Below are 114084 nucleotides of genomic sequence, written 5' to 3' on the forward strand. Positions count from 1 at the left end.
AAGAAGTAGCACAACAGTTTGCTAAAGGAAATGTAGATTGGCAATGGATTTTAAAACAGTATGGCTGGACAGTACAACAGCCAGCACAGCAAGCGCCGACAACAAAACCAGCTCCGGAAGCAAAGCCAGCACCAACAACGAAGCCAGCTCCGGAAGCAAAACCGGCACCAACAACAAAGCCAGCTCCAGAAGCAAAACCAGCACCAACAACAAAACCAGCACCGGAAACTACTACTCCAGCACCAAGCAAACCGTCACAGACAACAGCTGGATTAAGTGCATTCGAACAACAAGTAGTTGACCTTACAAATCAAGAGCGTCAAAAAGCTGGATTACAGCCTTTAAAAGCTGATACCCAGTTAAGCTCAGTAGCTAGAAAAAAATCAGAAGATATGCTAGCAAAAAACTATTTCTCTCATACTAGCCCAACTTATGGATCTCCATTTGACATGATGAAACAATTTGGCATCACGTATCGTACAGCAGGAGAAAATATTGCAAAAGGACAACGTACACCTGCAGAAGTAGTAAAAGCTTGGATGGAAAGCCCTGGACACCGTGCGAATATTCTAAATAAAGACTATACACATATTGGCGTTGGTTATGTTGAAAACGGAAATATTTGGACACAAATGTTTATCGGTAAATAAGAAGCAGGAGCACCGTGGATTCACGGTGCTTTTTTCGGTTATATTTGCATATTTCAAAAAGGATGATTAGTATAATCTATATAAATCATTTTTTTGGAGAGGATGTCATGGGGAGGAAAATAGCACTAATCACAGGCGGTTCAAGAGGAATTGGAAAGTGTACGGCTGCTGTGCTTGCTGAACAGGGGTGTAATATTATTATTAATTATCGCTCCAGCAAGACAGAAGCAGAAAAACTGGCGAAAAATTTATCAGAAAATTTCGCAATCAAAGCCATCGCTGTCCAAGGAGACATTTCCAATAAGGCAGATTGTGAAAAGCTAATCCATCAATCCATGGAATCTTTTAATGGAATCGATATCTTGATACATAATGCCGGTCCGTATGTCCCGTTGCGAAAAACAATGGATGAGTATGAGTGGGATGAATGGCAATATATGATAAATGGGAATTTAAACAGTGTTTTTTATTTAACAAAGTTAACGTTGCCGTATATGCGTGCCAAAGGCTGGGGAAGAATCGTCACCTTTGGATATGACCGGGTAGAAACAGCACCGGGCTGGATTTACCGTTCTGCTTTTGCCGCAGCAAAAGCAGGCCTTGCTTCCCTCACAAGAACAATCTCCATGGAAGAAGCGAAAAATGGAATTACGGCTAATATGATTTGTCCGGGGGACATTGCGGATCATTGGAAGGAAGAGACGATTGCCCATGCAAAACGCGAGACGAGCTCGATGGTCCCTGTTGGCCGTCCGGGAACAGGAGAAGATTTAGCAAGAGTCGTCTCCTTTCTCATTTCGGATGATGCTGACTTTATAACGGGCAGTACCATTCCTGTTACAGGCGGCCAAGATGTCCTGGGGAAAATTTATCACGCGGACTACGATAGTACGATATAAAGATATTTGTTTTAGGCTATTGGCAAATGGCCGTTTACTTGGGGAGAAGCTGCGTTACTTTACGTTATCTTCTTTATCCTAGTCAGACGAAAAAACCGGCGGAACATTTAGCATTCCTCCGGTTTTTCTTTGTCTTATTGCTCTTTAAGTCATTCAGGTTGAGGCATTATTAACCGATTTATCAGCCCGAAAGTTTTTACGCTGGATGAGAAGTAGACGTGTAGATAAGGTAACAGCACCGGCTATTAAGCCAGAAATTAAGCCTATCCAGTAGCCATATGCCTCAAGGTGTGTCGTATTAGCTAGATAATATCCTAATGGAAGACCAATGACCCAATAGCTGATCATTGTCATCACAAACGTTGTGTTAACATCCTTATAGCCACGCAAGGCTCCTTGGACAGGTGCTTGAATAGCATCGGATAACTGAAAAAAAGCAGCAAAAAATAAGAAATGAGTCGTGAGCTTAAGTACTTCCGCATCTTTTGTATAGAATGAGGCAATTTGTTCACGAAACAGCAGAAGCAGGGTGATACATAACAAGGAAAAGAAGATGGCTGTTCCTACACCGAGCCAACTAAAGATTTTGGCATCTCTCAAACGAGAAGCTCCTACCTCGAAGCCGACGATGATCGTCAAACTCATCGAAATACTGAGAGGGATCATGTAAAGAAGCGACGCAAAATTAATGGCTACTTGATGAGCCGCAATGACCTTTGTGCTGTATTCACTCATTAATAACGTAACAGCAGAAAAAATACTCGTTTCAAAGAAAATCGACAGTCCGATCGGAATGCCAATGAATAAAATTTCTTTCCATTTAGCAAAAGAGATGGCAGGAAAGGAACGGAAAATTTGATATTGGTTGAATGGGTGCTCACGATGAATAACAAAAGCCGCAATGATCATGATCAACCAATATGTAATAGCGGAGGCATAGCCGGCTCCTGCACCACCAAGAGCAGGAAGTCCCCATTTTCCGAAAATAAGGGCATAATTAAAAAACACGTTCAGCGGCAAAGACATGAGGGTAATGACCATGGACGTTTTTGTCATGCCAAGCGCATCGATAAAACAGCGGAGAACCGCGTAGATAAACACAGGTATAATGCCAAACGATAAAGCCACTACATAGCTTTTGGCAATGTCTCTTACGTTTTCTTCAAGGTTCATCCTATTTAAAACAGGATCAAGTGCAACACTGCCGATGGCAAAAACAACGATCGCTAATACGATAGAGGCATAGATCCCTTGCATTACGGTAAAAGGCACCTCTTTTGTTTTTTTTGCACCAGCCAGCTGAGCGACAATGGGCGTAATGGCAAGCAGGATACCGCTTAGTCCGGTATACACAGGAACCCACAAGGAGGAGCCAATCGCTACACCGGCTAAGTCATCCGCAGAATAACGGCTAGACATCATCGTATCAAAGAAGTTCATGGAGAACATTCCTAACTGGGTAATGAATATTGGAATTAAAATATACAAGAGCTGCCTGATTTTTTGATTAATGGTAAAAGTTTGTTTCATTTCTTTTCTCCCTCGTTCAACAACAATACATAGAATGAGAGAATTATACCATAAAAGCAGTTAGACTGCCTGATAGATATGAAAACCCCTCCAGCGGACGCTGAAGGGGTATAAAAGGGAAGATGTTACTGATAGTTAGAAAGGTTAGGGGATAATACAGATCAAGCTTCCAATGCTTGTTCTTCTGTTGCTTCGTTCTGCTGGCGCAGTGTATAAAAAGTAAATAAATCCCTGGATACTTCAAACAGATCAAACACTTCTTCATTTTCATTAATGCGGGAATAGACCGCGGATCGTGTCTCGTTAGCGAGGATAGCATAAGGAAGTTTTTCTGCTGCTTTTCGTGATCGTGTATTTGTTTTACGAATCCGCATAAAGACTGCTTCCATATTCAGTTCAAAAAACAACTCATGGAAAAAGGCTTCCTTTGCCGGAGCGTTATATCCTTTTCCGTGGAAAGGTTTGCCGAGCCACGTACCGAGAAAACCGCATCCGTCTTGGATATCATATAAATTAATCGTACCGATTGGGTTGCCCCATTCGTCAGTGATCGTACGAGAAATTAATTCTCCCCGCTCCTCCGCTTCAATCGTTTGTTTTGTTACGAATACGAACTCTTCATAGGAGTGGGCTTTTTGGCGCACAAAAGGGAAGACTTCTGGGTGCGTCATTAAGTCAAATAATACATGACTTTCATGTACATCGCGCTTCTTTAACATGTAAATCCCTCCAAATGAGGGCACTCCGGTCCTGTTGCATCCGAATTCACCCTCGAAATTTTTCATAGCATTCACAAAAAATTTCGGGGTGGGAATCGAACCCACTAGAACCAGCTGAAGAAGCTGGTGGCGCACCATTTGCCTTCCCTAATACTCATCAAATTGTTTTAAATCTAAGACTATCATACAAAAATTTTTCTCGTTTGAAAATAGGTTTTTACCGCATTTTATAAAAAAAATTTCTTATAAAATATTCTAAATTCTTCAAGCAAATTGGACGTTTCAAATGAGAGAGTTTGATACAATATAATATGAAAAGGAGTGGGTGAACATGCACACAAAGACAGGCCTTGTTCTTGAGGGCGGCGGGATGAGAGGACTTTATACAGCGGGTGTGCTCGACTTTTTTCTTGAAAATAAGATAGAGTTTCCCTATGTGATTGGGGTTTCGGCTGGTGCCTGCAATGCAGCGTCTTACATATCCAAACAATGGGGCCGCAATAAGCGGGTAAATATTGGTTTCGTTCGGGATCCAAAATATATTTCATTACGGAATTTTTTTAGAAATGGCGAGCTATTTGGTATGGATTATGTGTTTGACGTCATTCCTAATCAAATAGTGCCGTTTGATTATGAGGAATTTAAACGAAGTGATACTGAATTTGTGATTGGAACGACAGATTGTCATACAGGTGAACCAATTTATTTTAGCAGAAAAGAATATAAGGAAGATCTATTAACCCCAATTAGAGCATCAAGCTCCCTGCCATTTGCAGCGCCAATCGTCTCTTTTCAAGGGTATGAACTGCTTGATGGCGGCATGAGCGATCCGATTCCGGTAAAGAAAGCAGAGCAGGACGGCTGCAGCCGTAATGTGATTGTACTGACGCAGCATGAGGGGTATATGAAAAAACCTTCTCGTCTTCACTTTATGATAAAGCGCAAATATGCTCGCTATCCAGGAGTCGTGAGGATGCTAGAAGGAAGATGGCGACATTATAATCGAACAATAGAATACATTAACCAGCTGGAAAAGGAAAAAAAAGCCTTCGTTATTCGCCCATCACAGCCATTAGAAGTGAGCCGGGTTGAGCGCAACCAACGCAAGCTGACAAAATTATATGATTTAGGCTGGCAAAACGCGGCAGATACCTTCGAAGAGCTGACTAATTGGCTTAACGAAAGTACCGTCACAACTAAATAAGCGATTGCATTTTAGAGAACGAATCTGTTAAAGAGATGAACAGATTCGTTTTTTATTTAGCCGCTGTTAAAGGTGAAGATTGGCTTTTAATGGTTGATTAGAACGTAAAATGTTCGCCTGCAGCAAAAATCAACTACTCATAGCTAGCAGAGTGCAAAGAAAAATTCATTAGAATACATCTTTTAGAGAACGATCACAGTCTCTTAAGACAGAATTTTTGGCTAGGTCCCAATCGGTCTATTTCCCGAGGAATGAAATGGAAGATTTATAGAAGAATAAATAGGGAATGGGGTAATGAAGATGCGATAGAAATGGCTATAGGAGGTAAGTATATGTATCTAGATATTACTTTAAAGATGATAATCGGATTAGTGAGTTTACTAGTTGTTATTCGAGTGCTTGGAAAAAAAGGATTAGCACAAATCACACCTTTTGACCTTGTCTATTTAATTCTCCTTGGAAGTTTTTTAGAAGAAGGAATATTCGACGAGAAAATCTCCGTCTTTCAAATTTTATACGCTGTTTTACTATGGGGAGTCCTCATTTACTTGATCGAACGACTGGTGATGAAGTCAGATTGGCTGAGAAAACTGCTCAAGGGGGAATCATCCGATATCATTGTGAAGGGAAAAGTTGATGTAAAGGAATTAAAGAAAAATTATATAGAAATAGAGCAGCTGCGGACATTGCTTCGAAGACAGGGGTACTTTTCGTTAACGGAAGTCGAGCATGCTACGCTTGAAACAGGAGGAACACTAAGTGTGCTTCCAAAAGTGAAGGAAGCTCCTGTTACACCAGCTATGCTAAATATTACACCAGAGGAAAACAAACCAACGTATTTACTGGTAGACGAGGGAAGAATAGATGAAAAAGAGTTAGACAAAGTAGGGAAAGATAAAGAGTGGCTGCTATCAGAATTAAAAAAAGAGGGAATCGATTGTATAACTGACGTTTTCTATGGAGAGTGGACGGAAAACAAAGGATTCTATCTTATACCGTATGAGTAAAAAGCAGAAAAAAACCAGGCTGCTAATGGGCGATTTTTTCAAGTCACTCGCCCATTTTCAATTGGCCTGGTAAGGTGGAAGATAAACTTTTTCCATTTTTTAACGATTGATTCCATTTATTCTTTATGTATGCTATTGTTTGTCAAAGGATGAGTATGCCTTGTGCCGCTTTCCATTGGGCTTTTACAAAATGGGCAGACAGGCGTTTCAACAGAGGAGAAAGCCTTCCGCATCCATCCATTACAATTTTCTGACGTACATTCCCATGTGCTAATATCTTCACTTGGCAAGGGCTCTTCTCGTCTGTTATTATAATAAGCCATCTTGTCACTTCCTATAGTTTATTTTTCGTTCTCTTCCTATTATCTCATATTCCTTCGCTTTTTCCTAAGTTTCTTTTTAAGTAAGCGGGTGGGAGGTGAAGGTAGTGAAGCAATCAGTTGTTAGGAAGCTTGATCAACGATTGATATTTATAAATTAGTTTGTCCAATTCTTCGCTGTATTGAATCGTTTCAAAGTGGCAAAGCCCCTTAGCCATCCCAATTTTAATCATCAGTTTTCGTTTTGAATTAATTTCAGCTACTAAGTCATTGAACATTTCATGTCTCTTCATTTCTAAACTCTCCTGAACCAATATATTTTACGAAGAAAGCACAACATTACATATTATGGACGCTTCTGTCGCCTTTAGAAAGGTATTCGACAAAACTTCTGATAATATTACACAATGAACCAGTCTTTTCTGACGCATTCTGGCATAGGATACGAAGAGAAGGAAGATGTAAAGGCCGGGAAGATTTTTAGAAGGAATTTACATATAAATGAAGAACATATACAGTAAGTGAATAAGGAGGCGGAAGAATGGCGGATTTATTCAGTTCGTTTGAAATTGTAAAGACCAGTGATCAGCTGCTCCATCTATTGAATGGGAATTGGAAGTTTGTTTGGTTAGAGGACGAACAGAAAGAAATAAAAGTAAACCTTCACAGCTGGAAAAATTATGCCTGCTATGAATTTACACATACACCGCGTTATGGAATCTGCCCGATTGAACATCTATGGGAATTTGTGAAAGTAACTGACAGAGTATTTGAGAATTAAATAAACTACTTTAAAAAATTCTTTTTCGTGCTATAGAAAAAGAATTTTTTCACGAGATAAAATAGGCAGCCAATTTATATCTGCCTAAGATTGTACACAAGGGCTGCTTTATATATCATGGAGCTGATTGAAATCGTTTGTCCTCCGAGGTGCAAACCTGAAGAGGAGCGGAGTAACCAAAAGAGGACAAGAGCATCGCAGTCAAGCGAGCAACAAAGAAAGCGACAGATTAAGGCAGGCAGTGTATGCCTGCCTTTAATAGGTTACTGACGATGCTGGACTAAGTCGATAGAACCTAAGACAATATGTGCGAGACCAAAGCCAAAAATCGTGTTGGCAATCATTTTGTTTGAACCGTTTTTTTGCTTAAGAGCATATCCTGCAGCTGTAACAGCCGTACCTAAAGCAGTTGGGATCAAGCCTTCACGAATTTCCATGTATCGTTCCTCCTATCGTTGCCAGCATAATGGGATGATTGGTTGATAAACGTTACCGAAAGAAGAACGATAATCAGCAGTTTTGATCGTTGCAGTTTTGAGGATTGCGGTTGTTTTCATTGTTGTAACCGTTAAGAAACCGCACATCATCTTCCATTGAAAATTCTACGTTTAAATTGTCAAAGCCTAATTCTCTTTCACGATTCTGCGGATGTTGCTCATTGTTTCTTTTTCTGATCATGCGTCTTCCTCCTAACTTTCTTTTGGACATTCGATAACGTTTTGGATAATCAGCCGACAGGTGCTTGAAACCATCTATCGACATTCTTAACTTGACTTAAACCAAAGAATTTATCCATGAAAATGATGGCATCGGAAAATGGAATGCAAGATGGACGTTTAGGAAAAGATAAGGGCATGAGCAAATAATGAACCAGCTTGTACATGGAATGAATAAAAAACAAACCAGACAGCACCTTATCGGTATTGTCTGGCTTTCGAACGAAAAAGGGGTAACAGAGAGGGCGGATTAAAAAGAGGAAGATTAACTGCAGCTCATTTTAAGACAAGATTGCCAATTAGTAATTAGTAACCGTAACCGCCCATGAAGGACGCACCAATGATAATTAAAAGGATAAACAACACAACGATCAACGCGAAGCCGCAGCCGCCGCCGTAACCGCCACCATAACCGTAGCCCATATATTCCACCTCCTTTTAGTGAAGTTACTACATCATATGAAAAATGAATGTAAGCGATTGGACAGTCGTACAGATTAGAAAAAAATAGTAAAAAAGTATAGACATTGTCGTCCTTGTGTCTAGCTTGCTGTGTCAATAATGAAGGATGAATCCTTATAGAGAAAGGTGAGCATGATGGCAAGAGAGAAGCAAAACGAACTGAGAACCCAGATTGAATATGGAAATCTCGATCAAAGAGGAACGCTTACAGGCCCGGATGATTCAGAGAAGGGAAACTACCCGCGGCGCCCGCAGCATGTAAATATTCAGCAAGACTCATCAAATCATGAAGAATGACAGGAGAAGAAAGCCTGGAGAGATCCGGGTTTTCTTCGTTTGAATATTGTCACAAGAACGTTGCAAAAGAATCAATAGAAGGGTTTCTAAACAGCTGAAAGGGGAAATAGATAGCATGAATATGGCAAAGAATAATAAAGGCTTGGGACAGGAGCGGATGTGATGATTCAGTTAATCCCTTTTACAGAAAGAGATATAGATGGATTAATAAAGGAAATAGATTCTCCACAATTAATGATGCAGTGGTCAGGAAGAGCATATAGCTATCCATTGACAAAAGAACAACTTGAGCGTTACTTAGAGATGGAACAAAAGAAAGGCAGCTATATTTATAAAGCAGTAGATCCACTTTCAAACAAGACAGTCGGTCATATTGCGTTAAGAGAGATTGATCATGTTCACGAATTAGGCCGAATCAGTTATGTACTTGTTTATAAAAAATATCGTGGAAAAGGGATGGCTAAACAAATGTTTCATCAAGTGCTTCCTTTTGCTTTCGACGAATTGCGATTAAATCGAGTAAGCTTAGGAGTGTTTGATTTTAATAAAGCGGCTATTGCTTGTTATGAGGGGTTAGGATTTAAAAGAGAAGGAATCCAACGCCAAGTGTGTAAACTGAACGATAGTGAATATTGGAATAATGTTGAAATGGCCCTCTTAAGAGAGGAGTGGGAAGCAAAAAATGAACGCATTAAAGGAAAAGCAATTTAAAAATAAATTGAATTTTGGGCTTATAAAATAATGGATCGGCTTATATTAAATAGAAAAGACAAGCTTGGAAAAGAACCAAAGCTTGTCTTTATTTATTAGGATTCTGCTGGTAGTTCTGCAGCTTGTTCAGGAATAAAATTTTGATGAAGTTCTTTTAAACGATTCACTTCTTCTTGAATGATCGTTTGAACATTTGCTGCTTTAGTGTAAGAGTCCGTTACGGCAGCCGTTTTGCCATATTTTCTAGCAACTTGATCAATTTGCTTTTTATAGCTATCCAGCTGCTTAGAGTTTGCATTTAATTTAGCGGAGAAGCTTTTAAAAAAGCCTTTTTCAGTTTCTTGAGTGGCAGAGGCTGCGTAAAACTCATCTATTTTATTCATAAGGCTAGCTGCATTTTTCTCTACTTTGTCTATATTTCTATTAACCGCTGTTAGCTGTTGGGCTGCAGCTTTTTGTTTGGCTGTTTCTTTTTGAGGTGCTTTGCTGACAGCGGTAACCTTTCCTTTCGTCACTGGTTTGGCTGCATCTACTGTGGGAACAGCAGCTAAGCTAAATGCCAGTGCGCATCCTGCAATCTTAATCATTGTTTTCTTCATGACGGCATTCCCCCTGGGAGTTAATCGTTCACTATATAGATCGACAAAAGTGCTTGTCTTTTTTACTCATCGGATAAATTTTTTTATCATTTGTTACCGTTGGCATAAAAAAGAAGACTGCCTAGGCAGTCTTCTCCTTGTATGTGCTGCTGGAATTTACATAGAAAGGAAACGAAGGATTGGTTGAGTATATAGTTGATGATTGCAGTTGGAAGAGCATGTGGAGAACTTTTATTCACTCGTATGGGAAGACTTTTTTTCGCTTTTGGTAAAGAATTTTGGCCTTCTAGATAAAGTAGCTAAAGAGCCAACAAAGCCAATGCCTAACAGCATAGAAACAGTCCAAGCAAAATAATCGATAGGTGCCATCTTCATCGCTCCTTTCTTTTTAGTATTAAGAAAGTATATCCACAAACGGTAATTTTATGTTTACCCGCTAAAAAAGAAAATAAACCTCGCAAAGGAGATTAATAAGAAAGGTGAGGTAAAAAAATAAAAAAACCCTAAACAGTTTAAGAGGGTTTCCTAAAAGAAATTAATTTTTCTATCGCTATGGCAGCTTCTTCTAAGCAATTATAATGATGAACAGTTTGTTCTTCTATATTGGTTATTTGGAAGGTAATGGTATTTTTTAGGCAACAGACGGATAAAAAAGGGTGATCACCATGTCTGAAAGTGTGGGTAATCTCTACAGTATTGTAATAGCGCAACAGTTCTAACATCTCTTTTAACTTATCTACTGACATCCTAGCTCTCCTTTCTTAATATAATGGAAAGGACTTAAGCGAAGTTCCAATAGATGCATTTCTATACATAACCATAGCATACTTTAAGGGATATTCATACAATTAATGGTTCGAAATAATGCAGAGGCTCATATAAACAAAGGGAGAGTGTAGACAAAGGTTGTTTTCGATGCTGCAGGCTAGTTAAAAACGATTATCTTCCTAGATGGGACACCTGACAAAGTAAAGGGCGTAAGCATTGCAGGCAAGCAATGAAAAAATGCGAACGTTTGTTATCAGTGTGAGCGTTTTGAGACGTTATCTTAAGAGGAAGATTACATTTTTCTGAAGTAAATAATATGGGGATAACGAATATGATAGTTTACATCATCCACAGTCAGCTGTAAGTGATCAATTGCCACACTTGTTAAAGTTCCCTCTAGTGACTCATTTACAGTAGCAACATGGATATTCTCGCCTACATATGTGAGCAAGTGATCTAGAAACACAGGCTCCGCTTGGATAGTATAAGAGGGGGACAAGCTTTGCATAATTGAAGGGAATGTACTGGAGTATGAATACTGGCCGGGCGGGAATAAGGAATTGACTTTCGTATCATTATAGGGATATCTTTTCATAAAACAGATCGCCTCCTTATTTATAGCGTATGCTGTTATGCTTGTTGATGACACATAGATAAAAAGTGATCTCAACGTAAAGGAGAACGCCCCGGCTAATGTGAGGGCGTTCAGTAATTAAGAGGGAGATCTCTTTGAAACGATTGTTTGCTTCTCTCTTTTTTTTGCAGATTCTTGAACAATAATGACAGCTGCAATCACCAAGACAATGCCAAGATATTGCCAGACATTTAACTTTTCGTGAAAAATTAAAAACCCTACGAGAGAGGCCACAACAGGTTCAATCGTGGCTATGATGGACGCTTGACTAGACTCTACCCGGCTTAATCCTTTGGTATAAAGGATGAATGGCAACGCAGTTGAAAAGAACCCTAGTCCAATTATGTATACCCAAGCTTTCATATTTAATAATAAAGTTCCGGCTTGCCAGACGCCGCTGAATGGCGTAATAGCTGTTGCGGCAAACAGAAAAGTAAAGACCGTAACAGTCAAAGAATCATACTTTTTAAGAGCGAATTTCCCGAATATACTGTAAAGTGCGTAAAACAAACCGGATCCAAGCCCAAGAATAAAACCATAAAAAGAGATGGTCTCGTTCATAGTAGGTAAAATCCCAATGACAAACGAACAACCTATAAAGGTAATCAGGAGGGCGGAAAGCTTACGAACCGTCAGTGATTCTTTAAATAACAATCTAGAGAAAAGAGCGACGAAAGCAGGTGCTGTATAAAGAAGAATAGAGGCAATTGAAATGGATGTTTCTTCAATCGCACTAAACAAACACCAATTAAAAAAGACAATACTGATAATCCCCGTCCCTACAAAATATTTACTATCGGCTGCCTTAATTTTTAACAGATCGCGATTTTTAAAAAAAGTGTAGACGACTAGGAATAAAGCTGCCGTTAGGGAACGCAGCGCGACCACTTGAACAGGGGTAAATCCCAGCTCATTGAGATACGTAACAAACGCCCCGATAATTCCCCACAATGAGGCGGCTATACCAATAAATATTAATGATAATTTATGATCCATTTGACTTTTCCTCCCATAGCTTTAACAATTTATATCCTAACAAAATTTTCATCTATTGAATATAACCTTTAGTGATTTAATGCTTCTTCCATTAGTTTCATAAGAAGGAATGAGAGAGCCTAACGAACCATAGCCAGAAAGAGTAGACCTATATTCCTCATAGGTATGCTGAAACCTATAGATTTAACCGTCAGCTTCTTTTTTAGCGACTAAAATTAGAAAAAAGTGGAGAGTCTGTTAAAAAGGAGGCGACCATGATGTATACAGAAGGTAAATGGGTAGACATTACATCCTGCAATGCAAAAGGATTTATTCTGGAATCGGATTCTTATGGAGCGCTTGTTTGTGTAGTGAAAAATGGAAAAGTAGAAGGTGAGAAGCGATTTAGTCATCATCAGCTCGCCGAAGCAGATAGTCAGCTTCTTTCGGAAGATATGAAGGACTTAGTACGTCTGCATATCAATATGGCATTAGATTCAGAGGACAAAAGCTGGTTCCGTGCACTTACAGATGGCTCCATGGAAGAAAGTAGATGAATGATGAAGAATGTCGTGTGAACAGACAAAACCTGAACAGTGGATATGAGGGGAATTTTGGATGGATGCAAAGAATAAGACAAACAAAAACTGGCTCCTACCTATTTTTGGGAAGAGGCAGCCAGTTTTAAAGCAGTGAGTCTTAAAAGAACGAACCGGTTAAAAGAGGAATTAATAGCTTTTACTCATACGGGCCAACAAGAAATAAGGCTCTGCTTAAAAGTTTAATATCAGAATGTATTTGTTCTCTGATAGTAGGATTCTCACATTTGTAATAATCATCCGTTAGCCGTTTAAGTTCATGACAAATAAGTTCAACTGGAATCAAGACCATTCTCCTTTGTAACAGCGTTCCACAAAATACAATTATGAAATATTTTTGTAACAAATGAAAGAGTCTTAATGATTATTTTACTTAAAAGGTATTTCGTCAGTAGGGAACCTGGGGGATAGACGGAAAGGCTGATGAGCTACTATTGTATTTAGTTATTTAATTGGATATAAATGGATATTTTTGTTTGGTAATAACCAGGAAAATAGTTCCGTTCTTATAACACAATGAATAAAAGAGACGATCACGAACTAGGATTACTGAATCAAAACACTAATAAACAGCAAAAAGCCAGGCCTGCGCCTGGCTAATCAAGGTTATTCTTGGTGGTGTGTAAAGGTGGATGCCGTGTAACCCTGATTGCAAGTAATTTACCCAAAAATAGGCGGGATATGCAAAAAGATAGAGAAATTTCTCACTATTGGCAAAGAAGTAAACTATAAAGTATGTAAATGGGAGAGACTTCTTAAGTTGTCTTAGGGTGGCATGGCCAAGTAACTAATTGATATTTATTAATAAGCTTGTCCAGTTCTTCACTGTATTTTAAAGTTTCATAATCATTAAGCCCTTTTTGCAGCCCGGTTGAAATCATTAAATGGCGAACGGTATTAATTTGAATCATTAACTCTTCAAGTGTTTCCTGGATAATCAACGTCTATCTCTCCTAATCATATATCTGAAAGTACACGTTCGTGTGCGTTCGGATATATTATACAACTTGAAAAAAAGAAGAGAAAGAGGTTCGACAGAAGAAACCAAAAAGTTACATCATTTGATTAAATTAGAAGAAATTCATGCTTTCAACTAACGTTTTCTTAACGATTTAAAGCATGCTGGATATGGGCTAAATGATGATTACCGTGCCAGGCATAAAGAGCAATACTTTGTTCGATTCTCATAACATCACCATTAGGATACTTATACTGTCTTTGTAGTTGAACAGGTGTTAAATGTTCTAATAAACAGGCCCATTTTGCGTGCAATCCTTCTAGTAAGCTTAACGAAATGTTAATAGGCAGCTCAGAGTCATATAGCTCCATCCATTTTGACTCCTCATATGTTTTGACCGTTGGAATTTCTTCTGTCAAAGCCAATTTCATGCGAATATAGCCATTCATGTGGCTATCAGCAATATGATGAACTAATTGTTGAATGGTCCAGCTTCCCTCTCGATATGTATAACCTAGTTCTTTTTTGTCTAAATTTTTGGTTAAAGCCTTTAAACGGTTTGGCAAAGATCTTATGTCATCGATCCAATAGTGAAGGTCCGCCTCTAATATGTTATATGGACATTCAAATAAACCAATCGGATATTGTTCATCTTTCATGCATATTTTCCGCCTTTCTGTTTTTAGCTTACTAGTTCTATTTTAATTCTGCCATACATATTTGGAAAGGGAAGGTGATATTGATGACTCTTCTAATTTTTAAATTTGCTTTAAATGAATGATAGTCTGAGAAGACAATGAAACAGAGGCGAGATAATAAAAAATAAGAGAGAATCATAAATGGCTAGAAAAAGAGGATGCGATTGCACGGCACCCTCTTGGGTAAGTTACTCAATGTTGTCTAATATAGGGATTAACTGATCGAAATATGGTTTTACAATGAAGTCCTTGGCTCCTAACTTCAATGCTTCTATAATCAGTTGTTTTTGACCGAGGGAGGAGCACATCACTACTTTGGCAGAAGGGTCAAATTCTATAATTTTTTTCAGCGCCTCCAAGCCATTTAATTTATTCATCGTAATATCCATGAGAACGAGACTAGGTTTGTAAAGGGCATAGGCGGCTATAGCTTCTACACCGTCGGCTGCTTCGAATACTTCATAGTTATGAGCGGTCAGAATGCTCTTTAGCCAGGTTCTCATGAAAAGAGAGTCATCTACTATTAATACTGATTTATTCATATTTCACACCTTCACTAAGAGTTTAAAATGCATTCAGAGAAGGCCATCTTTCTATATACAAGCTGAGATGAGCTCAATTTGGCAACCCGGCTGCCTTGGCAGGAGCACTGCTGTAGGCCCGTGGCTTTGCGTCGCCCGCTTTCACGGGGTTTGCCCTTCAATGAATAATAGTAAGATTTAAAAAAATTGTATTTTAATAAATTAACAACTAGACACCTAAAACAAAGCCATAAGGGAATAGTGTGTAAAACTAAAGGTCTAAGGATATATTACTATCCATTTTGTGTGAGGGCAACTTAATATAGTAATGAAAGAAAAAATAAGTCGAAAAATGGCTAATAACTAATGAATAATATATATAAGTAGTCACAAGAAGGAAAAGGCCAGCTTTTGCTGGCAGAATTAGCTGCTTTTAAAGAGCCGGCCTCTAGTATGTTTTAGATAGTTAGTAAATAGAAAAGGGCATAATGAAAATTTTCCTTTTATTAGAAGTTCATGTCTCCTATTCCTGGGCTATGCTCATTAGGCATTTCAGGAAGCGTTGGGACAGGGAATCCCTTCGGCGGATCAACTACTGTAAGCTCGCCTTTATTCCGGCTTGGAGACTCTCCCTGGAAAATTTCACCGATCCTTGTTGTGTCCAATCTGAAGTTAAATTGAGCATTATGATATCCCATTTCCACGTATTTTCTGCATTCTGGATATTTATTGATATCATAATTCGGAACAGGGAATAGTTTGCCCCAGTCAACGCCTAGTGTTTCGAGTGCTTTGGCAAAAGCGTTTTGATGAGCGTTGTCTCGGACAATTAGAAACGCAAGTGTTTCTCGGAATGTTTGATTGGAATTCATTTCATAAATACGTGTCTTCTGCAGGACACCAGTAGATTCAAGTACTAAGTTATCAAGCAGATCACTAATAAGGTTTCCGTGACTGTATACCCACGAGCCGTTCCAAGGGTTTCCGCTCGCGTCAACCGGCAGGGATGCCTGGGCGCCGATAATGTAATGATGGGGGTTTGCGTGTTTGACAGCATCATCAAGAGGTGCACTGTCCATCCCTGCATTTCCTGGGACAGCTGATTCACCTGAGCCATTAAGCAATTGATTAATTGTGTTTTGTACAAGCTCCACATGAGCAATTTCCTCTAAGAACACGCCGCGAAGCAAGTCACGGTATTGAGTGTCTTTTCCTCTAAAATTGGAACTTTGAAAGAAAAACTGCATCATCGTTCTCATTTCTCCGAAGTGTCCGCCTAAAATTTCCTGTAATACCTTCGCCGCCTCGGGATCTGGCTGATCAGGCTTAATTATATTGATTAACTCTTCTTTGTAATAGTACATCCGACTATCCTCATTTCCAATATAGAATGTAATCAATACTTATCATGAAGCGAAGGCTTTTATTTTATTCATGTATTCGGGCTTTCGCGAACAACAAAAATTCTCTTCTTGAAAAACAAGCTAATAACCTAAGAGGTTTGTCCATTCAAAAAGTACAAAAGAGAATAAATTATAGTAAGAACTAGAAAAGGAGGAGAAAATATGAGTCAAGTATGGTTCCCAGAAGGTAATAGAAATAATAGAAACAATCGCGGCAATGACTTTTTAAGATCAAATTCGCAAAATCGCACAAGAACAAACGTGAACATTGAAGATGAAGTGGATGTTGATGTAAGAAGCAACCTGCAAAATAGAATTGAAGATGAAATTGACCTGCGAAACATTAACGAGAATGACAATGAGTTGCGAAATATTGACCGCAATACAAATATTGCCAGAGTATCTAACAGTGGTAATACAACGATTCGTCTCGACATTAATGTAGATTCTGATTCTGTTGCAAGAGTACGTTCAAGAGCAAATTCAAACCAAGATCAAGATCAGGATCAGGATCAAGATCAAGAACAAGCACAAAGTCAGAGATTTGATATTTAATTTTTGGGGGCAGAAAGAACGTGTTATTCTTTCTGCCTGAAAATAAATGGAAATGGGGAAATAAAATGGCACAGCCGCAAAGGCCTCCTTTTGGAAGGATGGATGCTTCTTCGCTTTTCGGGAGAAGGGGAATGGCTGATAACGAGTTGAAGCAAACTGAAGTTAAAAACAGCGGGAACTCGGATGTTGATCTCAACGTAATCGTGGAAATGGATACTAAACCGATTGCCTATGCTATGCTTTGTTCATTATTAGCGACAAAGCAAATAAACTATAAAGAATTTGAGAACGCTTTAGAAGTATTAGAAGGATTAATTAAAAAAGATGAAAAGGCACGAGGCAGTCACGAAGATAGAGGAACATCCAAAGTGAAACTCTTCAATCAAAATACGCGGAAAGATAGCCGGTATGAATAATATCGCGGTCTTTCCTTTTTACATATCAAAGTGTTAGAAAATTAATGAATAAGCGAGCACTGAATAATCTGCTGCTAAAATGAAAAAACTATTCCAATCAGACTATTGGAATGTTATGATGAACAAAAAACTCAGGAGAACGAAATGAAAGCGATATATCCAGGAAGCTTTGATCCGATTACAAACGGGCACATTGATATCATTAATCGAGCAAGTGATTTTTTCGATGAGATTATAGTAGCTGTCATGGTGAACTCTAAGAAAAGTCCGCTCTTTTCTATCGATGAGAGAAGAGGACTGATTGAAAGAACGTTCGCTGGGAACGAGAAAGTAAGAGTGACGGCATTCCAGGGTCTGCTCGTTGAGTACATGAGAGAAAACGATATTAGAGCGATCATAAAAGGGTTAAGAACGGTAACCGATTACGCGTACGAAGCACAAATGGCCATGGTGAATAAGAGCTTGTACAGAGGATCTGAAACCTTTTTTATTCATTCAAGTGAAAAATATTCTTTTCTCAGTTCAAGTATCGTAAAGGAAATCTATTCTCATAATGGCAGTGTATCTGATTATATACCAGGCCATGTGGAAAAAGCTTTGCGAGAAAAATTAAAATAATCTTTCTAAGTAGAGAAAATTCTTTTCTTGCTGTAGAACTCCTTGATTTTTTATGATTAGCGCACCTGCTGGCAGGTGCGCTTTTAGTATGGCTGAACTTTGAAGAACAGCAATCTGAAAACGCCCATAAAATGACGCAAACGGTTGAACCCGTTATTTAGCCATAAGAATTTGCCAGCCAGAAAGATAGAATTTTATCGATGTCTTAATAAAAGAGTGGAGGATCCTTAACTTAATTCATACTTATAGAAGTAAACTAAAAAGGTAAATGGGAGGGACAAAAGCTATTAGGATAATGCGGGAGCTAAGGAAAGCCCTTCTACGTTTCAAAGGATTTGTCGCGCTTGAATAGATGGATTGCCGGAAGACTGTAGTCACAACATTATCTAACCGTACTTAGGTGAAGAAGGAGAGTAGGCTGTGTACAGTTATGCAGAGTCTGATTTAAAGCTTTTTTGTGAATCCTTGCTAAAAAAAGTGGGGATAACGGAAACAGATGCTAGTATCGTAGCTGAATCATTAATTCAAGCAAACCTAGAGGGCGTTGACAGCCATGGCATCAGCAGGCTGCCTATCTATATGAAAAGGTTAATGGATAAACGGATAAATGCTGCTCCCGCTATCCAGTTGGAAAAGAGTGGCTCGGTACTTATCGTGGATGGGGATAATGGGCTTGGCCATGTAGTGAGCTATCATGCTTTGACGAAAGGAATGGAGATAGCAAAGCAATCAGGGATAGCGGCTATCTCTATTAAAAATAGCAATCATTTTGGGGCGGCTTCTTACTTTTGTCAATTAGCATGCGAAAAGAACATGATATGTATAGGTTTTACGAATTCACCTTCCGGCATAGCTCCTTGGGGAGGAAAGGAGGCTTTTTTCGGCACGAATCCTATTGCTTTTGGTTTTCCTACAGGGAATGACATGCCCGTCATTATTGACTTATCGACTAGTGTAGTGGCAAGAGGGAAAATTATAAATGCTGTCCAACAAAAAGATTCGATCCCCGATGGGTGGGCAATTGATCGATTAGGAAAGCCAACGAATGATCCGAAAGCTGCATTGGAAGGAGCTGTCCTGCCAATGGGAGGGGCAAAAGGGTCAGCGTTGGCATTAGCAGTAGAATTATTGGCAGGAGTGCTTTCAGGAGCGGCTTTTGGCCCCTATGTGAACAACATATATAACGAGGAAGAGACAGATAAAGCAAATGTAGGACATTTCTTCCTTCTAATGGATATTAAAAAGTTTACTGATTTAGAAAGGTTCTTTCAGTCGATCCAGAATCTTTTAAAAGAACTGAAGCTGGTCGCCAAGGTGCCAGGAATAAATGAAATCCGTTACCCTGGTGAAAGAAGAAAGAGAGAGGAGCAGATGCGCAAGAAAATGGGTATTCAGCTAACGGCCAGCTTAGAAAAAGAATTGGCTGAGATAGGCGAACAGCTACATGTGAAATTTCCGGAGCGCTTGATCACTCAAAGTGTCGAATTTTAATAAGCAGGGGGATAGCCTAGTTGAAAATATCTCCCTAGCTAATTAAAACGTAAGCAACTCAGTAAAAGATCCTTCAAGATTTCTTTCACCTTTTTCCCCGATATGCTCATATATTCCGTATTAAAATCATGAAATAGTAGGGATTATTTTCATACTCTCCAGCAGCCTCATGAGAGTTATGCAAGGAAGAACAATGGAAGAGGAGGGGGTATTAAGTGAGACGTTACGTATCCTGTCTGCTGGTAATCGTTTTATGTATTTTGAGTGGATGCTCCAATGCCACGAAGGGAAACGAACGTAAGGCAGAGTATGTATTAAGGCTGGGACATCTTCAAACGGAAACACATCCTTATCAAAAAGGCGCATTGAAATTTAAAGAATTAGTGGAAGAAAGATCCAATGGAAGGATTCAGATTGATATCTTTCCAAGCAGTCAATTAGGCAATGGGCGAGATCAAATAGAAGGTGCCCAAATTGGTACGATTCACTTCCATATCGGTTCTGTTGCGCCGGTAACGAATTTTGCCCCAAAGTTCAACCTGCTGAACCTGCCTTACTTATTTGAAAGCAGAGAACACGCTTTTCGGGTATTAGATGGAGTAATTGGCCAAGAGATCTCTAAGGATTTAGAAAGCAAAGGCTTGCTTAATTTAGGTTACATGGAAAATGGCTGGAGACACCTCACGAATAATAAAAAGCCCATTAAAACAAGCGAAGATGCCTCTGGTTTAAAGCTTCGTGTACAAGAATCACCCCCTTACATTTCTTTCGTCAAAGCTTTAGGATCTGCTCCCGTTCCGATTCCTTTTGGAGAATTGTATACGGCCTTAGAGCAGAAAGTAGTCGATGGGCAGGAAAACCCTCTCGCACAAATTTATTTAAATAAGCTGCATGAGGTCCAGCAGTATCTTACTTTATCTGCCCATAATTATGACGCTGCCATCTTTTTAATGAGCAAGACGACCTTTGACACACTGCCCCCAGATCTTCAGGAAATTATCAGGGAATCCTCTAAAGAAGCCATCCAATATGAAAGAAAAGTTGCTGAGAAAGAAGAACAGCATTTGCTCGAACAATTGAGAGCAAGCGATATACAGATAGAAGAGAATCCGGACTTAGAATCGTTTAGAAAAGCGGTGGAGCCGGTATATAAAGAATTTGAAGAGTCGATCGGCAAGGACCTGATTCGAGAGGTGAAAAATCTAAAGTAAAGGGTGAAAAACATGCGATCCTTTTTACTTAAATGCAGCAGCAAAATTGACAAAGCAAGCCGTGTCACGATGATCTGCTTGTTTGCAGCAGCTTTTATCGGAACCGTTTACCAGGTAATCTCCCGGTTTATCCTTCAGAGCTCCACCATGAAGGAAATGCTTCCGATGATAGATTTCAGTGTATTTAATTTTACATGGATTGAGGAGCTAATCCGCTATTTGTTTGTATGGACCGTTTTTCTCGGAATTGGAACGGTTTATAAGCACAAGGGTCACGCACGAGTAGAAATATTAACTCATTATTTATCTGAAAAATGGAGAGTGCGGCTGGCTGGTTTAATTGAGGTAATCAATTCGGCGCTGTTCGTATTTTTAATTGTCTACGGCTTAAGCATTTTAACATTTACGAGCCAGCAAATTTCCCCTTCTCTGGGACTGAATATGATTTGGATTTATGGAGCTGTCGTCGTCAGCTCGATCATTTGTTTCATCCACTCTATCACACATTTATCATCGTTAAAAACAAAAAATAATGGAGCAGAAAGTGAAAAAGATCAACCGGATAGCCTGAATATAGGATAAGGAAGGTGATACACATGACAGTTGCGATTGTCGTAATAGCATTCCTTTTTTTATTGATGGCCCTTGGTGTGCCGATTGCTATTTCTCTTATTTGGGCATCTATAGCTGGCTTTGTCACTAGTATTTATTATGTCCCTTTAGAGGTAGTGCCGCAGAGGCTATTGACTTCCGTAGATTCTTTTCCTTTGCTTGCTATTCCGTTTTTTATGCTGGCTGGGGAGTTCATGCTGGCAGGAAGCATGGGGCAAAGGATTGCTGGTTTTGCTTTTGCGACAGTAGGATGGATCCGTTCCGGACTGGCGCAAGTTTCCACGCTGACGGCTATGTTTTTCGCAGGAGTATCGGGATCCGGAGCAGCTGATACTGCAGCAGTTGGAAAAATGATGATTCCGATGATGGAGAAAAAAGGATATGACAAAGGGTTCGCGGCCGCTACGGTGGCTAGTGCAGGCACGATTGCCATCGTTATTCCTCCTTCTATTCCGATGATCGTTTATGGGGTGACTGCTGGAGTCTCCATTGGAGATTTATTCACGGCCGGAATCGTTCCCGGTATTTTAATCGGCTTATCGATTATGCTCGTTAACTATTGGGTTACGAAGAAGAACAATTATTTAGAGAAGAAAGGAACATTCGAGTTTGTTTCGTTTAAAAAAGCATTTGGAGAAGGAATTTTTGCGTTGATTTTGCCGCTGATTATTATTTTGGGGATTCGCGGGGGAATTTTCACGCCAACAGAAGCAGGAGCTGTGGCAGCTGCTTATGCCTTTATTGTAAGTAAATTTATTTATAAAGATATGAAATGGGGTGATGTGCCGGCTGCTTTTCTAAATGCAGCGAAGATGACAGCGATGGTAGTGTTTATTATCGCAGCTGCCAATTTGTTTGGCTGGCTGCTGACAGCTGAGCAAATTCCTCAACTGCTCGCTTCTTCCATGATGACTGTATCCGACAATAAGTACATTATTTTACTTTTGTTCAATGTGATCTTCTTTATTGCCGGCTGCTTTTTGAACGCTTCGGCAGCTATCACTATTTTAACCCCATTACTTTTGCCGATTGCGATAGGAGTAGGGATCGATCCGGTTTTCTTCGGTCTTGTCATGGTCGTGAACTTGTCGATTGGGCTTATTACTCCGCCTGTTGGTCTAGATTTGTTTGTGGTGAAGGGGATTGCCGACGTGTCATATGATAGGCTGATCCGGGCGGTGACCCCATTTATTCTGATCATGATCGTTGACCTCTTTCTTATCACATACATTCCGCAGATCTCAATGTTTCTCACTACTTTATAGTCACAGCTCTGCATTAAAGTGATCCACTTTGTTTAACAAAGTGGATCACTTTTAAGGTTAGGAGCAGAGAATCCTTAACTTTAATAGGGAGGAATTTGTGGTTTTAAGTCCTGCTCGGTGAATAACAGCGAAAGGCAGACATCAGCCTTGCAAAGCCCGATAAAGAAGAAATACTCTAACAATACTAAGCTTGACGCTTTCGTCGCTAGAGCTCTTTCAGTGTCCCATTCTCAATTTAATTCATCGATCCCTGCCTGGTCTCTATTTTTATTAAACTCCGCATTTCGTTCAATTTTTACGTTGATTTTTTCTTACTATTTTATGCTTCTTATATGCTGCTTTACATATTTTTAAAAGTGATGATACAAAAATATCTTAAGCGCGATAAGCTATTTTATAGGTGGGCTAGTAGATGTTTACATACCAGTTGGGGTATATTAAAATCAGATAAGGATAAGATGCAGTAAATAAAGAGGGAGGAAGGAAAATGTTTTTTGAAATTTTACCAAACGAGGCGGCACAGCTTTTAGAGGAAGATAAACATGTTTCTATACTGGATATAAGGGAAGCTGGAGAGGTAGCAGCCGGAAAAATTCCTGGTGCCCAGCATATTCCTCTAGGTCAGGTGCTGACACGCACTGAAGAGCTGGATCCAAATAAGGAATATATCGTTGTATGTCGCAGTGGTAATCGAAGCAGCCTTGCATGTGAATGGCTAAGTGAAAAAGGATTTAACGTAAAAAATATGGCTGGCGGCATAAGCAATTGGACTGGACCTATAGAGTAACGAAACGTAAGTGTATAAAGTTAATAGAAGAGTGATTTTAGGGCATCCTTTAAATGGTTAAAAGAACTTGGTCGTTCATCTTCACACGGCTCGGCCAAAAACAGATAAAGGATAGAGTGGAAGGGGAAGTAGAATACCAGCCACACTTCTTGCCGAAAATCTTAATAGAGAGACGAACAAAGCAATTTAATGAAAGGAGAAGTAACGGTGAATACTTGGAATGATCGTTTTCAACATGAAAAATATGTATATGGAACTGAGCCGAATGTGTTTTTAGCAGAAATGCAGAAAAAGCTTCAGCTGGCTGGCGATGCTTTAGCGATTGCCGAAGGAGAGGGGCGCAATGCGGTTTTTTTAGCGGAACAAGGAATGAATGTAACAGCTTGGGATTATGCGCAATCCGGCCTGGAAAAGACAAAAAGACTGGCCTCGTTGAAAGGAACAGTGGTTCAAACAGATCTAATCGATTTAAATGAGGCGCAATGGAAGGAAAACAAATGGGATGAGATTGTTTGTATCTTTGGCCACTTTCCACAACAATTGCGCCAAAGAACGCTCAGCGGTGTTAAGAAAGCGATTAAGCCAGGAGGATATTTTGTAACGGAAGTTTATTCTCTTTATCAGCTTCCTTACAAGAGTGGGGGGCCGCAGGATTTAGATTTTTTATATAGACCTGAAGAGTTTTGGACGATATTTTCTGATTGGCGTATTGTCCACTTTTTTATGGGCGAAGTTGTCCGGCATGAAGGAGAGCTGCACAACGGATTGTCTCATGTAATTCAATTTGTTGGCCAAAAACCAACGAACTAACGGAGTTACATAGCGGGTGTGACAGCTAAATAAGGATGAAAGTAGGACAAAAAACGATTTCCTTTCTACAGGAAATCGTTTTTTCATTTCTATGCTTTAGACACAGACCAATGGATGGGCCGAGTCAGCGAGGAAGGTATGGTTGTGTTTGAATCTCCTTTTGCTGCATTAATTTGCGCTTGAGTGAGAAAGATACAACCAGTGAGATTAGCTCCGCTAAGGTCGGCATCTCTAAAATCGGCCCCGATCAGATCGGTTTCTCTAAGGTCAGCCCCTCTTAGATCAGCAGCTATCAGCAGTGCGCCTCTTAAATCAGCTCCACGGAGGTTCGCTCCTTTAAGAGTAGCACCGATCAGATCAGCTCCTCTGCCAATCGGTTTTCGCTGCTTTTTAGCACTTTTTGGCTGTTGGATAGATTCGGCACGTGCTAGCTGACTAGTGCGTAAAAGCAGAAGATTTATTTCTGCTCGATGTGCGGGTATGTCCAATTCAGCAAGAGCACCAGGAGTAAGAAGAGTAAGCTCTTCGGTTTTGCTGAGCGCGTCGTGAAGCTCGTGATAGATTGGAACGGCTGCTTTTAATGTAAGTGCTTCGGTTAAATACCAAAGCATCTCATGAAGTTGTTGTACAGCGGGAAATACGTCAAACATTTGTTTGGCTGTATCTGGATGTTCTCGCCAGTCCTTTCCTTCAAAGGTGATCTGAGAAACCTTTTGTCCGGCACCGAAACATTCATAAACAGCGCAACCTCGAAAGCCTTTTTGCCTAAGATCATGATGAATGCTGCATCGGTAATTTGCCTGCAAATTAGGACAAGGCTTCCCGCCGTCTTTGTTGAAAGAGAAGTCAGCTGACGCTGCAAAGGGCAGGGCGACGCAACATAATCCAAAACAATTGCCACAATCAGCATGAAGATGATCACGGCTGATGTCATTTGATAAGACTTTTTGATTGGACACTATGGCACTTCCTTTAATTCCGTCTTACTTATGTAGTTCGTGTATTGATAAGTATAGAAGGATCGATTGTTAGATTAAGAAGATGAAGAAAATTCTTTCAGTTCTCTAATATTATCACGAATTTTTTTATCGTAACAGCAGTGTGAGAAAAATTTCTCCTTAAAATTCCAATTTTATTCCTGTGAACGACGATTTTGAATGAACCATTAGATAAGTATATAAAGGTGAAGTCCAAAAGTTGTCCGATCAAATGATGTTTAAGAGGGGAGCAATAAAAATAACGGATAGCAGAGGTTCTTTCATGTTTCGCATTTAACTTTCTATTTTACACTCTTTGCAGCTAGGAAAGTCCAGTGGTTTAAAAGAGAAGAGAAGTTAGTATGGAGGGGCAGACAGAAGGATTTAAAGAAAGTGACGATTAAGAGAGTCACTTTCAGACGATAGGGTGGTGAGGGGATCGCATACTACTCACGCCGCACTTTTTTTAGGTAAGCTAGGACATTTGTTTTTAAAGCAGCATAGGAGCCGATAGCCGCATACCCATAAAACCAGCCCATAAAAATTCCAGCCGTGATGTGCCCTCTGTGGCTGATAAAGATCGAGATGAGCAATCCAATCAAAAGGGCGACAAGCGGAACGAACGTTTTTGGAATATGAAAAAAGACTTTGATAACCTGTGTTAGCGCCATTACTATAGGAACGGCAATAACGGCGTCCCAAAAGTTTGTATATACAGTAGGGAAGTCCATTTGTAACTACACCACCTTTTATAGTAGTATGGATGAATTTTTATGTTTTATCCAGAGCTAGAAAGGCGGCGCCACCTGTCCTTTTAGCCGGAAAAAGGATGAGAAGGAGGTAATTATGCTTCTGCGTACTCTAAAGCCTTTTATCAGCTTTATAAATAAAAAGCCTCTTTAATTTATATTCATGATTATCGCCTTTTTTCAAGCCCTTTTTTATATTTTCACAAACAACCTCTTAAGCATCTGCATATTATATTGTAAAATAACGATTCCTTCTTTTAAGGAGGTGAATTTTTATGAGTAATGGGTTGTTTGCTGGTGGAATCTTGCATCTGTTCCTTGGGTTTTTAACAGGTGTAATAGGATTATTGCTAGCAGTTTTAGGAGTTCTTACTCAGCTTTTTACATTGCTTAGTTTAACAGGCATTGGCGGAACATTAACGCTTCTCATTGCGATACTATGCTTTCTTGCATCCTTGCTTTTCGGTGGATGCCTATTCCTGAGAGTGTGGTGTCATTGCTGCGGAAGAAAAAGTGGATGCTAATAAGTTATAATTAGGTTAGTTTATCTAATAGTCTATCTAAATGCTAATTTAGTCAAAGTGCTTGTTGACAGCCTCTTGTTAAGAGGCTGTTTTTATTTATTTCTAGAAAAGATGCTGCAGTTGTTCGGCAGAAGGTTCAATGATAATTTATATAACAGTATCGCTGCCGCTCAATTCCTGGGTTTCAAAAGTAAATAAAATTTAATTCACTTCTAAGAAAGCAATTATCGTTTGATCGGACGTTCAAGAGTTAATATTTCATCTTCTAGGGAAGAAAACTGCTGTTCAACTACAGTCTTCACATCTGAGACAGCGGCGTTATAAAAATGAGGAGCAAGCGACTCTTTCACGAAGTCTAACACTCTTTCTGCCGCAAATTCTGACAGTTCTTCATCTCTTTCCTCTGAAAAGAAATATTGGATCTCCGCAATCATTAATTGTTTTTGTTCTGTCGTTAACTTCATAAACACACAAAATCCCCCTTTAAATAGATAGTACCGCAACTATACAGCGAAAAATGGAGAAATTGCAGTCTATACTTTTAAGATGTTATATGTACACGGAGAATGAAAAAACACCGACTGGCTGTCAGTGTTTTTTCATTCTTATTCGTCTCTAGGACCCTGCATATCACGAGGGTCGTCAGTTATATCTCTGTTGTCACGATCATTATGATCAGGGCCAAGGTCATTAGTGTCATCGCCGGGAATTAAATCGTTATCCCGGTTTGCGTCGTTGTCATCGCCCGGAACCAGGTCGTTATCCCGGTTTGTACCGTTATCATTGTCACCAGGAAGCAGGTCATTATTCTGATTTGTATCGTTATTGTCACCAGGGAGCAGATCATTATCCCGATTCATATTGTGATCATTATCATCGTTAGGAAGCAGTTTATTGTCCTCGTCTACATCGTTTTGATTAATCTCATTCCGGTCGTTTAGATTATTGTCAGCTGGATCATTATTATTGCATCCTATCAGCATGCCGATAGCTAGAAAAAATACAGGCAATAAGTGTAACCATTTTTTAGTCATTGTTTATGTCCTCTCTTTCCATTATGTTTTGTTCGATTCATATGTTGTTCAACTTCTTCAGCTTTTATGCAAGCAACTTACAAAACCGAGAAATTCGTCGAAATTTTTATTTTAATAAAACTTCACATTGAAAACGCTTTCTATTATAGTGGAAGTAGAAGAACTTTTTGCGTAGGGATCATACCTCTCATATTAAAAGGTGTGATAAAAGATAAGGAAATGAATAAGAGGAGGAAAAACAATAATGAGAAAAAACAACGTAACTCTGTCTAATTTTGTTATGAAAGATCAATTTGATTTAAATGCTTATTTGGTGTATTTGTTTAATACATTTTATAGTGACGTGCCGGCTAGGAACAAAGGAAAAATGGTAAAATAACTAAGTGAGCCATTCAAGTATTGGTTTAATATATTTGTATGTATTTTGCTGGTGAGATCTCTATAAATTGAATGCTAAGCTGTCTTGCTTTTTTCAGTTAAAAAGGAAATCGACCTGTTACTCTTCTCCTTTCTTCTCCACCTCGTCTAATAGAGATCGCCTGATTCACGTTGCTTTTTCCATCCGCTCTAATTTAAAGTGACCCTTCATCTATTCATCTCACCAGCTTTGTCGATGTCTATTGAATCATTATGGTGATTGCCTATTTCTTCATACATTTTTCGACTTTCCCATCTATAAGTGAATTTTTTCATTTTCGCAATACCACAGCCCTATTTCAAACAACACGATGACATGCATAGCAGCTAAATAACAGCATTTAAAAACAAAAAAATCATGAAGCGGGTGAGCTTGATTGGAGGCTCATCCGCTTCATGATTTTTATTGACATCGATTGTCATGCTCCCAATCTACTGTTTATCTTTCACAAGCAATGCCGTCTTTATCTCTATCTAATGTTGAATTAGCATTATAAAGTGCCGCTGAAATATACGGCTTATACTTTGTTTTTCCGCCTTTATTTTTTACCTTCGCATCTTTCGCTGCACCGCCTTGATAAGCTTTATTCAACTCGGTGCAGTTTTTGTAGGACACTGCAGCCGCATCGGTTGAAGAGGGGGAGACTGCTGATAGGCCTAAAAGTAAAGTTGAAGATACAAAAAGGGCAGCAATACGTTTCACAATCAATCAGCTCCTTATAAGTTTATTAGTAAAGTAATTCTCTAGCAGGTTTTGAAAAAGGTTAATCATTTTTTAGCATCTTACGAAATGTGTAAATAATACCATTTATTTACTGATGTGAAAACAATAGATGAATAAAAAGTTCTATTTATTTAGCTTTCTCTTAATGTTTGTACATGAAAATTGGGGTGATTCTTTAAAAATGTACAGGCCTTGAAAAAGAAAGGTTACCCTATAAGATTGATGTTTCCGCAAATCGATCGCTGTGTTAAGTAGACGGGCCTATTCATCTTTCTTATTACATCAAATTTTTTAGGTAAGGGAGTCTCCGCCATATAAATTGGCTAATTAAAAAGCTAAAGACGATCCCTAAAATGGATGAAAGCAAAAATTGCGATACAACGGATAGTGAAAGTGCTGCCAAGCTGTATTGAAGAGCAACGACAACCGGTACATGAAGAAAATAAACAACAAATGTATTGGATGCCATACTTTTCAATAAGTGATTAGAACGGCTTCTCATTTCTCTGAATAATGTAACCAGTCCAATAATAAGAGAGATGCAAAGAAATGCTTCTACAAAAGACTTGGCAAGCGATCCTATATTCCAGCCGCCTTTTGTTAAATAAGGGAAAACGAAGCTTCCGCCAAAGTATAAAATAACAGCCATTACTAATCCCGCTGCTAGCCAGAGAAAGCCTGTTTTACGAGGGAATGTGAACAGCCAGTTACGCTCGTAAGCTAGAATTCCTAAACAGAAGAAGCTGGCATAGTGTGGAACGTGAGCAAATTCTGCTTGAATAATGCCTAAAAATCCAATCCAGCGATCAATTGGGAACCAAATACGAATGACGAAGGTCACTAGAGCAAGAATAATTAAAAAGAAAATAATCTGCCAAGTGTGAACCATCGTGGACGGCTGTTTTTCTCTCGGCCTTGGCACTGGCTTCCTCCACCATACGAACAGTAGAGTATATACAAGCAGATGCTCTAAAAACCACAAATGCCCAAACTGCATATCTGGCCATGATGGCCCGGTCCAATGTGCAGGCTTTTCCCCAAAACCAAAAAAGATCTGACCGTAATAAGTAAAAAAAGAAATCGGCTCGTAACCGCGAAAATGTATGTAATACACGTACATTAAAACCGGCATCATGATAAAAAAGCCTAACAATAAAGGAATGCCAATCCGCTTAAAACGCTCAATCAAAAAGCGTCGTGATCCTTTTTTGGCAAACGAAGCTGGAACAAAATAGGCAGATAAAAAGAAAAATAAACTCATAAAAAAGGCGGCATTGACAGTGAAAAAACGTCCCAGCCACGGAATCGATTCATCCGATTGAAAGTACCACCAGCCGCCTGGCCCATATGCTTGCCCGGCATGATGGACGATTACTAGCATGATCAGGGCGATCTTTAATTGGTCGATAAAATCTAGTCGTTCTTTCTCCAAATGAATAATCCCTTCTTCCTATACTTAATGGATTTTAGTTAAATAGTAACAGAACGTGAAGAGGTTGGAAATATTTTTTGTGTTATATTAAATCATTCGAGCGGTCATTTAAAAACTTAGACGAGGGATCGATAATAAAGATAGAGCGTTTATTAAAATATTGTATACTATTAAAAAAATGGATAGCCATAATAAAAATTAAATTGATCAGAGACCTATATCATTAGCAGGGGATGATAAATCACAAAAGCTCTATGGAAAAGCCGAATTTAAGGTGGTGCAGTATGACAAAGAAATATTTCTGGCTGAATTTTATTTTTTGTGCAGGTTTTCTTGTTAGCACTATTTTCTTATTATTTATGGCGTATAAAGATTTTGATGGCCCGTATGCATTTAAATTTGTAGCAGGCTATCTTATTTATCTTCTTATTATGGCAGTATATCTGCTAACGGTAATGATTATGAGTATAAGAAAATTAAATAAGATTGAAATTAGGAAAAAAATGTTTAAGTTTATGAGTTTGTTTCTGTTGCTTAGCACGATAAGTTATATGTTTAATTATTTTTTCCAGCCTGCGAGAGACCATTCTTATGGCTTTTTATTCACATCATTAGGGTTTTCTTTGGGGGTAACTTTTATCGGTTCCACTCTCTTTAGAGAGGAAGAATCAAAATCGTAATATGTTCGATGGATAATATAAATGTAAATAAAATGGTGCTTCTCAAAAGAACGAGAAAGGCTATCGATGGCTAGTCTTTCTCTTTTATTAATGATCGGTAAAATTAATGAAGGTAGAGAAGGTCACTATTAGCAGGGGTGATATATACCGACTGTGCACCTGAACACGTTGTTCAGCTTTGAAAATACAAAATAGGGGAGCGGTTGAGATGGCATTAAATGATTATATGTACAAAACCTTTCCCCATTTAGCACTTCGGCCGCCTTTATTTTACAACTGGGATATTGGCATTCGATTTGAATTAGGTGTGGACTATGATCCTGGCGAGGTGTGCGAAAATGGTCCTTATTTACAAGGAGTTTATGAAAGAGCGACTCAGTTATTTAAGTCTTTGCATGCGCCTAACGATTCTATTTACATAGTAGTGGACGTAAGCAATTCTGCGGACAGTGCCGCTTTCAAACATAAGTTGAATACTTTTTCTAAGTATGTAAAAGAGAAGTCTCTCTTATATAAGTTAGGTCACGATATAATCCCTTATATTTTTTGGGAGGACGATGAAGATGGAAGCTGTAGAACACATCGATTTACTTTACCATGCAAAACATCTCAGCTTAGATACATTCCAATATTAAAAGCAATTTGCAACCACGATTTAGGGATACGGCCAAGTATTTTTCACCGAGTCTATTTCATAAATAGAGATAAACATACCATTTTTCACGTGTATGATGATCGGGGCTGTGATGTAGTAGCCACCTCGCCTGAAACGATTAAGGGGATCTATAAAAGGTACAATGACTGGATACTAGATTATGATAGAAACGAAATTGATCAAGTATTTAAATAAAGGAAACACCAGACAGCTGGCGTTTCCCTTTAAGCAGATGAAAAAATGGTCAATAGTATAGAATCTTTTCTTATTTAATCGGGACCCAAATTTCATTATAAGAATTTGAACGATACGGATTAGGGTCTATGTAGGCTTCAAATGAAGCAGCCTCAGCTGGTTTATATCCATTAGAAGGAAACCATTCCGAATAAATTTGTTTCCAAGTTTCTGTAATAGCACTTGGGACTGGTCCCTCTACTTCAAAAACAACCCACTTAGCTGCTGGGAAATGAATAGCTGGCCATTCAGCCGGCAGGTCTTCCGCGCTGCATTCCACAGCAATCCAATAGTCTGTTGTATTTTCTTTTTCATTAAAGTTCGAACAAATTCCTAATAAGCCTTTAATGTTTCCGCTGTTTAATTGCAGCAATCGATCAGAGGTTCCATTTCCATTCATCTCCTCCCAAAACTCTGGTATGCCAGAAATTCCGGCATCCTTAGCGTTATTGGAGAATACGCGTTTCATTCCTGCTGCTTGAAAAGCATCTCTTGTGACGATACGATAGTTCATCGGTTCTGCTCCTTTCAAGTTCACTTGGATAGCTAGACGGTTATAAGATCGCAGTTTCCCAACTTTTTTTCAGAACTTCACTCGGTGCCATGCCATGCTGCTTACGAAAAGCTTTTGAAAAAGATTCTGGAGTGTCATAGCCATACTTCAAGGCAAGGTCGATTATTTTAATGCTAGCATTAGACAACTCTTGGGCTGCTAATGTTAAGCGGCGGCGACGCAAATATTCACCAACGGACATATCAGTCAAAATCACGAATGTACGCTGAAAGTGAAAAGGGGAAATATTCGCCTGTTTGGCAATCTCTTCTATGGTGATTTTGTCTGTTAAGTGTTCTTCCATATAATCAATGGCCTTTTGTAAGGATTCTACTAACGCCATAGCCTTCAACTCCTTAATCTAATTGTAATCATTTCTTTGTTTTCATCCGGTTATTTTGTGCTCTAAGGGGACAGCTTGAATGATAGAGCCATCATCTTTTGAAAATAATTATGTAAATATAGTTTTTTGCAAGATCGACGATTTAAACAATCTAGAAAAATAATTTTCTTATAAGGAGTATTGACCCTGATATCATTTTCCTATAAGATTCTTATGATATTATCATTATTTTGTTTACGATGATAGAACGTAATCCTAATGATAAAGGCAAACTTATCGAAAGGTAAGGACGCAAAGCCACGGGTCTAAGATTGGTTAAATTATGATAGCCGGGCTGCCAAATAGGAAAATTAGTACCCTATTTGGTGACAATACGTTTAAAAGCAGGGGGCTAGTTATGCAAGAAGAATTAAAAGAAAATATTCAAAAATTTTACACTTTAATGGAGGCTTATCCAGATACTCCGGATTCAGCGTTTGATTTTGTTGTTTTTTTGCGAGCATTCCTTAGGATAAAATCTCCACTTCCTTTGCCGACAACAGAGGTTATGACAGTTCTTAAAATACATAAACCAGCGGTGTTTTTTTCTTTAAGGGGAATGGCAAAGCAGAATGACATGCTAGGATTTTTAACCGCGTTATCGACCGATTTTGAAGCGGCCGAGCAAAAACTAAAAGGCTTATTGGAAATGAATTAAATAATCAATATAGATTGCCAGCTTTTTATAAAAATGGCACCGAGAAGGGCTAAAAATACAAAGCTGGATTAAAAATTTCATAAAGCAGCCGAAGGAAAGACGTAGGCATATGCAATGGCAGCCAGTACGTTACGATGTGCTGGCTTTTTAAGCTTGCAGTAGCCTAACTAAATGTCTTTCTGTTGGTAGAGATGCTTGTTTCAGCGGAACGATTTATTTAGTAGGAGCAAGAGGCAATATATACGGGTAGACAGATGATTGACCTGAATGATTTTATTGATATAATTCTTACAGTATTATTATTTTGTATATAATAATACTAAATTATTTTTAATGATAAAGGCAAACTTATCGAAAGGTAAGGACGCAAAGCCACGGGTCTAAGGTTCACAAGCTCTGAACAATGACAGCCGGGCTGCCAAGTAGGAATAGGCTTCCTTATTTGGGTAATTACACGATTGAAGGTAGGGACCAAACTTGATGGAAGAGAACAAAGAACTAAGCAAAAGCATTCAACAATTTTATGAGTTATTAAAGAGATGTCCAGATAATGCCGAAGCTGCTTATGATTTTGTAGCTTACTTACGATCGTTATTAAAAATACAATCGAAAGTGCCTTTGCCAGCTAATGAAATCATGACGCTGCTAAAAAAATATAAACCTCATGTGTTTTATACGTTAAAGAGAATGGCTAAAAAGAATTTGATGCTCAATATTTTGACTGGAGTACCTGCAAATGTAGACGCTGCTGAAGAAAGGCTAAAAAAACTAGCCAATAGTTAATGATTCAATAAACAGTACACCTTGAAATACACGAACAATCAATCTAAAAACAAGTCGTTAAAGCTAGCTGTCTGGCATAAAACCAAAACAGAAAGAGGCATCACTCTTAGAAGAGGTGCCTCTTTCTGTTTTCCGGTAGATAAGGGATGACCTTCCTGAGAAAACAGAGAGAAACTTTTAATGAATATTAAATTTCAGTGTGTGAAAAATTCAAATATTGACAACCCTATTTCTAGACGATTAGCAGCCTTAGTTTTAATGAGCCTTTCTTTAAATAGTCATATCTATCGGTTTTCAGTTAATCTGTATTGTCTATTTTCCAATAATCCCTATTAAGGAAAAGAATACATTATCATTAGGTTATATAAAATGTAGCGATCTGAGGACATTAGGCAGATCAGAAGATCTCTCTCATATTTCTCAAGCAGTTCCTTCTGCCTTTGTTGTATTAGGCATTGGCAAAGAGGGAGAATCGCCTGTTCCCAATCCTCGTATGCATCAACAGGAAGAAATGTCCAAATACGATTCGGCCTTACATGCCAATGTGGCGATGGAATGGTTCCCAACATAAATAAAAATAAGATTAATTAATAAATAAACCGAGAAGTATTGTATATAAACTTCTCGGTTTATTTATTCTTACAAACTCCAGCGGAATACAGCCGGGATTTATATCTTTATATGCTAATGAAAATCGATGTTACGGAATAGGGGGGAGAAGCCCAGTCTATCGATTTTCTTCTTCCTGCATAAAAGAGCTTAACTGCAGCTTTACGCAAAATGAAAAGAATTAAAAAACAATCTTTATTCCGAATAGCCTTTTAAATGAAGCATATATTGCTAATCATATTTGGGATCATTTATATGGAGCAAAAATGATTGATTTCTGTTTTCTCAATTCCTTATAAAAACTGAAACTAACTTAGCATGGAGAACTATGTGCTGTGAATAACTGAAAATGAATGGCATCGGGTCGGAAGAGGCTGCCTATTTTTATTTATCATAAGAAGAGGGAGCTATAAATTAGGCTTTCGTTCTATTTTGTAATAAGTAAAATTTTTATTTTTTACCTGAATAATAAGGAACGATGAAAGTGACACCTTCTAAAGAACCAGTAACGGATTAAAAGGTGTTTAAGAAAACGATTATGGGTGATGATCACCATTTTCACTGCTAATGACAGAGCATAACAGCAAAATATCTTGATGAATTTCTTTCTTAATGGACTCTTTTGGACAGCCATAGTACTCATCTATTAACTTACCTAGTTCCTTCATGAATATAACCAATTCAGAGTCAGAAATCATCCGAAGTCCTCCTTTACTACCTAGGTAATTAAGTCTATATTACCATTCGATTTAGAGCGAAGACAAGTCAGAGGGAGTAAACAGACCTATATAAGGGAGGGGAAATAACCATGCCCTTTCATCCGAATAGAAAACGCCAAAAAACAGGCGTTTAAATTACTTTTTATTGATCTTGCCATCATTGCCCTTATCAATTCCAGTTGCGTTATTAATGGTTTGCATAATTAAATTTAGCCCTTGGTCCATTGCATTCATTGAATTAGCTTTTTGACCAATTTTTTTATCCTTTGTCTGTTTTTTCATCCTTACCACTCCTTAACATATAGTGTTTGCTGCAGGCTGAAAAATATTCACAAGAAGTAAAAGGGTAAATAAATTACATTGACATTTTTAACGGTTAATTGTTAACCTTTTATAAAATAATGTTTACAAAAATGTGATTTTTAGAAGCAGTGGGGATTACATGAACAAACGACAAGGATAGGGGATAGACGTATGCAGCAGGAAAGATATTATAGCGTGAGAATGAGAGCGGCTAGGAATGGAACCTATGAAGGCGACGGAAAGCACATCTCTGGAGGAGAGCTGCTTTCCACCTACAATAATATAAAACAAGCTGTAAACGCTTTATTGGACAAGGCTTTAACTCATTCACGAGGGAATCCCGATTTTATGCAGATTCAGTTTGAGGCGATTACTGAACCTATTGAGTGTATTCCTCCACTTACAATTAAAACGCATGAAGTAGAGTCGGCAGACAGAGGAAAGGAATTGTCTCAGGAGCTGTTAGCAAAGGCGGGTATTCAGAGGAAAGTGATTGAAAAGGCCTATCGTTACTTGGAAAAATATTCAAATATGAGAGGGGCTATGTTAGTAGATATCCATTCAGGTGAACGGGTGGATGATAGAGGAAGCAAGGGTGTACGGGTTTCTCGGATGGATTGGTTAAATGATAATTTTGAAAAATGGGCCGCTCATTATGGGCTTCCTAATCATTCTCGAATGAAAGAGGCTCTTATCCTGGCTTCAAAGGTGAGTGCCTATCCAGCTACCGTGGCCGAATTATGTTGGTCGGATGATCCAGAGTACATCACTGGTTATGTAGCCAGTAAAGAGATGGGCTACCAGCGCATTAACAAATTAAAAGAATATGGGGATGAACAAGGCTGCCGTATCTTTTTTGTAGATGCTTCAAGAGAATGGGATCGCTATCTTTACTATTTAGAGAAGCAGCCAGTATTTATCCATTGGGAGGGCAAAAGAGATGGCGAATGTGAAGATGGATGAATGGTTAAACGGTCGATTAGATAAAACAAAAGAATCGGGTTTGCATCGGCAATTAAAAACGATGCATTCAGCTCCTTGCTCTAAAGTAGTAATCAACGGCAGAAATCAGCTTGTTTTTTCATCGAATAATTATTTAGGGCTGGCAAACGATGAACGCTTAGTATATGCAGCGGAAACCATTTTGCATGAGTTTGGTGTAGGAAGCAGCGGTTCAAGACTTACGACGGGCCATACGGAGTGGCATCAAAAACTTGAAAACAAAATAGCAGCCTTTAAGCAGACAGAAGCCGCCCTTTTATTCTCAAGCGGCTATTTAGCAAATGTCGGTGTACTGTCTTCCTTGCCGGAAAAGGGGGATGTTGTTTTTAGCGATCAATTAAATCATGCCAGTATCATCGATGGGTGCCGGCTATCGAGAGCGGATACAATCATTTATAACCATGTTGATATGAAGGATCTTGAAGAAAAATTAAAAGACTCAGACTCCTACCGCCGGCGTTTTATTGTAACAGATGGAGTGTTCAGTATGGATGGGACGATTGCCCCGCTTGATCAGATCATGACACTTGCTAGAAGCTACGGTGCATTTGTCATCGTAGATGATGCTCACGCTACAGGTGTTTTAGGGGAAAACGGCAGAGGGACGAGCGAATATTTTGGTGTTTCGCCGGATATAGTGATTGGTACTTTGAGCAAAGCGGTTGGGGCAGAAGGCGGATTCGTTGCTGGTTCAAGGGTGCTCATTGATTTTTTATTGAATCACGCGAGAACATTTATTTTTCAAACAGCCATTCCCCCTTCGATTTGTGCTGCCGCTTATGCCGCCTTCGAAATTATCGAGCATAGTAAGGAAAAGCGCCGGCTATTGCTGTCAAGGATAAAACAAATAAAAAACAGTTTAGAAAAGATGGGATATACCGTAAAAGGAGATGACACACCAATCATTCCCGTAATCATTGGAGACACCTACAAGGCAGTAGCCTTTGCAAGTAGGCTTCAAGAAGAAGGAATATACGCACCAGCGATTCGTCCGCCAACAGTCGCGATCGGGGAAAGCCGTATTCGATTAACCGTTACGGCTGATCACAGCTTGAAAGAAATCGATCATTTGTTATCATCATTTCATTTAATTGGAAAAGAGTTGAATGTCATTTCAGAAGCGGCTCTTCTATAGGGAGAGCAAATTTTACAAAGATGGGGGCATAGCATGGCGAACGATGTAAAAGAAAAACAGGAATTCCGAGAGGCGGCATTTTCACTGTCTTCTCCTGAGTGTTTGAACAACCCTTATCCAACTTATGAGCAGCTGCGTTCCGTGCATCCTATTTATAGGGGGATGGCATTTAAGAATCCAGGATGGTATGTCACTGGATACGACGAGGCGCTAATGATTCTAAAAGATGCTAGATTTAAGAATCGTATGTCACTGCCACAGACGACCCGGAAATATGAAGCGCTTAAACGAGTTCAGAGCGATATGATGCTTTTCAAAAATGGGCAAGATCATAAACGTTTACGTCTGCTCGTTAGTCGAGTGTTTACTCCGGATGTTGTGGAAAGTTACCGGTCGTATATAGAAGAAACGGTTCATGAGTTACTGAATAAGGTACAGTACAATTATAAATTGGATGTTATTGCAGACTTGGCGTTTCCTTTGGCTAGTCTTGTTATTGCCAAGATAATAGGAATCCCGGCAGAGGATCGCCATCAATTCAGAGAGTGGGCTGTCAGCTTAATTCAAACGATTGACTTTACTCGTTCAAGGAAGGCATTAATAGATGGGAACGATACGACAAAAAGGCTGCTCGTTTACTTTAAGGAACTAATCCAGAAGCGAAGACAAAACAGGAAACAAGACCTTATCAGCAGGCTGATAGAGGAGAAGCAGCAAGGAGATAAGTTAACAGACGAAGAGATTTTGGCAACTTGTATTTTACTCGTCATTGCCGGTCATGAAACAACGGTAAATCTTATTAGCAATTCAATTCTATGTTTATTGAACCATTCTACACAGCTAGCTAGATTAAAGGAAAATCCATCGTTAATTGACGCTGCTGTGGAAGAATGTTTACGTTATGAAAGCCCGACTCAGATGACGGCTCGTACAGCATCGGAAGACATAGAGGTTAACGGCGTTGAGATAAAACAAGGTGATCAAGTTTACATCTTGCTTGGAGCGGCTAACCGTGATTCGAAGAAATTTAGCCGTCCCAACACGCTAGATATTACCCGAAATCCGAATCCTCATCTAGCATTTGGATATGGAACCCACTTTTGTCTCGGTTCTTCGTTAGCACGCCTAGAGGCACAAGTTGCTGTTCAAACATTGCTTCAACGAATGGACCATCTTCAAATTGCTTCACCAGACTTACAATGGAGAAAATTACTTGGTTTTAGAGCGCTGAAAGAATTGCCCGTTACTTTTGGCTAAACAAGTCACAGGTGTTTTCATAGTTTGTTATACTATAAAGAAAAAGAGTGATAAACCTCAGGAGGTACAAACTATGGATAAAGGAACTAGTACAATTGAAAATTGCCCTATTTGCAATAGGGCTAATCATTGCTGCAATTCTATGGATAAAAACTTAGGGATTTGCTGGTGCAGTCAGGAATTCTTTCCAAAAGAGATTTTTGATCTTGTACCTCCTGAGCAATTAAGAAAAACATGCATTTGTAAAAACTGCTTAGATCAGTTTAAAAGTCAACTTTGACCGGAGACTGGCTGGAATGTTACTTGCTTTTTTGTAAAACATACTGGACCCCTTTGTGTAAGTCAGAAAATGTCATGATGTTAAATGTTATACCCAGACTGGTAAGAGTTTGAGCTATTTCAGGCCGGATCCCGACGATGATACATTCAGTCCCAAGCAGGCTGGCTGCTTCTGTTGCTTGCATAAAGTGATTGGCTACATAGGTATCCACAACAGGAACACCTGTAACATCAATTAGCACATATTCACTGTTAAATTGCGCAATCCCTTTCAATAAATTCTCTTTAATGATGCCAGCACGGTCATCGCTAATGTTGCCAATAAGAGGTAGAATACAGGCTTTTCGAAATACGGGTATCATAGGAGCTGTTAGTTTGTCCAGCTCTTCCTGTTGCCTCCTATAAGTACTTTGCCATCTTTCTGAGCAATCGTTTACTAAATGAGTGACAACAGGGTCGAACCATCCATCTACCTCCTCATAAAGAGAGAGGATTTGCTCTCTTGATGGTTCTACTTGTAATAGGATTTTTAATATATTCCGTCGAAATATTTGGAAAGCAGCGGTAAGGTAGTTGAGTGACCAATCTTTTTCCATAAGGTCTATGTAAAATTTCCTTAATTCGGAAAACCTCTCTGTATCGTACTTCTGTATACTGTTGTTGACTAACTCAAATATCTTTTCATTTAAAGCGTCGTCTTTTTTAAAAGGTTCCATATTCGGATCTTCGATAGAGTGGATATCCTTTTTCCATTCTCTCAACAGTTCTTGTTGATGAACTTGTAATAGCTTCAATATATAAGAATTCACTGGTTTACCTCCCAAATCGGAAAGAGTTTCTCGTCTATAAAAGTTAGGGATACTCATTTTAACTAGAAATTTCCCGACTGAAGGACGAATGAAACATGTCACCCAGGGAAAGAGTCTTATGTACTGCCTTAGGAAGAAAAACTCTAACCACTCGTACGATGTTCTCTACGCCTGCAGGTGAAAGAAAAATCTTTATTTGAGAGCAGGCTTCGTTTTTAAAGAAATGGGGATGACAAAAAAATGGACCTAAACAGAAAAGTTTCTTGTTTAGGTCCATTTTTTGGCTTTGCCTTATGAAATGAAGCCTTCTTACTATTATTGTTCTAAATGATCTGTTATCAAGTCATAAACTTGAGATTCAATAGCTTCGACATGGCTGTCCCCAAGGTTTTGCTTAGGGTGAGGGTTAAACCAGTGAATCTCCCCCTCGTGGAAAAGACCTCGATAGTCCATTCCTTCAACATTTAGCTTGAACTGATGACGTTCATGAACTTGATCTTCAAACATTGGTTCTACTTCGAAATCTTGAAACATAATAAATTCCTCCTAGATAATGATATTCTTTATTAAAGTCTCTCCGCAAATGAATAGAAGTATGCTTTTTCTCGTGCCTAATCAAACTGAGGAAATCGTTAGACTAACGTAATGATTAGCGAATGAACCGCTCTTTTTCGTTATGATGGCACTTTTTTAAGTCCTTTAATCATCTAATTCAACATTTAACACTTTTCCATTTTCGGCATTAACTTTTACTTCTATTTCATGATCATTCGCTGTACTAATTTCAAACTCATACACTAAGCGGTTATGATCATCTTCCAACTCTGCCTCCGTAACAGTGCCTTTTACTCGGTCTAAGGCAATTTTTTTCGCCTCTTCTAATGACACGTTAGGAGAGAGATTTTGCTGCTTGAAGTCTTTCTCTTCAGAGTCATTTTTAGATTGAATCTCCTCATTGTATTTCATTACTTTTCCTGTTGCTGCATCAATTTCTATGTCAAATTCTCGGTTTTGTTTAAGGATTTCAATATCGTATTTTTTACTTCCTTCATCACTTTCTAATTCAATGTCTGTGACAGTACCGCCTTTTGATGTATATAGAGCAATATCTTTTGCTTTCGCTTCACTAATGGTATGCGTAGATGTAGTGGTTTGGGCAACTGCTGCTTGATGTTCCGTTACGGTATAAGCACCGGCACCTAAACCTCCTATAACCAAAACACTTGTTAATAACTTCGTGATGGATGTCATGTTCAGTACCTCCTTGTTTTGTTTGTATAGTTATCATAACCATTCATTTTTAAAGAAAAAGAAGAAGAAGTTTAAAATTGTCTTAGAAATTCCAAAGAATATTCATTAATTGGTTTTAGCATCAGCATCTTTATTTAAGTAGGTCTAGAAGAAAAAGAACAAAAAAACCGTACAGCGCTAGGCTGCACGGTTAGTCGTTTTCATCTGTTTCAAATGTGATCGCTTCGATTTCGCCAGTGTAAGCATTAATGACAACGGTCGCTTCTTTTGTTTTAGTCTGATCAATGTCAATTTCATAAACAAGCTGACCGTCTTCATGGTCTAGATCTACTCCGGTAATAGTCCCGCTTACTTTGCTTAAGGCAATCTTTTTCGCTTGCTCTTTTGTAATAGGAGTATTAGGGGAGGAAGTGTCCGAATCGGTTGGCTCCTCGTGAGTTGATGGTGGTTCTTCGGTTTCTTCATTTTCTTTTTTAAAAGAAAGTACTTCTCCTGTTTGGCCATTTACTGTGACATCATAGTAAATTTGTTCTTTTAAGATGGTCAGTTTATAGTTTTCTTGGTCATCTTCTTCAATAATATTAATTTCTTTAACTGTACCACCATATTTTTGTTCAATCATCTGACTGACTGTGTCTTCCGAAAGGAGAGGCTCAGAGTGATGGATTACTTTTTTCGCCACGTACCAACTACCTGCACCAACGAGGAGGGCTATCAACACAACAGCAACTATTTTTTTCATTTACTGTTCACCTCCCAAGGTGTTAAGAAATTCTCTGAAAAGCCGCAAGATCTTAAGGGTCTCTGGCATTTAAACTGGAAATATAACAGTAACAGTTGTGCCTGTTCCTTCTTCACTCTTAATATGAATGTCACCCTGATGGGCAGCAACAATTCTTCTGGCGATAGGCAGTCCTAGACCTGAACCGCCAGTCGCTCTTGTTCTTGCCTTATCTACTCGGAAGAACCGTTCATACACGTGAGCTAAATCTTCTTTTGGAATTCCTATTCCATAATCAGTAACAGCAATTGACAAAGAAGAGGGGCTGCGGTTAATGGTAATATCAACGGGTGTCTCACTATATTTAACGGCATTATCCACTAAAATGTAAAGAAGTTGTTTGATCTTTTTTTCATCTGCTCTGATGAATGCATTTTCTGTGTGTACATGGATCAGAATATTCCGTTGAAAGGCTTGTTGAAGATATTTCGCTGTCTCCCGGCAGAGAGCCGCTATATCTACTTGTTCGATCTTCAGTTCCCATTGAACATCGCCTTTCGCTAATAAAAGCATTTGCTCCGTAAGCTGTTTCATTCGGATGGACTCTGAGTGAATCGCTTCAATGGCTTCTTCCAAAATGTCGGGACGCTTCATTCCCCAGCGCTTTAACATGTTTGCGTAACTTTCAATGACGGTAAGCGGCGTCTTTAATTCGTGGGATGCATCCGACACAAATTGTTCTTGCTTTTTATAATTTTCTTCTAATAAGTCCATCATGCTGTTAAATGTATTAGCCATTTGATCCAGCTCGTCTTTTGAAGAGGCAGGTCGGATGATTTTTTTAAATGTTCGGGATTCCTCAATATCTTCCATTGTCTGAATAAGGGACTGGATCGGAAGTAAAATAATCCGGCTTAGTATCCGGCCGCCGACCATTGTTGGAATTAAAATGGCAAGAGACGCGATAATTAAGATTAATTTTAAAATTTGTAAAGAACGCTCCACATCCGTTAATTGTTCTGTTACTTCCAGTGAAACAACGTCTCCGTTTGACCAAATAACAGGTGTATGCACAATAGCATATAAGTGATTATTAACGTTTTTCACGGTTGCTTTTTCGCCATCTTCATAAGAGTAGGGGAGATCTTGTAAATCCACTTGTTCTTTGATGGCGACAAACAATGGAATGCCTTTTGAAGGAAGAATCCTAATCATTCCGCTTGGCGGCAAATAGGCACGCAACAAGTTTTTCTTATTGATTGAATTGTTTGATACTTGTTTTAGCCCTTCGGTAATATTTTTGCTTTCGATCTGAAGGCGGGCAACAGCATTATCGGTCATCGTCTTTTTGAAAATAAAGTAAATCGAACTATTAGCCACGACTAAAAGTACAAAAAGTAAAAGAGTTGATGTTAGGATAATTTTCGTTTGCAGCTTCATGTGCTATTCCTTTAGCATATATCCGACACCGCGAACAGTGTGAATATAAGGGGTTGGAAAAGGGTCATCAATCTTTTTTCGCAAATAACGGATATAGACATAGACTACATTTGTATCTCCGTAGTAATCAAATCCCCATACATTTGTCAGTAATTGATCAAATGTTAACACTTGGTTTGGGTTTTGCAGTAAATACACGAGTAGATCATATTCTTTTGGTGTTAATTCAATCGATTGGCCGGCTCGATAAACTTCACGTGTTTTCTCTTCTACGACTAAATCCCCGATTCCTAGTGAACGAGGCGTATTGTCATCAGAGGCTGGATGGCGCAGCCATACACGGATACGCGCAAGCAGCTCCTCAATTTCAAACGGCTTTGTAATATAATCATTTGCACCTAAATCTAAGCCGCTCACTTTATCAGGCAAGGCATCGCGTGCCGTTAACAAAATAACGGGTGTGTGATCATCGGCCGACCGAATGCGCCGCAACACTTCGAGACCGCTCAATTTAGGGAGCATCACATCTAGTAAAAGAAGATCCCAATCTTCTTGCTGAAATAGTGAAAGGCCTTCTGTGCCCGTATAGGCAGCTTTCGTTTCGTATCCTTCATGCTCTAGCTCCAATTGAATAAGTCTTGCGATTTTAGTTTCATCTTCTACAATTAAAATCCTTCCTTTATTCATAGGTGGTCTCCTTATCTATTAGTAGTAAGAGCTCCCTCTTAGAAAAGATTTAGTGAACACAAATCCTAGAGGACTCAGGTTCACTAAAAGAATTTTATAGGTTAGGCAGAACTTTTCTGGCTCCTAAGAAAATCCAAGTGCATAGAATGAATGGCATCGTCAAAGCTGGAAGTCCGTATGGCAAAAGCCAAGTAGCTATACTTGCTGTGAATGTTACGGTCAAAGCAACGGCAACAATGCCTGAGAGTAATCCAAATCGGTGACGCTCTGTATTAAATACGACAGATACGGCCAGAATCGTCAAAATCGCATTATATCCGTACAGCCCCATATAAATCAATGTGTGCTCTCCACCTAGCATATACGACACTAATAAAGCAACCGCATTTCCTAATACCGCGTAGAGACCGAGTTTCCAGCCAGCGAAGAATACCGCAATAAAAAGCAAAACGCCCGATAAAGTACTGTGGACAAAGAAAATTTGCCCGATTCCGTTAAAAGCTCCCTCTGTCCAATCGATTTTTCCGGTTATATCTAATTCCCAATTAGATAAGTCCTGGGGGACAAGACCAGAAGTTAATCGGAAAACTTTTAACCTGTAGGAAGCCAGTATCATAAACCATGTCATGATGATAAACGGGATAGTAAGTACGGGAATTCCTGTATTTTTCATTACATGCATCATAGCGGCTGTTAAGATAGCTGCGAGTCCGGCGCCGGCAAGAGCAATAATAAACTGATAAGGCCCGATTAAAAATAAAGTTAGAGAAATTCCTGTTAAGACAGAGTTGTAACCGAAAAGCCCTTGGTTAACGCTTTGCTTATCCGCTCCTCCTATCATTCCAATAAATGTTCCTATAAAAGCTGATAATAGAGCAATGATTCCTAATGTATAAGAAAATGTAGTGATAGCTAAAAGTATAATAAGTCCAGTTATAGCATTTTCAATCAGCATTACTTGAGAAATTCCCTTTAAGGATGCTGACAGAAAGGAAAAAAGTGTTCCCTCCGTCCATGGCTTGCGAGTAGTGTTTTGCACGATGATCTTCCCTTCTGGTGATTTTTATCTTAAACAAGCATTCCCCCATAAAGGGAGTGGTACTATTATTTCCTAATCCGCAGCTTGTTAACATGCGAAAATAAATAAATGGATCAAATAAGAAAAAAGATAGTTTCTTTATTTAAGCCTCCGCGACTCACTATCTCACCTTGCTTTATATCTCTTTTACAAAAATCAAATGTATATAACTTGATACATATATAAATTATGATATATGATGACTTGGAAGGAATCAATCTTTGAATGTTTGTGATTGAATGTGTCTTTCTCCTTTGAATGACAAAATGCGACAATAGAATTGTTTTCTATCCGTATTTTGGTTCTTTATTACTATTAAAATGTTCGGTTTCAAGAATTTTGATACAAAAGTCTCTTAGTAAGAAAATCCTAATAATTGCTTGATTCATAGTCGATTCTAGGAATATTTAGAAAGTATTATTTGTTTAAATAGGGGAAAGATAGGCAAGCATGATAAGGAATTTTGATTTCTTTGCCAAAAAAATTAAGTTGATGATGTTACGAAGGAGGAGGTTTTACGATGCAATTATCACCGCGCGAGATAGACAAGCTCTTGATTGTGGTAGCCGCTGATTTAGCGAAGCGACGAAAAGAAAGAGGGTTGAAATTAAATTACCCCGAAGCAGTGGCACTCATCACTTATGAAGTATTAGAAGGAGCGCGAGACGGCAAAACCGTTGCTGAATTGATGGAATACGGAGCGACCATATTGACGAGTGACGATGTTATGGATGGTATTCCAGAAATGCTTGATGATATTCAAGTAGAAGCGACCTTCCCTGATGGAACGAAGCTTGTGACTGTACATAGTCCAATTAAATAAAAAGTGATAGGAGGCATATTAGCAATGGAACCAGGACAATTATTTTTAAAAGAAGAAGACATCATTTGTAATGCCGGAAGAACTATAACGAAAGTGACTGCAACCAATACAGGGGATCGCCCGGTTCAAGTAGGTTCACATTTTCATTTTTATGAAGTGAATGAAGCTCTCAAATTTAATCGGGAAGAAGCTTTCGGAAAAAGATTAAATATTCCTGCAGGAGCCGCTGTTCGTTTTGAGCCTGGTGACGAAAAAGAAGTTGAACTTGTCTGCTTCGCTGGAGAACGCCGTATATACGGATTTAATAATAAAGTAGATGGCTCAGTAGAAAAGGGGTGTAAAGAATGAGTTTTAAAATGCCAAGAAAGCAATACGCTCAAATGTATGGACCAACTACTGGGGATTCTATTCGTTTAGCGGATACAGACATCATCATTCAGGTGGAGAAAGATTATACAACCTATGGGGATGAAGTCGTATTTGGTGGCGGGAAAGTAATCCGTGACGGAATGGGACAGAACCCTCTTGTCACACGGGGAGATGGAATCGCAGATGTCGTGATTACGAATGCAGTTATCCTAGATTACACTGGTATCTACAAAGCAGATATCGGTATTCGTGATGGGAAAATTACCGGCATTGGAAAAGCTGGTAACCCATTGATTATGGATAATGTAGATATCGTAATTGGCGCAAGTACAGAAATCATTGCTGGTGAAGGAATGATTGTGACAGCTGGCGGAATCGATACCCATGTTCATTTTATTAATCCGACACAGATTAGAACAGCATTAGCTGCAGGTCTTACAACATTAATTGGAGGCGGAACAGGTCCTGCTGCAGGTTCTAAAGCCACAACAGTTACACCAGGCGAATGGCATATGCACCGCATGCTTGAAGCAGCAGAAGGACTGCCGATTAACGTTGGATTCACAGGAAAAGGCCAAGCTGCTACGGAAGAACCGCTGGCAGAGCAAGTTCGTGCAGGAGCTATCGGGTTGAAAGTTCATGAAGACTGGGGAGCCACTCCTTCCGCCCTTGACCATGCATTAAGTGTAGCTGACAAGTACGACGTACAAGTAGCTCTTCATGCAGATACGTTGAATGAAAGCGGATTTATGGAAAATACGATGGCAGCGATTAAAGACCGGGTCCTTCATATGTACCATACAGAAGGGGCCGGCGGTGGACATGCACCGGATTTAATCAAATCAGCCAGCTACATGAATATTCTTCCATCATCAACAAACCCAACCCTGCCTTATACAGTGAACACAGTGGATGAGCATTTGGACATGTTGATGGTATGTCACCACTTGAATCCATCTATTCCAGAAGACCTTGCGTTTGCCGATTCACGTATTAGACGCGAAACCATCGCGGCTGAGGATATTCTCCAGGACATGGGCGTATTCAGCATGACGAGCTCCGATGCTCAAGCAATGGGACGGATCGGTGAGGTCATTTTACGTACATGGCAAGTAGCCGACAAAATGAAAAAACAAAGAGGAACACTGGAAGGGGATCGTGATTTAGCTGACAATAATCGCGCGAAGCGTTATGTGGCGAAATATACGATTAACCCGGCTATTACTCATGGTATTTCTGAATATGTAGGTTCCGTTGAAGTCGGAAAAATCGCCGACCTTGTGGTTTGGAATCCAGCCTTTTTCGGCGTGAAACCTGAAATGGTGCTAAAAAATGGATTTGTTGTAGAAGCATTAATGGGCGATGCGAATGCGTCTATCCCAACCCCGCAGCCGGTTATTTATCGCCCGATGTATGGACAATATGGCAAAGCACTGTCTAGTACTTCCATTACTTTTATTTCTCAAGCCGCTTTCGATGATAAAGTCCATGAGAAGCTCGGCTTACAGAAAATCATTCTTCCAGTTCGCGGTATCCGAAAACTAACGAAGAAGGATATGAAGCTGAATTCTGAAACTCCTGAAATCACCGTTGATCCACAAACGTATGAGGTAAGAGTAAACGGAGAGCTCATTACGTGCGACCCAGTTGACAAGGTACCGATGGGACAACGATATTTCTTATTCTGAGGTGAAAGTATTGATAGTTGAACAAATCGTAACGAATATTGAAAATATGGAAAAAGCAGAAGTTGAAAAACGCCATATTGAAAAAGTCTATCTCGAAAGCGCCGATTTGGTGAAACGGATTCAAAGGGTGAAAACAGACCACAATAACGAAATCGGCATTCGCCTAAAAGATCCGCGTGACCTGGTTGCGGGTGACGTTCTCTATATGGACGATAAAAATATGATTGTGATTGATGTGCTATCCGATGATTTATTAGTCATTAAGCCTCACAGCTTGAAAGAAATGGGGACGATTGCCCATCAGCTGGGGAATCGCCATCTCCCGGCCCAATTTGAAGGGGATGAAATGCTTGTTCAGTATGATTATCTTGTAGAAGAGCTGCTTCAAGACCTCCAGATTCCTTATGTACGCGAAGAGCGGAAAGTAAAACAGGCATTTCGCCATATCGGGCATAGCCATGATTAATAACACACTTTCGTTATTCCAGCTATGTGATTCTAACTTTCCGACAGGGGCGTTTAGCCATTCATACGGTCTGGAGACGTATATTCAACAGGATAAAGTACATGATCAAGAATCATTCTTGCAGTGGCTGCGTGTGTATGTGAATGAACAGCTTGTTTATGCAGACGGGCTCGCATGCCGTCTCGTATATGAAGCACTCAATGAGAAAGACCATCCAAAAGTATGGAAACTTGACCGAATGCTCACCATGCAAAATTTGCCGAGAGAAACACGGGAAGGTACTCAAAGAGTAGGAGAACGGATGTTAAAACTAGTGGAATCTCTTTATGAGATTCCCATTTTATCCGAATACGGTGAACGCATTAAGCAAGGGCAGTCTTTTGGTCATCCAGCGATTGTTTTCACTATTGTTGGCCATCATCTCGGTGTACCAGCATCTACCACTATTTTATATTATTTATACTCGGCTGTTTCTAGCCTTGTACAAAATGCAGTACGGGCCATCCCTTTGGGCCAGACAGCAGGCCAAAAAATCATCCAGCAATTTCAGGATGTTTTGGCAGAGGCGACTGCCAAAGTAGAGGAAATGGATGAAGAAGAGTTTGGCATTGTTTCACCCGGATTGGAATTATCTCAAATGCAGCATGAACGTGTGAATGTCCGCATTTTCATGTCTTAATATTGATTACTAGATTAAAGGAAGTGTTTGTAATGGAACCTATCAAAATCGGGGTAGGAGGACCTGTAGGAGCAGGGAAAACCGCTTTAGTTGAAAAGTTAACCCGTCACATGCAGGATGAAATCAGTATGGCCGTTGTAACGAATGATATCTATACAAAAGAAGATGCCAAATTCTTAATGAATAACGGTGTGCTCCCGGACGACCGCATCATTGGTGTAGAGACAGGCGGATGTCCTCACACGGCGATCCGTGAAGATGCTTCCATGAACTTTGCGGCTATTGATGAATTAAAGAAGAAACATCCAGATGTTGAGCTGATTTTCGTTGAAAGCGGAGGGGACAATTTGGCGGCTACATTCAGCCCTGAACTTGTTGACTTCTCTATTTACATTATCGACGTGGCTCAAGGGGAAAAAATTCCCCGTAAGGGTGGACAGGGAATGATTAAGTCAGATCTGTTCATTATTAATAAAACGGATTTGGCTCCATTCGTCGGGGCAAGCCTAGATGTTATGGCGTCCGATACAAAAGTGTTCCGCGGGGACAAACCATTTGTTTTCACCAATTTAAAAACCAATGAAGGTCTTGATCAAGTCATCGACTGGATTAGGAAAAATGCACTCTTAAAAGGGCTTGAATAACATGCAGGACTGGACAGGGATTTTGCGTTTAGAGGCGGAAGATAGAAAAGGAAAAACGGTTGCGAAGAATGTCTACTTTCAGGGGGCATTCAAAGTCATGCGTCCGATTTATCACGATGACTCGGGCCAGCCTTGTTACTATATTTTAAACCCAGGCGGAGGCTATTTAGACGGAGACCGTTATAGAATGCAAATCGCACTGGACAAGCAGGCGAGAATGACGCTGACTACACAATCGGCAACGAAAGTATATAAAACTCCTAACAACTATGTATATCAGGAGACAGAAATTTCTCTTAAAGAAGGAAGTTATCTTGAATACATTCCTGATCCGCTGATCGCGTATCGAAATGCCCGTTACAAACAAAAAAATATCATTCGCATGGAAAAAGGGGCAACCTTCCTTTATTCAGATATTCTCACTCCAGGATGGTCTCCTGAGGGAGATAAATTCAGCTATGACACGCTTCAATTAATCAATGAACTCTATGTAGATGACGAGTTAGCGGTATATGATCATATTAAGCTGAACCCAAGAAATCAGGATATGAATACAATTGGATTTATGGAAGGCTTCTCTCATTTAGGGTCTATGATTGTGGTTGGTGAGCAAACGAACAATGATCTTCTTGACCGGCTACATGAGGCGATTCATGTCAATACAAATGAATATAGAATTGGATTATCGTTGTTGCCGGTTCCGGGATTCACCATTCGTGTGCTGGCTAACTCGACACAAACAGTAGAAAGACTATTTACTGAATGTCATCGCATAATTAGTGAAGAATGGTTTAACAAACGTCCTAGCTTCCTAAGAAAATATTAATGCTGAAACCCGGCAATCCAATATGATTGTCGGGTTTTTACAATTAAATTCTATATCACCAAATCACCTAAGTTTATTAAGCTTTAGGCAAAATGAAGGTTAATTTTCATAGGGACAACATAGTTATTTGTATAAGAGAAGGTTTGGGGGAGAGCTTCTATGGGGGGTGCGTTATTTTCAGTTTTAGCATTAGGTTTTGTCTTAGGGATTAAGCATGCGATTGAACCTGATCATGTGATTGCCGTATCGACCATCGCCAGCCAAAGTAAAAAGTTATGGCACGCATCTCTAGCGGGAGTATTTTGGGGAATTGGGCATACCGCTACTCTTTTCATTATTGGGATTATTTTAATCCTCATGAAAAATAATATTTCCGATAAATGGTCTATGTCATTGGAATTTCTAGTGGGAGTTATGCTGGTCTACTTAGGGATTGTCAGTATAGTGTCCTTCAGAAGAAAGGAAGAACAATCTTCGCAAGAGGATGGACATTCCCATCCTATAAATAAAAGAAGGTCTTATAGCAAATCTTTAGTGATTGGTCTTATCCATGGACTGGCAGGAAGCGCTGCAATGGTCTTGCTCACAATGGGAACCGTGCATTCTGTTTGGCAAGGTGCCTTGTATATTTTAGTCTTTGGCTCAGGGACAATTGTAGGAATGTTAATTTTCACGACGGTGATTGGGCTTCCTTTTGTATTAAGTACGAAGCAAACAACGATTAATCGATCGCTTACAATGATTGCCGGTGTCATTAGCACGGTTTTTGGGCTATATTATATGTATAATCTAGGGGTGACGGAGGGGCTATTTTCACTTTGGTTTTAGAACAGGCGATCCCGGTGATCCTAGATAAATAGACTTTATTTAGTTCATAGGGAAGGGGAAGTGTATGAATACACTCGGATATGCGATTCTTAGTTTGCTTAATCAAAATTCTCGTTCTGGATATGACTTGGCTGATTATTTGGACTCGATCTGGCCAGCGAAGCATAGTCAAATTTATCCTACACTCGCAAAGCTTCATAAGAAGGGCTTGTTAGCGTTTGAATACGTGGAGCAAATAGGAAAGCCAAATAAAAAAGTATTTTCAATTACGGAAAAAGGAAGAAAAGAACTAGCAAAGTGGGTGTCTGAAGTACAATTTTCCTCAGTCACTCGAGATGAATTTCTTATCAAGGTGCATTCAATTGGATTATTAGATATAGAAAAGGCCAAGAAATTAATTGAGGAGCGAATTGCTCATGTTGAGAAAAGCATTGATTTACAACGAGCAAGCGCTAGTATAGAGGAAGAAGACGAATTAGATAGAAATTCAACAGGTTTTGCTAAACATATTTTGCATGAGCGGAAGATAAGATTGGAAAAAGAAGAAATTTCATGGTGTCACTGGGTTCTTGATCTATTGAAAAAATCGAAACCGAAGCGGCTTTTGATGTGGCTGATCGGTATAAAACAATTTGATTTAGGTGTAGTTGAAAGAATGCTGTTCTAATAGGCTAGATTAAGTATGTAAGATAAAAAAAGAAGTTCTTTATTCCTTAGTTTTAGTGCGCCCTTTAGTAACACGAATTTGATAAAACGTGTTACTCATTCAAATGGAAGATTCATTGTTAAGTCTAGCTAATTAGAGTGAAGGATGATGGGGGTTTATTATCTTAGAAGGAAGGGGGAGCTATATGATTAAGTTTATTGCCTCAAGGTTAGCAGAGGCAGTTATTGTACTCTTTATTGGGAGCATTCTTTGTTTTGCTTTTATCCGAATGCTGCCCGGCGACCCTGCGACAGCCATGTATGGGGACCAGTTATTAAAGATGAGCCAAGCCGACCAAATGAGAATCGTTGAAAATCTTGGTTTAAATGAGCCTTTATATACTCAGTATGCGAAGTGGTTGATCAATGTACTGCATGGAGAATGGGGACACTCCTATACGACAGGAGAAGAAGTCAAAGTAATGGTTACTCGTGCGATCGAGCCAACCGTTGTTCTTATGCTATCCTCAACGGTTATTATTCTCTTACTCTCCCTTTTTTTCGGGATGGTAACCGGTCTTCGCCGTTATTCAATTTTAGATCATGCTGTGACGATTGCCAGCTTTCTGTTTATGTCGCTGCCGTCTTTCTGGTTTGCGTTGATGCTCATGTTGTTTTTCTCTGTTTACTTAGGTGTTTTGCCGACAGCGGGTATTGGAAAAGAGGGAGCGGGGGATTGGCTGAAGCACTTGATCATGCCGTCTCTCGTTCTAGCTTTGGCCCATATTGGTTATTACATAAGGATATTGCGCAATCATATTGCGATTATAAAGGAAAAAGAATTTGTCTGGGCTTTACAAGCACGAGGCGTTTCACAAAGAAAGATTCTCTTTAAACATCTGCTTCCAAATGCCTCCATCCCTTTTCTTTCTTTTATAGGGATGTCATTGTCCCTTACACTAGCTGGATCTGTCGTAGTGGAAACGTTGTTTTCATGGCCAGGTCTTGGGAGACTTTCATTAAAATCAGCACTTGCCCACGATTACCCTGTCATTATGGCTACCATTTTGTTATGCATGAGCGTGGTGATTATCGGAAGTTTTTTAATCGATCTCCTTTGTGCATGGATCGATCCACGTCTGCGGAATCAACTGATGAAGGAGGCAGACAAATGAGAAGAAAACAGAAATGGTTAGTGAACGGTATTATCGGTTATTTGCTCTTGTTGCTTGTTTTCACTGGGCTTGCCCCATTTTTCACTCCCTACGAGCCGGGAGCTGTTGGGTTGTCAGCTGTTTTGCAGCCGCCGAGTGCAGCTCATTTATTTGGCACAGATGAACTAGGGCGTGATGTGTTCACGCGTTTGTTATATGGCGGACGTGTTTCATTAGCGGTAGGAACAGCAGCTATGCTGATTTCTGTTGTCATTGGTGCCGGCTATGGCGCTATTAGCGGTTTTGTTGGCGGAATGATCGATCGTGTCATGATGAGAGTGCTTGATGCCTTAATTAGTATTCCCAGCATTTTGCTGATGATCGGTCTTCAAATATTCCTCCCTCATAGTTTAACGGCGGTTGTATTGATTATTGGCATGACAAGCTGGATGCCCATTGCCCGTTTAGTTCGTACGGAGACTCTTTCATTAAAAGGGGAAGTTTTTGTTCAGGCATCGGCTGTCGTTGGAGCTTCCTCGCGGCAGTTGCTAACGAGACATTTATTACCGCAATGTCTTCCAACGATAACCGTTATGTCTGTTAGTGGTATTAGTCATGCCATTTTATCAGAGGCAACATTAAGCTTTTTAGGATTAGGCATTCCACCCCATGAGCCATCCTGGGGAAACATGCTCATGGGTGTACAAAATTATGTGCTTTCCGGAATATGGTGGATCGCTGTATTCCCAGGTCTCTTTATTACTCTTACTGTTTTGGCGGTGACGTTTCTGGGCGATATGTTACAAGATCGTTTTGCGCTGCCGCAGTTCAGGAAAGGTGAGAGGTTGCTATGAATGAACAAGTATTAACCGTTAAACATTTGTCTGTACAGCTTGAAACAAACCAGGGGAAAAAGCAGCTGCTGAAGGATGTTTCATTTAATGTGCCTAGGGGAGAAATTGTAGCCATTATCGGCGAGAGTGGTTCAGGGAAAAGTATGACGGCTAAAGCGATCCTAGATTTACTGCCGAGAGGGTTCACGCCGTCTTCCAGCAGTGTCTATTTTTTAAATAAAGATGTATCAGCCATGGACAAAAGACAAAAGCGTCTTTATCGCGGAACACAGATAGGGTTTGTGTTTCAGGATACGTACGGAACATTTGATCCGATGCAAACGATTGGCCAGCATTTTCATGAATTGTTCTCTGCTCATATGAAGATTTCAAAACAACGGGCTAAAGAAAAAACAGTTCAATTATTAGAACGTGTGCAATTAACAGAGCCGGAACGTGTATACGACTCTTTTCCGCATGAGCTTTCTGGAGGAATGAGGCAGCGTGTTCAGCTTGCTTTAGCCTTAGCGCTTAATCCTGTACTGTTAATTGCAGATGAACCTACGACAGCTCTGGATTTAAGGATCCAAGCAGACATTTTGCAGCTTATTAAGGATTGGTGTAAGAATACAGGCGGCAGTGTTCTCTTTATTACGCACGATTTGGGAGTAGTGGCAGAGATAGCGGATTCAGTCGTGGTCATGAAAGAGGGAGCCGTTGTTGAAGTGGCACCTGTCGATCAGCTATTTGATCAGCCTGTTCATGAGCATACGAAGCAATTACTTCATTATTATAAAGAACTAACTGAGACGCCTAAACAGACAGGTTTGTTTGATATAGAGCCTCTTGTAACCGTGAATCATGCGAAAAAAACGTATATAAAAAAGAAATGGTTCCAGAAACAGATGATCAAGGCAGTAGACGATGTTAGCTTCTGTATTTGCAAAAAGGAGATTGTCGGGTTAATTGGTGAAAGCGGCAGCGGAAAAAGTACCCTTTCCCGCTTGCTGCTTCAGTTGGAAAACGTCGAACAGGGCGCTATCGCTTGGAAAGGAAGCCTTCCATTTCGAAAAGGGATTCAATGGGTACATCAAGATCCGCTTGCTTCGTTCGATCCCCGGTGGAATGTAGAAAAAATTGTGGGAGAAGGACTTGATTATTGGAAAGAAAAAAAAGAAAACAAGCACCAGCAGGTAAAAGAGGTATTACAAAAAGTGGGGCTATCTGAAAATATTTTATCCTATTATCCTCATGAACTTTCTGGAGGAATGAGACAGAGAGTGGCGCTGGCAAGAGCCCTTTTATTAGAACCAGAGCTTCTTATTTTAGATGAACCGTTCGCAAGCCTTGATATGAGCTCCCAGGCTAACATTCTTTCTCTCTTAAAACAAATTAATCAAACAGAAAAAACAGCTATTTTATTTATCTCCCACGATATCCGGGCTGCATTGGCACTTTGCCATCGTATTTTGGTGATGGAAAAAGGAAGAAAGATAGAAGAAGCCGGAGCAAAGGAGCTATCTGATTCAGTCAACTTCTATACACGGCGTTTACTATCGTCGATGCCTGTTACGCATCCAGGTAGAAGATTACAAAAGCAAACAACAGAAGGAGAGAGGGAATATGCGCATCAAAATGGGTAAAACGATGCTGATCACATCGGTTATAACGAGTATGGTTTTGATAGCAGGGTGCAAGGGAGAGGAGGCTTCCTCTACGTCTTCCGCAGCGGCGAAGCAGCTTGTTTATGGAACAGAAATGGAAATTGAGCAAGTCAATCCCGTATTAGATGAAAACCAAGAGATTGACAGCCTTATTTTTCGCGGACTAACAAAGCCGACAGAAACGAACGACATTGCCCCTGATCTCGCAAAAGGTTGGGAAATTTCCCCTGACCATCTCGTTTATACATTCACACTGCGGGATGACGCAAAATGGGAAGATGGCAAGCCCGTCACAGCTGAGGATGTTAAATTTACTTTGGACAAAGTAAGAGATCCGGGAACGAATACACCCATTGCAGGAGATTTTAGTGAGATCAAATCGGTTGAAGTATTAAAAGAAAATGAAGTTCAAGTCACATTGAGCAATCCATTTCCGCCACTGCTTGATAAATTAAAGATCGGTATTTTGCCAAAGCATCTTTTGCAGAACGAAGACATCAATAAAACAGATTTTAATCAGCATCCAATTGGAAATGGCCCATTTAAATTAAAGGAATGGGACAACGATCACACGATTACTCTCGTACGTAATGATAAATACTATGGGTTAAAGCCAAAGCTTGAAGAGGTTGTTTTCAAACACGTTCCAGACCCTAATACGCGTGCTTTGCAACTGAAAACAGGCGAAATTGATCTCGCTCTTTTAGAACCAAATCAAATGAAAAGTGTAAAAGAAGGTGAAGGTTTTACTGTGCATACGATTTCAACAGCTGATTACCGGGCGGTCATGTACAATTTCCGAAACCCGCTGTTTAAGGACGCAAAGGTTCGCCAGGCTATGAACTTTGCGATTGATCGTGAAGCGATCGTGAAGGGCATGCTATCCGGCAAAGGAGAGGCAGCTTATGGTCCGCTTCAAAAATCATGGGCAAATTCACCACAAAAACAGATGTATGCATATGATCCGAAAAAGGCAAAGGAGTTGTTAAAGGAAGCAGGCTGGAAGAAGGGCAGTGACGGTATACTTGTCAAAGATGGCAAGCGCTTTGAGTTTGAACTAGTCTCCCCGATCACTGATCCAATCCGCACAGCTTTAGGAAACGTTGTAGCTGAACAACTAAAGCCGTTAGGTATCTCGGTTACTCCGAAACCACTAGACTGGAATGCTATTAAAATTGATCAAGCGGATGCCTTCGTTATCGGGTGGGGCAGCGAATTTGACCCGGATGACCATACGTATCGAGTATTCCATAGCAGCCAAATTGGTGATGGGCTCTACAATATGGGGGCTTATCGCAATGATGAAGTAGATCAAGTGTTAACAGAAGCCCGTATAGCAGATGATCAAGAGAAGCGAAAAGTACTTTATGGACAATTTCAAAAAGAGTTAGCGGCAGACCCGCCTTTTAACTTTCTCGTGTATTTAGATGCTTTATATGGCGTCAATAAAAAAGTCAGCGGAGTAAGCGATCGTACATTAGGACATCATGGTTTTGGCATACTGTGGAATATTGAAGAATGGGATAAACAGTAAAGGTGGGGAAAAGGAGATGCAGGATTCTACAACTAAAAGGTTTGGTGTTTCGATGGAAGGGAATCTGCTTCGCAAGTTTGATCATTTAATCAAACAAAGAGGCTATGAAAACCGTTCGGAAGCTGTTCGAGACCTTGTACGCGACGCACTGATCCAGCAGTCCTGGGAAGACAACGAACAAATAGTAGCAGGAACTATTTTGCTATTTTACAATCATTCCCAACGCAATCTGCTTGAAGAGTTAACACATATTCAACATGGCATGCATGATTATATCTTAGCTACCACACATTTTCATTTGGATCATGACAGCTGCCTTGAACTTATTGTTGTGAAAGGAAAAGCAAACGATATTCAGCAGCTCAGCCATCAATTGACGAGTTTAAAAGGGGTAGAGTATGGGAAGTTCACGGTAGCGCCAGTAGAACAAGTATAGTCATTAAATAAGGATAGATAGGCTGTCTCACAAGTAGAGGAGACAGCCTTTATTTAATTTAGCAAGCTAATACTTAATACTCTTATTTAGGGGATGGAGATTTTTTGCCTTCTAAACAAGTATTTATGCTTCCTGTTTTACTGTTCATTGCCATAACATGTCTCGCTAGAAGAGGCAAAAATCAGCCGATGACTAGTGGAAGGGCTATACATTTTAGTTTGATTGTATGAAAGCAAAAAGAAGAATGAAATTATTTCTAAAACATATAGACATTAGAGAAAGGGTGCGTTATAATCCAATTAATTAAATAAAACATATAAGAATACTTGGTTATTGATTTTCGACACAAGTAGGAGCCAATCAGACAACTGGAGGCTCCTCGTAATCCGAGAAAATGATTTTGTGACGGATGCAAGGAAGTCTTTATTTGTGTAGAAAGAGGCTTAAATAATCATCAAGAGGGGGAGGAGCATGTCAGAGAAACAGATCGATCACCAATGGGTTGAACGTATTTTGCAGTCATTGGAAGGGATAGAGTATGGGTCGGTACAAATCGTCATTCACGATTCGCAAATTACACAAATTGACCGGCTGGAAAAACAGCGGTTCTCTATAAAAAAATCAAGCAACGGAAATACAAAAGCAGGCCAAAACTCAATAGAAGCCGATCAGACATACTGAAGGCAGACTCTTTTAACTATTAATGTTAAAAGTTGTCTGCCTTTTTTTGTAAATTAAATAAGTGAGAGAGAGGTTACAAGGGATGAAAAATAAGCAAGTTTTATCTAAATTTTTAATTAGCATGGCCACGACAGCGGTGATTTTGGCGGGCTGCGGTAATTCAAAAGCAGGAAATGAAAGTGAAGAAAATGAAAGTGAAGAAAATGCAGCTTCCTCTTCAAAAGAATCAGTGGAGCTATTAAACGTATCTTATGATCCCACTCGTGAACTATACGAAGAGTTTAATAAAGAGTTCGCTGCCCATTGGAAAAAAGAAACAGGTCAGAATGTAACAATTCAGCAATCACACGGCGGCTCCGGCAAGCAGGGAAGAGCCGTCATTGATGGGCTTGAAGCAGACGTAGTAACACTGGCTCTGGCTGGTGATATTGATGAGGTAGCGAAAGCGGGTCTAACGGCTGAAGACTGGCAAACACGTCTTGATGATAACTCCACTCCTTACACGTCAACCATTGTCTTTCTTGTTCGCAAAGGCAATCCGAAACACATAAAGGATTGGGGAGATTTAGCAAAAAAAGGGGTATCGGTCATTACGCCAAACCCGAAAACATCAGGTGGTGCACGCTGGAACTATCTTGCAGCCTGGGCATATGGAGATAAGAAATTTAGTGGTGATGAAAAGAAGATTAAAACATTCGTTGGCGATATTTATAAGAATGTTGAAGTACTAGATTCAGGTGCCCGTGGTGCCACGACAACATTTGTAGAGCGAGGGATTGGCGATGTACTAATCGCCTGGGAAAATGAGGCCTTCTTATCCCTGAATGAGCTTGGCAAAGATCAATTTGAGATTGTTGTTCCTTCTATCAGTATTTTAGCGGAGCCTCCGGTAGCAGTTGTTGACAAAGTGGCGAAGAAAAAAGGAACAGAAAAAGTCGCAGAAGCGTATCTTGAGTATTTATATTCGAAAAAAGGGCAGGAAATTGCGGCGGAAAATTATTACCGTCCGCGTGATAAAGAAGTACTCGCTAAGTATGCCGATCAGTTCCCGAAAATTAATCTCGTAACAATTGATGATGATTTTGGCGGCTGGAAAACAGCCCAAGAAAAACACTTTAATGACGGCGGCACATTTGATGAAATTTATCAGCCAAAATAAGATGATATGTAGGCTCTAGAAGAGGATCTTGTGACGCCGGTTTTAAGAAAATTTGACATGCAGATGACGAGGTGGCAGAAATGAAATCGAGATTTAAGAAGCATAGTATTTTACCGGGGTTCGGGCTGTCACTCGGATTTACGATGCTATACCTCAGCCTGCTCGTTCTGTTGCCGCTTTCGATGATTTTTGTCAATACGGCTTCGATGAGCTGGTCTGATTTTTGGTCAACCGTGACGGAACCACGGGTGGTCGCTTCGTATAAATTAAGTTTTGGTGCTGCTTTTGTGGCCGCAAGTATAAATATGGTATTCGGTGTGCTCATTGCCTGGGTGCTTGTTCGCTATTCCTTCCCAGGCAAGCGCCTTATTGATGGATTGGTAGATTTGCCATTTGCTCTTCCAACTGCTGTTGCAGGGATTGCCTTAACTACGTTATATGCCAAAACCGGCTGGGTGGGCCAATTTTTATCATTCAAGGTAGCCTTTACTCCACTTGGTGTAACGGTTGCTCTAACATTTATTGGTTTGCCGTTTGTCGTCCGGATGGTACAGCCAGTATTACAAAACTTTGATAAGGAAACAGAAGAAGCATCCGCTATTTTAGGAGCAAATCGGCGTCAGACGTTTATAAGAGTCATCATCCCGGAAATATTGCCAGCGGCTCTTACTGGCTTTTCACTGGCGTTTGCACGTGCTCTCGGCGAATACGGATCGGTCGTTTTCATCGCGGGTAACATGCCGATGAAGACCGAAATCACACCGCTTCTCATTATGACGAAGCTTGAGCAATATGATTATGCCGGAGCAACAGCTATTGCAGCAGTCATGCTTATTATTTCATTTATCATGCTGCTCTTTATAAATGGCATGCAATGGTGGATGAATCGAAAGTTTGCTCATTACTAAGGAGGCATCAAGATGGCTGGACACGTTCCATTGTCATACGGGAGCAGAAAAACAGTAAAAAAAGCTGCAGAAGAACCGCTTTTTATTCGTGTGTTTCTCACTGTTGTCGCGTTCATTTTTTTATTTTTGTTTCTTGTGCTGCCGCTGGCGGCAATTTTTATCAAGGCATTTGAACAAGGAATTCACGTTTATTTGGCGGCCATTACTGAACCAGATGCACTGGCAGCGATTAAGCTGACACTGCTCGTTGTTTTATTAACGGTACCTGTTAACGCCTTGTTCGGAATCGCAGCAGCGTGGGCAATTACAAAATTCGATTTTAAAGGGAAAAGTCTGTTGACTACTATTATTGATTTGCCGTTTGCTGTGTCGCCAGTCATTGCCGGTCTCGTATTTGTACTTTTGTTCAGTACACACGGTTTATTTGGTGATTTGTTATTCGCAAACGATATTAAAATTATTTTCGCTATACCAGGCATTGTGATAGCCACGCTATTCGTGACACTTCCATTCGTCGCACGTGAGTTGATCCCGCTTATGCAGTCGCAAGGCTCCTCAGAAGAGGAAGCTTCCCTCACACTGGGAGCGGGCGGCTGGAAAACATTTTGGCTTGTGACACTGCCTAATATTAAATGGGGATTGCTATACGGCATCATTTTATGTAATGCACGGACTGTCGGCGAATTTGGCGCAGTATCAGTAGTTTCTGGACATATTCGGGGGTTGACAAATACAATGCCGCTTCACATTGAAATTTTATATAACGAATATCAATTTTCTGCGGCGTTTGCCGTCGCTTCGCTCATGTCTATATTAGCGATCGTGACACTTATTTTTAAAAATATGATTGAATGGAAAGCCAATCAACATGGATAACAGGAGGGCCATCGTATGAGCATTCACATAAAAGATGTATCAAAATCATTCGGCTCATTCAATGCGCTGAGTAATATTACGATTGATATCCCAACAGGCGAGCTTGTTGCCTTGCTCGGACCGTCGGGATCAGGAAAAACATCGCTTCTTCGCATTATTGCTGGTCTTGAAGAAGCGGATAGCGGAGTCATTTTATTCGGTGGCGAAGATATGACGCGCATTCGTACAACCGAGCGAAAAGTCGGTTTTGTGTTCCAGCACTATGCTTTGTTTAAGCATATGACTGTCTTTGACAATATTGCCTACGGATTGAGGGTTCGTCCTAAAAAAGAGCGGCCGTCTAAAAAAGACATTCAAGAAAAGGTAAACGAGCTATTGAGCCTTGTAAAGCTAGAGGCATTGGCAGACCGGTATCCATCACAGCTTTCTGGTGGACAGCGGCAGCGCGTTGCCCTTGCCAGAGCGCTGGCGGTAGAGCCAAAAGTGCTGCTGCTTGATGAACCGTTTGGAGCTTTGGATGCAAAAGTGAGAAAAGATCTGCGGCGCTGGCTGCGCAGACTGCATGATGACTTTCATATTACGAGTATCTTTGTCACGCACGACCAAGAAGAAGCACTGGATGTAGCAGACCGCATTGTAGTGATGAATGAAGGAAGGATTGAGCAGATCGGCAGTCCGGAAGAAGTATATGATCATCCGAACAGCCCGTTTGTGTATGACTTTCTAGGAAACGTTAATTTGTTTCATGGCCGGCTGGAAAATGGAAAACTGCTTAATGGCCAGGTCGAGCTGGATGCTCCAGGCATTGATAGTGCGGAGAACCGTCCGGCTGTTGCCTATGTACGTCCACATGATGTTATGATTGAGCGTGAAAGCACTGCAAAGGATGCTGTTCAGGCGAAAATTGTTCATATTCACGTGGTCGGCCGGACGGTTCACATTGAGCTGAAGACACAGGGACTGGAACAATTCCTCGAGGCAGAATTAACGAAAGAACGTTATGGAGAACTTGGTTTAAAAGTAGGGGAAGATGTGTTTGTCCGGCCTAATCAATTGAAGGTGTTTATTCCGGAGGATTACTCCATTTGACGGCCAGCCTCTACCGCTACAAAATGAGATATAAACATAAAAAAATTCCTCTTAGACGAGAGGAATTTTTTTATGGATCAAAATCTGACCACGTTTCAATGGGGAGATCGTGAGCAGGTAGGATAAAAGGCTTGACATTCATTTCTGTTCTGTATAAGCCGATCGGATTATACAAAATGTGCTGAAATTATCATATCAGCTTAAGCATATATAATTACTGTGATTTTGTGTAAATTAAAACCACCCTTGGCAGAAGACGCGGCTGCGTTCCATAGTTGGTAAATATTTGTGATAGACAAGGTGTAAAGGTTGAGGTGGTGAGCAACTGTAGTTTATTCACCAGGAACGTTGATTTTCTTTTTTACTTCTTCTTTTTTCCATTTGAAGATTTTATTTAAATACTTGTAAATCTTCTTACTTTCTTTCGTCATGAGCGGCCCTAAAATAGCCAGGAACAGCACATACATGGCAGTGAAAGGCGTTAAAATAGGATTTAAGCCTGCCGTAATTCCGAGATTGGCCACAATGATCGAAAATTCTCCCCGTGCCATAATGGTTAAGCCAATATTAGTAGAAGCTTTATGGGACAGTCCAGCTTTTCTTCCAGCAATCATACCGGCAATAACGTTCGCGATAACTGTTACTAGAGCAGCACCAAGTGATAACCAAAACGCATCGGCTAACGTTGAGGGATCAATATTTAATCCAAAGCTAAAGAAGAACACAGCACCGAAGAAGTCTCTGAAAGGAACTACTAGATGTTCAATCCGGTCACGATGCTCAGTTTCAGAGAAGACCAGTCCTAATAACAAGGCACCAATCGCTTCAGCAACATGGAGTGTTTCTGAAAAACCAGCCACAAAAAACAAGGAAGCGAAGATGACGATGATAAAAATTTCATCTGATTTTATATTTAACCATTTATTTAGTAGAGGCGCGCCTTTTCGCGCAATAATAAAAAATAGTAACATATAGCCGATCGAGATAAGAACGGAAGTGAAAATACCGAGGAAAGAGGTAGAGCCTGCAAGTAAGACGCCTGACATGGTGGTTAAAAATAGGGCCAGGAAGATATCGTCAAATAAGATCATTCCAAGAATTAGCTCTGTCTCCGGATTAGCGGTCCTTCTTAAATCGACGAGCACCTTTGCTACGATGGCGCTGGAGGACACGCTAAGCAATCCGGCAATAATCAGAGACTCAATCCATGGCATTCCCGTAAGAAGTCCGTAAAGAAGGCCCAAAATAAAATTAAGGGACACATAGATACTTCCGCCGACTACGATGTTCCGTCCGGACTTCATCAGTTTTCCGACTGAAAATTCAAGACCTAAATAGAACAAGAGGAACAGCACGCCTATGCGTCCTAAAAATTGAATAATTTCATTGCTTTCAATAAATGTTAAGTCAATAATTCCGATCGTTGGTGCATGAGGACCGACAATCATGCCGAGAACGATTAAGAACGGAATAATAGAAAAGTTAAGTTTGTTTGCAAGGATGGCTACGATGGCAACGAGAACAAGTGCAGTACCGACTTCAAGAACTAGATCGTTCATCTATATTTCTCACCCCTCATTAGATAGTAAATTTTTAATAAGCTCTTTTAATTGAGTTCGTTCTCCTGAAATGATTAAGATGTCACCTGCTTCAATGACTGTATCTGGTCCCGGGTTGTGGGTTTTTTTTGTGTGCTTTTCTCTAATAGCAATAACATTCACCCCGAAATTGCTTCGAATATCAACCTCGCCAATCGTTTTATTCACGGCTGGAGCCCCTGGTTCCACCTGATACCATTCAATGACTAAATCATCAAAGGCAAAGTCTATCTTTTCCAAGGCTTTAGGGTTGTAAGCCATTCCACCTAAAATGCCGGCGATTTGTCTGGCTTCTGCATCGCTGAAAGTCGCACTGCTTACAACCTCATCATGATCATCTGAGTCAAAGTGGTAAATCTCTCTCCGTCCGTCATCATGAATAACGATGACCAGCTTATCCTGGTTTTTTGTGATAATTTCAAACTTATAGCCAATGCCTGGCAGTTCACTTTCTCGAATGTTCAATGTAAGATTCCTCCTTTAAATGGATATAACAATGGATTAAGGTGTTTTAAAGATTAACATCGATTTCCGTTTTTATTTTTTCATCTTTGGAAATCCCAAGATATTTAAGAGTCTCAGAAGGGGTAGCATGATGAAAGTGCTTCTGAAGGAGAGAAATGGCAACTCCTCGTTTATAAGCATGATAACCAAAGGTTTTACGCAAAGAATTTGTGCCGATTTTCCCTTTTATGCCAACCGCTTCTGCAGCATGGTGAATAATTCGGTAGGCTTGCTGGCGTGTAATCGGTTTTTGGGTTTTAGGGGATTTGAACAAATAATCATCCCCTTTTAGTTCGTTTGCTTGGATAAAGTGCAAAACGGCTTTTTTTACTTTGTGGTTAAGGTAGATTTCTTTAGCGGCTTTAGATTCTTTATGGGGAAGAAAAAGAAAATCTTTCAAACAGCCTTCTTCTAGTATATCCCTTACTTTAATATCTAACATTTCAGTGATTTTTAAACCTGTATTAATACCAAAGACGAAGAGAAGATAATCTCGTTCTGAATGTTTTTTTAAATACCTTTTCATGGCATTAATTTGCTTTAGATCCTTCAGAGCTTCTACATACTCCATCGATTCTTCTCCTTAATCCATGTTACTTAATACTATTTTAAAGTATAATTAAGTAACATGCAAATATGCTTTCTTCTTATTATAATTTGCTGTTAACTTAGTGAATAAACAGCTTCCGCAAAGAAAATTACCACAGTAGGCTGTAGGGTTATCACTCTAGCTTATGAAGCTGAAAAATTGTTTTGACAAGAGAAATTAAAAACTATACCGATCTGCATTTTTGCTTTTTTATAGCCGAGAGAGAAGAGGAATTTAAAAGGGATTGGTATACTATTATTGGTGTTCAATCGTTATCAGATTAAAGAGGATACCGATTGAACGTATTATAAAAAAGTTTCTTAGAATGGAATGAAGAAGAAGAGATGGAGATTAGGAAACTAAAGAAAAATGAAAAGCTGCCAATGGATTTGCTGTTATTAGCCGATCCTTCCCAAGAAACCATTGAGGAGTATATAAAAAGAGGAGAAAGCTTTATTGCTGTAAATGCTGGAGAGGTTATTGGAGTGTATGTACTGCTGCCTACGAGACCGTATACTGTAGAGCTAGTAAATGTTGCCGTGGCAAAGGAACAGCATGGAAAAGGGACAGGCAAAAGGCTGGTGATGCATGCCATCCAAGCAGCTAAGGAAAGGGGATACAAAACAATAGACGTCGGCACTGGCAACTCCAGCATCGGGCCATTAGCTCTTTATCAAAAATGCGGCTTCAGGATGATTGGAGTCGACCCTGATTTTTTTATAAGGCATTATTCAGAAGAAATTTTCGAAAATGGCATACGATGCAGAGATATGATTCGCTTATCTCAAGATCTATAAGCGTAGAAAAACAATGTTACATAGTTAGGACAATTACAAAGCGTATATAAATTTCATGACAGTCTGTACAAGGGGGAGTTATGAGAAAAGCATGCAATCTATTCATAACGGTTGGTCTGTTGTTAGTCGGGTGTTCCCAAGCAGAACAAACCGTTATAGGAGCAGAAGAGTGGAGAGAAAGTCCGACGTTAGTCAAAGAAGTGGTTATTACGGATGACGGAAAAACAGGTGATTTCGTTTTTCGGATTGGCGATAATGGAAAGCTGGGATTTGGAGAGTATGGTCCTTTTATTGCAGGGGAACCACAGAAGCATATGTGGCATTTTTGGGGCGAAAAAGAAGTGTTAACCAAACCATTCAAAGTCGTCGGAGTGAGCAAAGAAACGGATGAGGAAGTAACTGTTTTTGAATTTCCAAGTAATCACGTGCTGGCCCCTAACTCAGGAGCGGATCATCATATACCGTCCATGATGACGCTGCCGAGTGAAGGGTTGTGGAAGCTGGAAGCCTATTTTGGCGAAAAGCTTTTTGGAAATGTGATAGTAAATGTGGAAAAACCATAATACAAACTCAGGCTGGGAGTGAGGATTTTGCCTGCATTCCCAGTTTTAGACTTATTCACCGGCCGGAGAGAGGGGATGAAGCACTGCAACGTTTTTAACATCGAATAGAAGGATGTTAAAAACGAATGAGCAAAGGCCTTGATGACACTTGTGAAACACGCTGCTAACGAAGAGGAAGCTCCACAATAAAGATTGTTCCTTCTTTCTCTTTGCTGCTTACCGTTACCTGACCATTGTGAAGCTTAATGATTGTTGCGACAATGGAAAGGCCTAGCCCTGTTCCTTCAACGGTGCGTGAACGTGTAATGTCTGCACGGTAAAAGCGGTCAAAGATCCTTTCCAATTCCGCTGAGCTCAATCCTACTCCTGTATCCTTAAAAGTGATGACGACTGATTCTCCTTTTTGTTCAATTAATATCTCAATGCTGCCGTTTGGTTTATTATATTTAATGGCATTCGTTAAAAGATTGTCCCATACAGTATTGAGCAAAGAAGGGTCGCCAGTAATGTCTATATCCGGCAAGGAGTAGCTAAGCATCAGTCCTTTTTCACCGATTCTCCATTTATAACTTTGCACTAGTTCCTTGATTTGCTGCCCAACATTGAATGATTTCTTCTTCACAATGTCTTCATTTCGGTCCAGTGAGGCAAGAAGCAATAATTGTTCAGTTAAGGTAGAAAGTCGTTTAATTTCACTATTAATAATGGAAATATAGGAAGCTCGTTCTTCTCGGCTTACGGAATCATTTTCTATCAAGTTAGTATAGCCTTTAATATTGGATAGCGGTGATTGGATGTCGTGTGAGATATTGGAAATAAACTCCTTTCTCATCTCATCCATTTGTTCTAATTTTCGGGCCATTCGCAAAAAGCTAGCAGAAAGTTCGCCTAACTCGTCACGTCGGGTTACATCTAACTCAACATTAAAATCGCCATTCGAGAGTGACTTTGTGGCTGCCGTTAGATTAGAAATGGGCTGCACTAAATATTTTGTGCTAAACACTACTAGAAGAATGCTTAAAGCAATCGTGAGGGCGAGCAGCCACCCGAATAAAAGGTGCATCTCGTTAAAGAGAAGTTTAATATCCGGTCTAAGAAAGAGCGCATAACTTTTCTCGTTGTGCACTAACGGGACGCCAATTGTATTCTTTAATTCATTCGCAAAAAAGCCGGTTACAAAGGTTTCCTGAGGAAAGTAAAGAATGCCATGGTAAAGAGTCCCTTTTAGAACTTGCTCCTTTGTAGAAGCAGAGAGATTGTTCACTCTGAAAGGAGCGCCAAAATAAACATTATTTCCTGCTTGATCAACGAGGTAAATTTGGTAGCCTACAGAGGAAATATTTTGCAGGTACTCTTTAAGGTTCATGTCAGGATGCTCATCCACAAATGCAGCAACACCTAGTGCAATTTTGGTATTTTTTTGATCGTTATAGGGCTTTAATCTTTGCTGGTAATAAGTATTGGAAATAAAAAAAGCTAAAAGGCCGCTCAGAAGCATAATTCCAGCTGTTACGACGATAAATTTTGTATAAAGAGACTTCATGAGCGTTTGGCCTCCAATAAATAGCCAACTCCGCGAACCGTTTTAATGCAAAAATCGTCCGTCAGTGTAGAAAAGCGTTCTCTTAGTCTTTTTATGTGCACGTCTACTGTTCGTTCATCCCCTTCATAATCTAATCCCCAAATTTGTTCAATGAGATGATCTCGAGAAAACACCTGCATAGAATTTGCGGCTAGAAAGAACAGCAATTCAAATTCTTTTAAAGGCAGCCATATCGTGCGATCACCAATTTGAACTTCATAACTTTTTTTATTGATCGTTGTTTTTCCTAGGCGAACGAGCGACTCATCTAATGGTGGGTGATATCGTCGTAACAATGCCTTGATACGAAAGAGCAGTTCCTTTGGATCAAAGGGTTTGACAAGATAGTCATCTGTTCCTGATTGAAAACCATGTGCTTTATCTTCGATTTGACTTTTAGCTGTTAAAAGAATAATGGGCATATCATATTGCTTACGAATCCTTTGTGTTAAAGTATAACCGTTCATGTAAGGCATCATGACATCAATGACGGCTAAATCACACTTTTCCTTCTTCAGGGTTTCGAGAGCTTCCACGCCATTTTTTGCTTGGCATACTCGATATCCCTCTTCATGCAGGTGAATATCTAACAGTTTTAACACGTTAGGATCATCATCAACAATTAAAATATTTGTCATCTTATCTACTCCTCTAAATGACTCTTGTGACCAATTAACATGAATCACTAAAGAATGATAAAACCTTGGATTTATTTCTAATGTTGTCATGTATAGCAAAATTCAATCCCGTTATGTTTAGTAAAAAGAAATAGCCCCACCATGTGCCGGGGCTATGGAATAGAAATTGAACACAGGGGTTGAGATTTCACTTTATGAAACGAGTCCATCGCTCATTTTAATGACACGATCAGCATAAGCAAGCATTTCTTCATCATGCGTGACGAGCAAAGTGGTGATGTTCAGCGTTTTAGTCAAACGCTGGATGAGCTGCATGACGTCTTTAGATCTCTTTGAATCTAAGCTTGCAGTAGGTTCATCTGCAAAGAGAACCTTAGGCTTATGGATAATAGCGCGAGCAATGGCAACCCGTTGTTTTTCTCCGCCAGATAGGGACGAAGGATAAGCATTCTTTCGATGGTCCATTTCGACTAGCTTTAAAACGTTGTCGATTTCTCTCTGCTGTTCCTGTCTTTTTAACTTTGTTTCTGACACATCGAGCATGAGCGTGAGCTGCTCTTCTACTGTAAGAAAAGGAACGAGATGGGCAAACTGAAAAATAAAACCGAATTTGCTTGCCCGTATTTTCCGGATTTGCTCCTGGTTCATTAGATTAATATTTTGTCCTTCGAACCATATCTTGCCGTCTGAAGCAGGCTGAAGCCCCGCTGCTATCGTGAGGAGGGTACTTTTGCCGGAACCGGAGGCTCCCACTAATGCAGTAATTTCTCCTTCTTTAAGGGAAAGATTTACTCCTTTTAACACTTCTTCTGCTACTTCCCCGTTAGTAAACGTTTTTTTCACTTCATCAATTGTAAAAACGGACATATTAAACCTCTCCTTGTTGAATCGCTTGTAATGGTTCAACTTTCTTGATCTGTACTCCAGAAAGTGTCGCTCCGATAAATCCAATAACGAGGAAGATAACGGATAATTGCAGCGTCGTTTCAAGTGTTAAATGAAAAGGCATGCCATCAGGTGAAATCATTTTAAATCCTTGGCTGAATGCAACAGATAAAGAAAGAGCCAGCACGGTAATAAAAAGCATTTGCGTCCACATCATTTTAAATAACGTACTGGTCTTCACGCCAATCGCTTTTAAGATGCCATACAATCCAATCTTTTGAACATTCATCATATAGAAAAAGATAGCGAACAGCATGCCGCTGATCACGACTAAAAACCAAACAATCATATTAAGGGACATTTGCTCTGCGCTATAGCTTGGAATCGTATGAAGGAATTCCTTTTTTGAAAAGGCTTGTAATCCGGCAGCTGCTTGCGCTTTCTCTTCTCCAGGCACGAAAACCAATTGCATGGCATCGGTCCGGTACATATCTTTGTAGTTCTCTATATTTACAAAGGCGACAGGTGCATGGCTGAATTTCTTATCATCCGCAAACCCCTTCACAATCCATTTGCCGCTAAATTGATTGTTCGTTAAAACATCCCCAACTTTTATTCCTTTCTCCTTCATAGAGCGATCTAGTATGACTTCGCCATCTTTTACATGTTCAAACAGCTTGGAATCGGTTGAAGCGACAAAGGCGACACTTTGTTGTTTGCCATTCTGATCATTTAAAAATCCCATCTGAATCGATAGTGCTACAGCATCCTTTTTCTCGTTTAGCATGTTGTCTTGGATAGGGCTCTCTATTTTCGATAAATTATAGGTTTCGTCAGCAGCGGTACTCATATAAAATTGACCGTCCGGTAAATCCTTAATTAAAGCAGCATTGTCTTGTGAAAGGCCGTTTGCCAATCCGGAAATAATGAACGTCAGAAAGCTCACTAAAAAAATGATCGAACCTAAAATCAGAAAGCGTACTTTATTCTTTTTTATTTCTTTCCAGGCGATGTTCATCACTATTCCTCCCAGTTCTTTATTTGATGCCTTTAGTCTACATGCCTTATATGAACGAAAGATGAACAGGAAATTACATTTAGAAAGGAAGTTTATATGAAGAGGTTTGGTTGGTTAACCATAATGATTATAGGCGTAAAATGGCTGCTAAAGAAGTTAATAAAACAGAGGGTGAACCGACAAATCACGATCAGATTTTTTTCAAGGGATAGGAGAGAAAAGGGAGAAGAGCAAGAAGAGCAAGGCAGGCAGTACGATAATGATGGGAAAAGGAGTGAGAACGATATGAAAAGACACTAAAACAACGTGAGGGAATTAATCCTCACTTGTAAAGCGGAGCTCCAAGCGTCTTGATTATTTAGAAGATGTTGAGCAATGTATTACTAAAGGGCATCTTGCATAAGGAGTGTCCTCTGATCATGCTTTTACACTTTCTTCTTAAATATAAATATTAAGAAAAAAAGCCATCAAACTGTTTAAATGAATGACATTAAAAATATATTGTTTGTATTTTGAATTTACTAAATTTATTGACAACTTTCCAATAATAGTATATTTTATGATTGTCTACCATGGTACATGCAACAAAGTGGTTAATCATTTTAAGCTGTATTGTTGTACAAAGGTATAGACTGCTAATTTTGTTTGTCGAATAACTATGATAAGGAGGGGTTAAAAGTAACTATTTGTTCATTGACAGCAGTCATCATAGTTTATTGTTTGAAAGCGCTTGCTAGAGAATGAAGAGTTAATTAGAGTTCAACAGAAAAAATATATAAATGGCTAGGAGGCAACTATATGAGCAATTACTGGAACTTTATTAAAGAGAAAGTGGATTGGCCTGTTTTCAGCCTTAGTGGCGGAATTATGATTCTCTTTGTTTGTTTATCAGTGGCAAAGATGGATATGGTTACACAGTATGTAAATACTGGTTTTGATCTTTCTATTAGATACTTTGGAGCTTATTGGCAGCTGCTTTTGTTAGCTACTTTTGTTGTAGGGGGCGTATTGTCTCTTTCAAGGTATGGAAAAGTACGAGTTGGAAATTTACGCAGGCCAGAAATGAGCTTTTTTAAATGGGCTGCCATCATTATTACTTCTGGTCTAGGAGCAGGTGGAGTGTTCTGGGCAGCTGCCGAACCAATGTATTATTTTATAGAGGTTCCACCTATGTATTCAGGGATTAAAGCCGGAACTGCAGAAGCGATAGGACCCGCGCTGGCACAAAGCTATATGTCATGGGGATTTACAGCCTGGGCGATCTACGGTGCAATTAGTACGATTGTGATTATGTACGCTCACTATCATAAGGGAATGCCTCTTAAACCGAGAACACTGTTGTATCCGATTTTCGGTGAAAAAATTAAAGATAGTCTTTGGGGAACACTTGCTGATGTATTTTGTATTATCGGAGCGGTGGCGGGAACAATAGGTCCCATTGGGTTCCTTGGTTTACAAGTAAGTTATGGTGTAAATGCGATTTTTGGATGGGCAGACACCTACAGTACGCAGGTGATCATCATTATTGCTCTTACAGGCGTTGTATTATTTTCAACGTTGACTGGTATTGATAAAGGGATACAATGGCTGAGTAGATTAAATGTAAACATGGCGGTAGCAATCGCTATATTTTTATTGTTATTTGGTCCTGGGGAGTTCATTATTAATTCGTTCATTTCGTCTGCTGGAACGTATGTGAGTGAATTTATTCCTGTGAGTACTTATCGCGGAAGCCCAGAATGGATGGGCGCTTGGATGCTCTTTTTCTTTGGATGGTTTATAGGCTTTGGTCCATTAGTTGCGTTACTTGTCGCTAGGATTTCAAGAGGGCGCAGAATTAGGGAAGTTTTTTTGATGGTTTCTATTCTGTCAGCCTTAGTAACAAACTTTTGGTTTACGGTTTTAGGAGGCACGGGAATTTTTTATGAATTACATCATGCTGGGTCAGTTAGTACGCCTCTAACAGAAGGAGGTTTGCCAGCAGCTATTATCGCTATTGCTGGACAAATGCCGCTAGGATCCATCATGCCGACTGTCTTTCTTATATTAACCGTGCTCTTCGTTGTTACAACTGTTGACTCAATGTCCTATTCGATTGCCATGAGTGTAACAGGTGAGGGAAACCCTCCGAAGGCTATGCGTGTGTTTTGGGCAGTCATTATGGCGGTTATCGCGATCATTCTGATTAAAATAGGAGGCGGAGGGATTGGGGCTTTGCAATCATTCGTCGTTATAGCAGCTGTGCCTGTTTCAATTTTAATGCTTCCAATACTATGGCATGCTCCCCGAATTGCTAAAGAGATGGGGATAGAGCAAGGGATAGTTGAGGAGAAAGAAATGGTTACACAGCAGGCTAATAAGGTACAAGATGTTAATAGCATATAAGTTTTTTAGTAAGACAAGAATAAATTTTTAGAAAATTTTAAATAAACAATTGACGTATTTTATTGGATAAATTATACTAAGCGTAATATCTTGTATGGTACATGGTAGCCAAAAAGATATTTAAAAGACAATAATCCAATATTCTTGAGTAGAGAAGGAATGATTGGAGAAAGGATTTATTTTAAATCCTGAAATGAATCATTGAATATCCTACCATGGTACATGGTACAAACAAGGAGGGATTTCCCATTACTACTATTCTAACAACCAGTATTACTTCCCAAGTAACGAATGCAATACGTGAAGCCATCCTGAAAGGAGAATATGAGCCTGGAAGGAAATTATCAGAAGCTGCCTTGTCAGAACACTACAAGGTTAGCCGAACTCCGATTAGGGAGGCCTTGAAACAGTTAGAAAGAGAAGGGTTGGTTGAAATTATTCCTCGAGTCGGGACGTGTGTAACAAAACCAACCGAGAAAGAATTGGATGAGTTATTTACATTAAAAGAAGTTTTGGAAGGCCTTGCTGCTGGTTTACTAGCAGAACGAGGAAGTGAAAAAGAGATTGAGATCATTCGAAAAGCTGTAACTGATATGGAAAAAGCTATTCAAACATCTGATAATGACCTCTATGTTAAGGCCAATGATGCATTCCATGAAGCTATTTTAGATGGAGCAGATAACTCAAAGCTAAACTTTATGTTAAATATGCTGCTTAATCAAATTCCTTATACTCGCTATGTTTATTTAAGCATTGGTCTTCCTGACCGCCGTAAAAAATCATTAGCAGAGCACCAAGCAATTTTAAAAGCTATCGAAGATGGAAAGCGTGAGGAAGCAGAAAAAACTATGCGAGAACACGTAAAGTCGAGCGGAATACGCTTAAAAGAGGCCATAGCCAAAAAGCTATACGAGGGAAAATAATTTTAGGGGGAACAAAATTATGAAATTCGGAATTTTCGCAAACCTTAGTGGGCCAGAACGGCATGAAGAATATTACAAAGTTCTTGATGAAGCTCGCGAGCAAGCTATTTACTGCGATGAAAATGGCTATGATTCTATTTGGTATACAGAACATCATTTTGGACATGAAGGAAACGAATTAATTTCAAACCCGATTCTAATGGGAGCAGATATTGCTGCACGTACAAAGAGAATTCGGATTGGGCAAGCAGCTAATGTCATTACTTTCTGGCATCCTCTTCGTTTGGCGGAGGACATTGCGATGCTTGATCAGCTTAGCAAGGGCCGTGTAGAAGTGGGTTTGGCACGCGGATTATACGGCAGAGAAGCAGCTAACTTAAACACTTTAGCTGACCCGACAAATCAAGAACAGAACCGCGCAGTGTTTGAAGAAACATTAGAAATATTAAAGAAAGCATGGGAAAATCGTTTCTTCGCTCATGAAGGAGAAATTTATCAGTTTCCTCCAAAAGGTCTGAAGTGGAATCATCCGATGAGTCCTGCTTCTCCTGAATTCATGGATATGGAAAAAGGTGAAATTAATAAAATTTCCTTGATGCCTAGACCGTATCAAAAGCCAATGCCGCCGCTATGGCAGGTGATTGATTCACCGCGTTCCATTAAATGGGCTGCGGAAAATAACGTAAAAGGCATGTTCTGGATGCCGACTGTAAAAGAATTAAAAGAACGTTTCGAGCTATATCGTGAAACCGCTTCAAAAGCACGCGGTTGTGAGGTGCCACTCGGCGAAGGTATTGCTCTGGTACGCGATGTCTACGTTGCCGAAACGATGGAACAAGCCCGCCAAGACGCAGCAGAGGCTGTGTTGAACAACTATCGTTGGATTTGCCACTGGAGAGGGCTTGGCAATTTAATGGATCCAGGAGAGCAAGTAAAAGAAGGTCAAGAATTAAACTATGACTTCCTGCATCCGAGAAACTTATTATTTGGTACGCCAGAATATGTAGCTGAAAAAATTCAAGAACTGAAAGAAGAATTGAATTTACAGGAATTACTCTTGTGGGTAAATCACAATGGATTGCCTCACGACAAAATGATGAAGAGCTTGAAATTATTCACAGAAGAAGTTATGCCTAAATTTGCAAATGAAAATCAGGGGGTAAAAGTTCATGCTAGAAATTCGTAAAGTATACACAGCTATTGAAGAAACTCGCATTGAAGGCGGCAGAAAGCTAGAAACACCAATTAAGATGATTGCAGCCATGCTGGTGATGAAAAATCCATGGGCTGGCAAAGGCTTTGTGGAGAACTTAATGCCAGAGATTAACGAGTATGCGCCAGAAATTGGCGAGGTATTAGTAAAAGAATTGTTCAAGCACATTAATTGTGCAGATGATGTTGAAGCGTTTGGAAAAGCGGCAATTGTTGGGGTAGATGGAGAGGTAGAACATGCTTCTGCTTTCATCCATACATTAAAGTTTGGAAACAAGTTCCGGGATGCTGTACAAGCAAAAAGCATATTACCTTTTACAAATAAGCGTAGTGGAGCAGGATCGGCAGTCATCATTCCAATGGTTCATAAAAATGATGAATCGCAGCGTTCTCACTATATCACATTTGAAGCTTCTATTCCGGATGCACCGCGGGCAGATGAAATTGTAGTCGCGATTGGCGCTTCTACAGGCGGCCGTCCGTTCCCTAGAACAGGAAATCGCCATCAAGATATGGTTGAAATGGGGCTTGTTTAATGCCAATTGCAGTGTGTGATCAGGGAGTTATTCGTTATGAAGAAAAAGGAATGGGAGAACCGCTTATCCTTATTCATGGTGTCGGCTTAGATCATACAATGTGGGAAAAACAAGTGGAGGGCTTATCAAAGCACTTTCGTGTAATTGTATATGATATGGTCGGGCATGGAGGATCTGAGCATCCTCCTGCTCCTTATACACTTTCTCAATTTGTAGAACAGTTAGCTGAACTGATGAATTATCTAAAGATCGGGAAAAGTCACGTTATCGGCTTTTCAATGGGCGGAATGGTTGCGCAGGCTTTTGCATTAAAATATCAAGAAAAAATGAAAACGCTGACAATTATGAGTGCCGTAGCGAATCGAACAGCAGAACAAAGAAAAGCTATCCTTTTAAGAGTGGAAGAGGTAAGGAAAACAGGAGCGGCATCGACAATTGAGCCGGCGATCCAACGGTGGTTTAATAAAGAATTTATAAAGAAAGAAAAAGCGATAGTCGATCGTATCCGAAAGAGGCTTGAAACCAATGATCCATCTTCCTACTTAGCAGCCTATACACTATTTGCTACAGCAGATGAAGCGTTATGGCCTAGCCTTAAGCAAATTAGCCAGCCGACGTTTATCCTCACAGGAGAACATGATATTGGTTCAAATCCAGCAATGGCAAAGCAAATGCATCATGAAATTGCACATTCAGAGGTTTTAATTGTACCGGGGATGAAACATATGCTGCCAATAGAAGGAGCGGATACTGTAAATAAAGCAATTAGATTTTTCATTGAAAAACAAGCAATTCCAGCAAAGTGAGGAGGGGACAGGATGACAGAGTCAGTTAAAACAAAGCTAAAAAAATACCATATGTATATAAACGGTGAATGGGTAGGATCAACGAGCGGAGAATATTTTCCTAGTTATAATCCAGCTACAGGTGAACCGTGGTGCTATGTGGCAAAGGGAACGGCGGAAGATGTAGACCTTGCTGTCAAAGCAGCCCATCAAGCATTTTTAAATTCAGAGTGGTCAACAATGACGTACACTGAGAGGGGGCGTCTTGTTCGCAGGCTTGGTGAACTCATTGCTGAACGTGTAGAAGAGCTAGCGCAATTCGAAACGCTGGATAATGGGAAATTAATCCGTGAAATGCGCGGTCAGTTAAAGTACCTCCCTGAGTTCTTCTATTACTACGCAGGACTAGCAGACAAAATTCACGGAGAAACACTGCCGATTGATAAAAAAGATATGTTTGTGTTCACTTCAAGGGAACCGCTCGGAGTTGTTGCTGCTATTACACCTTGGAATTCACCTCTTTATTTAACAACCCTTAAACTAGCACCTGCCCTTGTCGCAGGGAATACGATTGTGATTAAACCTTCGGAAATGACGTCAGCCTCCTTATTAGAATTAGTTAAGCTCGTTGAAGAAGCTGGTTTTCCACCTGGAGTTGTTAACGTTGTGACTGGTTTCGGTATGCCGGTTGGTGATTCATTAACATCACATCCACTTGTGAGACGTGTGGCTTTTACTGGTGGAGCAGAATCGGCTCGCCATGTAGTCCGCAATTCAGCAGAAAACTTTGCAAAAGTAACGCTTGAACTTGGAGGGAAATCTCCAAATATTGTATTTGATGATGCAGATCCAGATAACGCAGCTATGGGAATTATTGCTGGGATTTTTGGGGCATCTGGTCAAAGCTGTGTCGCTGGTTCACGGGCATTTTTACATGTGGACATCTACGATAAAGTGATGGAAAGACTCATTGATCGTGTGTCTAAAATTAAAGTCGGTGACCCGCTTCAAGATGAAACAGAAATGGGGCCTCTTGCCACGCAAGCACAATTAGAACGTGTAGAACGGTATGTAGCTATTGGACTAGAGGACGGAGGAAAAATAGCTTATGGAGGCAAAAAACCGGAACATTTAACGAAGGGATGGTATTTTGAACCAACTATTTTCGAACATACAGATCACGCATCTCGTATTACAAAAGAAGAAATTTTTGGACCGGTATTAAGTATCATTCCATTTAAAAGTGAGGAAGAGGTTATTCAACTGGCTAACAGTACGGACTATGGTTTGGCAGCTGGCATATGGGTGAAGGACATAGCGAAGGCTCATCGTGTAGCGAAGGCTGTTCGGGCAGGAATTGTTTGGGTGAACACATATCGGAGTATCTCTCCAATTGCACCCATTGGAGGTTCGGGACTCAGCGGTTATGGCAGAGAAAGCGGCTATGAGGCCATTCACGAATATACACAGAGTAAAGTTGTTTGGATCAATACATCATCTGAACCAATGCCAGATCCATTTATTATGCGGTAAAAGAGCATAGATGACCGAAAAGACATCAGAGATTGACCAAAGGGAGGAGATTTCAATGAAGTTATTGGGGATTTCAGGAACAATTACAGGATCAAAAACAAAGACAGTAATCGAGAAATTATTAGAAGAAGTAAAAAATAATTATCCGGAGATCGAGGTAGAATTACTGGATTTAAAAGATTACAAGGTTGAGTTCTGTGATGGTCGCGATCCTTCGACTTATAGTGGAGATACGAAGAAAGTGATCGATTTAGTGTCCTCAGCTGACTTTTACATTATTGGTACACCAATTTTCCAAGGTTCCTTGACTGGGGCGCTGAAAAATTTGTTTGATTTAGTTCCTCCTAAAGTTTTTCGCAATAAGGTAATTGGGTTCGCTGCTACAGGAGGCACATATCAGCACTATTTAGTCATTGAGAACCAATTGAAACCAATCGCCGGTTACTTCAGAGCATATGTTACACCGGGTTCTGTCTATGTGCAACACGACCATTTTAACGCTCAGGGAGAACTGGTCGATGAACATGTTTTAGAACGAATCGCTAATTTAAGCAACGAGATTGTTTCAATGCAAAAGGCATTAAAGGGAAATCGGCATGAGTATCAGCACAGCTGAAAATGTAACTATGTCAAAAAATAAGGGAGAAACCGGTCGCCTTAAAAAGCGGATTGGCACTATGACAGGTAAAGTGGTTCGTGGAAATAAAATCGGCCGCACAATTGGTTTTCCAACGGCAAACTTATCAATTGACAAAGAAGATCTCTCTTTAGAAAAGGGTGTGTACGGTGTTCGTGTTTTTCATGACAATCATCTATACCTTGGAATAATGAATATTGGAACACGTCCAACAATTAACAGCAAGGATTTGAAAATCCATTATGAGGTGCATATTTTAAACTTTAGTCAAATGATTTACGATCAGATACTGACGATAGATGTATGCTTCTTTATACGAAAAGAAACAAAATTTAATTCTTTAGATCAGCTCGTGGGACAAATAACAAGGGACATTGATTTTGTTCAAAAGAGATTTTAAGAACAAAGCAACAGTCAATATGTTTTTCCCTAGGTAGGAGGGTCATCATGAATCCAGCAGTAGAAGAGAGAATACATTTAAATGATTTATCGTTTATACGCTTGTGCTCTGAAAATTACGGAATTAACAAGGGGATTTACAATACGATTGACGCTTGGTTTTACAGCCAGGGTGTAACGAATATTTTGGACCGCCGCAAAAATATTTTATTTTTTCTTGATTATTTACAGAGAAAAAACGGGGAATCAAGATCGAAACAAAAGTTTGGAAACGGGGGCTTGACTATGAATTTACGGGAGTATTTTACCGGAACCTATTCAAAAACAGCCTCTAATTTCTAAGATTAGTATGTTCATGAAAGGGAGGACTGGAAATAGCATGGCCCATGTAGATAGCATAATGAGAAAACAGCTGCTTATTAACGGAAAGTGGGTAGACACAAAAGAATACACTTCCTTGCGCTCGCCTTATTCAGAAGAAATCATTGCAGAGGTTCCTCTGGCTACAGAATTAGAGGTTGATCAAGCGGTTGAAGCAGCATACAAAGCACGTAAAGTAATGGCGAAACTGCCTGCCTACCAACGCGCGGAGATCTTAGAAAATCTCGTTCGGATACTGGAAGAGCGAAGAGAAGAAGCAGCTGGAATTATTGCCCTAGAAGCAGCGAAACCCATAACAACAGCAAGAGGTGAAGTAGCCCGGACTATCGAAACTTATAAGTTTGCGGCGGAAGAAGCAAAGAGAATTCATGGTGAAACATTGCCGTTAGATGCTGCGAGTGGTGGTGTCAACAGACTTGCTTATACGATGCGCGAACCGATAGGGGTCATTGGAGCTATTACTCCTTTTAACTTTCCTATGAATCTTGTTGCTCACAAGGTGGGGCCGGCAATTGCGAGCGGCAATACTATTGTTTTGAAACCTGCTTCACAAACGCCACTGTCTTCATTTTTTATTGCAGAGCTTCTTCAGGAAGCTGGATTGCCAGAAGGAGCGCTTAATGTTATTACAGGGAGCGGAAGAATCGTAGGGGATAAAATTGTGACCGATGATAGGGTGAGTATGATCACATTTACAGGGAGCCCGGCAGTCGGTATCGGTATTAGAAATAAAGCAGGTTTGAAAAAAGTAACGTTAGAGCTTGGATCAAATGCTGCTGTAATTATCGATAAGGGAGTCGATGTGGATAAGATTATCTCCCGGTGTGTAACAGGAGCTTTTTCTTTCCAAGGCCAGGTTTGTATCTCCTTACAGAGAATCTACATTTACGAAGGATTGTATGATGAGTTTGTTGAAAAATTTGTTGCAGAAACAAACAGTTTAACATTAGGTGATCCGCTTGATGAAAAAACAGATGTATCGGCATTAATTACGCCTGGAGATGTTGACCGCACCTTGGAATGGATAAGAGAAGCTGAACAATCGGGAGTGAAAATAGCTGCAGGTGGAAAAGCAGAAGACAATATGCTTTATCCTACTGTTCTCTTGGAAGCTCCGGCAGATTTAAGAGTATCTTGTCAGGAAGTATTTGCCCCAATTGTTTTAATCAATAAAGTAAAATCAGTTGAAGAAGCAATTGAGAAAGTGAATGACTCACGTTACGGACTGCAAGCAGGCATATATACTAATGATATTCATACTGCCTTAGAGGCGGCGGATCATCTGCAGGTTGGAGGAGTAATGATTAACGATATTCCAACATTTAGGGTTGATAATATGCCGTATGGGGGAGTGAAAGAAAGCGGGACTGGACGCGAAGGGCTAAAATACGCTGTAGAAGAAATGACAGAATTAAAGCTTGTTGTTTGGAACCGTAATTAGGGGGATGCGAAAATGGCTTATTATGCAGCCATGTTGTATATGATTGATCCTGTAAGGAATGAAAAGACTAGGCCGCTTCATATAGCCTATTTAGATGAATTGGATCAGCAGGGAAAAATCTATGCAAGAGGTCCTTTTTTGGACGGATCAGGAGGGCTTGTTGTGTACATTGCTGACACCTTTGAGGAAGCCTTTTCTTTGGCAGTAAGAGATCCGCATGTTGTTGGAAGAGCTCGACGGCTAGAAATAAAGGAATGGCACATTGTATAAAAAATAACTAGATATTTGAATACAAAAGAAGAAGAAATCTAAGCAATTGAGGTGTATGGGTAATTTTTTGATTATTCAGTTTAATGGGGTGCTACAAAGTTAGCTTCCTATACAGATAATGTTTCTTTTCGCAAAGTCTGGCATGGTACATGGTAGTCTTTAAGCCTTGCAGCATGATGTTGTGAAATAACTGAGCGAAAGAAATAAGGAAAACAGGAGAGGCAAATTGGGAGTGAGGCAAAATGGATTTGGAAAAAACAGCTCTTTTATTGATTGATCTTCAAAAAGAAAGCGGTACCTCGGATGTTGTCGGGATGAGTGAAGTCGTTCAAAATGCCAAGACACTTATTGACGCATGCCGCCAGCAGGGGCTACCTGTGATTTATACCCGCCATATTAGCAGGGCCGATGCCATCGGTCTTGCTAACAAAGAACCGGTCAACAAGCAGGGAGAACCGATTTATTATAACAATCAAACAAATACGATTGAAATTATTGATGAGATAAAGCCTCAAGCAAACGACATTGTTATTGATAAATACAGATATAGCGGTTTTTATGAATCAAGCCTTGATTTAATGCTTAAGAGTTTAGGTGTTAAACATTTGATTGTTGGAGGAGTACTCACAGACTGTTGTGTGCTAGCTACAGTTTTGGACGCTTATTACCGGGATTATCAAGTTAATCTTGTTAAAGATATGTGTGGAACTACAACCTTAGGCGCCCATATGGCATCCATACTCATGATGGTCAATTGGATATATGACCTTAAAGTTTATGATACGGAGCAGATAGTGAGCCAATTAAATGGAGAGGAGTTCCGCGTATGGGAATCATCCAGCCCGGATCAACTCCAGTTTTCACCGGATAATCTAAAAACAGTGTTTTCACGGCTCTCAGATAAGTAGTCTCAGTAGGAATTTTCTAACTGTGAACTATGAAAAGAAAGTACGTATGTATACTCAAAAAGGGGGGAATTCATTTGAAAGTAGAAACGCGGAGTATTGAATATGTCCCGGCAGATGAGCGGCATGGGAAAGCAAAAGATTTATTTCCAATATGGTTTGGGGCTAATATGAATATAACAACGCTCGTATCAGGATCGCTGCCTATTATGTTAGGACTTAACTTATTCTGGAGTGTGGCCGCTATTATTATCGGCGCGCTTGTCGGAGCAATTTTCATGGCATCTCACTCTGTACAAGGGCCTAAGCTGGGAATCCCGCAGATGATACAGAGCAGGGCCCAATTTGGGGTTATTGGCGCCATTATCCCTTTATTTCTTGTTATGTTTATATACTTGGGGTTTTTTGCAAGCAATACGCTGCTCGCTGCTCAAACGATTGGAGATATCCTTCCAATTGGCCAAACCTGGAATATTATCTTTATTGGTGCTGTCTGTTTTGTTGTGGCTCTCTACGGATACGATTTAATTCATAAAGTACAAAAGTGGTTTTCAGCTGCTTCATTGGTCATATTCTTAATCATGACCTACATTGTTTTTAAACTGCCGGTACCTGCCGAGCAATGGCTGCCTTCTGAATTTGACTTGTCAGCATTTCTACTTTCCGTGAGTATCGCTGTTACTTGGCAATTGTCATACGCTCCATATGTTGCCGATTATTCTCGGTATCTTCCTAGTGATACACCTCCCTCAAAAACATTTTGGTACAGTTATTCGGGCACAGTCATCGGTGCTGTATGGATGATGGTATTAGGGGCAGTTTTAACAATAGCGATCCCGAGCTTCTTTGATAATACAGGGGGGAATTTAGCTGCGCTGTACGGGAGCTTTGCCATTCTTATGTATATATTGATTATTTTCGGGCAGCTTGCAATAAATGTGTTCAACTTGTATGGAGCATTTATGTCTTCGATTACAACGATTGAGCCGTTTTTTAAATTTAGAGTAACTCCTAAGGTTCGCTTTATGTTTCTTCTTGTGATCACATTCATAGCAACTGGCTTATGTATTGTAGGCCAAGGCAACTTTTTAGAGTTTTTCTTGAACTTTATCTTTTTTATGAGTTACTTCTTGATTCCTTGGACATCTATTAACCTTGTGGATTATTATGTATTGCGCTCAGGTGAATATAGTGTTAAAGATATCTTTGATTTGAATGGGAAGTATGGGAAGGTCAATTGGATTGCAACATTTGCTTTTGTAGCCTCTATCATTGCCGAAATTCCTTTCGTCAATGCCTCCTTTTATATGGGGCCAATAGCCAAAATGCTAAATGGGGCCGATTTAGCTTGGGCGGTAGGACTTTTCTTGCCGGCCGCACTTTATTATTTCCCAATGAAACGTAAGATGAATTACTCCATTACTGTTCCTGAAGCGAATGGATTAGCCATTAAAAAAGCAGAAGAAAGTTAAGGGTTTTTATTAGACAGCATGAAACTTAATAACATGCTTATCACGAGGGGCGAAGAACGGGTCTAGTGAACCTTTAGCAACAGACTTGTTAAGTACCCTGCTGATTCCAGAAATACTTTGAGCTGAAGAAAAAAGTAACCAAAACTCCTTCTTTTTTGAGAAGGGGTTTTTTGGTATGTGGAATTTTAGCGCAGCCATTTGTATATGAAATGAGCAAGCCAGGTGTGTAAGTTGACAGAATAGTGTTGGGAATTAAAACACTTCAGCAAATACACTAAGGTTATATGAAAAGGAGTCAGTAACTAAGTAGATTAGCAAATCAGAAACCTCATCAGATTTTCGAATTTTGATTTCTTTAAACATCTTACTCACTAGTAAATAAAGAAACATAGTAAGGTATACTAGTTTTTTCAAAAAACATAATATGAAAAATTCAAAAATATATTTAAAAAATAAATCATTACTGTCTCCATAATGATCTCAAACTTACTATTAAATCTATATCTACTCAATTTGCCTTTTGTGATTGTTAGCTGTCATTTTAAAAATATTTTTGACAATTAAATATCAAGATGATATATTTTGATTATGAAATCGTTTTCTTCCATGGTGCAAGGTAGGATATAACACACGCATAGAAACAAGGAAAAGAAATGAAACTATTGGCAATAAGGTAGGAGAGTAAAATGAATAGTTTAGACCGAATCAACAAGAAATTAATTGTATCCTGTCAAGCATTGGAGAATGAGCCGCTCCATAGTTCCTTTATTATGAGCAAAATGGCTTTAGCTGCAAAGCTTGGCGGAGCATCGGGAATTCGTGCTAACACGGTAGAAGATATAAAAGCTATTAAGCAAGAAGTGGACCTTCCGATTATTGGAATTATCAAAAAGGATCTTCCGAATAGCGAGGTTTATATTACCCCGACTTTAAAGGAAGTCGAAGAGCTTTATACGGAAGGGGTCGACATTATTGCCTTTGACGCGACAAAAGGGGCAAGACCTGGCGGACAAAGTGCTCAGGAGTTTTTCGCGGAAGCAAAAGCAAACTATCCAGACCAATTATTTATGGCCGATATATCTACACTTGAAGAGGCGGTAGCTGCTGAAAAAATGGGAGTGGACATTATAGCAACGACCATGGCGGGATATACTCCTTATTCTGAAGGGACCATTCCATTGGAATTGCTCAAACAAGTAGTCGCACATGTTTCTGTTCCTGTCATTGCAGAAGGAAACATCGATACACCTGAAAAAGCAAAAACAGCCTTAGACATGGGGGCGCATGCAGTGGTTGTGGGAAGTGCCATTACCCGTCCTAAATTCATTACAGAAAAATTCACAAAAGCAATAAGGGACTGCTGACTGTAAGAAAAAGAGGCGCTCAATACACTTAAAAGTACCAATTACAATAATTAGAAGGTGATGACATGAAAGGGATTTTTACAGCATTAATGTGTTCGTTTGATGAGAAAGGACAAATTAACGAAAAAGGATTAAGAGAAATTGTTCGTTACAACATTGATCAGTCTAAAGTTGACGGTCTCTATGTAAATGGAAGTACAGGAGAAAACTTTTTAATTTCCACAGAGCAAAAAAAGCGAATATTTGAAATTGTAAAAGATGAAGCGAAAGAACAAGTAAAACTGATTGCGCAAGTAGGTTCCCTTAACATTGAGGAGGCAGTAGAGCTTGCTCAATTTGCAACGGATTTAAAATACGACGCTATTTCAGCCGTTACTCCTTTTTATTACAAGTTTGATTTTGAAGAGATTAAGGATTACTACAATACCATCCTAGAAAACGTAGACAACCAAATGATCATTTACTCCATTCCAGCCTTGACGGGAGTCAGCATGAACCTAGACCAATTTGGCGAGCTCTTTGAAAATGAAAAAATTATCGGTGTGAAGTTTACTGCTCCAGACTTTTTCTTATTGGAAAGACTTCGTCACGCCTACCCTGAAAAGCTGATTTATTCTAGTTTTGATGAAATGCTTCTATCAGCAAGTGTCTTAAATGTAGATGGAGCCATCGGCAGCACATTCAATGTGAATGGGCACAGAGCAAAGCAGATCTTTGAATTAGCGCAGAACGGTCAAATCGCAGAAGCACGGGAAATTCAAAAAGTAACGAATGATCTTATTGCCGACATTCTAGAAAATGGGTTATATCAAACGATCAAAGAAATTTTAAAACTAAAAGGTGTAGACGCTGGAATTTGTAGAAAGCCAATGAAAACTTTAACCGATGAAAAAATCGAAAAAGCAAAACAGATCGCGGAAAGATATCTGTAGGCACTCGATAAGGGGGTATTGAAGTGGACGGGAAATTTGCCATTATTGATTATGTGATTTTATTTGCTTATTTATTGTTTATTCTCTATGTGGGAATTGCCGTAGCTAAAAAAGAAATGCAAGGGAAAGAGTTCTTTAAAGGCGACGGTTCGATTCCTTGGTGGGTAACGTCCGTAAGTTTATTCGCCACGCTCTTAAGTCCCATTTCCTTTTTATCACTTGCAGGGAACTCTTATTTAGGCACATGGGAGCTGTGGTTCGCTCAGTTAGGGTTGTTTATTGCCGTACCGGTTGCTATTTATTTCTTCCTTCCAGTGTATAGAAGGTTAAATTTAGATACAGCTTACGAGTATTTAGAGCGGCGTTTTGACAGAAAGATGAGAATCCTTGGAAGTGTCCTCTTTATCGTGTATCAAGTGGGACGGATGTCGATCATTATGTATTTGCCAGCCATTGCTTTAACGGCTGTCACAGGCATCAATACAGTCGTCATTATTTTGTTCATGGGTGTCATTGCCACAATTTATTCAGCTTTTGGCGGAATCAAATCTGTACTCTGGACAGACTTTATCCAAGGGATTGTCTTGATCGGCGGCGGAATCTTTGCTTTGATTATTTTGCTTTTCTCAATTGATGGCGGAGTAGGGGAAGTGTTGCGTGTCGGTTCGGCTGATCATAAATTCTTTGCTGATACGGTGCTGTTCGATCCAAACTTTGTAAATAATAGCATTCTTCTCGTCCTTGTTGGAGCGGGATTGTCTACAGCCTTTTCTTATATTTCAAGTCAGGATATGGTACAGCGTTATTTGACGACGAATGACTTGAAAGAAATGAATAAAATGACGTATTTAAATGGCTTTCTTTCTCTTGGAACGGCCACCTTGTTTTTCTTTATTGGTACATCACTGTATGTGTTTTATACACAGCAAGCAGGTCCGATGCCAGAAGGAAAGGCGGATTTAATTTTTGCTAACTTTATCGTTAGTGAACTGCCGGCAGGGATCTCTGGTTTGCTAATCGCTGGCTTATTCGCAGCAGGTCAATCTACTCTGTCAACTGGGTTAAACAGTGTCGCAACAAGCTGGACATTGGATATTCAAAAGGTGCTTAAACCGGATATGAGCGATGAAAAGAGTACAAAAATTGCCCGGAATATTTCCACTCTTGTTGGGATTTTCTCCATTGCTTTTGCTATTGTGCTTGCTTATTCCGATGTGTCTTCAGCCTATTCCTGGTTTAACGGGCTAATGGGATTAGCATTAGGGATCATCGGAGGTACCTTCACGCTAGGCGTTATGACGAAAAAGGCAAACTCTACAGGGGCGTTATTAGGCTTTGTTGCTACGACGGTTGTCGCTATTTACGTTTCTTATTTTACTGACATATCATTATGGGCTTATTCCATTATCAATCTAGTTGCTTCTCTTGTATTTGGATATGGCTTTAGCTTGCTCTTTAACGAAAAAAGCAAAGCCCAAGGCGCAGAATTAACTTTTTACGATAAAAAAGAGTTAGGGTAACAACAATAGAGGATAGAACCAGGTGAGATCAGAATGAAAATTGATAAGAAAGTCAAAACCGATGTTTTGGTCGTGGGAAGCGGATTATCAGGGATAAAAGTCAGCAAAGAATTGGCTGATCAGAAGCACCATGTTCTGCTGGCAACAAAGATGAAGGTGGCATCTGGTTCGAGCTTTTATCCTTTAAAAGCTTCACTTGGAACACAAGTATCCAAGGATAAAAAAGATGAGCAGACTTTTTTAAGTGATATCGAAGAGTTGAGCCGGGGCATGCATCGTCAAGACTTGGCTGAGGTATACGTTCAGGAGATTGCTGAAAGAGTCAAAGAATACCAAGATATCGGTGTTAAGGCCAAGAAGTTAGAAGGGGAGCGCAAGGCTTGTTTTGCGCCCCATTCTCGTGATATTTATTTGTTAAGTGATTGGGATCAAATTCGGGAAAATGTTCGAGGCATTTTTGCGCAATATGGTCATCTTGCTATCATGGAAAAAACCGTCGTCATTACTTTAATAAAGAACGCAGAGCGGATTGTCGGAGCACTTCTCCTAGATGAAAAGAATGATCTCGTTTTAGTTGAATGTAAGGCTGTTATTTTGGCCACGGGCGGGTTTGGAAGTATTTATAAACACAATTTAAATCCAAATGATGTTGATGGTTCTGGACATATTCTCGCTCTTGAAGCAGGTGCCAGCCTCGTTAATATGGAATTCATTCAATTTATACCGGGTATTACAACTCCTCGCTATAAAACCTTATTTGGAGAACATACTCTTATGTACTGTCACGATGTTATAGACGAGAATGGGGAAAGTTTGTTGGATTCCTTTCTTCCTAAAGGTCTTTCGAAAAAAGAATGCTTGGAAATCAGAAGTACACATGGACCGTTTACTCATTCACTGGAATCTAAGTATTTTGATATTGCCATGATGAAGAATATTATTTCTTCAAGAAATGAAAGAGGCTTTCAGCTTTTATATGATCAAGAGCTGTATGAGAATGCAGAGGAATTTTACACCGTTTATTTAAATTGGTTAAAAGAAAAAAATATTCATTTAGTTGAAAACGAAATCCGGATTGCTCCTTTTGCTCATGCCAGCAACGGTGGTGTCTACATTGACACCTATGGCCGCACTGGAATGGATGGCTTGTATGCCATCGGGGAACTTTCCTGCAATATTGAAGGAGCCAACCGTCTTGGAGGAAATTCTACAGGTGCTTGCATGGTATTTGGCAAGCGAGCCGCGGCCGACTGTGGAGAGTACATCCGGAAAACAGAAGAATATGAGATTAGCGAAGAGGAGCAGCTTGCTCACTTAGAGAAGTTATTCAGGGCTAGTCATAACAATAAGGAGATTATTGGCCATGAATACAAGAATTTAGAGGAACAAGCTCACCACGTGATTGACAGAATCAAAGAGATCATGTGGTATGATGGAAATGTGGTTCGTACTGAGAAGCAGCTAATACAAGCGCTTCAAGAAATTATAATATTGGAATCACAATTAAATGTTCGTCTCATTTTTCAACAGCCTACTACAAGAAAACTTGCGATAAAAGTAAAGAATTTTATGAAGCTTTCACAAATTTTACTACAATCGATGCTTGAGAGAAGAGAAAGCAGGGGAGCTCATTACCGTGAGGATTACCCTTATGAAGATCCAGTATTTGAGAAGCGTTTATTCGTATCGGAACCACAGGCTGGAACGCTGCAATTTACGTTTCTAAATCAATAGCTTTCTTTTATCGTCCACTAAAAAGTGAGAAAAACCTGTATATAGGTTTTTCTCTTTTTAGTGTTAAACACCGGTACTTTTCTTATTTAAAATGAAAAAGGAGAATGGACCATGATGCAATTGGGCGTGATTGATATTGGAGGAACCTCTATTAAATATGGAGTCGTTAACAGGGAGGGGATCCTTGTTAGTCATGACTCTACTCCGACCGATGCTCTTAAAGGCGGAAAGGCACTGATGGAGAAAGTCTTCATTATTTGTGACAAACTGATGGAACAGTATACACTAGAAGGGATCGCAATTAGCTCTGCTGGTCAAATTGACCACCGAAATGGGGTTGTTGTCTTCGCAACAGATAATATTCCCGGCTATACCGGAACACCAGTAGCAGAGCTCGTTGCTAAGCACACGAGGCTTCCGGTAGCCGTCGAAAACGATGTAAACTGTACGGCACTCGGCGATTATTGGCAGGGTGTGGCAAAGGGAGTCAATGATTTTCTCTGTATTACAATTGGAACGGGGATTGGCGGAGCCCTATTTTTAAATGGCAGACTTTATACAGGAGCTCATTTTTCAGCAGGGGAAATAGGCCATCTGTGCCTCTATCCTCACGGCAAGCCTTGTACGTGCGGGAATAAGGGGTGTTATGAACAATATGCCTCTAGTTCAGCATTAGCAGAGCTTGCGAAAGCTGAATTTGGGACGAGAATAGATTTAAAAGAATTTTTTACGAAGGCTAAGCAAGGAGAAGCAAAAGCAGTAACGGTCTTTGAGCATTGGGTAAATGATCTTACTACAGGCTTACAGTCTCTCGTTCATATATTCAATCCGCAATTAATTGTCATTGGCGGAGGCATCTCTGCTCAGGGGGATTTTTTATTGGACGCTGTAAAGTCCTCCCTTTATAAAAAGATCATGCCGAATCACCGCAAGACACTAGAAGTCAAGCTTGCCCAGCAAGATAACAAAGCGAACCTATTGGGGGCAGCTAAGCATTTTCTGATGATGAATGAAAGTTTAACGTAAATAGAATGGCTTAAAATGGCAAGTTATTAAACATTTAAATCATAGGGGAGAGCGTAATGATGAAAACGAGGTCAATGAATGGTCCTAAGCCTTCCATCGTTATGGAGCAAAACAAACATAACTTCACCAAGTCGGATCACAAAATTTACGAATACATTCTAGCAAATCCGGAATCGGTTCTCTACCATTCATTAACGGAGTTGTCCGATGCAAGCAAGGTGGCAGAAGCGACTGTACTGCGCTTTTTTCGTAAATTAGGGTATAAAGGATTTCAAGATTTTAAATTTTTATTAGCTCAAGAAGTGGCAGCTGAATCAAGTCAGCATTCTCAAGAGACTTACATGGAACGAATTCGAACGAACATGGTTCAGTCAATTGAGGATACGTATGATATTTTAGATGTTCCATCGCTTGAAGGCAGTATTGCCGCTATTGATCAATCCGAAGACGTTGTTATTTTTGGGATTGGTTCATCAGGAATCGCCGGCCTTGATATGCATAATCGATTAATGCGGATTGGCAAAAATGTCAGTATTATTACCGATCCCCACTTCCAAGTGATGCGTGCTTCCTCCTTAAATGAAAAATCAGTAGTGGTTGCCATCAGTTTAACAGGAAGTACAAAGGACATTGTGGATACAGTTCAAATTGCCAAAGAAAAGAAGGCAATCGTTATTGCTTTAACGAACTATGTTAAATCTCCTTTAACGAAATATGCTGATTATATCTTGCTCACTTCCGCCAAAGAAAACCCGCTTGATAGTGGATCGCTCGTCTCAAAAGTGACTCAGCTTTATTTGATTGATTTAATTTGTACCGGTCTTACAGTGAAAAACTATCAAGAAGCGAAAAAAGTAAAAATGGAGATTACTGAAAATATTGCGAGCAAGCTTTATTAATCCTATCTCCGTTTGAGAGGAAAGGATCGATTGTGTTGAATCCGATTTTAATAAAGAATGCAACAATTTATGCTGAAGAAGAAGTGATTGAAAAGGGGTATTTACTCATAAAAGAAGGGCAAATCGCCGGCATTTTTAAACAAGAGCCGGAGAAGCTGCCTGAACATGTCCAAATAATCGACGCGACAAACTTACTTGTTCTTCCGGGCTTCATTGATGGTCACATTCATGGGGCGAATGGTGCAGATGTGATGGATGCTACAGAGAGCGCATTAGAGGTAATGGCATCGGCTTTACCGAACGAAGGAACGACCAGTTTTCTCGCAACGACGATTACACAAGCTCCGGAAAACATTGAGCAAGCTTTAATAAATCTAGCAAAGCATCAAAATAAAGAGGGTCAGGCAGAAGTAATCGGTGTTCACCTGGAAGGACCGTTTGTAGAAAAAAAGCGAGCTGGTGCCCAGCCGCTGCCATACATTATCAAGCCGGATCTTGACTTGTTTCAAAAATGGCAGCAGCTATCAGGTGGCCGGATTAAAACGATTACGATGGCGCCTGAGCATGACCCAACCGGAGTCTTTATCAAAGAGTTAACAGCGTCTGGCGTAAATGTATCAGCTGGACACACGGATACAGATTTTGCCGGAATGAAAAGAGCCGTTTCCTTTGGAGTTCGTCAGGCTACGCATTTGTGTAATGCGATGTCAGGCATTCATCATCGGGATATTGGCGTCGTAGGAGCGGCACTTCAATTAGAGGAGTTAAGAAGTGAGTTGATTACAGACGAAATACACGTATCCCCTGAGATGTTACAGTTAATTTTCGATCATGTAGGAAGCAAAAGGCTGATGCTGATTACTGATTCGATGCGGGCTAAGGGGCTTGCTCCCGGTCATTACGAGCTTGGTGGACAGCCTGTGAAAGTAACAGAAGATCGCGCCGTTTTAGCAGATGAAACGCTCGCCGGCAGTATTCTCAAAATGAATGACGGTGCCAAAAAGATGCTAAAGCTTAAAGGAGTCACCATTTCGGATATTATTGAAATGGCTTCTGTCAATCCGGCAAAGCAGATCGGAGTATTTGACCGTAAAGGCAGCATTTCAATTGGGAAAGATGCCGATGTGATAATAGTAGACGATGAAATAAACGTTCAATACACCATTTGCCGAGGTGCTATTGCATATAGCATAAATTCTAAAAATAAAAATTAGAATTTAACTCATCGTATTAGTCTAAGATGATAAAATACTGTTCAGCAACTGACTGGGCTTGCTTAAATGAAATATAGCTGAATTGACAGATCATGTATTGAAGATTACGGAGTATTTTTCAGTCAATTCAGTTCTTAATAAGAGCTGAACGATGAATATAAAGAGAAGTATATAGTATTCACTATCAAAAACCGATTATTCCTGAGCGCAGGAATAATCGGTTTTTTTATTCACTAGAGGTATGACTCTCATTTGAACATTATAAAAGATCACTTTTATTAATTTTCCAGAATGGTGTGATACTATAGAAAACTTCCACCACCTTTTTTCGATCGAGTGCACCTCTTCATTTAGAGGGACCACCAAAGCATGCAACTATTACGACTGTGAGCTAATCGCTTCCACAGCTTAAGAAAAGCTTGATGTGATGTTAGCATAGGGGAACAGAAATCAAGACCAAGATATACGTCATTTCTTGTGATCAAAAATTTTTAAATACAGGCTGTACTGCTGGCTTCGCTTGTGTAGATGCACTAAGGGATCAGTGGACAGGTAGAAGGGCTTTAAAGAACTTAAGGCGGCCGTTGTCCTTTTCTTTCACTTTTTACCAAGAAGAAACTACTAGAGGCGTTTTACTTTAGGGAATAATAACATCAGGCATTCAAGTAACTTAAGGAGGGTTAAAAATGGATAAAGAAATGAATTATGGGAGTGATTACAAGTTCATTCCAGCCACTTCCATCGGCAGTGGTATTGGGATCGCGGTATTACCTGATTTATTCTGTCACACTGTCCAAATTGTCAACTTTTGTTTAGTAGGAAATCCAAATACAGCTGATTTTGTTTTAGTGGATGCCGGAATGCCTGAATCTGCTAATGAAATTATGTCTGTTACCGAAGAACGGTTTGGTGCAAACAGCCGACCGAAAGCGATTATTTTGACCCACGGCCATTTTGATCATGTCGGAGGATTAATTGAATTGGTCAAGCATTGGAATGTTCCCGTCTATGCTCATCAAATGGAGATGCCTTTCCTGACAGGTCAGAAAAGCTATCCGGAACCGGACCCTACAGTAGAGGGCGGGATGGTAGCCAAAATGTCCCCTGCGTTCCCTAATGAACCGATAGACTTAGGAAATAACGTACAAGTGCTTCCTTCTGATGGAACTGTTCCTCATATGCCAGGGTTTAAATGGATTCATACACCAGGACATGCTCCAGGTCATATTTCGTTATTTCGGGAAAAAGACCGGGCATTAATTGCCGGAGATGCTTTCGTTACGGTGAAACAGGAGTACCTGTATAAAGTGTTCACCCAGGAACAAGAGATAAGCGGGCCTCCTCGCTATCTGACAACAGACTGGGAAGCTGCCAAGGAATCGGTCATTAAGTTAAATAAATTAAAGCCTGCAGTTGCTGTTACTGGCCATGGGCTGCCAATGTCCGGTGAATTGCTAGCAACAAGCCTGGAAAAACTCGTTAACGAATTTGATCAGGTTGCTGTACCTGACTATGGAAAGTATGTAAATAAAAATAGGCATTAAAGAAGAGGCCATCTGTATGTTCTTCCACATTAAAGAACAACCGCGCAATCTGTATACGTATGAAATGCGGGAGATATTAGGTCGTAAAGACGGTGAAATCACCGTCTTTATCCAATATCTTTTCCAAGGGGAACAGTCAAGGAAGCTTAGTTGCAAAATTAGGGCTCTTCGCACGTAATTCAATAAATATTTAATCAATCATTTTATCTGGCGGCTCTATCCATTCATTGCCGCTCTTTCCAAGATAGCGTGATAAATAGGGCAACCGCCAGGATAATACCAGAGAAGATATAAGGAAAATCCATATTAGGATCAAAAAAGATATATCACCCATAGCAGGAGCTATAATATTTCCTAAGCCTGTATAAGTAGGGTTCATTCCTGCTGCAAATCCCTAAAAAGGCTCCAGCTATAAGGCACAATGGAGCGATAATTGCGGAAAAGAGATATTTGCAGGAGGGCAGGAAGAGACGGGTTTTGCATGAAAATATGGAAGTCTATTTCATATAAAAAGGACGCCTTAGAGACGTCCTTAAGTCGGCTTTGCAAGCCCATCTTCTTATTTGGCTGATACAGGTATCTGTAACTTATCTATTTTTCTATAGATTGTTCTTACACTTACCCCTAAGTCTTCCGCGACTAATTTTTTCCCTTCATGATCGTAACCATACTGGTTGAGCTTTTGAATAAGCACCTCTCTCTCCATTTCTTTAAAAGCTCTTTTTTCCTTTTGAAGAGAGTGATTAGTAGCTTCCAACTTTTTGAGAGAGGGGGGTAAGGACGAAACGCTCAACTGCGCACTTTTTTCCATGTTCATGCTATACTCAAGCACATTTTCTAACTCCCGAATGTTTCCAGGCCAGTGATGTTGTTTTAACCTTCTTAAAAATTCTTTATCGCATGTTTGAATAAATTTACCCGTTCTTGTCTGAAGTTTTTCAATGAGTACAGGCACGATTTCATCGATGTCTTCTTTTCTTTCCCGCAAAGGAGGCAAATGAATCGGAATAACATTAAGTCTGTAATAGAGATCTGAGCGAAATTGTTTCGATTCCATTAACTGCTCTAATGATTGATTAGCCGCCGCAATGACACGAACATTTACTTCTTTAGAAACCGTTCCGCCAATTCTTTGCACGACACCATCCTGCAATACTTTTAGCAATTTAGGCTGCATTTGTAGAGGAAGATCAGCAATTTCATCTAGAAAAAGGGTGCCTCTATCTGCTAGTTCGAAATATCCTGGCTTTCCCGTTTTTCTTGCTCCGGTAAAAGCTCCTTCTTCATAACCGAATAATTCACTTTCAAATAAAGACTCTGGAATACTTGCACAATTTATTTCAACGAAGTTTCCTTGCCGAAAGATACTTCGTTCATGAAGCATCTTTGCCAATAAGCTTTTCCCCGTCCCGGTTTCTCCTGTAATGATAATAGAAGAGGTACTGTTAACAAGGCTTTTCATCAATTCTTTTAAATCATGTAATGTCTCACTATTTCCGAGAATATAGTCCGTTTTCTCCGTCTCTTTCTTTGATATCAGTTTAAAATCCCCAAGTTCATGGAGGATGTTCATGATAACGTCACTTAATTGTGACATCCAATGGCTGTATTCTTTCTGGCTTTCCATTAGTCTTTCCTCACCGTCCGTAGAAAAGCTCACAAATGCAAGGTAGCCGTAGTGTTTTTCATCTTCAACGATGTTCCGTACAATCTCAACGGTTGATGGGCAGTTTTTTTGAAAATGACAGCCTTGGCACATTTTCATATGCCCCGGTTTATGAAGAAAGCTGATCGGATGCTTATACAGCTTTCTGAAAAACGGTAAATGTACCCGGTTTCCTTTCCTTTTCCTGTATTCCTCTGTTGAAGCGGTCAGTACACCTTCATGATTAAAAAAAGCTATTTCGATTTGTAAGAGTTCTGAAAATGTATGAATGACTTTTGTGATGACATTGACTGACGACAAAAGAAACCCTCCTTTAAATGGCAAGTAGTTAAGGACGTTTGATAAAAAAGAAAAATCGAAAAATTATGAAATATCGTGAGCGGCTATCGGTGTTAAAACCTGAGTTTGAAAGATTTTAGAAAGTTTTCTAGGTCTAAGTAACTGGAGTGGAATATATTATTCATGATTATAATTTCCGAATTCCAAAAATGTCAATAACGAATAGATATTGACATTTTTGTCAAAAGGATGCTGGGAAGGTTTTTTACAAACGTTGATTTTACGTAGTTTATTAACTTGGCATACTTATTGCAATATAGACTAGCAAAACCATAAAGGAGGTTATTTTTTGGAAAAGGACTATTTTCAACTAAAAGACAAAGTCTCTGTTGTGACAGGGGCAGCATCAGGAATTGGGTATGCTACAGCAGAACTTCTAGCTGAGGTGGGAGCCAAAGTTATTCTTCTTGATATTGATGAGGAGAAGGGTTCGCAAGCTGCACAAAGTTTGCGCGAAAAAGGCTTTCAAGCAGAGTTTAAAAAGTGCAACGTCACTAGCAAGTTGGATTGCGAAGAAGTTGGTAATTACATCAAAGAAACGTATAAAAACGTCGATGTACTTTTCAATAATGCCGGAATCATAAGAAGAAAAACAGTGGTTGATCTGGAAGAGTCTGAATGGGATGCCGTTATCGATGTCTCTCTAAAAGGTGTATACCTTTTATCAAAATACCTGATTCCCGTCATGGATAGCGAACGTGGTGGAAGCATTATCAATACGGGTTCAGGATGGGGCTTAAAAGGCGGTGATAAGGCTGCAGCCTACTGTGCTGCAAAAGCCGGCGTTGTCAATTTGACAAAAGCGATGGCCATTGATCATGGACCGCAAAATATCCGGGTGAACTGTATCTGCCCAGGCGACACTGACACACCGCTATTGAGAGACGAGGCGAAACAATTACAGGTAGAAGAAGGAGCTTTTCTTAAAGGATCGGCAACAGACCGTCCATTAGCTAGAATCGGTACACCGCGTGACATCGCAAAGGGCGTCTTATTCCTGGCAAGTGATTTATCCGCTTGGATGACAGGGACAGAGCTAGTTGTTGATGGAGGCGGTTTAGCTTAATCACAAAAATTTAGGAGGTATTACTATGACAAACAAGGTGCATCCTTACATACCGAATATGGTGCCTGAAGTAAAAGAAGAAATGTTAAAAGAAATCGGCGCTCAGTCTACTATGGAGCTGTATTCTTGTATTCCTGAAGAACTTCAGCTAAAAAAAGACATGGATATTCCAGAAGCATTGACTGAATATGAACTGCGCCGTCATGTAGAAGGTTTATTAAGCAAAAACATTAGCGCCAACGAATACTTGAATTTCTTGGGAGCCGGATGCTGGCAGCATTTTGTTCCGGCTGTTTGTGATGAAGTGAACCAGCGGGCAGAATTTTTAACAGCTTATGCTGGTGAACCTTATGAGGACCACGGTCGCTACCAGGCTCTATTTGAGTATCAAAGTTTGCTGGCAGAACTCGTCGATATGGACGTTGTAAACGTACCTACGTTTGACTGGGGGCAAGCAGCAGCTACCTCCATTAGAATGGCAGCCCGTATAACAGGGAGAAAGAAAATCTTATTAGCAAGCACAGTTGCACCAGAAAGATCAAAAATTGTTGTCAATTATGGATCTCCGGAGCTTGAATTTGATTTTGTAGGCTTCGAGGAAAATACAGGCTTGTTAGATTTAGACGATCTAGCAAGCAAACTATCTAATGACACAGCAGCAATCTATTTTGAAAATCCTTCCTATTTAGGGTTCATTGAGTCCCAGGGAGCTGAAATTTCAAAACTTGCTAAAAAGCATGGCGCTCTTATGGTTGTTGGAGTAGATCCTATTTCGTTAGGTGTGCTCGCACCGCCAAGCCAATATGGCGCTGACATTGTTTGCGGTGACTTGCAGCCTCTTGGAATGCATATGAACTACAGCGGCGGGCAAGCCGGATTCATCGCTACACGAGACGAAGAGAAGTTTGTAAATGAGTACCCATCCCGACTATTTGGCATCGTGCCAACAGTCAAAGAAGGCGAATATGGATTTGGCGATGTAGCCTACGAACGAACTTCTTTTGCCTTGCGCGAAAAAGGAAAAGAATCTGTAGGAACACAAACGGCATTATGGGGAATTACAGCCGGTGTATACCTATCTTTGCTTGGCCCGAATGGAATGTACGAGCTGGGACAAACCATTATGCAAAATAGCCAATATGCAGTTAAGCAGATTAACAAAATTCCAGGAGTAAAAGGCTCAAGGTTGAGTTCTCCTTTCTTTAAAGAATTTATTATTGATTTTAATGATACAGGCCTTTCAGTTGAGGCTATTAATAAAAAGTTATTAGAGAAAAAGATTTTTGGCGGCAAGGATCTTTCTAAGGAATTTCCAGAGTACGGTCAATCCGCTCTATATTGTGTGACAGAAGTGCATACAAAAGATGATCTTGATCAATTGATCACATCTCTAAAAGAAATAGTGACGAACTAAACTGCGCAAGAAGAAGGGAGAGCTGACAAATGGAAAGAATCCAAAGAAAGAGCAAAGTAAGGGATTTTCACCAGGCAAAGTGGAATGAACCAGTTATTTTTGAACTGCATCAAAAAGGGGAAAGAGGAGTCGAAATTCCTCTTTCTAATAAAGCTATCGTATCAGAAGTAGGTGATGGGATTTCAGCGATCCCTGACAGTATCGCTAGAAAAGAAAAACCAAACCTTCCTGAGATTGGCCAGGCCCGCGTCCTTCGACATTACGTTCGCCTATCTCAAGAAACGCTGGGTTCAGACTTTAACGTTGAAATTGGTCAAGGAACTTGTACGATGAAGTACATTCCAAAGATTAACGAACTATTGGTAAGAAACCCTAAAATCATGGAACTGCATCCTCTTCAAGACGAGAGCACTGTTCAGGGAATGCTCGAGATCATCTACAAGCTCGATTTATGTATGAGAGAAATTTCGGGAATGGATCATTTCTCTTTCCAGCCAAGCGGCGGTACTCAAGCATTATTTGCCATGGCGGCGATTGCTAGAAAGTATCATGAATCCCGCGGAGAAGCGGATCAGCGTAATGAGATCATTACAACGATTTTTTCTCATCCTTCTCAGGCCGCTACAGCTGCTGTAAAAGGATTTAAAGTGATTACATTGCATCCAGATGAGGATGGGTTCCCTGACATTGAAAAGCTGAAAGCGGTTGTTTCAGAACGCACAGCTGGATTTGTTGTGGCGAACCCGGAAGACACAGGGATCTATAACCCTAGAATCAAAGAATTCACTGATATTGTTCACGAAGCAGGAGGCATCTGCTATTACGACCAAGCAAACGCAAATGGGCTTCTCGGAATCACGCGTGCAAAAGAAGCCGGCTTCGATATGTGTTTCTTTAACCTTCATAAAACATTTGCCGCTCCTCATATGTGCGGAGGACCGGCAACAGGCGCACTCGGTGTAACGGAAGAATTGAAAGAATTTTTACCTGCTCCAATTGTGGAGTTTGATGGAGATAAATATTATCTTAACGAGGACCTTGAGCATTCGATCGGCAAGGTGCGCGCCTTTCACGGCGTAGCCCAAACCGTTTTAAGATCATATGCCTGGATCCGCGCGCTAGGGCCAGACGGGTTAAAGGAAGTTGCTCAAACAGCGGTGCTTAATAATAATTATCTGTATCACAAAGTGCAAAAAATCCGCGGTGCAAGCGCTCCGTATGTAAAAGGACAGCGCCTTGAACAGGTGCGATACAGTTGGGAGCAGATGGCAAAAGAAACAGGCGTCACGACAGAAGATGTACAGAGAAGGATGACAGATTTCGGTCTTCATTACTGGACTAGCCACCATCCGTATATAGTGCCTCAGCCGTTTACTTTAGAGCCAACTGAAAGCTATTCAAAAACCGACCTGGATGAGTACATTGCAGCCCTTGAACAGATCTCTGAAGAAGCCTATGAGAATCCGGAAGTTGTTCAGAATGCTCCGTACAACAGCACAATTCATAAATTGGATGAACAAGACTTTCTCGACGATCCGGAGAAATGGTGCATTACATGGAGAGCCTATCAGAAGAAAACAAAACAGCCAGAACGCATATAAATCCGGAAGGCAATCAAGTCCAAACTTGATTGCCTCCCTTATATAATTTTCCTTCAATAAAGTAACAGCAGTGAGTGAGAAAAATCCTATTGATAAGAGGTGTATGTAAATGAAAAAGGTAGCGTCACTAGCTTTACTTATTAGCGCGTTCTTTCTTCTTGTATTAGGCGGCTGTGCATCCGACGGAACTAAAGAAACTAGCACGGCGAAAGAAACAACTGAAAATGATAAAGAAATGAAGCTTGTTAACGAAGGAAAATTAACGTTCGCTATGAGTGGCCTGCTTAAGCCACTCAACTACAAAGAAAACAATAAATTAGTTGGTTTTGATGTAGAAATTGGCCAAGAAATAGCTAAACGTGCTGGACTTGAGCCAAATCCGGTAACAAATCCGTGGGAAACCATCTTACAAGGGTTAAAAGGAAAGAAATACGATGCGATTATCGGAAGCATGACCGCTACAGAAGAGCGTGCCAAACAAGTGGATTTTTCAGACCCGTATTACATTTCCGGTGCTCAAATATTTGTGGCTGAAACAAATGATACGTTGAAAACAAAAGAAGACTTAAAAGGTAAAAGAATCGGGATTGTGCAAGCTAGCACGTACAAACAAGATGCCGAGAAATATACGAAAGACATAAAGGGTTATCCAAGCGATGTATATGCTTTGCAAGATCTTGAGCCAGGACGAGTTGATGCTGTCATTACAGACAAAATCGTCGGCATTAATGCCATGAAAGAAGCAGGACTTAAAATAAAAACTGTAGATGAAATACTGAAACAAGAAAATATCGCGGTTGCCGTCAATAAAGACAACCCAGTTCTTTTAAAGAAGATAAATGAAGCGATTGCATCTATGGTGGAAGATGGGACTTATGAAGAAATCAGCAATAAGTGGTTCGGAGAAAACCTTTTAGAAAAATAAAAAGTTTACCCATTTTATTGGAGTAAGTGTGATAAGGAGATGAGGTAATCTTGAATTCCATAACTAGTATGATTTCTATTTTTCAAACACATGGATTCGAATTTCTAAAAGCTACGTTGACCACCGTACAACTAACAGCTGTTTCTTTGTTAATCGCTATGATCATTGGTTTGGTTTTCGCCTTTTTCAAAGTTTCAAATATTTTTGTTCTCGAAAAGCTGGCTGATACGTACATCTTTCTCGTACGAGGCATGCCTTTAATTGTACAGCTTATGTTTTTGTACTATGGCATATCCAGTGTATTCGTACTTTCAGATTTCACAGCAGGTGCCATCGCTTTAGGTATTCATTCTGGCGCCTATATAGCTGAGATATTTCGAGGTGCTATCCAATCTATCGACCGTGGGCAAATGGAAGCAGCTCGCTCCTTAGGGATGCCATACTCTCTTTCAATGCGTCGTATTATTTTGCCACAGGCCTTTAAAAGAGCGGTTCCATCATTAGGCAATCAATTTATTATCGGATTGAAAGATTCTTCACTTGTAGCCTACATCGCTGTAACAGAATTATTCAATCACGCTCTCTCTGCGCAAGCCGAAAACTATATGCCATTTGAGACCTATTTTGTGGTTGGGATTTATTATCTGATTCTTGTTCTGATCTTTACGTTAATCTTTAACAGGATTGAGGCGAGGTTAGATGTGAGTAAAGGCAGAAAGCGTAGAGGAGGTAAGCGATTTGATCAAGGTAAAACAGCTGTGCAAAGCGTTTGACGGGCTGCAAGTCCTAAAGAATATTTCTATGGAAATTAACAAATCCGAAGTCGTCGTTTTGATTGGGGCGAGCGGATCAGGAAAAAGTACCTTATTAAGATGCCTTAACTTTCTTGAAATAAAAGACAGCGGCGAAATTGAAATTAGTGGTCAAGTCATTGATACAAAGAAAACGAATCTCAATAAAGTGCGTGAAGATATGGGGATGGTGTTTCAACATTTTAATCTATTTCCTCATATGACCGTGCTGGCAAACGTAATTGAAGCGCCTATTCATATAAAAAAGAAAAGCAAGCAGACAGCGATTGATCAGGCGATGGACATTTTACAAAAAGTAGGACTGGCGGATAAAGCTCATCATTATCCTGAACAGTTATCTGGAGGACAAAAGCAACGGGTGGCAATCGCCAGGGCACTGGCAATGGAGCCCGCTGTCATGTTATTCGACGAACCTACCTCTGCATTGGATCCTGAGCTTGTTGGCGAAGTTCTTGAAACAATGAAAAACTTGGCAAGGGAAGGAATGACAATGGTCATTGTTACACACGAAATGGGGTTTGCCCGCGAAGTAGCGGATCGGGTAATTATGCTGGCTGATGGCAATATTATCGAGGACGGTCACCCAAGTGTGTTCTTCACTGATCCTAAAGAAGAAAGAACTCGTCGCTTTTTACAACAAGTATTATAAATAAACGAGCATTTTATAAGGAGAGTGTTAGCCAATGCTACACTGCGGAAAAGATGTTTTAAATTTAACCGATAAATTAGTGCGAATTGAAAGCGTTGTCAACACCAAAGGAGAAATTGATGTTGCAAATGGCTTGCATCAGCTTATAAGTTCCTTTCCTTACTTTCAAAAGTATCCCAAAAACCTTATTAAATCCAGAACAGAGAACGATGAAGTCGAACGTTACAACGTAATGGCGTTTGTAAAAGGTACAAAGGAAAAGAGTAACAAAACTGTTATTTTGATGGGTCATACTGATACGGTTGGAATGGAGGATTATGGTCATCTAAAAGACAAAGCATGTTTTCCGGATAAGCTTATGGAAGCACTGTCGAATGAAGACCTTCCCGATCTCGTTAAAGAGCACCTGAACTCTGGCGAGTGGCACTTTGGCCGAGGTGTTTTAGATATGAAGAGTGGGGTCGCAAGCCATCTCTATCTCTTAAAATATTATTCCGATCATCCTGAAGAGTTAGCTGGCAACCTTGTTTTGTTAGCGGAATGCGATGAAGAAGACAGTTCTCATGGTGTGTTGTCCGCTCTTACAGATTTAAAGCGTTGGAAAGAAGAGCATACATTTGAGTACTTAGCCCTTATTAATTCTGATTTTGTAGCTCCTCGATTCGAAGGTGATACAAAGCGCTACATTTACAAAGGAACCGTTGGAAAGCTGCTTCCGTCTTTTTTTATTACAGGTATAGAGACACATGCCGGTTCTTGCTTTGAAGGATTGGATCCTAACTATATAGCAGCGGAATTAACGAGACAAATTAGTTACAATCCGGAATTATGCGACCAGTCTTTGGGAGAAACTCCAGTTCCGCCAGTATCTCTGAAACAAACAGATTTAAAGCCAACTTACACTATACAAACAGCTTTGGCTGCCTATGTATATTATAATTTTTTTATACAATCATGGTCTCCAAAAGACGTATTAGTGAAGCTGAAGGAACAAGCGGAAACTGCCTTTGATAATGCTTTAAACAATTTAAAAGCAAGACATAAAAGGTACTGTGAAATCAGTGGACATCCTTACAGCGAACTGCCTTGGAAAACCAGAGTAATCGTTTATGAAGATATGCAGAAGTCGTTGATTAAGGAGCATGGAGAAAAGTTTATTGAACATATGGCTGCCTTTAAGGAAAAACTGCTGTTAGACAGTACTCTTGATACGCGTATGTTTTCAGCTAGGGTTGTAGAAGAAGAATGGAATTGGATGGCGGATAAAAGTCCGGCTATTATCTTATTTTATTCTTCACTCTATTCCCCACGAATAGAGCTGACTGGCAAAAATCAAGCTGAACAAAATTTATTGAACGCACTAGAAGAAGCAATTAAAGTTGTCCAGCCTCATTATCCTTATCCTATTGTCACAAGAAACTACTTCCCTTATGTATGCGACATGAGCTGCGTGGCGCTAAGCGACGATGAAGAGGGCGTAGGAGCCGCTAGTGTAAACAATCCAAGCTGGGGCACGAAACATTACGTCAATTACCAAGCTATTCAAGAGATTAATGTTCCTACTATTAACATTGGTCCATACGGATATGATGCTCATAACAGATATGAACGCATGGAACTGAAATATTCGACAGAAATGGTACCAAACATTACAAATGAAGTTATTTGCAGGCTGTTAGGAATGGACGGCAAAGAAATTAGTCAAACTTTATCTGAATCGACAATTACAAAAAGTTAAGCAAGTAACGTTAAAATTAGCGGAAAATTCAGAAATAAATAGAGTTATTATAGAGAAAGAGGGGAGTTTATGAGTAATTTAGAAGTTAAACCAACCATTGAAGAGCATGCTGCCTCTCCAGCTGGAAAGCTGGAGAGGGGATTACGTTCCCGTCATATATCCATGATCGCGATTGGCGGGGCGATCGGTACAGGCTTATTTGTTGCCAGCGGGGCAACAATAAGTCAGGCAGGCCCAGGAGGAGCGTTTATTGCTTATCTCGCTATCGGCTGCATGGTCTATTTTTTAATGACAAGTCTTGGAGAAATGGCCACCTACTTACCTGTTTCGGGATCGTTTGAAACGTATGGTACTCGCTTTGTCGATCCCGCCTTCGGGTTCACTCTTGGATGGAACTATTGGCTGAGTTGGGCCACTACCATTCCTGCAGAATTGGCCGCTGGCGCATTAGTTATGAAATATTGGCTGCCGGGATCTTCCGATCTTTTATGGGGTGGCATTTTCTTAACTCTAATATTTCTTTTGAATGTACTTTCCGTTAAAGGATACGGCGAAGCGGAGTTTTGGTTTGCCGGAATCAAAGTTATCACAATCGCTGTCTTTTTAATTGTCGGGGTTGCTATAATTTTTGGTATATTTACTGGTCCTGCAGTAGGTTTTGAGAATTTCACGAAGGGTGAAGCCCCCTTCAAAGGCGGTTTTTTAGCGATTATAGGAATTTTCATGATAGCCGGATTTTCATTTCAGGGGACAGAAATGGTCGGCATTGCTTCAGGTGAGAGCGAAAATCCTGAAAAGAATGTCCCACGTGCGATTCGCACTGTTTTCTGGAGAGTATTGATTTTTTATGTGTTCTCTATACTTGTTATTGGGCTTATTATTCCTTATACAGATCCGAGCCTTCTCAAATCAGATGTTGACAATATTATGATAAGTCCATTCACACTAGTGTTTCAAAAAGCTGGACTGGCTTTCGCTGCTTCATTAATGAATGCCGTTATTTTAACATCTGTTCTATCGGCTGGGAACTCTGCTACTTATGCTTCAACACGTATGCTCTGGGCTCTTGCGCAGTCCGGCAAAGCTCCTAAGTTGCTTCGTAAAATAAATTCAAAAGGGGTACCTATCTATGCTCTCTATGCCAACATCCTTTTTGGATTAATAGTATTTCTATCTTCGTTTGTGGGTGATGGAGTAGTATATTTGTGGCTTCTTAACATGACAGGGCTAACCGGCTTCCTGACTTGGGTCGGTATTGCGATCTGTCACTATAGATTCCGTAAAGCTTACGTAGCACAAGGCAGGGACCTTAATGAATTAAAGTTTAAAGCAAAATGGTATCCGTTTGGACCTTTATTAACTTTAGTATTATGTACGATTGTTATTATAGGCCAAGGAAGCGATATTATTTCGGGAGACACTATTAACTGGTATGGTCTGCTTGTTTCATATATTAGTTTACCGGTCTTCATTATCCTTTGGTTAGGCTATAAGATAATTAAAAAGACGAAAGTCGTGCCATTAAAAGAGTGTGACTTTAACAGGGATAATGTATAAATCCATCACCATACACTTGTTCCTATGAAACCGAATCATGAACCTGAAGGCTGCAGGTCTTCAGGTTTTCTTTAATTTCTACTAGCAAATATCACCAATAAAGGAGTTAGCTCAAACGAAGCCATAAAAGTTATAGTTTGAAAGTAGATACATTACGTCACTTCCAATGTAAGTGACGTAACAGAATAATAGACAGAACTTTGGAGTTGACCAACATGCAATCAATAAAGCGCAATACGCGCTTTCTCACAAATAAATATTGGGTAATATTTATCGCGGTTTTTTGCTCAATCTTATGGGGCAGTGCTTTTCCTGTTCTGAAATTCAGTTATGAAGAGCTGGGTATGGCAGAAGATGACTTGTCAGCGAAGATCGTATTTGCGGGAATGCGTTTTATGATGGCATCCCTCCTATTGCTAGTTATTATGTTCTTAGTAGACAAACGCTCTCTAAAACTAAGCTGGCAGCAACTGCCGGCTATTATTGGGTTAGGAATATTGTCAACTAGCTTGCAGTATTTCTTTTTCTATAATGGTTTGGCCCATACTTCAGGAATGAAAGCATCTATTTTAAACTCCAGTGAAACTTTTTTTGTTGTTTTTCTGGCTCATTTTATTTACTCAGATGATCGTCTGGATTGGCGTAAATTTTGTGGTTTAATGACCGGCTTCGGAGGAATTGTACTGGCAAACTGGGGCCAGGACGCTTCGCTAAATTTCTCTTTTGGAGGAGAAGGGTTTATGTTGCTTTCCGGTTTGGCAGGGGCCTTAGGAACATTTTTATCCAAACGGTTATCTGCCAGTATTCATCCATTCGCTTTGACCGGTTGGCAAATGTTTGCAGGGGCGTTTTTTATGCTGCTGATCGGAATGCCCGGTCTTGAAGCTCATGCGATAAGCTTTACATTAAAGGGCTGGTGGCTTTTCATCTATACAGTCATTTTATCGGCAGCGGCCTTTGCCTTGTGGACAGCCTTGTTAAAATACAATAAGGCTGGAGAAGTTTCTCTCTATAAATTTGTCGTGCCTGTTGCTGGGACAGCCTTATCGGCGGTGTTTATTCCAGGTGAACATTTAACGATGAATACTTTTGTAGCACTTGTACTTGTAGCAGCGGGTATAGCTGTTGTCAATCGAAATAAAACTAGTGGTTGGCAGCTCTTTAAAAAGAAAAGTCAAGCCTATCAACAAATATATAAGTAAAGAAGCAGGTTTTCTTGAGAAACTTGACAGTAAAAAGAACCGATGTTATGTCGGTTCTTTTGTTTTTACAATGACTTTGGCTATTCCTTCAATTGTTCAAAACTCTTTTCTTGAAATGTTTCCAGAATTACTCACACTTAACATTACTAGTTTAGAGGGATATCTGGACTAGAATTATGAAAAATACCTTTTATTATTTCATTTGTGAAAAGCTAAGGACAAGGGTTTACCTAATTCCAAATGAAATGCTGCTGTTAAATCTAAAAACCATTGCCTTTAACGCTGTCATGAAGCGGGGACTAGATGAAAATATGGATTGAAAAGATTTTTTGCTTAATTTCTTCATTCAAATTAACATTTGAATAAGAAGAGAGTATACTATATTCAAATATATATTTGAATGAAGGGGTTGAAGCTTGATGAGCAAAAAAGATACGTGTGAGACGTATTGCTATAACGAAGAAAAAGTAAGTCGAATACAAGGAGAATTACGAAAAGAGAATATTTCACGAGTGGCTCAATTGTTTAAAGTGCTCGCAGATGAAAACAGAGCGAAAATTGCTTATTCTCTTTGCCAAGAGAAGGAATTGTGTGTATGTGATATTGCGAATATTATTGGTTCTTCTGTGGCAACAGCGTCTCATCATTTGCGGACTCTTCATAAACAAGAAGTTGTAAAGTATCGTAAGGAAGGGAAGTTGGCCTTTTATTCACTACATGATGAACAAGTTCGGCAGTTGATGTTCGTTACGCTGGCACATAAGAAAGAAGTGATAGTTAATGAATAACCCTCAAGAGATGAAAACCTACCGCATTCAAGGGCTTACTTGCGCAAACTGCGCACGTACCTTTGAAAATAACGTAAAAGATCTGCCCGGGGTAGAGCAGGCAAAAGTAAACTTTGGGGCATCTAAAATTTACGTTCAAGGAAGCACCACCATTGAACAATTAGAAAAAGCAGGGGCGTTTGAAAACTTAAAGATTCGAAATGAAAAAGAACAAAAGATTGAACAGGAACCTTTTTGGAAGCAAAAGCAAACCATTAAAGTGTATATTTCAGCGCTAGTGCTTGTTGTGAGCTGGTTTTTAGGAGAGCAATATGGAGAAGGGCATATTTTATCGACCACTGGTTATGCGGCAGCTATTGTAATTGGCGGCTATTCATTATTTATCAGGGGATTAAAAAATCTAATCCAATTGAAATTTGATATGCATACGCTGATGACGATTGCGATTTTAGGAGCTGCAGCAATTGGTGAGTGGGGTGAAGGAGCAACAGTCGTCATTTTATTTGCGATTAGTGAGGCTTTAGAACGTTATTCAATGGATAAGGCCCGTCAATCGATTGAATCCTTAATGGATATTGCTCCGAAAGAAGCATTAATCCGGCGAGGACAGGAAGAGATCGTGGTCCACGTAGAGGACATTCAAATCGGTGACATTATGATTGTAAAGCCGGGCCAAAAGCTTGCAATGGATGGAACCGTAATCAAAGGGACATCCACTTTAAATCAAGCCGCGATTACAGGAGAAAGCGTTCCTGTTGTAAAAACGATAGACGATGAAGTGTTTGCCGGAACATTAAACGAGGAAGGCTTATTAGAAGTCAGAGTGACAAAACATGCGGCAGACACAACCTTATCAAAAATTATTCATTTAGTCGAAGAAGCACAAGCGGAACGAGCCCCTGCCCAAGCTTTTGTTGATAAGTTTGCGAAATACTATACACCTGTCATCATTTTACTCGCATTATTCATCGCTGTAGTACCACCATTATTCGGCGGAGCTTGGGGTGAATGGATTTATCAGGGATTAGCTGTGCTAGTAGTCGGCTGCCCTTGTGCATTAGTCGTTTCCACGCCGGTGGCTGTAGTGACGGCAATAGGAAATGCCGCGAAAAATGGAGTTTTAATTAAAGGCGGTATTTATTTAGAAGAGGCAGGACACTTAAAGGTGATTGCTTTTGATAAAACAGGAACGTTAACAAAAGGCGTTCCAGCTGTAACAGACATTATTGTACATGAAACAACAGAAAAGGAAGTTCTGGCGATCACAGCTGCCATCGAAAAAGGGTCACTTCATCCACTTGCCTCAGCTATCACTAGAAAAGCAGAAGAAATGGGAGTAGACTTTAATAATATTGTGGTGAAAGACTTTCAATCCTTTACCGGCAAGGGAGTCAAAGCAAATGTGAATAGCACCTTTTATTATGTAGGCAGCCCGAGCCTTTTTGAAGAATTACATGGGCTTATGGAAAGTGCTATTAAGCAAAACATTATCGAGCTGCAGGCACAAGGAAAAACGGTCATAGTAGTAGGAACGGAAAAAGAAATTCTTTCCTTCATAGCGGTAGCGGATGAAATGAGGGAATCTGTCACCGAGGTTATTCGAAAAATCAATCAAGCTGGTATTGATCAAACAGTTATGCTGACAGGAGACAATCAACGTACGGCGGAGGCACTTGGAAAAGAAGCAGGCATTTCGGTTATCAAGGCTGAGTTACTCCCTGAAGATAAACTAAATGTCATAAAAGAGCTTCGTGAAAAGTATCGAAATGTTGCCATGGTAGGGGATGGAGTAAATGATGCACCGGCGCTTGCTGCTTCAACGGTAGGCATCGCAATGGGCGGCGCCGGCACGGATACAGCGTTAGAGACCGCTGATATTGCACTAATGTCCGATGACTTGAGCAAGCTGCCATACACGATCCAGCTTAGCCGAAAGACGTTGTCCATTATTAAACAAAATATTACCTTCTCTTTAGGGATAAAATTAGTGGCATTGCTTTTAGTAGTGCCTGGATGGTTAACGTTGTGGATTGCCATATTCGCTGATATGGGAGCAACATTGCTCGTTACGCTCAACAGTTTAAGGCTGTTGAAGGTAAAAGAATAAAATTTTGTTTACTATAAAGGCGTGTTTTGATTCATCGTTGTCAAAACACACCTTTATTTTCTTTGTTCGAGCAGCAGTCGTCATTCATAGTCCTGACTTTCCTAAATAGTTCTAAAGATAGTCGAATAAAAATATATTCAGAAAAATTTGAATATCAATACTTATCTCTTCTATCAGCTCTTTAGTCTTTTCTATTCATTTTCTAATAAAGGAAAGGAAATGGGTAAATACTAGCGAATTCCTTCCATGGATTTACATAAAACAATGGGGGGATAAGAATGAAAAAGGCTTGGAAGGTATTAAGCTCTACTGCTTTAGCTGCCTCTTTATTTGCAGTGCCAACAATGGGTTTTGCAGACCCAGGGCCCAGTCCGCAACAAGGAGAAAATCTATCCATTGAAGGTTTCGTTAATTATGAAGAACTCGGTAAAAAGCTAGAGCAGATTCAAAAATCCAGTCAAGGGAAAGTAAAGGTTGAAACTGCAGGATACACAAATCAAGGTCGCGGAATTTATAAGGTGTCGGTAGGTCACGGCAAAAAAGTTGTCTTGATCCAAAGTGAAATTCACGGAAATGAGAAGACAGGGACAGTAGCCCTGCTAAACATTTTACAAAATATTGGGTCAAGTAATTCTCCAGAAACAAAAAGAATTTTAGATGAACTGACGCTCGTTGTCATTCCTATGATGAATGTGGATGGTTCGGAGTTGAGCCGCCGTGCGAATGATATGAATTGGTCGGAGGTTGTGGCTAAATTTCCACAGCTGGCAACTGCCAAGCCGGCATGGAACTATTACTCCTACCCGGGAAGCTGGAATTATGATAAAAAACCTGGTTTTGACGTAAACCGTGATTTCCATCCAGACTTAAATTATGTTCCGAAGGCAGAAGACTTCCCAGGAGCATCTAATAAATACGGTTGGTATATTACACCTGAAGCACAGACGGTAAGAGATGTGTACAAGGATTTGAAGGCACAGTTTGGAAACGTCGATGTTTTCATTGATCTTCATCACCAGGGCTTCCCTTATGTAGAGGGAACAGATAACAGAGCGACCATGTCGATATCGGGCAAGTTTGTTACGAATCCAAACGGTCCTGGCGGTGAAAAATATGCAGCCTATGCGGATCAATATAAGTATGATTTCTCCCGTCAGCTGAATGTAGCCCTGTACAATGCTTTACAAGCAAAAGGAGAGTCAGTTTTCACCAACATTTCATTGTATGATCAAAATATTGATTTACCTGGCACTGCTTTAGGGTCATTTGCGTTAAATGGAAGTGGAACGGTTCTGTTTGAAGTGAGTGGTCAAACGCAAACCTTCGGGCAAAAGCAGAAAGGCCAGCTTGTAAAAACAGTAGAAACAGGTTTGATGGGAATCATTAATGGCGTGGCCGATGGATCTGTCCAACAATTAAATCCTGAAGACTATGATAAAATTCCTTTAAGCGCGAGGACTCCAGGGGGATTGTAAAACGTATTTGCTTGTTAGCCGCGAACTGAGGTGTCATCAGTTCGCGGTTTTCTCTATGTTTGAGAAATAATCAAGTGAACAGCACGGCTATCGTATGAAAAAAGTTTTTTACAGAAGGAATATAGATTGAAGCAATTATTTCTTTATTAAGCTAGTTAACTCGCTCATCGTTACACCGTTGGAAACCGCTTTTAGGAAACCGACGTTTTGCGCAAAATAGGTCGTATAGCCATCGCTTGATTTGACTGTCACGACATTTTTAAACGTTCCGGCTGGAGTCTTTAAAGTCCCATTGATAGCTATTATTTTATTTTTTACTTCCCAGTCTGTCCATTCCATTCCCACTTTTAAAGGATAGGCAAGATCAGTGAAAAAGGCAGCGTTAGGCCAGCCGGTATACAGGCCTTTACTGTCTTCCTTTGTAATGTAAAACCCCTCGTTATCAACCCATTTATCCCAGTCACGATATTTCCCGACATATTGGGTTTTATAATAGCTGCCCTCTGTTTTATAAGTATATATTTTTGTTTTATCCATTAGAAAGCTGTACATTCTAACGTATTGTGAAGAAACATAGGCTTTTTTGTTGTTATAATTAATTTGAGACCAGCCATTTTTTAGTTGGGAATACACTGTTACGGCAGTATTATTCTTTAATGAACCGACTTTCTGGTAATTTGTCCCCGGCCCGCTTCTAACAGTTAAAGCACCGCTATCAATGCTTACCCAGCCAGTCTTAGCAGTGACGGCTGCTTGAGAAGTGGTTACAGAAAACGGCAGTGCTATCGCTAAGACTAATATAAATGCTAGTAAGCTTTTGAACCCACCAATTTTACTCAACTTATAACCTCCTAAAATCTAATAGGTAAATTATATCAACTTTATTGTGATTGTAAACGGAATATTGCGACTTTAGAAGGGGGATGTGGAATGCCTGTTATTGTGCATCGTCAATTTATTAAAGCACCCATTGAATTGTGTTTTGATCTTGCGCGGAACGTAGAGATTCATACAAAAACGACAGAAAAAACAAAAGAAAGAGCCATTGACGGCGTCACAAAAGGGCTGTTGGAAGAAGGGGATACAGTTACCTGGGAAGCCATTCACTTTGGGGTTAAACAAAGGTTAACTGCTAAAGTAATCTGTATGGAAAAACCTGATCAGTTTGTGGATGTTATGGTGAAAGGCGCCTTTCACTCTTTTGTACATACTCATCAATTTATAGAAGAAGGGGCGGGAACCATCATGACAGATGAGTTTGATTATAAGTCTCCATTTGGTTTGTTAGGTTCTCTGGCGGATAAGCTATTTTTGGAAAAGTATATGAGAAGGTTTATTATTTCTCGAGCAAGGGAATTAAAGAAAATTGCAGAATCATTAGCAGCCAATAGCACGAAATAATTATACTGCCTGCTTTGACGTATGATTTTGCATAGAAGCAAAGAGATCTATTTAATTAACAGGGAAAAAGCGTATTTTTCATTTGGATTATCGTGTAGTAGAAAGAAGGGATAAAGTTTGACAGAAGAAAATAACGAACTGAAAAATAGCATTCAACGATTTTATGACTTATTGAAAAAATATCCAGACAGCCCTGATGCAGCGTATGATTTCGTGGTTTATTTACGGTCCTTCTTAAAAATACAATCTAAAAAGCCTTTACCGACAATCGAGATTATGACGTTGCTTAAAAAGTATAAGCCTAACGTATTTTATGCGTTACGGAAAATGGCTGAAAAAAACATCATGCTCAATATTTTGACAGAACTTCCTATGGAAAGTGAAGCAGCTGAGGAAAAAATAAAAAGGTTATTAAATAGCTAATCTATTTCTTGCTTTTTCGAGAAAGTAGTGGATTAAATCGCTTGTTTGGTGGGTAAATTAGTGATACAGAAATAGATGGAGCTATTTGTGGAAATGAATGAGTGCTCGATTTTATTGCTCCGCAAAACGAAAGAACCTGGGAAAAATAGGAGGATTGTCCATGGATAAAAAAGCGCTGCTTGAGATGTTACAGCATGAAAAAGATTTGTATGAGAATAAACAAATCGAAAATGCACTGAAAAAGGACAACGAGAAAAAGGAATCTTATCTGAGGGGCGTTGTGGAGGGGCTATCAATCGCGATTGCTATGGTAAAACAACAGTCATAATGAGTGGATGATGCTAAAATTTGATCAGGATGAAATAAAGTCAACAGGAATGTTGGCTTTTTTGCGTGTATCAAGACAGAAAATAAGAAATTCTCTTCTTGCTGTATAGGAGAGAATGAACTTTCCTATATAGAGAAAACACCGTTTTTTTTAGGGGGATTTTCTAAATGCTAAGGATAATGATGTCCTTATATAATGTGTAGATCCTTCTTTTTTATACTGGAAAATAAAGTGAGTAAATGCTCCATTTAAAGACTTAAAAAGTTATCATTAACATTTATAAGAGATAGCCGTCCGGTCCATAATATCAATGTGTCACGGAATGTAGCACACAGTCGCCAGTTTGGAGGTAGTAAATTTGATTATTGGGTTATTAGTACTTGGCTTAATCATTGTGGCTATTATTTATTTTGCTTCCGGGGGCAATAAGAAGCAAACGGATAACAGCACAGCTGACTTGGCGATAGAAGATGTGCCAAATTTAACAAGGGGGGACTTTATAATGGCTAAAAAAACAACTGAGGAAGTAACTGAGCAAGTAGTAGAACGAGTAGCTGAAAGAAAATTTGAAGAAGAGATTGGAGAAGAGTTAGCTCCTTTGAGACAGCAGTTAGATTCTATGTCATCTGCGCTGAATCAGCTTCAGAGCTCTCAACAGCAATTAGGTTCTGTTGGCCAATCATCTATGATGCAGAAC

The 114084-nt window shown here is 39.9% G+C and carries 128 protein-coding genes and 3 riboswitches (2 of these 131 only partly in view); of the genes, 86 read left to right on the forward strand and 42 right to left on the reverse strand.

Annotated features, from left to right (window positions below; all coding sequences use genetic code 11):
• Positions 1-650: the 3' portion of a CAP domain-containing protein gene (locus A8F95_RS03855; protein WP_065409287.1), read on the forward strand. The gene continues 139 nt to the left of window position 1, outside the view; 650 of the gene's 789 nt are visible here — the last part of the coding sequence; its start codon lies off the left edge, out of view; it ends in the stop codon at positions 648-650.
• A 107-nt stretch (positions 651-757) separates the two neighbouring features.
• Complete coding sequence (locus A8F95_RS03860; protein ID WP_049662747.1) at positions 758-1549, forward strand: SDR family oxidoreductase; 792 nt, start codon at positions 758-760, stop codon at positions 1547-1549.
• 153 nt (positions 1550-1702) lie between these two features.
• Here the strand turns inward: A8F95_RS03860 and A8F95_RS03865 are convergent, their stop codons facing one another.
• The gene (locus A8F95_RS03865; RefSeq protein ID WP_065409288.1) at positions 1703-3079 is read right to left on the reverse strand and encodes an MATE family efflux transporter; all 1377 of its coding nucleotides are present in this window, start codon (positions 3077-3079) and stop codon (positions 1703-1705) included.
• Positions 3080-3240: 161 nt separating this feature from the next.
• Positions 3241-3798, reverse strand: a complete 558-nt coding sequence (locus A8F95_RS03870) for a GNAT family N-acetyltransferase (RefSeq protein WP_049662742.1) — start codon at positions 3796-3798, stop codon at positions 3241-3243.
• 331 nt (positions 3799-4129) lie between these two features.
• On the opposite strand from A8F95_RS03870, the gene A8F95_RS03875 reads away from it, so the two are divergent.
• Positions 4130-5002, forward strand: coding sequence for a patatin-like phospholipase family protein (locus A8F95_RS03875; RefSeq protein ID WP_065409289.1), 873 nt, complete (start codon positions 4130-4132; stop codon positions 5000-5002).
• Positions 5003-5334: 332 nt separating this feature from the next.
• A complete protein-coding gene (locus A8F95_RS03880; RefSeq protein ID WP_065409290.1) occupies positions 5335-6009 on the forward strand; it encodes a DUF421 domain-containing protein in 675 nt (224 codons plus the stop codon).
• 116 nt (positions 6010-6125) lie between these two features.
• Here the strand turns inward: A8F95_RS03880 and A8F95_RS21530 are convergent, their stop codons facing one another.
• Together A8F95_RS21530 and A8F95_RS21535 are read right to left on the reverse strand one after the other, a co-directional pair.
• The gene (locus A8F95_RS21530) at positions 6126-6332 is read right to left on the reverse strand and encodes a cold-shock protein (RefSeq protein WP_077247192.1); all 207 of its coding nucleotides are present in this window, start codon (positions 6330-6332) and stop codon (positions 6126-6128) included.
• 113 nt (positions 6333-6445) lie between these two features.
• The gene (locus A8F95_RS21535) at positions 6446-6622 is read right to left on the reverse strand and encodes an aspartyl-phosphate phosphatase Spo0E family protein (protein ID WP_077247193.1); all 177 of its coding nucleotides are present in this window, start codon (positions 6620-6622) and stop codon (positions 6446-6448) included.
• A 248-nt stretch (positions 6623-6870) separates the two neighbouring features.
• On the opposite strand from A8F95_RS21535, the gene A8F95_RS03885 reads away from it, so the two are divergent.
• A complete protein-coding gene (locus A8F95_RS03885) occupies positions 6871-7110 on the forward strand; it encodes a hypothetical protein (RefSeq protein ID WP_049662735.1) in 240 nt (79 codons plus the stop codon).
• 263 nt (positions 7111-7373) lie between these two features.
• On the opposite strand, the gene A8F95_RS03890 is transcribed toward A8F95_RS03885, so the two are convergent.
• From A8F95_RS03890 to A8F95_RS21540, 3 genes are all read right to left on the reverse strand, one after another.
• Entirely contained in the window at positions 7374-7547 is a 174-nt protein-coding gene (locus A8F95_RS03890; protein WP_065409291.1) for an asparagine synthase, read from the reverse strand.
• Positions 7548-7620: 73 nt separating this feature from the next.
• Positions 7621-7788 carry a hypothetical protein gene (locus A8F95_RS22285; RefSeq protein ID WP_176713605.1) on the reverse strand — a complete coding sequence of 56 codons (168 nt, stop codon included), beginning with the start codon at positions 7786-7788 and terminating at the stop codon, positions 7621-7623.
• A 344-nt stretch (positions 7789-8132) separates the two neighbouring features.
• The gene (locus A8F95_RS21540; RefSeq protein ID WP_077247194.1) at positions 8133-8249 is read right to left on the reverse strand and encodes a YjcZ family sporulation protein; all 117 of its coding nucleotides are present in this window, start codon (positions 8247-8249) and stop codon (positions 8133-8135) included.
• Positions 8250-8420: 171 nt separating this feature from the next.
• On the opposite strand from A8F95_RS21540, the gene A8F95_RS22290 reads away from it, so the two are divergent.
• Together A8F95_RS22290 and A8F95_RS03895 are read left to right on the forward strand one after the other, a co-directional pair.
• Positions 8421-8585, forward strand: a complete 165-nt coding sequence (locus A8F95_RS22290; protein ID WP_176713606.1) for a hypothetical protein — start codon at positions 8421-8423, stop codon at positions 8583-8585.
• A gap of 162 nt (positions 8586-8747) precedes the next feature.
• A complete protein-coding gene (locus A8F95_RS03895) occupies positions 8748-9296 on the forward strand; it encodes a GNAT family N-acetyltransferase (RefSeq protein ID WP_065409292.1) in 549 nt (182 codons plus the stop codon).
• Between the two features lie 95 nt (positions 9297-9391).
• Here the strand turns inward: A8F95_RS03895 and A8F95_RS03900 are convergent, their stop codons facing one another.
• The 5 genes from A8F95_RS03900 to A8F95_RS03915 all read right to left on the reverse strand — a co-directional run bounded on the left by A8F95_RS03900 (position 9392) and on the right by A8F95_RS03915 (position 12293).
• Positions 9392-9895 carry a hypothetical protein gene (locus A8F95_RS03900; protein WP_065409293.1) on the reverse strand — a complete coding sequence of 168 codons (504 nt, stop codon included), beginning with the start codon at positions 9893-9895 and terminating at the stop codon, positions 9392-9394.
• A gap of 231 nt (positions 9896-10126) precedes the next feature.
• Positions 10127-10264 (reverse strand): hypothetical protein, encoded by a 138-nt coding sequence (locus tag A8F95_RS22295; protein WP_176713607.1) that lies wholly within the window; start codon positions 10262-10264, stop codon positions 10127-10129.
• Positions 10265-10407: 143 nt separating this feature from the next.
• Positions 10408-10641: a hypothetical protein gene (locus A8F95_RS03905; protein WP_065409294.1), complete on the reverse strand. Its 234-nt coding sequence runs from the start codon at positions 10639-10641 to the stop codon at positions 10408-10410.
• Positions 10642-10955: 314 nt separating this feature from the next.
• Positions 10956-11258 carry a DUF2642 domain-containing protein gene (locus A8F95_RS03910; RefSeq protein ID WP_065409295.1) on the reverse strand — a complete coding sequence of 101 codons (303 nt, stop codon included), beginning with the start codon at positions 11256-11258 and terminating at the stop codon, positions 10956-10958.
• Between the two features lie 117 nt (positions 11259-11375).
• Positions 11376-12293: a DMT family transporter gene (locus tag A8F95_RS03915; protein ID WP_065409296.1), complete on the reverse strand. Its 918-nt coding sequence runs from the start codon at positions 12291-12293 to the stop codon at positions 11376-11378.
• 254 nt (positions 12294-12547) lie between these two features.
• Here A8F95_RS03915 and A8F95_RS03920 point away from each other — a divergent pair, with 254 nt between their 5' ends.
• A complete protein-coding gene (locus tag A8F95_RS03920) occupies positions 12548-12829 on the forward strand; it encodes a hypothetical protein (RefSeq protein WP_141676220.1) in 282 nt (93 codons plus the stop codon).
• Positions 12830-13626: 797 nt separating this feature from the next.
• On the opposite strand, the gene A8F95_RS03925 is transcribed toward A8F95_RS03920, so the two are convergent.
• The 4 genes from A8F95_RS03925 to A8F95_RS03940 form a co-directional block, all read right to left on the reverse strand.
• Positions 13627-13812 (reverse strand): aspartyl-phosphate phosphatase Spo0E family protein, encoded by a 186-nt coding sequence (locus A8F95_RS03925; protein ID WP_049662712.1) that lies wholly within the window; start codon positions 13810-13812, stop codon positions 13627-13629.
• A gap of 163 nt (positions 13813-13975) precedes the next feature.
• The gene (locus A8F95_RS03930; RefSeq protein WP_065409298.1) at positions 13976-14488 is read right to left on the reverse strand and encodes a YfiT family bacillithiol transferase; all 513 of its coding nucleotides are present in this window, start codon (positions 14486-14488) and stop codon (positions 13976-13978) included.
• Between the two features lie 227 nt (positions 14489-14715).
• Positions 14716-15069 carry a response regulator gene (locus A8F95_RS03935; protein ID WP_065409299.1) on the reverse strand — a complete coding sequence of 118 codons (354 nt, stop codon included), beginning with the start codon at positions 15067-15069 and terminating at the stop codon, positions 14716-14718.
• Positions 15070-15146: 77 nt separating this feature from the next.
• Positions 15147-15234: riboswitch (cyclic di-GMP riboswitch) on the reverse strand.
• 320 nt (positions 15235-15554) lie between these two features.
• Positions 15555-16412, reverse strand: a complete 858-nt coding sequence (locus tag A8F95_RS03940; protein WP_065409300.1) for a manganese catalase family protein — start codon at positions 16410-16412, stop codon at positions 15555-15557.
• A 201-nt stretch (positions 16413-16613) separates the two neighbouring features.
• Here A8F95_RS03940 and A8F95_RS03945 point away from each other — a divergent pair, with 201 nt between their 5' ends.
• The 10 genes from A8F95_RS03945 (at position 16614) to A8F95_RS03985 (ending at position 24216) form a co-directional block, all read left to right on the forward strand.
• Positions 16614-17006, forward strand: a complete 393-nt coding sequence (locus tag A8F95_RS03945; protein ID WP_065409301.1) for a hypothetical protein — start codon at positions 16614-16616, stop codon at positions 17004-17006.
• A gap of 131 nt (positions 17007-17137) precedes the next feature.
• Positions 17138-17422, forward strand: coding sequence for a hypothetical protein (locus tag A8F95_RS21870; protein WP_141676221.1), 285 nt, complete (start codon positions 17138-17140; stop codon positions 17420-17422).
• Positions 17423-17566: 144 nt separating this feature from the next.
• Complete coding sequence (gene coaD / locus A8F95_RS03955) at positions 17567-18040, forward strand: pantetheine-phosphate adenylyltransferase (RefSeq protein ID WP_065409303.1); 474 nt, start codon at positions 17567-17569, stop codon at positions 18038-18040.
• 420 nt (positions 18041-18460) lie between these two features.
• Complete coding sequence (locus A8F95_RS03960; RefSeq protein WP_065409304.1) at positions 18461-19531, forward strand: Ldh family oxidoreductase; 1071 nt, start codon at positions 18461-18463, stop codon at positions 19529-19531.
• Between the two features lie 215 nt (positions 19532-19746).
• On the forward strand, positions 19747-20742 hold the full coding sequence (locus A8F95_RS03965) for a TRAP transporter substrate-binding protein (protein ID WP_065409305.1): 996 nt from the start codon (positions 19747-19749) through the stop codon (positions 20740-20742).
• Between the two features lie 12 nt (positions 20743-20754).
• Positions 20755-21324, forward strand: a complete 570-nt coding sequence (locus A8F95_RS03970) for a TRAP transporter small permease (protein ID WP_065409306.1) — start codon at positions 20755-20757, stop codon at positions 21322-21324.
• 14 nt (positions 21325-21338) lie between these two features.
• Positions 21339-22619, forward strand: coding sequence for a TRAP transporter large permease (locus A8F95_RS03975; protein ID WP_065409307.1), 1281 nt, complete (start codon positions 21339-21341; stop codon positions 22617-22619).
• 487 nt (positions 22620-23106) lie between these two features.
• Positions 23107-23406 carry a rhodanese-like domain-containing protein gene (locus A8F95_RS03980; RefSeq protein WP_065409308.1) on the forward strand — a complete coding sequence of 100 codons (300 nt, stop codon included), beginning with the start codon at positions 23107-23109 and terminating at the stop codon, positions 23404-23406.
• A gap of 53 nt (positions 23407-23459) precedes the next feature.
• Positions 23460-23630 (forward strand): hypothetical protein, encoded by a 171-nt coding sequence (locus tag A8F95_RS22300; RefSeq protein WP_176713608.1) that lies wholly within the window; start codon positions 23460-23462, stop codon positions 23628-23630.
• Complete coding sequence (locus A8F95_RS03985) at positions 23614-24216, forward strand: class I SAM-dependent methyltransferase (RefSeq protein ID WP_065409309.1); 603 nt, start codon at positions 23614-23616, stop codon at positions 24214-24216. The genes A8F95_RS22300 and A8F95_RS03985 overlap by 17 nt, the downstream gene beginning before the upstream one ends.
• 89 nt (positions 24217-24305) lie before the next feature.
• Here A8F95_RS03985 and A8F95_RS03990 read toward each other — a convergent pair whose 3' ends face one another.
• Entirely contained in the window at positions 24306-25178 is an 873-nt protein-coding gene (locus A8F95_RS03990; protein WP_065409310.1) for a pentapeptide repeat-containing protein, read from the reverse strand.
• Between the two features lie 461 nt (positions 25179-25639).
• Positions 25640-25924 carry a hypothetical protein gene (locus A8F95_RS03995; protein WP_065409311.1) on the reverse strand — a complete coding sequence of 95 codons (285 nt, stop codon included), beginning with the start codon at positions 25922-25924 and terminating at the stop codon, positions 25640-25642.
• Between the two features lie 293 nt (positions 25925-26217).
• Here A8F95_RS03995 and A8F95_RS04000 point away from each other — a divergent pair, with 293 nt between their 5' ends.
• Entirely contained in the window at positions 26218-26466 is a 249-nt protein-coding gene (locus A8F95_RS04000) for an ABC transporter (protein WP_065409312.1), read from the forward strand.
• A 224-nt stretch (positions 26467-26690) separates the two neighbouring features.
• Here the strand turns inward: A8F95_RS04000 and A8F95_RS04005 are convergent, their stop codons facing one another.
• Together A8F95_RS04005 and A8F95_RS04010 are read right to left on the reverse strand one after the other, a co-directional pair.
• Positions 26691-26936 (reverse strand): DUF2164 domain-containing protein, encoded by a 246-nt coding sequence (locus A8F95_RS04005; RefSeq protein ID WP_065409313.1) that lies wholly within the window; start codon positions 26934-26936, stop codon positions 26691-26693.
• A 135-nt stretch (positions 26937-27071) separates the two neighbouring features.
• Positions 27072-27500: a hypothetical protein gene (locus A8F95_RS04010; RefSeq protein ID WP_065409314.1), complete on the reverse strand. Its 429-nt coding sequence runs from the start codon at positions 27498-27500 to the stop codon at positions 27072-27074.
• Positions 27501-27744: 244 nt separating this feature from the next.
• Between A8F95_RS04010 and A8F95_RS23165 the strand changes: the two genes are divergently transcribed.
• Positions 27745-27879, forward strand: coding sequence for a hypothetical protein (locus A8F95_RS23165; RefSeq protein WP_281181732.1), 135 nt, complete (start codon positions 27745-27747; stop codon positions 27877-27879).
• Positions 27880-28356: 477 nt separating this feature from the next.
• On the opposite strand, the gene A8F95_RS04015 is transcribed toward A8F95_RS23165, so the two are convergent.
• Positions 28357-28620, reverse strand: a complete 264-nt coding sequence (locus tag A8F95_RS04015) for an excalibur calcium-binding domain-containing protein (protein ID WP_065409315.1) — start codon at positions 28618-28620, stop codon at positions 28357-28359.
• 298 nt (positions 28621-28918) lie between these two features.
• Complete coding sequence (locus A8F95_RS04020) at positions 28919-30073, reverse strand: acyltransferase family protein (RefSeq protein ID WP_077247195.1); 1155 nt, start codon at positions 30071-30073, stop codon at positions 28919-28921.
• 284 nt (positions 30074-30357) lie between these two features.
• On the opposite strand from A8F95_RS04020, the gene A8F95_RS04025 reads away from it, so the two are divergent.
• Entirely contained in the window at positions 30358-30753 is a 396-nt protein-coding gene (locus A8F95_RS04025; RefSeq protein WP_065409317.1) for a hypothetical protein, read from the forward strand.
• 208 nt (positions 30754-30961) lie between these two features.
• Positions 30962-31603, forward strand: coding sequence for a DUF3885 domain-containing protein (locus A8F95_RS04030; protein WP_065409318.1), 642 nt, complete (start codon positions 30962-30964; stop codon positions 31601-31603).
• A gap of 70 nt (positions 31604-31673) precedes the next feature.
• Here A8F95_RS04030 and A8F95_RS23285 read toward each other — a convergent pair whose 3' ends face one another.
• Both A8F95_RS23285 and A8F95_RS23290 read right to left on the reverse strand, forming a co-directional pair.
• The gene (locus A8F95_RS23285) at positions 31674-32156 is read right to left on the reverse strand and encodes a GyrI-like domain-containing protein (RefSeq protein ID WP_065409319.1); all 483 of its coding nucleotides are present in this window, start codon (positions 32154-32156) and stop codon (positions 31674-31676) included.
• Positions 32157-32196: 40 nt separating this feature from the next.
• Positions 32197-32538, reverse strand: a complete 342-nt coding sequence (locus A8F95_RS23290) for a helix-turn-helix transcriptional regulator (RefSeq protein WP_065409320.1) — start codon at positions 32536-32538, stop codon at positions 32197-32199.
• A gap of 256 nt (positions 32539-32794) precedes the next feature.
• A riboswitch (cyclic di-GMP riboswitch) is annotated at positions 32795-32880 on the forward strand.
• 55 nt (positions 32881-32935) lie between these two features.
• Here A8F95_RS23290 and A8F95_RS04045 point away from each other — a divergent pair.
• Positions 32936-33235 (forward strand): hypothetical protein, encoded by a 300-nt coding sequence (locus A8F95_RS04045; protein ID WP_065409321.1) that lies wholly within the window; start codon positions 32936-32938, stop codon positions 33233-33235.
• 331 nt (positions 33236-33566) lie between these two features.
• Positions 33567-33658, forward strand: a riboswitch (cyclic di-GMP riboswitch).
• A 57-nt stretch (positions 33659-33715) separates the two neighbouring features.
• Entirely contained in the window at positions 33716-34018 is a 303-nt protein-coding gene (locus tag A8F95_RS04050; protein ID WP_065409322.1) for a hypothetical protein, read from the forward strand.
• 1145 nt (positions 34019-35163) lie between these two features.
• On the opposite strand, the gene A8F95_RS22305 is transcribed toward A8F95_RS04050, so the two are convergent.
• The gene (locus A8F95_RS22305) at positions 35164-35325 is read right to left on the reverse strand and encodes a hypothetical protein (RefSeq protein WP_176713609.1); all 162 of its coding nucleotides are present in this window, start codon (positions 35323-35325) and stop codon (positions 35164-35166) included.
• Positions 35326-35481: 156 nt separating this feature from the next.
• Positions 35482-35628, reverse strand: coding sequence for a hypothetical protein (locus tag A8F95_RS22310; protein ID WP_176713610.1), 147 nt, complete (start codon positions 35626-35628; stop codon positions 35482-35484).
• A gap of 192 nt (positions 35629-35820) precedes the next feature.
• Here A8F95_RS22310 and bioW point away from each other — a divergent pair, with 192 nt between their 5' ends.
• The 4 genes from bioW to A8F95_RS04070 all read left to right on the forward strand — a co-directional run bounded on the left by bioW (position 35821) and on the right by A8F95_RS04070 (position 39323).
• Positions 35821-36612: a 6-carboxyhexanoate--CoA ligase gene (gene bioW / locus A8F95_RS04055; RefSeq protein ID WP_065409323.1), complete on the forward strand. Its 792-nt coding sequence runs from the start codon at positions 35821-35823 to the stop codon at positions 36610-36612.
• On the forward strand, positions 36599-37786 hold the full coding sequence (bioF, locus tag A8F95_RS04060) for an 8-amino-7-oxononanoate synthase (protein ID WP_065409451.1): 1188 nt from the start codon (positions 36599-36601) through the stop codon (positions 37784-37786). Before bioW ends, bioF begins: the two co-directional genes overlap by 14 nt.
• Positions 37787-37819: 33 nt before the next feature.
• A complete protein-coding gene (locus A8F95_RS04065) occupies positions 37820-39043 on the forward strand; it encodes a cytochrome P450 (RefSeq protein ID WP_065409324.1) in 1224 nt (407 codons plus the stop codon).
• Between the two features lie 73 nt (positions 39044-39116).
• Positions 39117-39323, forward strand: coding sequence for a cysteine-rich CWC family protein (locus A8F95_RS04070; protein WP_065409325.1), 207 nt, complete (start codon positions 39117-39119; stop codon positions 39321-39323).
• A 19-nt stretch (positions 39324-39342) separates the two neighbouring features.
• Here A8F95_RS04070 and A8F95_RS04075 read toward each other — a convergent pair whose 3' ends face one another.
• The 7 genes from A8F95_RS04075 to A8F95_RS04105 form a co-directional block, all read right to left on the reverse strand.
• Positions 39343-40131 carry an STAS domain-containing protein gene (locus A8F95_RS04075; RefSeq protein WP_065409326.1) on the reverse strand — a complete coding sequence of 263 codons (789 nt, stop codon included), beginning with the start codon at positions 40129-40131 and terminating at the stop codon, positions 39343-39345.
• A 315-nt stretch (positions 40132-40446) separates the two neighbouring features.
• Complete coding sequence (locus A8F95_RS04080; protein ID WP_065409327.1) at positions 40447-40665, reverse strand: hypothetical protein; 219 nt, start codon at positions 40663-40665, stop codon at positions 40447-40449.
• 165 nt (positions 40666-40830) lie between these two features.
• Positions 40831-41382, reverse strand: coding sequence for a PepSY domain-containing protein (locus tag A8F95_RS04085; protein WP_065409328.1), 552 nt, complete (start codon positions 41380-41382; stop codon positions 40831-40833).
• Positions 41383-41572: 190 nt separating this feature from the next.
• Complete coding sequence (locus A8F95_RS04090) at positions 41573-42124, reverse strand: PepSY domain-containing protein (RefSeq protein ID WP_065409329.1); 552 nt, start codon at positions 42122-42124, stop codon at positions 41573-41575.
• Positions 42125-42193: 69 nt separating this feature from the next.
• Complete coding sequence (locus A8F95_RS04095; protein WP_065409330.1) at positions 42194-43543, reverse strand: HAMP domain-containing sensor histidine kinase; 1350 nt, start codon at positions 43541-43543, stop codon at positions 42194-42196.
• A gap of 3 nt (positions 43544-43546) precedes the next feature.
• Positions 43547-44230, reverse strand: a complete 684-nt coding sequence (locus tag A8F95_RS04100) for a response regulator transcription factor (protein WP_065409331.1) — start codon at positions 44228-44230, stop codon at positions 43547-43549.
• Between the two features lie 94 nt (positions 44231-44324).
• The gene (locus tag A8F95_RS04105; RefSeq protein ID WP_245671075.1) at positions 44325-45269 is read right to left on the reverse strand and encodes an urea transporter; all 945 of its coding nucleotides are present in this window, start codon (positions 45267-45269) and stop codon (positions 44325-44327) included.
• Between the two features lie 559 nt (positions 45270-45828).
• On the opposite strand from A8F95_RS04105, the gene A8F95_RS04110 reads away from it, so the two are divergent.
• The 19 genes from A8F95_RS04110 to A8F95_RS04200 all read left to right on the forward strand — a co-directional run bounded on the left by A8F95_RS04110 (position 45829) and on the right by A8F95_RS04200 (position 62610).
• On the forward strand, positions 45829-46131 hold the full coding sequence (locus tag A8F95_RS04110) for an urease subunit gamma (RefSeq protein ID WP_065409333.1): 303 nt from the start codon (positions 45829-45831) through the stop codon (positions 46129-46131).
• Between the two features lie 24 nt (positions 46132-46155).
• Positions 46156-46479 (forward strand): urease subunit beta, encoded by a 324-nt coding sequence (ureB, locus tag A8F95_RS04115; RefSeq protein WP_065409334.1) that lies wholly within the window; start codon positions 46156-46158, stop codon positions 46477-46479.
• A complete protein-coding gene (gene ureC, locus A8F95_RS04120) occupies positions 46476-48188 on the forward strand; it encodes an urease subunit alpha (RefSeq protein WP_065409335.1) in 1713 nt (570 codons plus the stop codon). Before ureB ends, ureC begins: the two co-directional genes overlap by 4 nt.
• 10 nt (positions 48189-48198) lie before the next feature.
• Complete coding sequence (gene ureE, locus A8F95_RS04125) at positions 48199-48654, forward strand: urease accessory protein UreE (protein WP_065409336.1); 456 nt, start codon at positions 48199-48201, stop codon at positions 48652-48654.
• Positions 48647-49333, forward strand: a complete 687-nt coding sequence (locus A8F95_RS04130; RefSeq protein WP_065409337.1) for an urease accessory protein UreF — start codon at positions 48647-48649, stop codon at positions 49331-49333. The genes ureE and A8F95_RS04130 overlap by 8 nt, the downstream gene beginning before the upstream one ends.
• 32 nt (positions 49334-49365) lie before the next feature.
• Positions 49366-49977, forward strand: a complete 612-nt coding sequence (gene ureG, locus A8F95_RS04135; protein WP_065409338.1) for an urease accessory protein UreG — start codon at positions 49366-49368, stop codon at positions 49975-49977.
• A gap of 1 nt (position 49978) precedes the next feature.
• Positions 49979-50803: an urease accessory protein UreD gene (locus A8F95_RS04140; protein ID WP_065409339.1), complete on the forward strand. Its 825-nt coding sequence runs from the start codon at positions 49979-49981 to the stop codon at positions 50801-50803.
• 159 nt (positions 50804-50962) lie between these two features.
• Positions 50963-51631: a HoxN/HupN/NixA family nickel/cobalt transporter gene (locus A8F95_RS04145; RefSeq protein ID WP_065409340.1), complete on the forward strand. Its 669-nt coding sequence runs from the start codon at positions 50963-50965 to the stop codon at positions 51629-51631.
• A 64-nt stretch (positions 51632-51695) separates the two neighbouring features.
• Positions 51696-52298: a PadR family transcriptional regulator gene (locus A8F95_RS04150; RefSeq protein ID WP_065409341.1), complete on the forward strand. Its 603-nt coding sequence runs from the start codon at positions 51696-51698 to the stop codon at positions 52296-52298.
• Between the two features lie 184 nt (positions 52299-52482).
• Positions 52483-53451, forward strand: a complete 969-nt coding sequence (locus A8F95_RS04155) for an ABC transporter permease (protein WP_065409342.1) — start codon at positions 52483-52485, stop codon at positions 53449-53451.
• Positions 53448-54284 (forward strand): ABC transporter permease, encoded by an 837-nt coding sequence (locus A8F95_RS04160; protein WP_065409343.1) that lies wholly within the window; start codon positions 53448-53450, stop codon positions 54282-54284. The genes A8F95_RS04155 and A8F95_RS04160 overlap by 4 nt, the downstream gene beginning before the upstream one ends.
• The gene (gene nikE / locus A8F95_RS04165) at positions 54281-55906 is read left to right on the forward strand and encodes a nickel ABC transporter ATP-binding protein NikE (protein WP_065409344.1); all 1626 of its coding nucleotides are present in this window, start codon (positions 54281-54283) and stop codon (positions 55904-55906) included. Before A8F95_RS04160 ends, nikE begins: the two co-directional genes overlap by 4 nt.
• A complete protein-coding gene (locus A8F95_RS04170; protein ID WP_065409345.1) occupies positions 55887-57461 on the forward strand; it encodes an ABC transporter substrate-binding protein in 1575 nt (524 codons plus the stop codon). The genes nikE and A8F95_RS04170 overlap by 20 nt, the downstream gene beginning before the upstream one ends.
• A gap of 16 nt (positions 57462-57477) precedes the next feature.
• On the forward strand, positions 57478-57897 hold the full coding sequence (gene nikR, locus A8F95_RS04175; protein WP_049662629.1) for a nickel-responsive transcriptional regulator NikR: 420 nt from the start codon (positions 57478-57480) through the stop codon (positions 57895-57897).
• Positions 57898-58368: 471 nt separating this feature from the next.
• Positions 58369-58578 carry a YezD family protein gene (locus A8F95_RS04180; RefSeq protein ID WP_065409346.1) on the forward strand — a complete coding sequence of 70 codons (210 nt, stop codon included), beginning with the start codon at positions 58369-58371 and terminating at the stop codon, positions 58576-58578.
• A gap of 82 nt (positions 58579-58660) precedes the next feature.
• Positions 58661-59737, forward strand: coding sequence for a sulfate ABC transporter substrate-binding protein (locus A8F95_RS04185; RefSeq protein ID WP_065409347.1), 1077 nt, complete (start codon positions 58661-58663; stop codon positions 59735-59737).
• An 80-nt stretch (positions 59738-59817) separates the two neighbouring features.
• The gene (gene cysT / locus A8F95_RS04190) at positions 59818-60645 is read left to right on the forward strand and encodes a sulfate ABC transporter permease subunit CysT (RefSeq protein ID WP_176713611.1); all 828 of its coding nucleotides are present in this window, start codon (positions 59818-59820) and stop codon (positions 60643-60645) included.
• Between the two features lie 12 nt (positions 60646-60657).
• On the forward strand, positions 60658-61521 hold the full coding sequence (gene cysW / locus A8F95_RS04195) for a sulfate ABC transporter permease subunit CysW (RefSeq protein ID WP_065409349.1): 864 nt from the start codon (positions 60658-60660) through the stop codon (positions 61519-61521).
• Between the two features lie 15 nt (positions 61522-61536).
• Entirely contained in the window at positions 61537-62610 is a 1074-nt protein-coding gene (locus A8F95_RS04200) for a sulfate/molybdate ABC transporter ATP-binding protein (protein WP_065409350.1), read from the forward strand.
• A gap of 332 nt (positions 62611-62942) precedes the next feature.
• Here A8F95_RS04200 and A8F95_RS04205 read toward each other — a convergent pair whose 3' ends face one another.
• From A8F95_RS04205 to A8F95_RS04215, 3 genes are read right to left on the reverse strand one after another with little or no spacing between them, the layout of a single operon-like run.
• Complete coding sequence (locus A8F95_RS04205) at positions 62943-64169, reverse strand: cation:proton antiporter (RefSeq protein ID WP_065409351.1); 1227 nt, start codon at positions 64167-64169, stop codon at positions 62943-62945.
• A gap of 9 nt (positions 64170-64178) precedes the next feature.
• On the reverse strand, positions 64179-64673 hold the full coding sequence (locus tag A8F95_RS04210; RefSeq protein WP_065409352.1) for a cation:proton antiporter regulatory subunit: 495 nt from the start codon (positions 64671-64673) through the stop codon (positions 64179-64181).
• Between the two features lie 46 nt (positions 64674-64719).
• A complete protein-coding gene (locus A8F95_RS04215) occupies positions 64720-65283 on the reverse strand; it encodes a tyrosine-type recombinase/integrase (RefSeq protein WP_065409353.1) in 564 nt (187 codons plus the stop codon).
• A 362-nt stretch (positions 65284-65645) separates the two neighbouring features.
• Here A8F95_RS04215 and A8F95_RS04220 point away from each other — a divergent pair, with 362 nt between their 5' ends.
• Both A8F95_RS04220 and A8F95_RS04225 read left to right on the forward strand, forming a co-directional pair.
• Positions 65646-66098 (forward strand): GNAT family N-acetyltransferase, encoded by a 453-nt coding sequence (locus tag A8F95_RS04220; RefSeq protein WP_065409354.1) that lies wholly within the window; start codon positions 65646-65648, stop codon positions 66096-66098.
• An 80-nt stretch (positions 66099-66178) separates the two neighbouring features.
• The gene (locus A8F95_RS04225) at positions 66179-66661 is read left to right on the forward strand and encodes a hypothetical protein (RefSeq protein ID WP_065409355.1); all 483 of its coding nucleotides are present in this window, start codon (positions 66179-66181) and stop codon (positions 66659-66661) included.
• 163 nt (positions 66662-66824) lie between these two features.
• Here the strand turns inward: A8F95_RS04225 and A8F95_RS04230 are convergent, their stop codons facing one another.
• From A8F95_RS04230 to A8F95_RS04245, 4 genes are all read right to left on the reverse strand, one after another.
• Positions 66825-68204 (reverse strand): sensor histidine kinase, encoded by a 1380-nt coding sequence (locus A8F95_RS04230; RefSeq protein WP_065409356.1) that lies wholly within the window; start codon positions 68202-68204, stop codon positions 66825-66827.
• Positions 68201-68881 (reverse strand): response regulator transcription factor, encoded by a 681-nt coding sequence (locus A8F95_RS04235; RefSeq protein WP_065409357.1) that lies wholly within the window; start codon positions 68879-68881, stop codon positions 68201-68203. The genes A8F95_RS04230 and A8F95_RS04235 overlap by 4 nt, the downstream gene beginning before the upstream one ends.
• 192 nt (positions 68882-69073) lie before the next feature.
• Positions 69074-69748 (reverse strand): ABC transporter ATP-binding protein, encoded by a 675-nt coding sequence (locus A8F95_RS04240; protein ID WP_065409358.1) that lies wholly within the window; start codon positions 69746-69748, stop codon positions 69074-69076.
• A gap of 1 nt (position 69749) precedes the next feature.
• Entirely contained in the window at positions 69750-70784 is a 1035-nt protein-coding gene (locus A8F95_RS04245) for an ABC transporter permease (protein ID WP_065409359.1), read from the reverse strand.
• A gap of 798 nt (positions 70785-71582) precedes the next feature.
• Between A8F95_RS04245 and A8F95_RS04255 the strand changes: the two genes are divergently transcribed.
• From A8F95_RS04255 to A8F95_RS04355, 21 genes are all read left to right on the forward strand, one after another.
• The gene (locus A8F95_RS04255; protein ID WP_065409361.1) at positions 71583-73169 is read left to right on the forward strand and encodes a BCCT family transporter; all 1587 of its coding nucleotides are present in this window, start codon (positions 71583-71585) and stop codon (positions 73167-73169) included.
• Between the two features lie 215 nt (positions 73170-73384).
• Positions 73385-74092 (forward strand): GntR family transcriptional regulator, encoded by a 708-nt coding sequence (locus A8F95_RS04260; RefSeq protein ID WP_065409362.1) that lies wholly within the window; start codon positions 73385-73387, stop codon positions 74090-74092.
• Positions 74093-74111: 19 nt separating this feature from the next.
• Positions 74112-75278 carry an LLM class flavin-dependent oxidoreductase gene (locus tag A8F95_RS04265; RefSeq protein WP_065409363.1) on the forward strand — a complete coding sequence of 389 codons (1167 nt, stop codon included), beginning with the start codon at positions 74112-74114 and terminating at the stop codon, positions 75276-75278.
• The gene (locus tag A8F95_RS04270; RefSeq protein ID WP_065409364.1) at positions 75262-75840 is read left to right on the forward strand and encodes an amino acid synthesis family protein; all 579 of its coding nucleotides are present in this window, start codon (positions 75262-75264) and stop codon (positions 75838-75840) included. Before A8F95_RS04265 ends, A8F95_RS04270 begins: the two co-directional genes overlap by 17 nt.
• On the forward strand, positions 75840-76646 hold the full coding sequence (locus A8F95_RS04275; protein WP_065409365.1) for an alpha/beta fold hydrolase: 807 nt from the start codon (positions 75840-75842) through the stop codon (positions 76644-76646). Before A8F95_RS04270 ends, A8F95_RS04275 begins: the two co-directional genes overlap by 1 nt.
• Positions 76647-76658: 12 nt before the next feature.
• On the forward strand, positions 76659-78158 hold the full coding sequence (locus A8F95_RS04280) for an aldehyde dehydrogenase (protein ID WP_065409366.1): 1500 nt from the start codon (positions 76659-76661) through the stop codon (positions 78156-78158).
• Positions 78159-78213: 55 nt separating this feature from the next.
• The gene (locus A8F95_RS04285) at positions 78214-78774 is read left to right on the forward strand and encodes an NADPH-dependent FMN reductase (RefSeq protein WP_065409367.1); all 561 of its coding nucleotides are present in this window, start codon (positions 78214-78216) and stop codon (positions 78772-78774) included.
• 10 nt (positions 78775-78784) lie between these two features.
• Entirely contained in the window at positions 78785-79195 is a 411-nt protein-coding gene (locus A8F95_RS04290) for a riboflavin kinase (RefSeq protein ID WP_176713612.1), read from the forward strand.
• Between the two features lie 47 nt (positions 79196-79242).
• On the forward strand, positions 79243-79536 hold the full coding sequence (locus tag A8F95_RS04295) for a hypothetical protein (RefSeq protein WP_065409369.1): 294 nt from the start codon (positions 79243-79245) through the stop codon (positions 79534-79536).
• A gap of 37 nt (positions 79537-79573) precedes the next feature.
• A complete protein-coding gene (locus tag A8F95_RS04300) occupies positions 79574-81016 on the forward strand; it encodes an aldehyde dehydrogenase family protein (RefSeq protein WP_065409370.1) in 1443 nt (480 codons plus the stop codon).
• 12 nt (positions 81017-81028) lie between these two features.
• Positions 81029-81286 carry a YciI family protein gene (locus A8F95_RS04305; RefSeq protein ID WP_065409371.1) on the forward strand — a complete coding sequence of 86 codons (258 nt, stop codon included), beginning with the start codon at positions 81029-81031 and terminating at the stop codon, positions 81284-81286.
• A gap of 242 nt (positions 81287-81528) precedes the next feature.
• Complete coding sequence (locus A8F95_RS04310) at positions 81529-82194, forward strand: cysteine hydrolase family protein (protein ID WP_065409372.1); 666 nt, start codon at positions 81529-81531, stop codon at positions 82192-82194.
• 74 nt (positions 82195-82268) lie between these two features.
• Positions 82269-83663: a purine-cytosine permease family protein gene (locus tag A8F95_RS04315; RefSeq protein ID WP_065409373.1), complete on the forward strand. Its 1395-nt coding sequence runs from the start codon at positions 82269-82271 to the stop codon at positions 83661-83663.
• A 686-nt stretch (positions 83664-84349) separates the two neighbouring features.
• A complete protein-coding gene (locus A8F95_RS04320; protein ID WP_065409374.1) occupies positions 84350-85027 on the forward strand; it encodes an N-acetylmannosamine-6-phosphate 2-epimerase in 678 nt (225 codons plus the stop codon).
• Between the two features lie 65 nt (positions 85028-85092).
• Positions 85093-85959: an N-acetylneuraminate lyase gene (locus A8F95_RS04325; protein WP_065409375.1), complete on the forward strand. Its 867-nt coding sequence runs from the start codon at positions 85093-85095 to the stop codon at positions 85957-85959.
• 23 nt (positions 85960-85982) lie between these two features.
• Positions 85983-87479, forward strand: coding sequence for a sodium:solute symporter family protein (locus A8F95_RS04330; RefSeq protein WP_065409376.1), 1497 nt, complete (start codon positions 85983-85985; stop codon positions 87477-87479).
• Between the two features lie 33 nt (positions 87480-87512).
• Entirely contained in the window at positions 87513-89213 is a 1701-nt protein-coding gene (locus A8F95_RS04335) for an FAD-binding protein (RefSeq protein ID WP_065409377.1), read from the forward strand.
• Positions 89214-89324: 111 nt separating this feature from the next.
• Positions 89325-90239, forward strand: coding sequence for an ROK family protein (locus tag A8F95_RS04340; RefSeq protein WP_245671078.1), 915 nt, complete (start codon positions 89325-89327; stop codon positions 90237-90239).
• Between the two features lie 56 nt (positions 90240-90295).
• The gene (locus A8F95_RS04345; protein ID WP_342669934.1) at positions 90296-91138 is read left to right on the forward strand and encodes a MurR/RpiR family transcriptional regulator; all 843 of its coding nucleotides are present in this window, start codon (positions 90296-90298) and stop codon (positions 91136-91138) included.
• Positions 91139-91173: 35 nt separating this feature from the next.
• A complete protein-coding gene (nagA, locus tag A8F95_RS04350; protein WP_077247215.1) occupies positions 91174-92352 on the forward strand; it encodes an N-acetylglucosamine-6-phosphate deacetylase in 1179 nt (392 codons plus the stop codon).
• A 686-nt stretch (positions 92353-93038) separates the two neighbouring features.
• Positions 93039-93896 carry an MBL fold metallo-hydrolase gene (locus A8F95_RS04355; RefSeq protein WP_065409378.1) on the forward strand — a complete coding sequence of 286 codons (858 nt, stop codon included), beginning with the start codon at positions 93039-93041 and terminating at the stop codon, positions 93894-93896.
• Positions 93897-94455: 559 nt separating this feature from the next.
• On the opposite strand, the gene A8F95_RS04360 is transcribed toward A8F95_RS04355, so the two are convergent.
• Complete coding sequence (locus tag A8F95_RS04360) at positions 94456-95862, reverse strand: sigma-54 interaction domain-containing protein (protein ID WP_065409379.1); 1407 nt, start codon at positions 95860-95862, stop codon at positions 94456-94458.
• Positions 95863-96190: 328 nt separating this feature from the next.
• On the opposite strand from A8F95_RS04360, the gene A8F95_RS04365 reads away from it, so the two are divergent.
• The 12 genes from A8F95_RS04365 (at position 96191) to A8F95_RS04420 (ending at position 111235) form a co-directional block, all read left to right on the forward strand.
• Positions 96191-96967 (forward strand): SDR family NAD(P)-dependent oxidoreductase, encoded by a 777-nt coding sequence (locus A8F95_RS04365; RefSeq protein WP_065409380.1) that lies wholly within the window; start codon positions 96191-96193, stop codon positions 96965-96967.
• 25 nt (positions 96968-96992) lie between these two features.
• Positions 96993-98381 (forward strand): aminomethyl-transferring glycine dehydrogenase subunit GcvPA, encoded by a 1389-nt coding sequence (gcvPA, locus tag A8F95_RS04370; RefSeq protein ID WP_065409381.1) that lies wholly within the window; start codon positions 96993-96995, stop codon positions 98379-98381.
• A gap of 29 nt (positions 98382-98410) precedes the next feature.
• Positions 98411-99982, forward strand: coding sequence for an aminomethyl-transferring glycine dehydrogenase subunit GcvPB (gene gcvPB / locus A8F95_RS04375; protein WP_065409382.1), 1572 nt, complete (start codon positions 98411-98413; stop codon positions 99980-99982).
• Positions 99983-100091: 109 nt separating this feature from the next.
• Positions 100092-100907: an ABC transporter substrate-binding protein gene (locus tag A8F95_RS04380; RefSeq protein WP_065409383.1), complete on the forward strand. Its 816-nt coding sequence runs from the start codon at positions 100092-100094 to the stop codon at positions 100905-100907.
• A gap of 68 nt (positions 100908-100975) precedes the next feature.
• Positions 100976-101680 carry an amino acid ABC transporter permease gene (locus A8F95_RS04385; protein WP_065409384.1) on the forward strand — a complete coding sequence of 235 codons (705 nt, stop codon included), beginning with the start codon at positions 100976-100978 and terminating at the stop codon, positions 101678-101680.
• Positions 101646-102368, forward strand: coding sequence for an amino acid ABC transporter ATP-binding protein (locus tag A8F95_RS04390; RefSeq protein ID WP_065409385.1), 723 nt, complete (start codon positions 101646-101648; stop codon positions 102366-102368). The genes A8F95_RS04385 and A8F95_RS04390 overlap by 35 nt, the downstream gene beginning before the upstream one ends.
• Positions 102369-102402: 34 nt before the next feature.
• Positions 102403-104106, forward strand: coding sequence for a M20/M25/M40 family metallo-hydrolase (locus A8F95_RS04395; protein WP_065409386.1), 1704 nt, complete (start codon positions 102403-102405; stop codon positions 104104-104106).
• Positions 104107-104175: 69 nt separating this feature from the next.
• A complete protein-coding gene (locus A8F95_RS04400) occupies positions 104176-105663 on the forward strand; it encodes an amino acid permease (protein WP_065409387.1) in 1488 nt (495 codons plus the stop codon).
• A gap of 215 nt (positions 105664-105878) precedes the next feature.
• Positions 105879-106865: a DMT family transporter gene (locus A8F95_RS04405; protein ID WP_065409388.1), complete on the forward strand. Its 987-nt coding sequence runs from the start codon at positions 105879-105881 to the stop codon at positions 106863-106865.
• A gap of 419 nt (positions 106866-107284) precedes the next feature.
• Positions 107285-107653, forward strand: coding sequence for an ArsR/SmtB family transcription factor (locus A8F95_RS04410; protein ID WP_065409389.1), 369 nt, complete (start codon positions 107285-107287; stop codon positions 107651-107653).
• Entirely contained in the window at positions 107646-109760 is a 2115-nt protein-coding gene (locus tag A8F95_RS04415) for a heavy metal translocating P-type ATPase (protein ID WP_065409390.1), read from the forward strand. Before A8F95_RS04410 ends, A8F95_RS04415 begins: the two co-directional genes overlap by 8 nt.
• A gap of 278 nt (positions 109761-110038) precedes the next feature.
• Positions 110039-111235 carry a M14 family zinc carboxypeptidase gene (locus tag A8F95_RS04420; RefSeq protein WP_176713613.1) on the forward strand — a complete coding sequence of 399 codons (1197 nt, stop codon included), beginning with the start codon at positions 110039-110041 and terminating at the stop codon, positions 111233-111235.
• Positions 111236-111370: 135 nt separating this feature from the next.
• Here A8F95_RS04420 and A8F95_RS04425 read toward each other — a convergent pair whose 3' ends face one another.
• Positions 111371-112075: an SH3 domain-containing protein gene (locus A8F95_RS04425; protein ID WP_065409392.1), complete on the reverse strand. Its 705-nt coding sequence runs from the start codon at positions 112073-112075 to the stop codon at positions 111371-111373.
• A gap of 90 nt (positions 112076-112165) precedes the next feature.
• Between A8F95_RS04425 and A8F95_RS04430 the strand changes: the two genes are divergently transcribed.
• The 4 genes from A8F95_RS04430 to A8F95_RS22925 all read left to right on the forward strand — a co-directional run.
• Positions 112166-112636, forward strand: a complete 471-nt coding sequence (locus A8F95_RS04430) for an SRPBCC family protein (RefSeq protein ID WP_065409393.1) — start codon at positions 112166-112168, stop codon at positions 112634-112636.
• 117 nt (positions 112637-112753) lie between these two features.
• Positions 112754-113059: a hypothetical protein gene (locus A8F95_RS04435; protein WP_065409394.1), complete on the forward strand. Its 306-nt coding sequence runs from the start codon at positions 112754-112756 to the stop codon at positions 113057-113059.
• Positions 113060-113219: 160 nt separating this feature from the next.
• Entirely contained in the window at positions 113220-113387 is a 168-nt protein-coding gene (locus tag A8F95_RS22315; RefSeq protein WP_156187032.1) for a hypothetical protein, read from the forward strand.
• 358 nt (positions 113388-113745) lie between these two features.
• Positions 113746-114084, forward strand: partial view of a hypothetical protein gene (locus A8F95_RS22925; RefSeq protein ID WP_077247199.1) — the 5' portion only. Its footprint extends 285 nt past the window's final position; the window shows 339 of its 624 coding nt (coding positions 1-339); it begins with the start codon at positions 113746-113748; its stop codon lies beyond the right edge, outside the window.

Source organism: Pseudobacillus wudalianchiensis, assembly GCF_001685015.1.
GTDB lineage: Bacteria > Bacillota > Bacilli > Bacillales > Domibacillaceae > Pseudobacillus > Pseudobacillus wudalianchiensis.

Bases quoted from the DNA above. Each gene is read 5' to 3' on its own strand.
- A8F95_RS04335 (WP_065409377.1), top strand. From the start codon at position 87,513: ATGAAAATTGATAAGAAAGTCAAAACCGATGTTTTGGTCGTGGGAAGC.
- A8F95_RS04070 (WP_065409325.1), top strand. From the start codon at position 39,117: ATGGATAAAGGAACTAGTACAATTGAAAATTGCCCTATTTGCAATAGG.
- A8F95_RS04275 (WP_065409365.1), top strand. From the start codon at position 75,840: ATGCCAATTGCAGTGTGTGATCAGGGAGTTATTCGTTATGAAGAAAAA.
- A8F95_RS03875 (WP_065409289.1), top strand. From the start codon at position 4,130: ATGCACACAAAGACAGGCCTTGTTCTTGAGGGCGGCGGGATGAGAGGA.
- A8F95_RS03920 (WP_141676220.1), top strand. From the start codon at position 12,548: ATGATGTATACAGAAGGTAAATGGGTAGACATTACATCCTGCAATGCA.
- A8F95_RS04100 (WP_065409331.1), bottom strand. From the start codon at position 44,230: ATGAATAAAGGAAGGATTTTAATTGTAGAAGATGAAACTAAAATCGCA.
- A8F95_RS04000 (WP_065409312.1), top strand. From the start codon at position 26,218: ATGAGTAATGGGTTGTTTGCTGGTGGAATCTTGCATCTGTTCCTTGGG.
- ureB (WP_065409334.1), top strand. From the start codon at position 46,156: ATGGAACCAGGACAATTATTTTTAAAAGAAGAAGACATCATTTGTAAT.
- A8F95_RS04170 (WP_065409345.1), top strand. From the start codon at position 55,887: ATGCGCATCAAAATGGGTAAAACGATGCTGATCACATCGGTTATAACG.
- cysW (WP_065409349.1), top strand. From the start codon at position 60,658: ATGGCTGGACACGTTCCATTGTCATACGGGAGCAGAAAAACAGTAAAA.
- A8F95_RS04300 (WP_065409370.1), top strand. From the start codon at position 79,574: ATGGCCCATGTAGATAGCATAATGAGAAAACAGCTGCTTATTAACGGA.
- A8F95_RS03940 (WP_065409300.1), bottom strand. From the start codon at position 16,412: ATGTACTATTACAAAGAAGAGTTAATCAATATAATTAAGCCTGATCAG.
- A8F95_RS03905 (WP_065409294.1), bottom strand. From the start codon at position 10,641: ATGTCAGTAGATAAGTTAAAAGAGATGTTAGAACTGTTGCGCTATTAC.
- A8F95_RS03975 (WP_065409307.1), top strand. From the start codon at position 21,339: ATGACAGTTGCGATTGTCGTAATAGCATTCCTTTTTTTATTGATGGCC.
- gcvPB (WP_065409382.1), top strand. From the start codon at position 98,411: ATGGAAAGAATCCAAAGAAAGAGCAAAGTAAGGGATTTTCACCAGGCA.
- A8F95_RS04305 (WP_065409371.1), top strand. From the start codon at position 81,029: ATGGCTTATTATGCAGCCATGTTGTATATGATTGATCCTGTAAGGAAT.
- A8F95_RS04090 (WP_065409329.1), bottom strand. From the start codon at position 42,124: ATGAAAAAAATAGTTGCTGTTGTGTTGATAGCCCTCCTCGTTGGTGCA.
- A8F95_RS21540 (WP_077247194.1), bottom strand. From the start codon at position 8,249: ATGGGCTACGGTTATGGTGGCGGTTACGGCGGCGGCTGCGGCTTCGCG.
- nikR (WP_049662629.1), top strand. From the start codon at position 57,478: ATGCAGGATTCTACAACTAAAAGGTTTGGTGTTTCGATGGAAGGGAAT.
- A8F95_RS03915 (WP_065409296.1), bottom strand. From the start codon at position 12,293: ATGGATCATAAATTATCATTAATATTTATTGGTATAGCCGCCTCATTG.
- A8F95_RS04220 (WP_065409354.1), top strand. From the start codon at position 65,646: ATGGAGATTAGGAAACTAAAGAAAAATGAAAAGCTGCCAATGGATTTG.
- A8F95_RS04245 (WP_065409359.1), bottom strand. From the start codon at position 70,784: ATGAACATCGCCTGGAAAGAAATAAAAAAGAATAAAGTACGCTTTCTG.
- A8F95_RS22315 (WP_156187032.1), top strand. From the start codon at position 113,220: ATGGATAAAAAAGCGCTGCTTGAGATGTTACAGCATGAAAAAGATTTG.
- A8F95_RS04235 (WP_065409357.1), bottom strand. From the start codon at position 68,881: ATGACAAATATTTTAATTGTTGATGATGATCCTAACGTGTTAAAACTG.
- A8F95_RS03895 (WP_065409292.1), top strand. From the start codon at position 8,748: ATGATTCAGTTAATCCCTTTTACAGAAAGAGATATAGATGGATTAATA.
- A8F95_RS22295 (WP_176713607.1), bottom strand. From the start codon at position 10,264: ATGGCACCTATCGATTATTTTGCTTGGACTGTTTCTATGCTGTTAGGC.
- A8F95_RS04430 (WP_065409393.1), top strand. From the start codon at position 112,166: ATGCCTGTTATTGTGCATCGTCAATTTATTAAAGCACCCATTGAATTG.
- A8F95_RS04260 (WP_065409362.1), top strand. From the start codon at position 73,385: ATGGTACATGGTACAAACAAGGAGGGATTTCCCATTACTACTATTCTA.
- A8F95_RS04050 (WP_065409322.1), top strand. From the start codon at position 33,716: ATGGAAGAGAACAAAGAACTAAGCAAAAGCATTCAACAATTTTATGAG.
- A8F95_RS04155 (WP_065409342.1), top strand. From the start codon at position 52,483: ATGATTAAGTTTATTGCCTCAAGGTTAGCAGAGGCAGTTATTGTACTC.
- A8F95_RS04200 (WP_065409350.1), top strand. From the start codon at position 61,537: ATGAGCATTCACATAAAAGATGTATCAAAATCATTCGGCTCATTCAAT.
- A8F95_RS04285 (WP_065409367.1), top strand. From the start codon at position 78,214: ATGAAGTTATTGGGGATTTCAGGAACAATTACAGGATCAAAAACAAAG.
- A8F95_RS04290 (WP_176713612.1), top strand. From the start codon at position 78,785: ATGTCAAAAAATAAGGGAGAAACCGGTCGCCTTAAAAAGCGGATTGGC.
- A8F95_RS04095 (WP_065409330.1), bottom strand. From the start codon at position 43,543: ATGAAGCTGCAAACGAAAATTATCCTAACATCAACTCTTTTACTTTTT.
- A8F95_RS04420 (WP_176713613.1), top strand. From the start codon at position 110,039: ATGAAAAAGGCTTGGAAGGTATTAAGCTCTACTGCTTTAGCTGCCTCT.
- A8F95_RS04065 (WP_065409324.1), top strand. From the start codon at position 37,820: ATGGCGAACGATGTAAAAGAAAAACAGGAATTCCGAGAGGCGGCATTT.
- A8F95_RS04385 (WP_065409384.1), top strand. From the start codon at position 100,976: ATGATTTCTATTTTTCAAACACATGGATTCGAATTTCTAAAAGCTACG.
- A8F95_RS04320 (WP_065409374.1), top strand. From the start codon at position 84,350: ATGAATAGTTTAGACCGAATCAACAAGAAATTAATTGTATCCTGTCAA.
- A8F95_RS04270 (WP_065409364.1), top strand. From the start codon at position 75,262: ATGCTAGAAATTCGTAAAGTATACACAGCTATTGAAGAAACTCGCATT.
- A8F95_RS04080 (WP_065409327.1), bottom strand. From the start codon at position 40,665: ATGTTTCAAGATTTCGAAGTAGAACCAATGTTTGAAGATCAAGTTCAT.
- A8F95_RS03870 (WP_049662742.1), bottom strand. From the start codon at position 3,798: ATGTTAAAGAAGCGCGATGTACATGAAAGTCATGTATTATTTGACTTA.
- A8F95_RS23285 (WP_065409319.1), bottom strand. From the start codon at position 32,156: ATGAACTATCGTATCGTCACAAGAGATGCTTTTCAAGCAGCAGGAATG.
- A8F95_RS03995 (WP_065409311.1), bottom strand. From the start codon at position 25,924: ATGGACTTCCCTACTGTATATACAAACTTTTGGGACGCCGTTATTGCC.
- A8F95_RS04310 (WP_065409372.1), top strand. From the start codon at position 81,529: ATGGATTTGGAAAAAACAGCTCTTTTATTGATTGATCTTCAAAAAGAA.
- A8F95_RS04025 (WP_065409317.1), top strand. From the start codon at position 30,358: ATGACAAAGAAATATTTCTGGCTGAATTTTATTTTTTGTGCAGGTTTT.
- bioW (WP_065409323.1), top strand. From the start codon at position 35,821: ATGCAGCAGGAAAGATATTATAGCGTGAGAATGAGAGCGGCTAGGAAT.
- A8F95_RS04380 (WP_065409383.1), top strand. From the start codon at position 100,092: ATGAAAAAGGTAGCGTCACTAGCTTTACTTATTAGCGCGTTCTTTCTT.
- gcvPA (WP_065409381.1), top strand. From the start codon at position 96,993: ATGACAAACAAGGTGCATCCTTACATACCGAATATGGTGCCTGAAGTA.
- A8F95_RS04340 (WP_245671078.1), top strand. From the start codon at position 89,325: ATGATGCAATTGGGCGTGATTGATATTGGAGGAACCTCTATTAAATAT.
- A8F95_RS04110 (WP_065409333.1), top strand. From the start codon at position 45,829: ATGCAATTATCACCGCGCGAGATAGACAAGCTCTTGATTGTGGTAGCC.
- A8F95_RS21535 (WP_077247193.1), bottom strand. From the start codon at position 6,622: ATGAAGAGACATGAAATGTTCAATGACTTAGTAGCTGAAATTAATTCA.
- A8F95_RS04410 (WP_065409389.1), top strand. From the start codon at position 107,285: ATGAGCAAAAAAGATACGTGTGAGACGTATTGCTATAACGAAGAAAAA.
- A8F95_RS03885 (WP_049662735.1), top strand. From the start codon at position 6,871: ATGGCGGATTTATTCAGTTCGTTTGAAATTGTAAAGACCAGTGATCAG.
- A8F95_RS04400 (WP_065409387.1), top strand. From the start codon at position 104,176: ATGAGTAATTTAGAAGTTAAACCAACCATTGAAGAGCATGCTGCCTCT.
- A8F95_RS04355 (WP_065409378.1), top strand. From the start codon at position 93,039: ATGGATAAAGAAATGAATTATGGGAGTGATTACAAGTTCATTCCAGCC.
- A8F95_RS21870 (WP_141676221.1), top strand. From the start codon at position 17,138: ATGGCTGATAACGAGTTGAAGCAAACTGAAGTTAAAAACAGCGGGAAC.
- A8F95_RS04295 (WP_065409369.1), top strand. From the start codon at position 79,243: ATGAATCCAGCAGTAGAAGAGAGAATACATTTAAATGATTTATCGTTT.
- A8F95_RS03880 (WP_065409290.1), top strand. From the start codon at position 5,335: ATGTATCTAGATATTACTTTAAAGATGATAATCGGATTAGTGAGTTTA.
- A8F95_RS03865 (WP_065409288.1), bottom strand. From the start codon at position 3,079: ATGAAACAAACTTTTACCATTAATCAAAAAATCAGGCAGCTCTTGTAT.
- A8F95_RS22305 (WP_176713609.1), bottom strand. From the start codon at position 35,325: ATGATTTCTGACTCTGAATTGGTTATATTCATGAAGGAACTAGGTAAG.
- A8F95_RS04205 (WP_065409351.1), bottom strand. From the start codon at position 64,169: ATGAACGATCTAGTTCTTGAAGTCGGTACTGCACTTGTTCTCGTTGCC.
- A8F95_RS03900 (WP_065409293.1), bottom strand. From the start codon at position 9,895: ATGAAGAAAACAATGATTAAGATTGCAGGATGCGCACTGGCATTTAGC.
- coaD (WP_065409303.1), top strand. From the start codon at position 17,567: ATGAAAGCGATATATCCAGGAAGCTTTGATCCGATTACAAACGGGCAC.
- A8F95_RS03935 (WP_065409299.1), bottom strand. From the start codon at position 15,069: ATGAATAAATCAGTATTAATAGTAGATGACTCTCTTTTCATGAGAACC.
- cysT (WP_176713611.1), top strand. From the start codon at position 59,818: ATGAAATCGAGATTTAAGAAGCATAGTATTTTACCGGGGTTCGGGCTG.
- A8F95_RS04145 (WP_065409340.1), top strand. From the start codon at position 50,963: ATGGGGGGTGCGTTATTTTCAGTTTTAGCATTAGGTTTTGTCTTAGGG.
- A8F95_RS04085 (WP_065409328.1), bottom strand. From the start codon at position 41,382: ATGACATCCATCACGAAGTTATTAACAAGTGTTTTGGTTATAGGAGGT.
- nikE (WP_065409344.1), top strand. From the start codon at position 54,281: ATGAATGAACAAGTATTAACCGTTAAACATTTGTCTGTACAGCTTGAA.
- A8F95_RS23165 (WP_281181732.1), top strand. From the start codon at position 27,745: ATGAGAAAAAACAACGTAACTCTGTCTAATTTTGTTATGAAAGATCAA.
- A8F95_RS04240 (WP_065409358.1), bottom strand. From the start codon at position 69,748: ATGTCCGTTTTTACAATTGATGAAGTGAAAAAAACGTTTACTAACGGG.
- A8F95_RS21530 (WP_077247192.1), bottom strand. From the start codon at position 6,332: ATGGCTTATTATAATAACAGACGAGAAGAGCCCTTGCCAAGTGAAGAT.
- A8F95_RS04255 (WP_065409361.1), top strand. From the start codon at position 71,583: ATGAGCAATTACTGGAACTTTATTAAAGAGAAAGTGGATTGGCCTGTT.
- A8F95_RS03890 (WP_065409291.1), bottom strand. From the start codon at position 7,547: ATGGAAATTCGTGAAGGCTTGATCCCAACTGCTTTAGGTACGGCTGTT.
- A8F95_RS04010 (WP_065409314.1), bottom strand. From the start codon at position 27,500: ATGACTAAAAAATGGTTACACTTATTGCCTGTATTTTTTCTAGCTATC.
- A8F95_RS23290 (WP_065409320.1), bottom strand. From the start codon at position 32,538: ATGGCGTTAGTAGAATCCTTACAAAAGGCCATTGATTATATGGAAGAA.
- A8F95_RS04415 (WP_065409390.1), top strand. From the start codon at position 107,646: ATGAATAACCCTCAAGAGATGAAAACCTACCGCATTCAAGGGCTTACT.
- A8F95_RS04150 (WP_065409341.1), top strand. From the start codon at position 51,696: ATGAATACACTCGGATATGCGATTCTTAGTTTGCTTAATCAAAATTCT.
- A8F95_RS22290 (WP_176713606.1), top strand. From the start codon at position 8,421: ATGATGGCAAGAGAGAAGCAAAACGAACTGAGAACCCAGATTGAATAT.
- A8F95_RS03910 (WP_065409295.1), bottom strand. From the start codon at position 11,258: ATGAAAAGATATCCCTATAATGATACGAAAGTCAATTCCTTATTCCCG.
- A8F95_RS04180 (WP_065409346.1), top strand. From the start codon at position 58,369: ATGTCAGAGAAACAGATCGATCACCAATGGGTTGAACGTATTTTGCAG.
- A8F95_RS22310 (WP_176713610.1), bottom strand. From the start codon at position 35,628: ATGAAAAAACAGACAAAGGATAAAAAAATTGGTCAAAAAGCTAATTCA.
- A8F95_RS22285 (WP_176713605.1), bottom strand. From the start codon at position 7,788: ATGATCAGAAAAAGAAACAATGAGCAACATCCGCAGAATCGTGAAAGA.
- A8F95_RS04405 (WP_065409388.1), top strand. From the start codon at position 105,879: ATGCAATCAATAAAGCGCAATACGCGCTTTCTCACAAATAAATATTGG.
- A8F95_RS04325 (WP_065409375.1), top strand. From the start codon at position 85,093: ATGAAAGGGATTTTTACAGCATTAATGTGTTCGTTTGATGAGAAAGGA.
- A8F95_RS04395 (WP_065409386.1), top strand. From the start codon at position 102,403: ATGCTACACTGCGGAAAAGATGTTTTAAATTTAACCGATAAATTAGTG.
- A8F95_RS04215 (WP_065409353.1), bottom strand. From the start codon at position 65,283: ATGGAGTATGTAGAAGCTCTGAAGGATCTAAAGCAAATTAATGCCATG.
- A8F95_RS04265 (WP_065409363.1), top strand. From the start codon at position 74,112: ATGAAATTCGGAATTTTCGCAAACCTTAGTGGGCCAGAACGGCATGAA.
- ureG (WP_065409338.1), top strand. From the start codon at position 49,366: ATGGAACCTATCAAAATCGGGGTAGGAGGACCTGTAGGAGCAGGGAAA.
- A8F95_RS04045 (WP_065409321.1), top strand. From the start codon at position 32,936: ATGCAAGAAGAATTAAAAGAAAATATTCAAAAATTTTACACTTTAATG.
- A8F95_RS04130 (WP_065409337.1), top strand. From the start codon at position 48,647: ATGATTAATAACACACTTTCGTTATTCCAGCTATGTGATTCTAACTTT.
- A8F95_RS04280 (WP_065409366.1), top strand. From the start codon at position 76,659: ATGACAGAGTCAGTTAAAACAAAGCTAAAAAAATACCATATGTATATA.
- A8F95_RS04230 (WP_065409356.1), bottom strand. From the start codon at position 68,204: ATGAAGTCTCTTTATACAAAATTTATCGTCGTAACAGCTGGAATTATG.
- A8F95_RS22300 (WP_176713608.1), top strand. From the start codon at position 23,460: ATGGTTAAAAGAACTTGGTCGTTCATCTTCACACGGCTCGGCCAAAAA.
- A8F95_RS04160 (WP_065409343.1), top strand. From the start codon at position 53,448: ATGAGAAGAAAACAGAAATGGTTAGTGAACGGTATTATCGGTTATTTG.
- A8F95_RS04225 (WP_065409355.1), top strand. From the start codon at position 66,179: ATGAGAAAAGCATGCAATCTATTCATAACGGTTGGTCTGTTGTTAGTC.
- A8F95_RS03930 (WP_065409298.1), bottom strand. From the start codon at position 14,488: ATGAAAGATGAACAATATCCGATTGGTTTATTTGAATGTCCATATAAC.
- A8F95_RS04185 (WP_065409347.1), top strand. From the start codon at position 58,661: ATGAAAAATAAGCAAGTTTTATCTAAATTTTTAATTAGCATGGCCACG.
- A8F95_RS03860 (WP_049662747.1), top strand. From the start codon at position 758: ATGGGGAGGAAAATAGCACTAATCACAGGCGGTTCAAGAGGAATTGGA.
- A8F95_RS03980 (WP_065409308.1), top strand. From the start codon at position 23,107: ATGTTTTTTGAAATTTTACCAAACGAGGCGGCACAGCTTTTAGAGGAA.
- A8F95_RS04140 (WP_065409339.1), top strand. From the start codon at position 49,979: ATGCAGGACTGGACAGGGATTTTGCGTTTAGAGGCGGAAGATAGAAAA.
- A8F95_RS03945 (WP_065409301.1), top strand. From the start codon at position 16,614: ATGAGTCAAGTATGGTTCCCAGAAGGTAATAGAAATAATAGAAACAAT.
- A8F95_RS04030 (WP_065409318.1), top strand. From the start codon at position 30,962: ATGGCATTAAATGATTATATGTACAAAACCTTTCCCCATTTAGCACTT.
- A8F95_RS04345 (WP_342669934.1), top strand. From the start codon at position 90,296: ATGATGAAAACGAGGTCAATGAATGGTCCTAAGCCTTCCATCGTTATG.
- ureC (WP_065409335.1), top strand. From the start codon at position 46,476: ATGAGTTTTAAAATGCCAAGAAAGCAATACGCTCAAATGTATGGACCA.
- A8F95_RS03970 (WP_065409306.1), top strand. From the start codon at position 20,755: ATGCGATCCTTTTTACTTAAATGCAGCAGCAAAATTGACAAAGCAAGC.